Genomic DNA, 115,343 nt, shown 5'->3' with positions numbered 1-115,343 from the left:
TTAGAACAATTAACAGTCCTAACGGCAATCCAAACAGCTGTGAACCAACGATACTCAGCCCTGTTACACCACCATCTGAGACATTGTTAGGTATTAATACGGATTCCAGACCATATGAAGTAATTAGTGCCCCTATAATAATTAATATGACTTTTGAGAATATCTTCAGCTTATTTGATTTTTGATGTTGTCTCATTCCATGCATTCCATTTCCCCGCTTCAAATTAGTTTTTTATATCACTACAAGTGAACAATATTCACTGGACAAAAGCCGACAAAAAATAGTCTATAATAAATGTCACCACTTTGGCAAATCAGACGCCACTAGTATGATATCTATTATTCTACCCATATGACTTAAAATAATCTTATCGTTCCATAAAAAATGAAAAAACCAGACTACGAAAATTCGTAATCTGGTAATCTTCACTATCCGCTAAATCAGCTATACCCTCATATATTCGTTATATAATTCCTCAAAAGTATCGTATCGGTCAACTTTCCTTCCCACCTTATTATATTCTTCCAGATATTCATCCATGACCTGCAGGAACTGCTCTTTAAATAAATGCAGATGATCTGAATCAAAATACTGAATAAGATCAAACTTTTGGGTTCCCCTTGATTCTGTCATTTCATCAAGAAAATTTTGTATGCCCATCGCTGCATAATAAGCATAAGATTTATCATTTAATTCTACACTTGCTATAACCTTATTACGGCTGTTACACCACAGTTCCTCAAAGGTCCCGCCAAGATTATCATAGGTTGGGACAGGTTGAATCACAAAATCCTTATACATTTTATTATATAAATCATTAACGCTTTCTAAAAATCTATATGATGCGCTTCTGATTTCAACGACAGTCTTCGCATCGATCACAGCCATATATTTCATTTCAAAATCATCAGGAATGTAACGATATGTAGCTATTTCCTCCAGATATCTCTTAAGTCCCCGTTTAAAATAGGTATTGTTCAAATGTGTTAGAGCATTTACCAAATTGTATACAACTTCGCATGAAGCATACCTCACTGCTCCGATCTCTCCAGAAAGTAATGTATTCGTATATTCTTGTTTTGCTATATCTATATTCTTTTTCGCTCTGCTAATACATTCAATCCCTATAGGCTTTGCCAAAGCATCGAGCGCTCTCTGTTTATATAAATTTAGCTTTTCTAGATATTCGGGTTTCGCACAATATAACAGTTCTAAATCTATCAGACACGAAATCATTGGGCTCTCAAGATTCGCTTGATCTTCTATCCTTGTTTCCCATGGCGTACAATAGATGTCGTATCCAACATCCTCCAGAATAAAACACGAAGATATCCCCCAGCCTTGGGCTGTATTATTAATTATGATTAGATCAAGATCGCTTTTTTCATGAAAATCTCCGGTACTGAAAGAACCTGTAAGCCCAATGATTGCAATGTCATCAGGAAAATCTCTCTTAGCACGTTCAATAACCATACTAATAAGTCTGTCATTTTTATTTAAAATTTTTTGTCTAATATCAGCATCCATATCCAATTCCCCTCTTCCTCACAATACATTTTAATTCCATTGTATATGGATCTTGTTCTAGTAAGTATTCCGACTTTATCTATATTTAATCTATACCAAGTACAAGCCCTCCTCCTTCTAGGTAAACAAAGAACGCGCTGGCAAGAGACGAATCTTCTCTACCAACGCGTTATTTAGTAAATACTGAATGTTTTTCTCACAGCTTGCTTTAGTAAATGAAAATTTCATCTAAAGGTCTTCCGTCACAAGGATTAAAGTCAATTCCTAAAATCTTTGCCATCGTAGGAGCTATATCTACCATTTTGAGATCCCCTATGGGAAAATCACTTTTCACCTTAGTCCCTGAGATCACCAAGTTGCATCTGTAATCCTCTTTTTCGGGAGAGTAGCCATGAGTAGCATACTTAATTCCTTGTTTGTCCAAATCAACAATGCTTGGTTCATCCATGCTTTCATCGAAACAATAGCCTTTCTTAGCTTCAAGCATATATCTAGTAGATTGGCCCACATGTAGATGATCCAGCTCCTCTCTTGCATACAATTCCTCTATGCCAGAAGCGTCATCTTTCATATCCACCCGAATCGCAGCTAATGCTAATTGTTCAGCTTCTTCATCACCTTGTTTGATATGTAGATAAGCGGCTCCGCCCCCGCACTGAAAGTAAGCTCTCCACTTCATCTCACCATTTTCTTCATAGATCAGCCCTTTTTCCTGCAAAAGGTTGTTCAAATGCACTTTGTATCTAACATTGAACTGGCCATGGTCACCCAAAACTAAAAAAACTGTGTCATCCTTTATCCCGGCTTCATCCACTGCTTGCATAATATCGCCTAGCCGTTTATCCATGCGTGTGATTACCTGCTTCACTTCATCGCTGTCAGTGCCGTAAATATGCTTGGCGTCATCCAGATCAATCAAATGCATCATCAGAAGATTAGGTTTTTTACGCTTAATCGTTTCTATCGCACACTTTGTCGTGAAGTCATCCAGATAGGGCTGCTCAATCCCTTTTCGAAGCCGTCCGTATTTCAACTCCATCTCGATACAATATAATGGGCTCCCGCTTTTCAACACCTTCAGTGCTTGATTTTCTTTTTTGATAGCTCTGATTTCAGGGATATTGTATTGGATTGAGGATTTCCCTGATACTGGCCAGAGAATTCCAGCGGTACTCATGTTATGCTCGCGCGCAGCATCGTAAATCGTGGGCACCTTTATCGCATTTCTAAACCAGAACCAGCTTTGCTCCTTTTCCTTCACAAACGGCTGAAATGGATTGTTATGGTGGATACCATGCTTATCTGGATATACACCGGTTGCTATCGTAGTGTGCACCACATAAGTGAGCGTGGGATATACACTTTTTAATTGATTACTATGCGCTCCGTTCTTAATCAATTTCGATAGGTTTGGAAGACGGCTGGCCATTTTCCATTGATCTTCTGAAAAGGCATCGTAAGAGATGACGATCAGATGTTTGGCCATTGCCGTTTGTTCTTTGCTTGACTTCATAGGATAAGTCCCTTCGGTTCATCTTGTTCCAGCTGCTCTTTAGGTAAAGTTATAAATACGAAGAATCCAATAATGAATAGCGGGATAATCGATAAAATACTAAATTTAGCGTTGCCTGTTAGGGTAGTTGTTAATGACATTACAGCAGGACCAACAATCGCCGCAAACTTACCAAAGATATTGTAAAACCCAAAGAATTCATTGGATTTTTCCTTAGGAATAATCTTCGCATAATAAGATCTGCTAAGCGCTTGAATCCCTCCCTGGGCGGAACCAATTAGCGCTCCCAGAATAAATATATGCCACACTGAAGTAATAAAGTAAGCCGCGATACAGGAAATGATATATGTAAAAATCCCCACGATGATCATCGTTCTAGCTGAGTATTTTTTGGCGAGATTACCATACAGGATAGCACACGGAAATGCGATGATCTGGATAACTAATAAGATCCCCAGTAAAGTAAAAGTATCAAAAGCATCCGCACCCAGTACCGATGTGGCATATGGCACTACCATTTTAATAATCGTATCTACCCCATCAATATAGAGAAAGTAGGCGATCAAGAATACAAATACTACTTTATGCTGTCTTACATTTTTAAACGTGTCTCCCAATCTTTTAAAGCTATTAATGATCGGTTTGGGTTCAGGTTCTATGTAATATCTTTGCTGCACATCCTTGATCATAGGCATGGTCAGCAGTCCCCACCAAAGGGCTGTAATTATAAATCCAATCTGATAACCAATCGATTTGTCCATCCCCATAAACAGAATCAGCAGTAGACTGATACCAAAGGGAATGACACTGGCGATATATCCAAAAGCAAAACCTTTTGAAGATACCTTATCCATTCTTTCGTCCGTGGTTACATCCACCAAAAAAGAATCATAAAAAATATTAGCTCCCGCAAAACCTATCACCGACAAAATATAAAATACAATCAATAGCTGCCATTGTCCGCTTGCAGGCGCAACGAAAGCCAATGAAGCTGTAGCTATCACACCGATCAATGAGAAAAATATGAAGAAGCGTTTCTTCTTATCCTTGTAATCTGCCATCGTCCCTAAAATCGGGCTTAAGATCGCCACCAAAATACTCGCAATGGAATTAAAATACCCCAAATCCATACTGCTGTTCACATTCGTAAACATTCCAAAAACTATGGGCAGTAATGCCGTTGTAACCGCCATCGAATACGCAGAATTTCCACAGTCATAAAGAATCCATGATTTTTCTTCTTTACTTAGTTTCATCTAACAGCCACCTTTTCACCTAGTTCTTTCTGTTATATCACTTAAGCGTATGTGGCATGTTAAATGTATGTAAAACTATACTTCATAATTCCAATGGAAAGCTGATCCTCATGTCCTCTCCTGTATTGTCAAACTCTTGAGAATCTCCGCTACCTGTAGAGCATACTTCTTACTCAAACGCGACTTACCAAGATTACTCTTCACAATCTTAATAATTCGCTTATCAGGGCTCTTAGCGAATTTCTCCAGCATGGCAAAGCCCGCTTCAGGTTCACTCGCCACAAATACACTTAAGCTGTATTCAAGCCCCTTAGATAATACACGAAAATGCTCAGCGTCCTCATATTGCACTTCCCCACTACCCATATTTTCCATGATTCGAGTAGCTAACTGAAGACAATAAAGCGTATTCACTTTCTTTTTTAAAAGAGGAGGATGCGCTAACGCTGCTACAAAAGCTCTTTGTTCAAGCCCGTTCGCGCCCTCCTCCCACATGTCGATCAGCTGCCTGACAAGGGCAAAACCATCCTCCCCTATACTTTGCAGCGCCATAGCAGACGCTTCACGCATCCTCCATCTGGAGTCGTTCATAGCTGTCTTAATAATGCTCTGTATCGTAATTTTCTGTTCTTCATTAGCGTAGCTGTAATAAGCACCCAGCGCTCTAACCGCACAAAACGGCAGAAACTCACGGGGATCATTCACCCCAGCTTCTGCCTCTGTAAGATTAGCCCAGGAATTAAGAAACTCCCAGTCTGTTTCTGTTAGTTTAGGATGGGCAAAATGTTTGGCAAAATCTCCTGAGAGCTCCAAATTCACTCGTTGCCCGGGAAGGTTGCTCTCCTTCATCAGTAAATCTCTAAGCTGTACCCACTGTTCCTTATCGCTTACCCATTGCTGAAACAGCATAACCTTCATTTTTTGTCCAGCCATCTCTGGTCCCTCCGTTATCTATCTTCAGATTCGAACGATCCCCTGCATCTCATACGGATAATCAATCTGCTTCTTCACCGAATTCATTGCTGATTCACCAGCCAAAGATGAAATTAGATATAAACCTAGATCAATAGAAGTCGAAACTCCACCGCCTGTAATTACATTTCCATCATGTACAATACGGGTCTCCACAACTTCTTCACAATAGGGTCTTAGTAAATCATAAGCAGATGGATGGGTAGTGGCTTTTTTCCCTTCTAACAACCCCGCAGCCCCAAGCAGCAGTGATCCAGTGCAGACCGACACCTTATAAGGAACATTGCGGGCACCCGCAATCCATGAGACAAAAGCTTCATCATAACGGAGTTTCCGTGTCCCCATCCCTCCAGGTACAAATATCATGTCATACTCCGAAAGCTCAGGCAGCACTTTCCCTGCTTTCACAGTGAATCCTAACTCATCCGTCACTTCTTCCGAAGCTGCACATATATCCCACGACAACCCTTCGCCGATTTCAAATTGCCCTAATCGATAAATAACATCATAGAACCCCGCAAAATCTAAGAATGTAATCCCGTCAAAAAGTATAAAGGCGATTTTCACACTCGCACTCTCCTCTTTATGGTTTGGTTAGGATAATAGGCTCACCTTTCGTCACGATAATCGTATGCTCAAACTGCGCTACCCGGCCATTGTCTACAACGCTCAGTGTCCATCCATCCGACTGCTGCTCCACGTAATCTGCTCCGGTAGAGAGGAAAGGTTCAACGGTAATCACCTGTCCCTCTTTTAACACTGTAGTCACTCTAGGATTATAGAAAGGTAAGATTTCAAATGGCTTCTCATGCAGTGATTTGCCAATCCCGTGGCTGCACAGATTACGAACCACTCTATAGCCGCGTTTCCGAGCTTCGAGCTCCATCATTCTGCCAATCTCATTGACCTTCATCCCAGCTCTCAGATGATTGATTACGCTCATCATAGTTTCCTCAGTACTCCGGCACAGACGTAAAATATCCTCATTGTAGGGTGGCAATTGAAAAGAAACCCCCGCGTCCCCATAATAACCATTCAACTCAGCAGATACATCAATATTGATCAAATCACCGGCATTAATCACTCTAGGACCAGGAATCCCATGAGCAACCTCTTCATTTACACTGATGCAGGTGCTGCCTGGAAAATTATACGTTTTCATTGGGGCTGAGGATGCTCCGAATTCCGCTAGAATACCAGCTCCAATCTTATCAAGCTCTGCTGTTGTCATGCCGGGAGTAACTTTCTTTTTCATCTCGGCGATGGTATGTCCTACCACTTTTCCTATGGCTTTTAGTCCTTCTAAATCTTGTATGGTATCACTCGTCATCTATCACACATTCCTCTCACTTCTGGTATGAATCACTTATCTAACTTCTGAAATGCACTTCCATTCCACTGAAAAATATCTTCCATCTGTTTACCCGCTACATTATCGTAATAACTTCTCTTGAAGCTATGGTCATCCACTTTATCAAGCTTTATCGAATACCCCTTAGGACTGCTGATAAATAAATCAGAACCGGATTGGATTGGTAGTTCCTCTATAACGTTATTTTTTCTAAGCGTAAACAACTTGTAGAAGTAACCGTTACTTGACCCGTACTGCCCCAAAGTAAAATCCGGATCGCCGTCGCCATTATAGTCCTCAAACTGAATTTGAAAAAAATCTTTAAATATTATGGGATCCTCAAAATGTTCACTGAGTGGAAAGCTATTCAAAGTTCTCCCTTGATTATCAATAAGAACAAGCCCAAATCTGCCGCTCCAATTCCTTCCCATCAACGGACCTGGTATTGTCCAATCCTCACTGTAGGTTCCATCTAAAAGCTGCAGATTCAAGAATCCAGTTCTATTCGTTAAGGGATAGAGATCATTATGTGATATCGTTACTGGACCTGTAACCTTAACAGAAGACTCCAGCGACTCCGTCTGTTCTATGTTCGCCTGATCTACTGTCCCAAAAATGAGTTTCCTTAATTGGTCCGAATTCTTCACCGGAATAGAGTAGCCCTGACCACCATTCTCAGCTGTAGTAAATACTCCTCTATAGCCGGGCTCATCACCTATTGCTATGTAATAATCCTTCGAGTAGCCATCACCATAAACAAGTTCCATTTTAAATTCAGGGGCCCAATCCAGCTCCCCCGATAATTTATTGCTCTTGTTCATAGCCTCCGCAAGCGTCTTAATCAGAGTAGAGTCCTTCAGTATTAGGGTCTCAAAATGTTCGGGTCGATCAACTTGGTTCTGATCACTAGTTGTTACAGGAGTTAAAGACACTCCGGTGATCCACCTAGCATTAATGAATCCCACGTCATTCTTACATCCGCTTAACAGCGTAACTACTACCAAAGATACAACACACAATAAACGCCGAATACGAACCGCCTCCAATAAAAGAAACATAACCCAATTATAACAGTGTCAATAAATATAACGAAACGACTTTCCTAGCAGTTATAAAAAAAGACTATAACCTGCTCCTTTAATGAGTGGTTCTAGTCTTATAGAATCAAGTGAATTATTTAGAAATACGATCAGACCCTTAAGCTTTATCGGTAGCTCCTACCGTCTTAAGCCAAGCATCTGCAATAAGGGCATGGCCTGCAGGTGATGGATGTACTCCATCCGGAGCCCAATAAGCAGGTTCTGCTTTTACAGATGCCGCAGCAAACAGGCCATCCAGTGGAACAAGCAATGCACCATATTCACGCGCCAGTTCCCGTACAATGTGAATTTTCGGGTCCAGATCCTGGCGCCAAGCTTTACGATCTTCAGGAACAGGCAACACGAATGGCTCTATTAGGACTAATTTAGCAGCGAGCGAATGCTGCGTGCGCTCGATCAGGTCACGATACGCAGCTTCAAATTGTTCAGGCGTTGTTTCCTGACCAGAATCAAAGAGGCGCCAAGTGTCGTTAATACCAATATATATGGACACCCAAGTCGGCTTTAGATTCAGGCAATCCTTATCCCAGCGTTCCTGCAAATCTACAGCACGATTGCCGCTAATTCCGCGATTATAGAATGTAAGGTTCTTCTCAGGATATAAATGCCCCAGACGAGCGGCGATCATCAATGCATAACCTACACCAAGCGATGAAGCATCTTCATAATTACGACCCCAATCCGTTATGCTGTCGCCTTGAAACAGAATGACATCGTTTTGCCGGAATAACATCACGTAATCCTCCTCTATTTCCCTTTGTTAATATTAGCCAATCTATTATAGCAAAAACGAATACTACGTACTAGGATAACGTTTACAATTCATGGTAGAAACCACTAGAGATCAACAAAAAAACCTGCTCAATTCAGAGCAGGTTTTCCAATCATAAATTAATAAGCTAAGCTAAACAATCCTTTAATGTGGGACAAGTAACGAATATTACTGGCTTCCTTCATCAAGGTTGCTGGTAATCCTTTTAGCGGAGTAGAGCTTGCACCAACGATGGCCACACCGTCTTTACGGCCTAAGCTCGCAAGAGTACCTGAGTTGATCGGACTAAAGGATTCAAAAGATTTGTCCTTCAAGTACGCATAAAGATTGTAACCGATCAATTCACCCATTTGCCAAGCGATTTGTGCAGTAGGTGGATATGGACGACCATCCTCAGCAAAGACTACGGCGCTGTCACCAGCAACGAATACGTCTTTGTGTGAGGTGGATTGCAGGAATTCATTTACCGTTGCACGACCACGGTTCACTTCAAGACCGGACTCACCAATCAGTGGATTTCCTTGTACGCCGCCCGTCCATACAAATGTGTTAGCAACAATTTTTTGACCGTCTTTCAAGTCAATTACATTATCTGCTACATTCGTCACAGGTAGACCTGTCAAGAATTGTACACCACGTTTTTCTAAGCTTGCCACTGCGCGTTCGATCAGTGCATCTGGCAATACCGGAAGAATCTTAGGACCTGCTTCAACCAGCATCAGTTTAATTTCTTTAGGATCCACACCATATTTCTTAGTGAGTGTTGGCAACACATCAGCGATTTCACCAACCAGTTCAACACCTGTTAAGCCACCGCCGCCGATTAGAATGCTTGCATCCGCTGGATTTTTAGACTTTGCATATTCACGGATACGTTCGTCAATGTGACGATGAATTCTGTTAGCATCCGCTGCAGATTTCAAGACCATGCTGTATTGCTCAAGACCTGGAATGCCAAAATAAGCTGTTGTGCTTCCAAGACCCACAACCAAAGCATCGTAGGATAATGTCACACCATCAGATAGTGTAATTTGTTTGTTCTCAACAGAAAAAGAATTAACTTTTGCAATTTTCAGGTCGATATCTTTACCTGCAAAAAGCTTAGCTAGCGGCATAGCAACAGCACCTTCTGCAACACTACCCGCTGCAAGACGATGCAATTCTGTAATAATTTGATGAGTAGGATATTGATTAACGACTGTAATTTTAGCTTCGTCTTTCTTTAGGTACTTGCGTACAGTTAAGGCGCTTAGTAAACCACCATAACCTGCTCCTAGAATGACAATATGTTTAGACATGATGTTTCCTCCGTCCTTACGAATGAGATATAAAAAATATTATTTCTGCTGACTGCGTTCGCCGGCAACTTGAAGATAAGCATTTACAAAACGGAAAAGCTTTTGTGCTTGTGGATCTTTCATCATCTTCATTAGACCAAATACACCGATCACATCGCTACTTTCATTCGCACGATCTTGCGCTTCGATCACTGTAGCTGCCATATTCTTCGCAGAATGCACCACAGGTTCAGCAAGCTCTTTAATTGCACTTACCGTATCACTTTTCAAGACTTCATCCGCAGCGACAGTTTGAACAAAGTCATATGACTTTGTGAGCACGCCGACAAGCTCTGTTAATTTTGGCAACTGTTCTACTAAGACAGTTAACGATTCCTGAACTTCAGGCTTCAATAGCTGCTCAAGAACATTCATTTGTTCTTGAGTAACAGCTAATTTTGGTGATTCTTGTTCAGGGGTTGTTTGAGTGATTGTTTCTGACATATCCGAATCTCCTCTGCAAATAAGCTTTGCTGCTTAATAGTAATAAAAAATAATAACTTTTAACGCCATATTTCTATTATAGCACTTATCAAGTTATAAATGTCACAAAGTTTTTGAATTTTTCTAAAGTTTTGTGATTTTTATTACATTAAAATCGATTGATTAAAATTTTCGATATTATTTATATACGCTTAGGTGATTAAATACTTATTGTGTAAATTCATTTAATTTCATCTCCGACTTCAATAAAGCGTTCACCATATCCTGATTCTTCATTGTTGGAAGCAACCTAAAGTAAAGAGAACGAAGGAAATTCTTTGTATTCACACGAGCAACATACTTGTTGCGACTTCTTGGCCACCCACCACATTGCTCCAAGCTGCTGACCCAGTCGACAATTGACTGCTGCGGAAGTAAATGATGATCTATGATTGTAGCTACAATCGTAGCCATCCGCTCATCTTCTTCATCGCTAAATATGTACTGATGATCGTTGTAAAGCATTCTTTGGATGACTGCCAGAACCTCTTCCCTGATTGCAGCATCACTCTCCAAGCACAATACCAGTTCATCCAAGGCATCTGCACCATGCGCTGCAGCGTGTGCCCAGCCTTCTTCTTGCATAAATCCTCGTAAATCTTGTTCTTCCTCATAATATCTAATCAGAGCTTCCTTCACATTTGTAAACTCAGCGCTATCTAAAAAAGCCTTTTCCCTATGCCGCTGAAGAATAAGTGCAACGACCAGCACAGAAAACGTTCTTGTGAACACAGCCTGATCCTCTTTGCTGCCAATGTGATAGAACAAATGCTGCTCGTCAAGGAGAATCAAGAGAAGTTCACGAAGCTCTGCATCACTAAACCATTTTTTCTCGTTCATCCATTTGTAGAAGGTGGAATAGATCAAATCATCTCGCAGCTCTGGCTGTGGATCTCCTATGTACTCAAGCATCAGCTTCACATAATCCCTTATTTTCTCTCCACTTCTAAGCTCATAATCGTTCTCTTCAATTCTTTGCAGGTCTATGATCAACTGCTCTCTAATATCGTTCAACATTCCCACCCTTTCATTAATAAAAGCATTTTTCATATCTTAATATCCTAATTTACATCCTAATATTTTACAACATAGTATTTATTCTTCATACACTCCAAGTACTTAGAAGACTTAAGCTACACGAAGTGAGAATTTAATCATTGACGAAAATAATTAACTGTGCTATTTTGAGTTAGTAACAAATAGTTAGTTTATTTATAAATGTCACTTGTTTATAATTAAAAAGCAAATACATACACATATGGAGGAATAACTCATGAGCACTTTTACAGATTTGATTGAATCCCGTAGGTCTGCGATGAATTTTGTTGAAGGGGTGAAGATCCCTCAGAATGAACTAGAGGAGATGTTCTCTTACGCCAGATTGGCACCATCAGCTTATAATCTTCAACATACAAACTATAAAGTCGTTTCTGATGAGAATTTAAAAGAAGAGATTCGTAAGGCAGCTTACGGTCAATATAAAATACACTCTTCCTCAGCGGTAATTGTGGTACTCGGAGATAAGAATGCTTATCTGAAGGCTCCAGAAATTTACGGAGGGCTCAAAGCTTTAGGGGCGATGAGCCAAGAGGATTATGATGCAGAGATAGAAACGATTAACAATGCTTATTCAGGAAATGATGCTTTTCAAAGAGATGAAGCTATACGGAATGCTTCTCTGTCTGCCATGCACTTCATGCTGATTGCCAAAGATAAAGGCTGGGATACCTGCCCGATGATCGGCTTTGATCCGGAGGCCATTCAATCCACTTTAAATCTACCCGATCATATGGTACCTGTTATGCTGATCACTATCGGCAAAGACAAGAAACATAAAATCAGACCACGCGGCTATCGTAAACCGGTCAATGAATTCGTTGAATTTATCTGAGTATTATAGAAGCATAACAATATTATGACAAAAGCGTTCCATCCGAGGTTTGAATAACGGATGGAACGCTTTTTAATGAGGCTGTGGATCTGAAACCTTTCTTCACTGCTTAGCATACTGAAGAATTGCAATCGCAGCTCGTTCTTGTCGTTCGACATCTTCACTGACTAGAGCTTTCTTCAAAATACCGAGCGCAATAGAGAGTGTCTCTTCATCCACAAGCACTTGATGATTCATCGCTTGCTCTGAAGCATAAGAACCTTTAATCCACAGATCCACACGAGCGCTAGGCATTGGCCCCTTATACTGCTCAGCTACTCCACTATCGCTAAGAAACTCTTTCACTTCTGCGTTTAGGTCGATTATCGGAAGACTATTCAGCCAAGTTACACCTCTTCGATGGCATGTGCCATTGTCTGGCGTATCATATAATTCGTTGTAAAAATAATCGCCAAGATCACCTAGATGTACCCAGTCTCCATCACACACCAGCACATAATCGCCATCCTGCATTGTATTTACGAACAGGTGAATGGCTTGCAAATGTTCTGTAAGCTCCAGCTCACTGTATTGATAAGTATGAAGCAACCGCTCACGCAGCTCCTCTATACTGATGTTCTCCAAATCCCCTATTCCCGGGTAGCCGATACTCACATAATTATCCTCCAAAAATGCAGCCATCAGCTCTATCCCCAGCGGTTTCGATCCTATCTTAAACAGATTCATCATTCAATCCTCCAAGTATTTAATAAAATGCTTGTAATAACCCTTGGTCTTTGGAGTTATAAACCGTCCATCATTCTCAGAATCCTTCATTAGATTATGAAGTTTTGAACCTCCAGTATAGGGATCTACAACACTGGCCTTAAGCCGTGTCGCTTGGATCGCCTTCTGAGGACAAGAATAAACACAACGCATACATAATAAGCAATTTTGACCGAATATAATCCCATCTGCGCTATTGCTAATATTAGAAGTTGGACAGCTTCTAACGCATTTCAAACATCGTGTGCAAGAGTCTGTTGTTCGCAATCCTTTGGCGAAGTATTTCCCCCCTTGATGTTCCTCACAATAATATACCGTTCTCAGAACTCCCTCCAGCACAGGATGAATCCGCAGGTTCCGTGTAATCCGATTCATGATTTCCTCTGCAAATAACTTCACCTTACGCTGAGCGACCTGATATAACTGCTTATTCAATCTATCATCATATTTTATATAAAAATTGCATGGCATCGCCAAAATGGAATTGTGGAAAGGTGTAAATCCCTTCTTACGTAAATAACGAAGTACAGTATTCGAAGCACCGTTATTAATATAATGTGGAGAAGAGGCTGTCTTGAATACAAAAGCCGGAGTTCCATTACAATCAGGTAGCTGTTCTACAAAACGTTCGACAAATCCGGATGCGCCAAAACCTAGAACCGGATGACCAATCCCAATAAGGTCGTAGGATTCATATTCGACAGAACGAGTGCTTTTTAGAACATCTTCCATTCTAAACAAATCTACGTCTTGTCCGCTACTTCTGAGTGCTTCAGTAAATTGCTTAGCAATAATCTCCGTATTTCCAGTACCTGAGAAATAAAATATAGCCGTCTTCGCATTATGCATGCCATCCCCTCCCAGAGCAAATATACCTCATCCCCAGCAAAGAAAGCTGTGAAGTTGAAGTGGGTTTAGGCTAATTCGGACTCAGTTGCAGCTATTCACCCAAATCTACTCAATTATAGTGCATAATCATATCCTCAATCGTGCGTCCTCACAGGAGTAATTAAAAAAAGTGTAGACGAAGATGCGTCTACAGGCAGGATCACCAGCGGCCTTTCTTTGCCCGCGAACCTGATTCTAAGCGTCTCACTATCAATCGCCCGAAGGATGTCCCGGAAATACTTTCCGTTAAATGCTGCTCGAAAATGATCACCTTCTAGATACTCTAAAGGAATCTCTTCTTTTACATCCCCAATTTCTGCAGTCTTGGACACTAAACTTAGCATGTGAGAAGGAAGTACGCTCAGCATAACACTCTCACCAGCCAATATAGAAATACGTTCAACCACATGTAACAAACGTTCTGTCTTAACAATCACTTCGGAAAGGTATGCTTTCGGGATTAAATTATTGACAGAGGGATAGGTTCCTTCTAGAAGGGCAGACTGAACCCTCAATCCATTAGAAATAAATCTGATTTGCTTAGGCCCTATTTCTAATTCGGTGCTGCTGCCTGAATCATCGTTTAATATTTTTAAAAGATCCTCCAGGGTGCTGCCCGGAATTACAACATCCAAAGGAATTGCACCGTAATCTTCTACGCTTTCAACAACATGTTGGGCGAGGCGGATGCCATCAGTGGCGACTACACGAATATTTCGCCTATCAATTTGAAGAGATACTCCTGTGAGCACAGGTCTGGTTTCCGATGAAGAGACCGCAAAAACCACTCTTTTAAATATTTGCTTCAAGAGAGTGTTATTCATACTTATCCTTTGAATGTTTGGATGATCTATGTATTGGATTCTCGGAAACTCTGCCGCATCCATTCCACATAAACGAAATTGAGTGTTCCCAGATTGAATGTTTAGCATCAATGACTCTGCGATTTTCAGCCTAATAAGTCCAGGATCAAGCTTACGAATGATCTCATAAAAATAACGGGCGGGAACTACGATCTCACCTGTGTTGTGTACAACCACCAAATCCCTCTTCACAGGGAGCTTATATTCAATGGTCATTCTTATATTGCTCGCCGTTATTATCAGCCCCTCAGTTTGCGCCTGAATAAGTATTCCTGATAGAACACGTGAGGAGCTATTCGCGGATATGGCTTTTGATACTGCCTGTAATGCGGTACTAAGAGAATCTTTTGATACATGGATTAGCAAAGACTTCACCTAACTCTCCTTAGATTCCTTTACAAAATGTGCCTCAATAATGTTCCGAAATACTTGGGAGCGAGATGCGTTCTGTTCCTCACAAGCCTGCTCTATCTCCTGCCAAACGTCCTCAGATAACGTCAATGATACCTTTTTAGTTATGCCAGTGCTTTTTCTACCTGCTCCTTCCCGAAGACCTCCCCTTGTAAAAAGAAACCCTAATTGCCCGTCTTTTGTAGCTAAACCTACTTTGACTTTATCCTCATCTTCGAATTTATGATCACTCATTCCCTCGCACCTTCTTTTTTTGATTTTAGTAACTTAAATCAATATACCTGCTATTTTCATAATATCATAATCGCCATTATTCCACCATCATTCAAAACATAAAAAAACACCCCAAGATCGGAGTGTGTGAATTGCACTTTATACATCTATATTTATACATTGTGCTGCCCGAGCGATGTAAGTGTATTCTCTGCAACTAAAAGCGACTAAGCAGCTTATTTCCTCTCACTTATCATCTCCCAAAGACTCCCTTCCCTACTGCTCCGATCATCTATATCCCAGAGCTCCCTACTCATGATAATATCTTACCTCACAACCGCACTATCTTAAGATATTCTGATAATTTGGCGGGAAGTCTGACTTATTGGGGTCTTTTAGATGCTTGAACGATTCAAGCTTTACCTTAGGACCAGAAGAAATTCTAAAAGTCATGGTATCTTCTCCAACTGAAATATGTGGACCTACTGTAGGATATACGTTAAGTGTAATCAAGAAATCAAACCCACGAAAACCATTGATCCGCTTCACCTCAGTCACATCCACAAAGTAAGGATAAACCATTGGCGATTCTCTCAAAAGTGGCGCATAAATTTCAACGATTTTTTTGTCAATATAGGGTGATAGAAATGTCATTAACATGTCTTGAAACATGAGTTCGCGCGAATCCTGATCTGGAAGCTTCGGTCCCGAATCAGATCTGGACGGAGCCTCGGCTTGCGATTGAACCAACCCATTAGCGGAGCAAGGTTGTTGCCCCAGAAAGAGCAAAACTGCGATAAGAAGAGGAGCAATCCAGCTTTTTTTCATCAAAACAGCCTCCTTAGGGAACTTTTTATAAATTCCCCAAAGAGGCCCTATTTTTATACGTTAAATCTCAATTGTATTAAAAAGAAAGGGATCTCCCTTCAGATAATTCCTTAGAATCGCTTGCGCATAAGGCTGTTCTGCTTTCAGTCCGTCGGTTTCTCTAGGATCGGGTGCGTGATGGCAATAATTCTCGATCATGACCATGACCGTAAAATGCTCTAAAGTCTGCAACCACTCCCCATCAAGCTTGCCAATGCTCTCGTAGCCCTTAATGACCAGCTCTCTTTGTAAGGGATACAGTCCTAGTATAGTGTGTGCCACGTCATAAAGATAATATCCCCAGCCACATCTTCCAAAATCAATCGGTCGAGGTTCCCCCTCTTTAAAGATGATATTCCCTTGATGTAAATCACCATGGATGACCCCATAAGTCCTTCTGTTCTTATATTTATGCTGCTTGCTTAACCAGACGTATAATTTCTCAGCCGCAGACTGATACAGCAAGAACTCTTCCTCTGTAAGAAAACTATGGTAGTGCAGTTTTAAACGGAGCATTGCTTTTCTAAAACTATGTTCATCCCAAACAGGACGATTAAAGCCTGGGGGTAACTCAAGCTCTTGCGCCGCTTTATGTAGCTTCGCTAATAATACACCTTCTTTATAAATTTGTTCTTCATTAAATCCTTCATTCGCATGTTCACCTTCAACCCAGCGCATTAACGATGCATATACGCCGTCCCCATTACCTTGCTCCACTTTGAACGTGACAGAACCTGTGCGATCATGCACGCCTTTTGGCAGAGGTACATCCATTTTGCTCTTCAAAAGCTCCAGCCACGCGATTTCAGAGTTAATTTCCTCTTTTGACCTCCCCGAATGAAGACGCAGCAAGAAAGTTCCCTCTTTATTAGTCTCTATTACAAAAGTGCAAGTGTCCGATCGTTGATTGAAACGAATCTGCGTCCAATCGAGATCAAAGTGCTGGAGCGCCATTAAAGCTGCTTGCTTATAATTATTTCTCATCGCAATGGAATGTACACATCAACCTCATCAGGCCACGTAGAATTAGCAAACTGGTAGATTTCTATAGCCAATGCACGATCATTACTCTGCAAATCATTATTCCTCACATAACTATGAAGTTCATCATAGGGATCACCTTTGGATCTTACATGAGCATACTGATGAGCCGGGATTGCAAAACCAAGCATGCCCTCAGGAACATTTGTGAGCTCCTCCACTTCCATACAGATCATATAAGTAAATAAATTTTCGGTAGAAAAATGTGGGCTAAGATAACGTTCAGCGTGAATGATATGGCTGATTTCATCTTTTCTTCTATTAAATTCTTGCTTCATCGCCTCTACTCTTTCCGGATCGTGTCCTACAAAAGAAGAAGTAATACTTAAACCCACCAGCTTCATTTCCGGTAATTCGAGTACTCGGACTTGGCCTTCAACCAGCATGAATAATCCATCCCTTCAATGATGATTTAAAATGAAAAATATTTGAAATAAATATTTCTCTTGAAAATATTTTCAGAAAACTAAATAATATAAAGCAGTACTACATGTCGGATCTATCATCTTAATAAGGGTGGAGCTTCATTACAGACAGAAGAAAGGTTGAACATCGGCACCATGAACGCAATTCCAAACCTCAACAAGGAACCAGCCCGTGTGGAAAAAACACGCAAAGAACCTTTTCCCATCTCTATTCTTTCGCTTACGGTAGGCGCTTTTGCGATTGGAATGACTGAATTTGTCATTATGGGTATTTTACCAAATGTAGCCAAGGATTTACAGGTTAGTATTTCAATTGCAGGCCAGCTTATCACGATGTATGCCCTTGGAGTAGCCGTCGGTGCGCCGATCCTAACCATCCTTACGCAACGAATCCCGCAAAAGAAACTGTTATGCCTGCTCATGGTATTATTTATTCTAGGCAACGGAATCTCTGTGTTTGCTCCAAACTATGCCGTTCTTATGGTAGCTCGTATCATTACAGCTTTAACACATGGGACTTTCTTTGGCGTTGGGGCAGTGATCGCTTCTAATCTGGTCAAGCCCAATAGGCGGGCCGGAGCCGTATCCATTATGATGGCTGGTCTAACATTGCTAATATCGTCGGTGTCCCTCTAGGAACATTTATTGGGCAAAATATGGGCTGGCGCGCCTCATTTGCTGCGATTGCAGTCATGGGAGTCGCTGCGCTAATCGGCATTCTTATTTTCATACCAAAGATTAAACAAGACAAACCTGCTAGTGTAATCCAACAAATTTCTGCGCTAGCTAATCCTAAATTGCTTCTATTCTTACTGATCGGTGCGCTTGGTAACGCCAGCTTGTTCACAGTGTTCACTTATATAGCGCCACTGCTAATGGAAGTTACCGGCTTTGCCGAGCATAGTGTGACATGGATTCTAGTTCTCTTCGGCTGTGGTGTTACCATCGGGAATATCGTTGGCGGGAAGCTTGCAGATTGGAAGCTGATGCCTTCTATTGTGGGACTTTATTTCGCGGTTAGCGTCATTCTTACGATCTTTTCCTTCACAATGCATAGTCCAGTAGCTGCGGTCATCACAATATTCTTCTGGGGTATGGTGTCCTTCGCGGTCATGCCAGGATTACAAATACGAATCATGAGTCTGGCTCAAGCCGCTCCTGCACTTGCTTCTACAACCAGCCACTCGGCAGGGAATCTCGGAAACGCAACAGGTGCCTTCATTGGTGGATGGGTCATTTCTCATCTGGCAATTACTTCGCTGCCATGGGTCGGTGCGGTTCTGGTAGGACTCGGTCTGGTACTTGGTATTGCTTGTTATGTAGCAGAACGTAAAGAGAAAATGGCGTAAATTTTTTATAGGACTATATTTAAAAACGAGGGTGTCTCCCAAGCGATGAAAATGGCTTAGGGATGCCCTCGTTTTTATTTTAACAAACTATAGCTATCTATTATCTTGTGGCTTCATTCTTCTAATGCTTAGCATCTGATTTGCCCCTTTTTGAAATTCATAAGGAACCTCCATCTCCTCCACAGCGAAACCTTGGTGAACCATCTCAACGATAAGGCGATCTAAATGCTCATATCTTTTGCAACACAGATCAACTAAAGGGAAAATACGAAGCTCTCCCCTCGTCACCCGCATAAGTTCATTAACGGTCCTTAGATGAAAATCATAGTCCAGCCGATCACTATACATAAACAGGAAGTGTGCAGACAACGTCAGATCAAAAGCCTCATCATTAAAAGGCAGATCAGGTAAAACCACAGGAATATATCGCTCCGGGGTTTGTCTCCGATCATTGGTGTTATCGTTCAAAGCCCTATTCCTCGCTTGTGTAAGATCCGCTATAGACCCGAAGTAGTCCCACACAAAGTTACCTTGTACCTTTTCCAGTTCAGACATAGCATGCTCGATATCTTGAATACCTTTGTCTGCAAGCTCATCCGCAGAGTAATAATAAGCAATATCGGCAGCCGTTACCTCACTCCCGAGCTGATTCGATATCGCTGTAAAAGAACAGGCACCCGCAGGACAGTCCAAAATCCGCCCGCCCATAAGATCCGCCTCTTTCAAATTGAACATCTGCAAATATTCCTCAAAGGTCCTTCCTATAAAAACAATCCTCTCCAACTCAAGCTTTCCCTCTGCTCCGCTCATCTCATCTCACCTTTCCTCATCTCGGCTAATAGGCTCACTTTTTACTTCTGTTTAAATATATGAATAAGATAATCTATAAGAAGTCCTAAAATTAGGAACGTTCCAAAATGAATGAGATACGTGGGAAATCTGACGCTAATTAATATACTGCTGGCAGCCCATTCTGTACTATTAACATCAACCATCCAGTTTGCAAAGGGCTTCGTAAAAATCAGCGTATCTATAATGGGATTAAGTCGTACAAGAATGATGTTTGCGATCTCAATCCCCAAATAATCGCACAGACAGATGATGATACTAATAATCGAAAACCAGAAACTGAATTTTCTCCTTAAAAACATCAAGCACCGCCCTTTCTATTTTTTCCTAATACATACAATTCGTTTAAAATTCAAAATATCCTTGTCGAGGTTAATTCCTGCTTTAAAAAATGATACAATCTGGAGCTCGCAAGCTTGAGTGGATAATCCGAAAGTTTACATAGGATACCGCAGGTCATATCAATCACCCTTCCCTCCAGCTTCCGTACCACCGTTCCTGCAAGTGCCGGTTTCAGCACAATCTCAGGGACAAGAGCGACACCTAAACCACTTTCCACAAAATATTTCAGAGCCGTCATGCTACCAATCTCCATAGTATCTAATGGTGCTCCGCCTGATTCCTGCAGCACACTTTCTAATTTTTTGCGATAAGGACAGTTCACTGCCGTTATAAGTAATCGATGATCCCGTAAATCCTCTGGCGTGATACCCTCCTTGGAAGCAAGGGGATGCGCTTCTGGCATAAGTAACACAAATTCCTCTGCAAATAAGGGTTCAAAATAAAGCTCCTTACCCAGCTCTGGTCCGGAACAAACTGCCATATCAATTTCGCCTCGCAAAAGTAGTTCACTGAGTGCTCCGGTTCCCGCAATCTCCACAGAAACTTTTATTTTCGGAAACCGCGTCATAAAACTGCTTAACAGCTGCGGCAACCGATAGCTCGCCGTAGGATCCGTTACCCCTATGCGGACGTTGCCAGCCTCGCCTATTTTTAAATCAGCCAACTGACTCTGAAGCCGCTCCATATCCTTAACAATATGTAAGCTCTGTTCATAAAACAATCTACCCGCATCGGTTAAGCTAATTTGTTTTCCACGCTCAAGCAGTTGACAGCCTAAGTCGGATTCAAGCCTCTGCATTTGCATCGTAACAGTCGATTGGGCATAATTCAATTCTTCTGCTGCACGGTTAAAGCTTCCTGAAATCACGATGGTTTGAAAGGTTTTTATTGTTTTTAGATCCATTCTAGTGACCCCCGCCATTCAGTTCAAATAAATTGAACCAAACCTTCATTTAATTCAATTATACGAAATCCAATATTCACTATAGAATACTCTATATCAAACACATATGCCAACCTAAGGAGTGAATGAGATGGATCTTAACAATAAAGTAGCATTAGTAACTGGTGGAGGTACTGGAATTGGCAAGGCTGTAAGCTTGGAATTAGCCCGACGCGGAGCCCGTGTGGCAGTGAACTATTCTAAATCCGAGGTAGAGGCCAAAGAAACGGTGAATATGATTGTAAATCAAGGGGGGCAAGCCATAGCAGTACAAGCTGATGTTTCTAAGGATCAGGAAGTACGGAGTATGGTGAATTTGATCATTCAGCATTTTGGAACGGTAGATCTGCTGGTGAATAACGCTAGTATTACTAAACATATTGCGCTAGGTGATCTGGAAAAAGCTACGGAAGAGGTATGGGATGAACTCTATGATGTAAATGTGAAAGGCATGTTCTTCTGCGCCAGAGCAGTGGCGCCGTATATGAACAAAAGTACCTCAGGCGCCATCGTCAATCTCGGCAGTATCGCCGGACAAACCGGCTTAGGCTCTTCCCTTCCTTATGCGGTCTCCAAAGCTGCTGTTCATGGTCTTACAAAATCTTTAGCCCACGCCCTGGCTCCTAATATTAGAGTTAACTGTGTCGCTCCGGGAGCTGTTGCTACCAGATGGTGGTCTGGTCGAGAAGAACAAATGCATAAATTAGCGCCTAATTTACTGCTCCGGCGTATTTCATCCACTGAGGATATCGCTCAATTCGTCTGCGCAACACTGGAACAGGAAGCAATGACCGGACAGATCATTACGGTAGATAGTGGTCAAACGTTATAACAACTAAAAGGGCTTTTATACGAGTCTAGCAAGGAAAACCGTCAGTTTTGGTCTTTTGCATGATATATATATATCATTTTGATATTTTTCCCTCTAAGTTATATGATTGTATATAAAACAAAACTAAGTTTCATAAGATGAAACAAAGGAGGAGTAAATATTGAAAGCAGTTATTGTTGATAAGTTCGGTTCAATAGAGAATATGAAGTATGCAGATGTTGAGATGCCCTCAATAAACTCGAATCAAATCCTGATTCGTGTACAAACAACAAGTGTCAATTTTGCCGATATTAAAGCCAGATTGGGAAATAAGGGACAAGGAAAACTACCATTTATACTAGGCTTAGAAGCATCCGGTATTATTGAAAAAATCGGCAATGATGTGAAGTCTTTTTATATAGGTCAACGCGTATTAGCTTTTCCTCATCATGGATCGTATGCAGAATATGTGGTTGCCGACGAGAACTTAACTTTCGCAATTCCTGATGGTATTCCTTTTGAGATTGCTGGGGCTTGTGGAATTGTATCTTTCTTATCCTACAAACTCCTAGCGGATATTGCTAAGTTGCAAAAAGGAGAAAATATTCTCATCCACTCTGCTTCTGGCGGGGTAGGAACTACTGCAATCCAAATAGCAAAAGCATTAGGTGCAAATAATATAATTGGAACCGTAGGAAATGAAGAGAAAATACCCATGGCATTAAATGCAGGAGCAGATCATACGATTTGTTATGCAAATGGTGAGTTTGCTGAAAAGGTAAATGAATTAACAGATGGAAAAGGTGTAGACATCATCTTAGATTCAGTTGGTGGGGATATCACTGCACAGAGTTTGAAATGCCTTGCCCCTATGGGTCGCCTAGTTATATTCGGAAATTCTAGTGGCAGATATGGACATGTACAAACCAATGACCTTCATGCAAGTTGCCGCTCCGTTCTTGGATTTAGTTTAGGAACTATAAGAAAAGAACGTCCTGAAATTTTAAAAGACACGGCCGTTCAAATCTTCCGTTTGTTAGAAAATGGACAGCTAGACATTAAAATTAGTGCAAGATTCCCTTTAAGCGAAGCATCCTTAGCACATCAATTCGTTGAAAATAGAAACAGCACTGGTAAGGTGTTACTTTATTTGGAGAACTAATTAATGCATGTTCAAGGTTCAATGAAACGCAAAGACCGAACAAGGAATAACTTGTTCGGTCTTTGCTCAAATGATTTAAAAGATAGATTAGTTAGGTTCACTACCCCAAATCAGATTTCCTGAGACGTAAGCTGGCGCTTTAGTCCAGTCCACATAATTGGTATCCACTGCATTAAAGGAGTAATCACCGGTTTGAGTGTAATTCGTCCAGTCATTTTTAGACACACGCACCTGAATATCGATACTTGCACCAGCAGCAAGTGAACCCGCTGCACTTGTGAATCCGACCTCCAAATAATAATCCGCATCCGACTTAGCGGTTGGTAGCTTCACAAACGTTCCAGTTACATTCGCGCTTCCGACCTGCGACCAATCACAGAAGAAGCTTTGCGGCTTTTCTTCATCAATTGTGTAATAGTATCTTAATTTCACATCAGAGAGCGTAATTGCGCTTGTGCTCGTGTTCACCAGCTTGAACTTTGGATTCAACGTATTTCCGGAAGCAGACAATGATCCGTTATACATCTGTACCTTTAGTGCTGCTGACGGAGCTACTGTCGTATCTGAAATGGTGACAACCAAGGATTGTGTGGCCCCTGCACTAAACTCAAAAGTCAATGTGGTCGTTCCTACTGCTTGCGTTGCCAGATACGACTTTTTAATCGTCACAATCGATCCGCTGATCACATAATCTGTTCCCGCTACGAGATTGGCTGTTCCATTTTTGATCGTGCTCAGCGTATTTCCGTTCAACGTCAGCGTTACTGCGACGTCTGCTTGATTCGCTGTTTTCTTGTCAAAGCCTGCGGTTGTTGGCGTTATCGTTGAGTTGGATACGGGTGTTGTCGTATCCGATACCGCAATCGTTAAGGATTGAGTAGCTCCCGCGCTAAAGCTGAACGTCAGCGTGGTCGTTCCCACCTCTTGCGTAGCTAGATAAGACTTCTTAATCGTCACTGTCGATCCGCTGACCGTGTAATCTGTCCCAGCGACTAATGTTGCTGTTCCGTTCTTGATCGTGCTCAACGTATTTCCATTGAGCGTCATAGTTACTGCAACGTCTGCTTGATTCGCTGTTTTCTTGTCAAAGCCTGCGGTTGTTGGCGTTATCGTTGAGTTGGATACGGGTGTTGTCGTATCTGATACCGAAACCGCCAACGATTGTGTAGCTCCCGCGCTAAAGCTGAACGTCAGCGTGGTCGTTCCCACCTCTTGCGTAGCTAGATAAGACTTCTTAATCGTCACTGTCGATCCGCTGACCGTGTAATCTGTCCCAGCAACCAATGTTGCTGTTCCGTTCTTGATCGTACTCAGCGTATTTCCATTGAGCGTCATAGTTACTGCAACGTCTGCTTGATTCGCTGTTTTCTTATCGAAGCTTGCTGCTGTCGGCGTTATCGTGGAGTTGGATACAGGTGTTGTTGTATCCGATACCGCAATCCCTAAGGATTGCGTAGCTCCCGCGCTAAAGCTGAACGTCAGCGTGGTCGTTCCCACCGCTTGCGTAGCTAGATAAGACTTCTTAATCGTCACTGTCGATCCGCTGACCGTGTAATCTGTCCCAGCAACCAATGTTGCTGTTCCGTTCTTGATCGTACTCAGCGTATTTCCATTGAGCGTCATAGTTACTGCAACGTCTGCTTGATTCGCTGTTTTCTTATCGAAGCTTGCTGCTGTCGGCGTAATGGTTGATCCTGTAACGGGTGCATTCACAGGATCTGCATACAAGGTACCTCGGCCATTCGTTCCGAGATACACACGTCCATAAATTCTTGGGTCACCAGTAATCGCCATATTGATTTTGGCATATTGGTGGGCATCGTCATTAATACGAACCCATGTTGCGCCAACATCATCAGAACGGAAGACGCCCCGCACGCCATCAATCTTCGCTACCGTGTACAGCGCCATGTAAGTTTGACCCGGCGCAGCCTTTCCATAACCGATCAGATCAGCTTCTTGTACATTTGTTAATTTCGTAAAGCTCGCACCAGAGTTCGTGGAGTGCCACAAACCATATTTATTCTCTGTCGTGTTCCCTCCAGCAAACCAGATGTCGCCTTCAATGCCCGGTACTGCCTTCATGCTGATCTGAGCTTCATTCGGCTGTAATCCAGCCACATCATTGGTTGGGAACCCTGAAGCTGAAGTGGCCGTAAATGTAGCTCCGCCATCCACACTAACATAGAAGATTCCAGCAAAGAATCCGTAGAATTTGTTTGCATTCACTCGATCAGATGCTACTTTTGCTCCAGCAGGTAAACCGGCGCTTGCCGTCCAAGAATTACCTGAAGTTTTGGAGTAGTACACACCAATATCCGAGGTGCTCCACAGAATGGAGTTACCACTCGCAGATACAGCTACTTGTCCATGCCCCACCGTTGTTTTGTTTCCATTGGACGGTTCGGAATTTGGCATGTACCAGTTCACTCCACCATCATTAGAGATACCGATAGACTTCATGCTTGGGGATTTTTCTTTATCCGCACTCCCTACCCGAACCATGTAGGAGGGGCTCAGCTCAGCATAATCAATACTCATCGTTGTTGCCCATGAAGGACTGGTCTGGAATTTAGTTGGAGCTACCGACAAATCCTCATGCCGGAAACCAGATACGTCACCAAGCGCAGTGATCAAATGGGACGTTCCAGTTGGCGGGCTTATCAGGCCTAATACTGCAGTTTCCTCCACACCCTTTGCCATAACAGAGATATTTACCTTGCCTCCGGTATCCCATGAGGTCAAATTGTTTGAGCCATAAATAGTGGCCCCCGTACCATACATCATCCGGTTAGAGTTGAAAGGATCAATTTCCAGGTCGCCCATCATCCAGCCCAGTTTTGGTGATGGATCAAGAGAGGTCGAAGTCGTTCCATGATCGAGCCAAGGTGCTGCTGTGATATCCATACTGAACTTATAAGTTCGTTCTGGATAATTACCCCAATCCCAAATTCGGCTCCATGTTGCACCACCGTTCGTACTGCGGAAAATCACTTCATCAGGCCACCAAGCGTTTAAACTGGATACCATCACTGTGTTAGGATTCTGTGCATCCACCGCCAAACCACCGAAGCCATACCAATTATCCGTTCCGGTTGAAGGGCTGATGTTCGTCCATGCACCGCTTGTTTTATTGAATTTCCAAACTTCACCTTTACTTCCGTCATAAGGACCTACACCATTGCTATAAGTTATATACAGATCACCTGTAGAGGAAAGCACACCATGATGTGGCAAGTATCCTGTAGGTTGTCCAGCCAGAGCTGTCCAAGTCGCGCCTCCATCAGTGCTCCTATATACGCTGCTTGCTGTATCGGCAACCCCTACATATATCGTTTGAGTCGCATTGCCAAGCGTTCCTGTACTTTTATCGAATGTAATCCAGGATAAGCCGACGAGATCATTTCCATAATCCAATGTCGGGTTCTGAATATATGTTCCTACATTCGTAAAGGAGGTTACCTTCGACCAAGTAACACCGGAGTCCGTACTTTTCCAGAGCCCATTACCACTTCTTGCTCCGAAGAATAAAATATTATTCTTATTCGGGTCGATCACAAGGCGTTCACCCGCAGATCGGCCCGGCATATTCCCACCTACTTTAAAAGGCAGTGGAGTGGTTTGCCAAGTGTTACCCCGGTCATTAGAGCGCATAATCTGACCGTTATTATCCCAGGAGTTAGTATAAGTACCTGTTGCCATATACACTTTGTTCGGATCAATAGGATCTGTAGCAAGGGCATCTACACCATTTTTATTCCAATCGACCCAGCCCACGGAGTCACTAATTGAAGTCCAGCTAGATGTAGCCTGATTCCAGCGATAGGCACCCCCGATATCTGTTCTGGCATAGATTAAATTGGGTTCGGACTGATTAAAAATAATACCGGGTACAAAGCCACCGCCTGCTCCCGTTACAACGCTCTTCCAATTGTAAGGTTCACTTGCGGCCGCATGAGTAGTAGCTGGGAATGCAGAGAATAAAGAGCCTACCATCGCGCCAAGCAGGATTAACAATCCAGTTTTTCGGATACGATTACGAATCACGTTTTACGCCTCCTACAATTTTATTGGTTTGCTTTTGCTTTCCTCCTACTCTGTATCCCTGCTTCTTCCCTCCCCACTAAACATGACTAATTAAAATTTACTGATAACGCTTTCATTATAATGGTAATGTTTTTCATTATCGAGAGAAAATGGTTGTATTTTTATGAAGTTTGTCTTTAAAAATCGTACCATTTTCACACTACAGATTACATTTCACAAACACAGCCATCTTCCCACTCACGTTTGCTCTCAAAACCAACTTAGGAATAGCTCCTCAAATCAAAAGAATCTCAAAAAAGCCTTCTCCACCCTAAGGGCGAAGAAAGCTGCTATTGCTTAATGCGTGAGCACAAATTCATCCAACATCTTCCCATCCACATCATAAGCCTGATAGGTCAAAGTATTACCGGCAACACTAATCCCCGCGAACATTTGCTTGTAGTTTTGAAAATGTACTGCATGATAGAACTGATCTTCTTTTTTCTCATTAAACTTTCCACCAGAAGCATTGGTTACAACATATACCGTACCTTTTTTAGCACCTACCGGATTCTCACCTTCAGGAATGATTTTTCCAGCCCGTAACGGGTAGGATCTGGAGTACTCATGATTATGACCCTGCAGTACCAAATCAACCTCATACACGTCAAAAATATCCGTCCAATCTTCAACCTTCTTATATGAATTCCCCCCGTATGCCGGACGGTGCATCGCAACGATCTTCCATTCCTTATCCGTGCCCTTTAAATCATGCTTCAGCCACTCGGCTTGCTTTTTTAAATTACTCTCCGTATTCAATACAGATACATGCACAGGACCATAATCGAAAGAATAAGAAGTGCCTGCAATAGAACCCTTTGCCCCGTTATCAGGCAGGTTGAAATGGGAAGTAAAGTCTGTCGCATCTCCATCCACCTCATCATGATTTCCTGTAACAGGCATTAAGGGTATCCCAGAAATCAAGCTTTGCACGTCCCCAAAAAATTGATCCCAGCCCGCCGAATCCTCCGGGTTCTCCGTCAAGTCACCATTATGAACAATAAACTTGGCCTCTGGAAAGGTCTGAAAAGCTTTGCTCAATGTCTTCCCCCACAGTTTAAAATCATTCGCACTTTCCCCTTGGGAATCCGTAACGTTGATAAATGTAGCACTGTCTAGTCCTCTCTCTTCCGTGGTGAATTCGGAAACTGTACTCCATTCCCCCTCAACACCGCTACCCACTCTGTAAGAATACATCGTCCCAGGCTCAAGTCCCGTAACCTCCGCTTTATGAACACCTCTTGTACCATTGTCTGTTTTTATTGAGCTACTATCTGCTTCTACCCTTAATACATCCGAATTTGCAAAAGAAGAACTCCGTCCCTTGACCAACTCCAGAACTCCTGAAGTATTGGAATCGTTAGTATACCAAGTGAAAGCACGTCTCGTTCCAGCATCTCCTTTAAAGGTGGTAACAAGATCATACGGGGTTGATGATTTTGCGGAGCTCCCGGATTTGGACCACTCCATCCCAACAGCCACCAAGATCAATACAATCACTACTAGCCCTAGGATAATGGCGAATTTATAGTCTTTCATCACGGCTCCTCCTTCATTTCTCTCTCTAGTCTTCTAACTAAGATAGCCTTCCAGAAAGTCAGAAGTCAAATCTATACCTCCATACTTTTGTTAACGCAGTGTAAAACATTCAGCTAACATTCAGTCTATTTTAAGTTAAGCATAAGGTCTGTCTCCTAGAATTAGTTGTGCAAGAAGGTCAACCAACGTCAGAGAAAGAGATAGAAACGAGGTGGGAAAATGAGTAACAAACTTCAATTCCGGCATGAGCTGAAATTCTTCATTAACTATCATCAATATCTTATATTGCGCCAGCGATTGCAGAGCTTGATTGATACAGACGAGCACGCCAATGAGAGTGGGGAATATCATATTCGCAGTTTATATTTTGACGACATCAACAACTCGGCGCTTGCCGACAAACTCGGTGGTCTCAGAGAACGCGCCAAATATCGTATTCGCATCTACAACATTCAAGACAACATTATTCACTTTGAGAAAAAAATCAAAATGGATGATTATATCGCCAAAACCAAAGAGCCGCTGACCCGTCAAATGTACGACGAGATCATGGCAGGCAACTATGAGGTCCTGAATGTCCCGGACAGTCCGCTGTTCATGGAACTATACAATCAGATGCGTCACAACCTACTGCGGCCAAAGGTCATCGTGGATTACGTTCGCGAGCCTTATGTTTGTCACAACGGTAACGTGCGGATTACGTTCGATAAGGAATTACGTACCGGTCTGCATTCAACGGATATTTTTGATAAGGATTTACATCCGATTCGAGCGATTGATGAGAACTTCATTATTTTTGAAGTGAAATTCGATGAGTACATTCCGGAGTACATTAAAATTGCGCTGCAGTTAGAAGGGCTGAACAGACAGTCCGCTTCAAAATATGTAATCTGCCGCAAATTCTTAAAAACCAACACTTGGGAGGATTATTGATTATGAATACATCACTAGCAACGCTAGCAGCAACCGCAACAACAGATACAACCACAAATACTTTTACAGATATTATTAAAAGCTCGGTGATCGACAACTTTGTATCCGACATAAGCATCTCGAAGATGCTCATCACCTTAGGGGTAGCTTTCCTAATCGGATATTTCATCTATCTTCTCTACAAACGTGTTTTTAGCGGAGTGTTATATTCCAAAAGCTTCAACGTCTCGCTCATGGGCATGACCATGATTACTGCCACTGTTATTATCGCGATCAACTCTAACCTTGTGCTGTCCCTCGGTATGGTCGGTGCATTGTCTATCGTTCGTTTCAGAACGCCTATTAAAGATCCAACTGATTTGATCTTTTTGTTCTGGGCAGCAGTCGCAGGCATCGTAACCGGAGCAGGCTTCTTCACTTTAGCAATTGTTGGTTCAATCATCATCGGTCTAATTCTGTTCCTGTTCATCAAACATTCTTCTATCGAAACTCCATACTTGCTAGTCATTAACTGTGATGGTGATGAAAGTGAACGCGAAGTACACAACCATATCACCAAGTCAGTAAAACGCTATAATGTGAAGCAAAAAACAGTATCTGCAAACAATATCGAATTGACACTGGAGCTTCGTCTGGATGATAAAGTAGGTGGCTTTGTCAACACAGTTTCCAACCTTAAGGGTGTCAAAAATGCACTTCTAATCAGCTATAGCGGCGATTATGTATCCTAAACACAATATGATGAAAGGCGGTGCCCCAGATGAAAGCAAGAGGTAAGTCTATCATGCTGAGTCTTTGTTGCCTGCTGCTGGTCATCGCTGTAGCTGGGTGCCAGAACGCAAGTCCATCTGCAACAAACGAGTCAACATCTGATAATCAGGAGAAGGTTATTTCGAGCGATGAAAAAAATCTAGACGAGCAGGTATTTCCTAAAGATAAGGTCGTGGATGTCAAAATCACCCTGGACCCGGACGATTTTCAGGACATGCTGGACAATGCCAGTGCTGAAGAATACAAAATGGCTTCTGTAGAGTATAACGGGATCAAATTCGATAACGTAGCCGTTCGAACCAAAGGAAATCTTAGCCTCAGAAGTGTAGTACAGATGACAGATTCTGATCGCTACAGCTTCAAAATCTCTTTTGATGAATATGTAAACCAGAATTTATTCGGCATCACTAAGATCAACCTGAATAACAATTACAGCGATGCTTCTTATATGCGTGAATTCCTAACCTATGAGCTCGCTGAGAGTGTCGGACTCCCTACGCCGAAATACTCCTTCGTCAATGTGTACGTCAACGATGAACTGAAGGGCTTCTACCTCGCGGTGGAACAGATCAGCGACGCTTATCTGGAACGTAACTTTGGGAACTCTTACGGTGCACTTTATAAAGGAGTAATGACTGGTCAAGGCAGTGACTTGACTTGGCTTGGTGATGATCCATCTCTCTATACTGGACTGGTAATGAAGTCGGATAAATCCAACGATGATATTCTGATCGATATGCTGAATGAGCTTAATAACGGCACCGATTATGAAAAATACATCGACGTAGAGGAATCGCTGAAGTATATCGCTCTAAATGCGGTAACAGCTAATATGGACAGTTATCTAGGTGGTAATAAGCAAAATTATTACTTATATGAAGACGATGGGGTCTTCTCGATCCTGCCGTGGGATTATAATATGGCTTTTGGCGGCTTGGGCAGCGCAGATGTACTGATTGATGAGCCTACTCAAGGCACACTGGCAGAACGGCCACTGATTGCCAAGCTGCTGGCTAATGACGAATATAAAGCGAAATATCACGAGATTGTCAGCGAGATGATTAATGGTTATCTAGCGGACGACACGTTCCAAACTCGGATGGACCAGCTGGACATGATGATTTCCAGCTATGTCAAAGCGGATCCTTCAGCTTTCTACACCTTCGAGCAATATGAAGAAGGGATTAAATCTGTTAAGACCTTCATGTCGAATATGGCGAAAAATATCCAGCAGCAGCTCGATGGCACCATCCCTTCCTCCGGTGACGGATCGGGAAGTGGTATGGGTGGCGGCATGGGCGGCGGCGGCTTTGGCGGTGGCGCTAGAAATGGTGCAGCTGCAGGTGCCACTGGTGCCGGACAAGGCGCGAACGCCGCGAGTAACGGGCAAGTGGCTGGCGCGGAGACCGAGAGCACTACCACTGTTGATGGCGCTACTGCGCCGAACGCCGTAAGCGGGCAAGCAGCTACTGATGGGCAGGCGCCTCAGGGTGCAGGCGGTGAGCCCGGCGCCATGGGCGGACCCGCTATTCCTGATGCCGGTGCAGGTCCTGGCAGTAACACGCAAGCAGCAGCTGGCGGGCAAGCGCCTCAGGGTGATCAGACCAACTCCAACGGGCAGGCCGTTCAAGGTGGGCAAGACAACACTGACGGGCAAGCTGCTCAAGGCGGATTTAATGGAGGCGCAGGCGGTGAGCCTGGTGCCATGGGTGGTCCAACTATCCCTGAAGGCCGAAACGGTCCTGGCGGTGGCGGCTTTGGTGGCGGCATGCCTGGTGGTATGGGTGGAGGCGACTTTGGTGGCGATGGGGCCATGCAGCAAAAAGGCAGCACGAGTGAAGCCATCACTACTGGGGTCGCAATCCTGCTTCTGCTACTAACCGCAATCTTTGTAACCTTCTATAAACGCAAACGGTTATAGAAAAGCAAGAAACTATCCTCAAAAAAAAAAAGACATGAAGAAGCCTCCGGCGTTAATTGACGGGGGCTTCTTTCATGTCTTAAAGATCATATTTCCAAATCTACACATACAAACTACTGAGAACAGTTCCATATCTCGCTCGGAACTGTTCTCGGTTTTCATCTCAAACTTTTTTCTTATCAAAATCTCCAACAATGATCACGGAATACAACTAGTTCTTACTCTTTCCGCCCACGTAATATACTAATGGCCGCTATTAAAAAAGCTAGTAATGATATCCCGACTGCGATATAGACCATTGGGTTGACACTGTTTGACTTCTCTTCATCTTTCATGATAGCGTTGTGCTCTTCCATACTCATGGAATCTCCCACGGCACTAGCACCGTGAGAATGTTCATCCCCTGCTGCGGCTTGCACAATCGAGGTCACAGAGTGTGGATTCTCTGTTCCGGCCTCGCCGGACCATTGCACCAAGCTTCCATCGGCATAGTGCTGATAAGCATCCCATGCAATGTCGCCAGCGGCATCAGGGTTCTTGGCCGTAAAATAGAAGCGTTGGAATTGCCCCTTCTGAATGCCCTCACCATTAGCTATCCAGCTAACCTTATTCCCTTCAATGGTAACATCCCATCCGGGTGTAGCCTCATATTGTTTAAACTCTGCACCTGCTGGAACGCGCAGATCAACTTGTACAGTTGCCACATCTTTTTCCGAAGGAACCTTAAGCGTGTAGGTCTCCCATGCTCCGGTACTGGATTGTGCTGGTGCCACAGTTACGTGCGCACTAGCTACGGCTGCAAACAACAATAGTGTGGCGGCAGCTGGTGCGAATAAAGTCATTATTTTGCGAGATAATCTGTTCATAATTAGCCCCTTCTCATAAGTAATCCTATAAATTTCGTCATTTAACAAACCACTATATCTCCTTGGGAAAATCCCGTTTACGCGAAGCAAGCCCTTGTTCCAAGGCATAACGCGTCAGCTGTGTTCGATTTTGGAGTTGAAGCTTTTGGAGGATGTTCTTCAGATGATTTTTTACGGTATGCTCCGAAATCCCCAAGCTCACGGCAATCTCCTTGTTCTTGGATCCAGAAGATACACAGCTTAAAATTTCTTTCTCTCTTGCCGTCAACGACTCCCCTTCATCTGTTACAGAGGGCACGGTGAACTCCTTCAAGATTTGAAAAGCCAGCTCCCGACTAAGCGGTGCTTCTTCATTAACAATAGCCTGCAAATATTGAATCCAGGTGGAAGGTGCCAGATTCTTTAGCAAATACCCCTGTGCTCCTTGCTTCAGCGCTTCGAGGAGATGGGAAATCTCATCCGATACCGTAACGATAACGATTTTGACATAGGGATATTCCTGCTTGATCCGGCGAGTCGTCTCTAGCCCGTCCATCACCGGCATCTGAATATCGATTAGAATGAGATCAGGCATCCATTGCGCTGTGAAAGCGATCGCCTCAGCACCACTCTCCACCACACCAATAACCTCAAAACTATCATCCATGGACAAAATCTCACACATCGCTTCACGCGCATGCGCATGATCATCCACAACTAAAACTCGGTATCGGCTCATGGACTGACATCCCCCTTCGTAATTTCAACCTGGGTGCCTGTGTCACCGGATATCAGCCTAAGCTTCCATCCCATCCCCTCGACACGCTCCTTCATGATCTGAAGTCCGTAGCTGCCACTCCCTTCAAATGGATCATGCCGAAATCCTTCTCCGTTGTCTGCAACAACTACTCTCCAGCTCTTCTCATCGCCAGTGCCAGTAATTGAAACCAGCCCCGCTCGTGTATGCTTACGAACATTAATGATCGCTTCACGGATACAGGATAACAATTCTGATTTTTCCGAAGGAGAGAGCGCATCATCTTCCAGACTCCAATCGAGCGAGGCTTCGATCATAATCTCATTAGCCATCTGGGCTAGCTGGTCTTTTACCGACTGTTCCAATGAAAAAGAACTCTGCTCAGAGACCGGAATCTTCAGATTAGCGATGGCCTGCCGCACATAACGGTTCACCTCATGGACCGTCTTTTTAATCTGATTCACACTTTCCTCACTGACTTCACCATTCTTGCGGTTTGCTTCTAGACGGTCGATTTTGACAGATAAGAGGAATAAAGATTGCGCCATCCCGTCATGCAATTCCTTGGCTAGACCTTCCCGGGCCTTCATTGCTTCCTTAAGCGCACGTTCCCGCTCCAACTCCCGCTGATTCCTCTCCATAAGAGAGAACAATGGGACGAGTAATACAAGACTGACTAAAAACACGAGAACCGGTGTCAAATAGTTCCCTAAATCCATTGAAATATAAGGCATTAGAAACTGATGGCGTACGACTTCCCAGATTCCTACCATAAACGTTGGCAGTAACAGGATCATGTACTTTATTCGTTTATACGTTGCCGTCCCCTCCCGCACATCTTATGCTTAACATTATCACCGTCTCATCCCAGCTGCATGACTCGATCGGGCTATATAGAGCTGTTAATGTTACAAATTTAAGTATTTTAAAAGGTGAATGCTGTCATTTATAATATCATAAGCAAGCTTTCTTATATTGTAGCAAAAAAAAGATACATCTCACGATGCACCCAATCATTTCTACTTTTACGTGAAGCCCTACCTATATTGGAGAAGTATAACGTCCATATTGGAGGTCCATTTCCTTAAACAAATCTCCTTCTTTTTTCAGAAAAAAAGTATTTACTCCCTCTGATCCCCACCAATTTAATCCAAGAAAAGGACCATTTAAGGTTTCGGCAGCAAAAAGAATGGAGAACATTTCAGGCATAACCTCTCCGCCATCATCCACCCGCCAGACTGAATATTCATCCCCTTGAATCACCGCAGGATAGTCCATGAAGGTAAATTCATCTTTTTCTTTCCAGACGAGACTAAATAACATATCCTGATCCAGCCTCACGAATTGAACAAGATACAACTGCCGATCAGTAGACAGCTCTGCAAGCTTCCATATGTTCTGAATTTCACGGTTTTTCGTATCTACAATACGCTGCCGAACACTTACTTCTACAGTGGAAGCTTGTTGGCCCTTCATAGATTTGATAGGCAAAAGCGCATCAACCTTAAAGTCTGCTTGATCCGTCAAATAATAGGTTTCATCCGGGGTCGCACTTGCTTCTTCCACCGTAAAAAGATACCCCGCCAGATTCACAAAATTATGCGCCATCTCCCGGCCATTGCTATCCGCTGTTCCATCCTGCCACTTGTTAAATTTCACTTTTAACACTTTACCCTGATCACCAATGGCTTCATTTAATTGTGCCATCTCCTGATCCAGCCCTTGTTCATACCCGGTGACTAGAATATTCCGCCCCTCTGCATCCGCAAAGCCAAAACTCATCTTCAGCTTATCAGTATCTAGATAAGCATCAGTCTTCTGCTTGCTTGGAGTCGGTAATGGCTCTGCGCTTGGAGGAAGAGTTGGAGAAGGCAGTACAGTTTCCGCACTTTGTTCAGGTGTAGACTCAGCATGATCCCCATCACTGGTCAAAGAGTTGTTGCTAGAACAACCCACCAACATAAGAACAATAAAGAAACTTACCATGAGCTTATTCATTCTTATTCCTCCAAACGAAGTTAGAATATTCCCATGCTCAGGTAACGTTCCCCCGCATCAGGTGCAATACATAGCACTCGCTTGCCGGCCCCGAGGCGCCGTGCTTCCTGCAATGCTGTCCATACTGCGGCGCCACCTGATGGGCCAAGCAGAATCCCTTCCTGTGCTGCCAGCATTCTCACGGTATTCAGTGCATCTTCATCCGAAACTTGAACAATTTCATCATAGACCTTTGTATTCAGAATGGCGGGTATAAAGCCCGGACTGGTTCCAACCAGCTTATGCGGTCCGGGCTTTCCACCGGATAACACTGGTGAGCCTTGCGGTTCAACAACAAGAATACGAATATCCGGAAGCTGCTCACGCAACACTTCCCCAGTTCCAGTAATTGTGCCTCCTGTTCCCGAAGATGCAACGAACACGTCCAGCTTCCCTTCCATTTGCTCCATAATTTCAAGAGCTGTCGTTGTTCGGTGAATGTCAGGATTCGCTTTATTCTCGAATTGCTGTGGAATAAAGCTATTCGCCACTTCTTTCCCTAGCTCGATTGCTTTTGCTATAGCCCCCGGCATCCGCTCCGCTGCAGGAGTCAACACAACTTCAGCTCCATAAGCTTTTAGAATATTGATTCGTTCCTTCGTCATATTGTCAGGCATGACAAGAATCGCTTTATAGCCTTTTGCAGCGGCATTCATAGCCAATCCAATGCCTGTATTTCCGCTTGTCGGCTCAATAATGGTTCCTCCAGGTTTCAGCAGCCCGTCTAGTTCCGCTTGCAGGATCAGATTATAAGCAGCTCTATCCTTTACACTGCCACTGGGATTGAAGCGTTCCAGCTTCACATATAGTTCTGCATCTTGGGGTGTGGTCAACCGATTCAGCCGCACAACCGGTGTATTCCCAATAAGCTCTGTTATATTGTTAACAACAAGGGGTGTCATCCTAGAGCCTCCTTCATTTCTGTACTTCCCATTATTGTAACTTGAGCGGCATCTCCTGTCGATTCTGGAACTTGCAGTCCTAACTTAAAAAACCTTAAAAAGCCGCCTCCCATACTTATGGGTAGGCGGCTTCATCATAACTGAATGCTGGTCTACAACTTACGGATTCACGTTAATGGTAAAGGTAGATGTATTATTCTTAATATTCGTTACTGTGTTCGTAATCTTCAGATTGTTGAAGGTTGCTGAGCCTCTCGCTGGACCTTGACCTGCCTCAGCAGCTTCATTCACCCAGATACCCACCCCGGATTTGCTATCAAAAGCATCGCCGCTCTTCTGTGCACCGGTAATTGTAACGTTATTAAAGATGGTATCTGTTACTGGGAATTGTGGAGTGGAACCTACATAGTTGGTCTGGAACATGATGCCATGATAGGTTGGATCAATGATATCCACATCATTAACTCGAATACCTTGGAAGACCTTCGAGGCCGAGAATACCCAAATCGCCGGGAAAGTCTGTGCGCCCCAGAAATGCCCACCTGCACGAACAATAGAAATATTCTCAAAATTCGTAGTCGGTGAAGCTCCGAAGCCATTCATTGGATATCCAAAGTCTAACGAGCTAATCGTAATCCCGGAGTAGCAAAGCGTATCCGCGATATAAATGTTACGGAAGGTATTTGCATATCCACCATAGACAGCTACACCGGCAGCACGCCAAGTCAAGATTGAAGTGAGGTTCTCGTAGACGTTGTCCTTCATATCTGCACCGCCGGAATCAATCGCCGAGAACAATGCAAAGCTATCATCACCGGTTGCCCGGGCTTCAATATTAGACACGAGGTTGTTCGTGCTGCCATTAGTCATATTAATGCCGTCAGCGAAGGTGTTACGGATACGGGAGTTTTTAATCACCATATTATCCGTGTTAGCTCCCCAGTACATACATACCTGATGTTCGGTCCAAATGTTATCGATCGTAATATTCGCCACATTAGAGAAATCAAATACTTTACCAGGACCGTCAATTCGTGATGTGTAGTTTCCGAAATAAGCGAAATTCGCAAAGGTAGATCCATTGGCTGTATCACTGGCGCGGAAGCCGACATCGGTATTCTCTTGGTTAGTTGGAGCAATAAACCTTGTATACCAAGGACCCGCACCGATAACCTTCACTGCCTTGCCGTAGACCTGAAACTTGTTAGAGGTCTGATAGTTACCTGGTGGCAAATACACACCTACAAGATTTCCTGTGGTGTCCATGCGCACTTTATCAAGTGCATTTTGAACATCCTGATGCGTAAAGCCTGCTGGAACAGTGTATTTAGCCGGATCTGGATTAGCGATCGGTGAAACCTGCTCTAGACTGATGAAATCAATGGCGTATTGAGAGGTGTTAGCGCTATCCTTTTGTAAACGGATCGTACTTCCTGCCGGAATCGTGCTATCAAACATAATGTTAGCTTCATCATAAATATGCCGCGGAGAACCTGCGCTTGGCGAATTGCCAGGACTTGTCTCAGAACCATACAACCATGCATATTTAGAAGTTAAGTTAATAGCTTTGCTAAAGACACCATTAACATAGATGTTAAGCGTAGCATTTGTGCCGTCACCACTCGCAGAATCAGGAATTGAGAAACGAGTAACCAGAGTGTTCGTGCTGGCTTTTGTCGTGAATTCAACATAGCTGCCTGTGGTGTTCAGCGTGACTGCTCTTCTGCCTGAAGCCTCACCTGCAGGATCGCCGATGGTCCGGTTAGCTGAAAGCTTCACAGCTCCGCCGCCAATCACCCCATCCTCAGCCTCATACATGTCGTAAGGCATATTCGCTCCTCGACCAATGAACAGTGACTGCGTCTGAATATTATTAGCCCGTTTCACAGGCAGCTCATTAGCATCTACTGCAATTTCACTCTTCACAGTATATTTGCCATTTCCTGCTGTCCAATTACCGAGAGCTACAGGTGCTGTGGTTACCCCACTTGATATCACGCCGTTATAGGTGCCTGTAAGAGTTTTAACTACCGCATTCGTAGTAGCATCTAAAACCGTCAGAGTTATGTTATGCGCACCACCCGCGGAAGCTGCTGTACCTTGATTCTTAATGGCCACTGAGAAGCTTACAGTGTTACCGCCTGCTGGATTGCCAGGTGTCCAACTGACGGAGGAAGCAACCAGGTCAGAACTCGATACAGGTGCAACTACAAGGGAAGTCGAGCTAGTGAAGCTATTATTTCCCTCATTTGATTCAATAACGGTATTATTCTCATCGACCTTTGCACTTAATGAGTAGGTTGCCGCATCTTTTGCCCCCATATTAAGAGATACGCTCGTTGATGCGCCAGCAGCTAGAGCACCTACTGGGCTAGTACCTACAAGTGTAGTGCCCAAATAAAAATTCACATTAGTTGCAGCAGATGCTAGAGTCCCGATATTCTTAACTGTTGCATTAAGAGTAATGGCATCCGTCTCAACGGGAGATGTTGGAGTCCATGTAAGACCAGTAACCGTCAAATCTGGATTCGCAGATGGTGTACCAATTACCTGAAATTCGGCAATTTGTCCAGCACTCGAACCAGAGTTAGTGGTGATCTTCAGCTGCAATTCACTAGCTGTAGCCGTTACCGGAATCGTCACTGTATTGCCGCTTGCCGGATTAAAGGTATAGACGGTAGCGGGTACAAGACTAGTAAAAGCCGTTGTATTCTGGTTATGTCCAAGCACTTGAATGGTTTGAGTACGTGTGGACCAAGCCGATGAAGGATTCAGCTTTAGAACTACTGATGTAACATCAGCATTGCTACCCAAGTTAACCGTTAATGTGTTCGGATAACTTCCTCCCGCACCTTCCCAATAAGTGGTTACATCCCCGTCATTCGCATTCGTCTGTACAAAAGTAAAGACTGAAGAGGACGCAGTTATACTTTTGTTCAATGCCAGATTAGAACCTGTCCCGGGTGTTGGAGTAGCTGTCGGTGTTGGCGTCGGTGTTGATGTTGCTGTTGGTGTCGGTGTTGGCGTTGGTGTCGGTGTCGGTGTCGGTGTCGGTGTCGGTGTTGGTGTTGGTGTTGGTGTCGGTGTCGGTGTCGGTGTCGATGTCGGTGTCGGTGTTGCTGTCGGTGCTGAAGACGGAGTAAGGATCAAGTTATCCAGATTCACGTTTCCAGTATCACCTGCATCATATTTATAAGTAATCGTATTAGCACCAGCATTCAAGGCTAGCGTTTCAACCTTTGTGGACCATGTATTCCAGTTGGCCAGATTTAAAAGAGAAGATTGCTTTATTTTAGTCCCATTGACATAAATACTTATTGTTTTAGTGCTCCCTGAAGCATTTGCATATTTTAAGGTGGCATCATAGTTTCCAGCAGAGGCAACATTAACACTAAAGGCAGTCGTTGCTCCTTGTGTCAAATAGCCATCTACGAATCCGGTTCCGGTATAACCAGTATGATCTGTATTGACTTTTGCTCCACCGGATAAGGCAGCGTTCTCCGCTTCATATCCTGTCGTTGGGAGTGTAGATGTACTGCCATAAATCTCAAATTCCGATAGCTGTGCTGCCGGCCAGCCTGTATTTGCCGTGAAGTTCAATTTAACATATCTAGCACTCGCAGCTGTAAAATTAATGGTCACAGTATTAGAACCGCTTGCTGGATTAAAGGTGTAATTGGCAGAGGCTGCTAAGTTAGTGTAAGTAGAATCATCAGAGCTTCCCTCCACCGACAATGTTTGGGTTCTAGATTCCCAGTTCGCCGGCAGTTTTAGAACAACCTGATTGACGCTGCTTACTTCGCCTAAGTCCACTTTAATCCATTGCGGGAATGCGTTACTTACACTTTCCCAATATGTTCCTTGATTGCCGTCATTGGCATTAGTTGCTACATAAACATCACCGAATGAGCTTGAAGTAATACTCTTCCCTTGGGCTAAATTCCCCGCAGCTAAACTCACTGAGGGATATAACGCTAACTGACCTACAAATAAGATTACAATCAAAAAATACATTACTGTCCGTTTACCCGTAAATTTTTTAGAAGCTGCTATCATTAGAGAACCACCTCCCAAAGATTTGTGAAGCTATGCAGCTATTAAGAATGCGCTTTCAAAATAGTATTATTATAGACATCCGCCTCCTAAAATAGATCTGATAGTGTTTCGACGAAACAATCACACCATTATTAGCTGCCAGTCATCCTCTTGTTTCCTTAACTCTCACTTTTTAAGTCTCCGATCTATATCCAGAGGTTGACCGCTAACTAACTAATAATGGTAATAATATAAGTTATAGGTAGGTTGACGTCGATGGCGATTTCTATGCTTAGTATGTGGGATATTACGTTCAACCAAACAAAAAAAGCTTCAGAGAGCAGTGGGAAATTCCCTCTTAACTCTCTGAAGCTCGCACTATACATTAAATCTAGCTACCAGCCCCTGTAGTCCATGAGCCATTAAGTTCAATTCACTTGCAGAGGAAGCAATTTGTTCCACCGAGGCCATTTGCTCTTGCGATGCTGCCGACACATGCTGTGTACTTGCTGCAGTAGTTTCTGCAATTTCCGTAACATTTCGAAGAGATTCCACAATCTCTTCCGTTGCCGCTGTGATCTCTTCCACAGCTCCGGATACTTCCTGAACCTGTTCAGCCAGTAAATCTATAGATAATCGAATCTCACCAAAAGAACGTCCAGCCTGCTGAATAATCTCCGTGCCTCCTCTAACTTCACTCATACTACCCACCATAACCTTCATGGCATCATCTGCTTCACTTTGAATTCCGCTCGCCATTTCCGCAATTTGATTCGCAGATTCTGCGGATTGCTCTGCCAGTTTACGAACTTGATCGGCAACTACAGCGAAACCTCTACCTTGCTCACCCGCGCGGGCTGCTTCAATTGTCGCATTTAACGCCAACATATTCGTCTGCGAAGCAATCCCTTTTATGACAGCAACAATACCGCCAATTTCTTGTGATCGATTCACAAAGCCTTGCACTTGCTGTGACAAAGATTGTATGGATCGATTAATGGATTCCATCTGCTGCCCTGCTGCTTGAAGTGATTCATCTCCGGCAATAGCAAACGATGCAGAACGATGCGAGGCTTCAGAAATATCGTGAACGCTGGAGGCAATTTGACCGATTCCTAACGATATTTCTGAGATTGTAATTGTATTGGTCTGTAAATCATTCATCTGTTTAGCTGTTCCTGAAGCTACTTCACCCATAATATCCGATATTCGTTCTGTGGCACCTGCAGTCACTCCACTATCTGAGGTAAGATTTGCAGAGGAATTCGCGAGACTATTCGCTGATAACTTCACTTGTTCAATCATTGATCCCAAATTTTCTGTCATTTTATTAAAATTAAAAGCTAGTTCTCCGATCTCATCTTTAGACTGGACCTTTAACTTACGCGTTAGATCAGCATCTCCATCTGCAATCTCCCTAAGCTGTGTGTTCACATCACGGAGGGGTTTAATAATTCGTCCTGATATGATTAACGCAAGGATCAGGGCAAGAGCTACCGATAATCCGGTCACACCAAAGCTAGTAATCAATGCGTTGCTACGATGGGATTCTGCTTGACTCTGCCCAATCTGTATTTCCTCCTCAAGCATATTCTGAAACTCAATTTGAGATTCAATCATTGAATCTAAAGATAAATTCGTGAATTTCTTCTGGGCTTCCGGGAAGTTTCCATCCTTGGCTAACGCGAAGGCTTCTTTTAAAACGATCAAATAATCATTCCATTTCCCCTTCAGTTCCGTTACACCCTTTAAGTCTTCTTCACTTAATCTAGCACTCTCCAGCTCCGTAAAAGCATTCTCAATTAATGGAAGTGTCTCTTCATACTTAGACAGATATGATTTCCGTTCAGCATCTGTGTTGCTCATCACATAACGAGCCCCTAGCTCATCTGCTGTACGAATTTTATCCGTTAATCCCTGAACAAGCGACAGCTTGTTCCAGTTGCGATTGACCTGATCTGTCAGCATCGTAGCCTTTCCTTGAAACAATGTGTTTCCTGCTATTGCCACTAGAAAGACTACAATCACAGCAGTAAATCCCAATACTATTTTTCCACGGATATTTCTGAACATCGTTGTTCCTCATCTCTATATGTATAGTAGGCCTCTATTTGGTACTTTTATCCTACTATTGCTCCCTTAAGCTTCTCTGAATTTAAACTGAATGTTCGCTTAAAAAAACAAAAAGACCCTACTTCCGGCCTAAGCAGGAAATAATGGTCTTCAAACATCTGTTTATTCGTATAAATTCCCGTTCGCCAGCTCTGCCAGCTTTCCTTCATCCAGTACGCTTAAGCGCCCACGATTTCGTGTAATGATTCCTTCATCAATGAAACGACGCACAATCCGGTTAAGATGACGATAACTTGTTCCTAGCAGCTCAGCTGTCTCAATCAGGCTTGAGGTCCGAATCTCCTCTACTCGTCGTCCTCCGCTATGATCTGCGAATAAAGACATCAAATAACTAGCAAACCGATTCTCCACTGGGTATAACAGGTTAAGTGCAGAGGCTTGGCCGAGCGTATGCAGCTTATGGCTAAGCTCTCCAACTAAAAAACGCAATAATGCTGTATTTTCCTCAAGCTCCCTAAGCAGAAGTCTCCTCCCGGCAAAAAGAATCAGGCTCTCTCCAACGGACTCTACCTGGTTTTTGACAGGAAATCGGTGTAGCAGCTCCACATCCCCGATCACAGACATCGGATTTGTAAAACGTACCAGCATAGATTTTCCATTCGGCAGCAGCGTTTGAATTTTAAGCTTGCCTTCGACCAAAAGGAACATCCCATCTAATTGATCGCCAACCAAGCACAGCTTCTCTTCATCTGCATAACGTCTCAGTTCCATTTTGTGAGTTACCATTGGGCTAAAAATTCCGTCCAGACCGTTCTTCACTGCCAAGGCACGGACAGCTTCACGGTCATTTATCGTTTGCATGTGGTGCCCCCTCTATTGTTTGCTCAAATAATTGTAATTTAGAATACCCCACAAAAAAAAGGACATATGTCCTTTTTGAAAATATAGAAAGTATAAGTTCACATCACCTTACGTCACAACAGAGTCCACACTATATCGGATCATATTCACTTTATGATCTTGTAACCAAAATTCTAAACTCCGATGATTGATTTTATCCACATACCCGATAATATCAGCCCCTTGTTCCCCTCTTTTATAATAAGAAGAGCCGTAAGCTTCAATCACTTCGTCGGCAGATGACCCGACATGAATACCTCTGGCAGTGTTCATCTTCAGATCGGAATAGATGCTGATTAGAATGATTTTATCATCACCACGTGCTGTGGCTACTGTTGTCTCGTTATCCAAATTATAGTATTGATACCGTTCAATATCGTCACGGGGTTTAGGGGCCTTGGTGAGCGATTTGAGGCTCTGAAGCAGCTGAATATCTCCCAGATATTCCGTTTCTAGATTGCTGCTGGATACGCGAGAGTAATGACTTTGCCTTGGTGCATTATATAAATAAATATGATAAATCCCATAACTTAAACCTACCGTAATAAAAATGACGATAAATGACCAGCCCTTATTAAATGGCTTCCTTCTCACTGTCCTCACACCTTCTTATAACCTTTACTGTGCAAAATATTTTTCCAGCTCGCGCTGCGCTCGATATTCCGGGATATTAAAAGACTGCCACTTCCGCTCTCTTTGAGCACCGTCCCAGCGTTCATTTTTCAAAAATTGATCCAGCATCCCGTCTTCCTTACGGCTGAATTTAATCAGTGAAGGAATAACCTCTGGTGATAAGCCCACCAAATAATTTGCATCCAGCTTACCGCTTACCTCATAACGCTCCATATTCTTATTAGCGATAATAACGTCCATCCCGATATAGTTCATTACAACATAAGAGACCATACCCAGCACAATATAACATTTAGCCAGTGGCAAACGCTGAACAGCTATCCGCAATGCTGCAAGAATCAACAGCAATCCCATAAAAATCATAAAAGCATGTACTAGGAATCGAATCGTAGTATAGCCATACGCCTCTTCATATAAAGTCAGTCTAGTAAAGGCGGAATATAACATTACAGTTGAACAACCGACCAAGATATACAATAGGATATTAATGACTTTTTGGAGCATCCCGCCCCTCTTTCCTTCCGATCCCAATGCCAGCATTAAAATTATGAAATTAATCGCGGTCACCATAATTAGCTCAAAAAATCCACTACGAGCGTAATCAGCATAGGAACTCCCCTCTGGTAAAATACCTTCCCAGGCCCCAAACAAGTAAGTAAACTGCACGATTACGAACAGAACATATACCGTGTTAATGGCTATAAGAATTGTCGTCATAATTACTGGGTCAACCTTAAAGGTGAGAGGCGCAAGCACGGGACCATACTCCTTAGGCTGCACCTCCCAGTCATAGATCTTCGAATCTACAAAGCCCCATACTAACCCGAAAAATCCCATCCCCATTAGGAATATCCAGAGCGTCCGAACAATAATTTCACCAAATGAAATCCGATCGAGCATATTCGGCAGCCAAATTAGCACATGATGAAACACGCCATCGGCTGAGGCAAGCAGGGTAATCACAACAAGCAGAATTGGTAAAGAGATCGCAAGCCCAGTAAACACTTTCCCCAACACTTGCTTGCGCTCATCCTTCACCTTACGATCACTGCTACTTTTGATGTCCTTGAACACAATACCCCAGTGACGAAAGTTCTGTGGAATCACATGCTCAAGTGTATCCCAAAGCACTTTGAACTTGCTCCAAGAGGGGCGTTTATCACTTAGGAGATAAGTCATATGTAATAAAATCAGCACCGGGATTACTAACAGGTTCAACCCAAAGTAGAATAGATTATGAAAGAATACATAGGTCAACGAAAGTAAAAAAATCGCTCCGAACCAGAAGTAACTGAATTTGGTGAGTTTACGCAGTTTAGCCTTAGCGTAATAAAGCATATATGCATAAAACAGACAAACAAAAATAGGATAAGACACCCCCGGCAACTTTCCGTAGAACAACAACTGATGAACAATCGCCAGTAAGAAGGCAACAATTAAAGCGGAAAGTGATCGATTAAGCTTAAGATCCGGTTCATCGGTCATGGTAAACACCCCCATATTCTTACTTTCTTATCCTTATTCTAAATGATAAAATAAGAAAAAAAAGAGAAAGAATTAATTAATAATTTCCTATTTTCTGAAGGGAACTAAACCATGAAGCTGCATAACCAATATTTAAAACTTCACTCTCAGTTTGGGGGAGCGGCAGAAATCTCAGTTACAATGGATGAACTAGCATTCACCTTCGGATGTACACATCGAAATGCCATGCATATTGTGAATAAAATGATACAGCTCGAATGGGTACAATGGACACCTAAGCGAGGACGGGGAAGTCGTTCCTTATTACAATTCCTTGTCCCCTCTGAAGAAATTGCACTGCAATCCATGATGCAGGCCATTAGCCGTAAAGATGTTCACAAAGCGATTGAAGGCATCAAAACCCATGCCAGCTCATCTTCACTGCAGGATACATTGCAAGGTTGGCTGTTGACCTATTTTGGGCATCATTCCGAAATACGTAGTGATAAACAGATTGATACCCTTCGACTTCCCATCACCCAGCAGCTGCACACCTTCGATCCACTCCATATGAATCTATTGGCGGAGTCCTTTGTTTCCAGTCATGTTTTCGACGGACTAGTGAGACGCAGCGGGGAACGGGATAAGATTGTACCTAGTCTTGCTCATGCCTGGGAAGTGGATGAAAGCCGTACGATCTGGACTTTTTTTCTGCGCAAGGAAGTCTTATTCCATCACGGAAAAGTACTGACTGCCAAAGATGTAGTCTATTCCTTGGGACGATTAATGCGAACCTCTAAGCGGACGCTCTATAGTTATATTTTCAAAGAAATCCAGCAGGTTAACGCACTAAATCCATCCACCGTACAAATTACTCTTAAGCAGCCTAACGAGCTATTTCTCCCGTTTTTGTGTACGAGCAGAGCCGCTATTGTTCCGCGTGATTTAGAAGGAATGGACGAATCTAACTTTGGTCGCAGACCGGTAGGGACGGGGCCATTCAAGGTTGTGGACATGAACGAGGACACCTGTGTGCTGGAGGTTTTTCCTTATTATTTTCAAGGAAGAGCTCATTTAGATCGGGTCGAAATACTCTATGTTCCATGGGATACCGAGACAGATTCCTCAGATACAGGTTCGGCTTTTCATGTGATTCAGAACCCATCATCTACCAACTCTTCGTCTTGGAGCCGAATTCATTCGGAGTCCTACATTCGTAAATTTGTGACCTGCAATACACAAAAAAAAGGACCGCTTAGCGACCCCCTTCTTAGGGCAAAGATTGTATCCTGTTTAATAGACGATTCAATATCTGTATCGCATAATTCAATAGAAGACCAAGAAATCTCGCTGCAAATATCCACTATTCCGCAATATGCTAGCGACGCTGAATTTATTGCTACCAAGCTAGGGCGGCAAGGTTATTCATGTACGGTTGTTTCTGTATCTCCAGAGGAATTCAAAGGCCCGGTTCGACTGGAATCTGACCTGATTGTTTTCTCATTATTTCGCGACGAGGATGAACAGCTTCGTTTATTTGATTTATATCTCACGCTCTCCCAGCATATAGAACCGCATACCCGGGCGGATATTGAAGGCTGGCTCTATACCATTGCAAGGGAACCTAATCCTGAAGCTAGATCGGAGAGCTTTAGGATTATCGAGAACCGTCTTCTTGAGGAGCATCATTTGTACATCTTGTATGAAAAACCTACTCAGACTGCTTATTTGCCCTCTGTCCGAGGCGTAAGCTTCAATAGTCAAGGCTGGGTTGATCTTCGCCATTTGTGGTTTCCGCCGCTGCTCTCCACAGACAGCACTACATGATATACACAATACCCATTCGATTCACGAATCATCGGAGCCCTTTCCCAATCAAATTAGCAGAAACTGGTTCCTTCCCAATTTCCCTTGCCCAAACGGACAACTGTCCGACATGATGAATCTCATGAGCGATCACATGGCGCATCACTTCGCCCCAAGTATCCGTCACGATCCGGCCATCCGCCAGGTGATCCTCAAAAATATTCCGTTCTAAACCCTCATGCCAAGACAGTACAAAGGGTTCCACATCGGGCCGGAACTTCGCATCCAGCATCCTAACCTGCTGCAAAGACTTGTAAAGCTCAAAGTCCTCCTGAAAATCCGGTTTCCCTTGCAATACTTGAATCCAGCTCCATTCCACATCAACAATATGGAAGAGTGTCTTCAATATACTGCCTACACCGCCAATACGTGCCTCAAGTAGCTCTTCCTCAGAAATACTCTCACACCACTCGTACCATTGTTCACGAACCATCCAGTTATATTGAAAAAATGTTTGCAAATCAATTACCTCCTTTTAATGGGAACTTAGATGTTTCCGGTACCCCTCTACCTTCTCATCTCTATACCCTAAGGATTCATAAAAAATATGCGCTTCCTTCCGCTTTTCTCCTGAGACTAAAATGATATAAAAGCAGCCTCTCTCATGAGCCATTTCTTCGATGGCGAGCATCAGTTTTTTGCCCACACCTTGACGACGGGCACGCGATGACACTACCACATTCTCAATCACCATAAACGGTTTGCAATCCCCTACTAGGTCATGACAGACAATCCCCATCAAAGACCCCATCAACTCCCCATCCACAAAAGCGCCCAACAATATGTACCGACTATCTGCCTTAATCACTTTAAATACTTGTTCAAATTTATTAGGATCCGAGGGATGATCCATCAACTCCTGGTATAAATCACCAAGTTCATGGAGAGACTCCCATTCTATTTCTTTAATAACAACCATGAATGTTCAACCTGCCTTCTTTAATTTAAGAATCTTTTTCATACAAATACAGTTCACCATTCCGTGGATAAAATATCCGTTTTCCAATATAACCTCTGAGGGCCAGTTGTTGTGCTAATACCTTCATAAAAGCGCCATGAGTAACTATGAGTACATTGGATGATCCAAAGTCGCGTTCTAAGCGCTCAATAACTGCTTGTGTGCGAAGTAACGTTGACCCTCTACTCTCACGCTGCGAGGAATGACCTATGTACCAAGCGATCCGTCCCAGCGCTAACCAAATCGAATGATGTAGCTTAATTTCAGTCTGTGAGGCTGCGACGATCTCGATTTCTCTTAGCTGCTGAGTATAGATAATATCGCCTGAGTAGATCTGAGTCGCCGTATGAATAGCTCTAGGAAGATCACTGCTAAGGCATACCTCCCAAACAAGCTCTGAATTACTGAACACCCCAGACTCAATATTAGATTGATTATACGCCTCAACCCACGCGTTGAATTGCTTTCCCGACATTCGCCCACTCACCGGTTGATGCGCCACTTTAAAATGTCTCACTAAACCAATTTTCATATATGCCCCACTATTTACGAACCTCCAGATCAAATTCTTCCTTCTTTCCATCCCACTCCACTACTACCTTAATGATAGAGTCCTCCTGCTCGTACGCCCCACTCCCGGATCTCTCGGACTTCAACTCACTTCTTACTCCATTAACATCTTCTAAGGTTTTATTTTCTTCACCCGAGGTTCCCTTGAAGATATATTTAAAATCTTTTATTTTATCCAGATCCGTTTGTTCTCCTTTATATTTAAGCTCAAATGTAGATTGCTGCGAAGTTTCATAATCTGGTCTTTCACCCTTTTTATCGATGAACTTCTCCGTAGCCTTTTGAACATATGCTGCAGACCATACTTCTCCTTCACCTGTAAAGGTGTAATTATGCTTATATGTAGTTGTATTGCAGGCAACAAGAAGAACTGACAACATCCCAGCCAGCAACAGCGTACCCAGATTCTTAATCATCATGAGTTCCTCCTGATTCCATAAACTTTAAATAATTCAGCACGACTTCAACACGTTCTTGAGGAGTTAAATCTCCTTCTATTCGTAAAATAGGACATTTCAACGCGGACATCCATTCCTCGTGTAGTTCCTTGCTTCTGACTTCAACTCCTGCAGTATCATATAAAGCGGCCCACTCCATAAAAGTCTGATTCGCTTCGTATTTATTTCCACCAGGTAAAATTTCGTCACCATATCTCTCGTATTCTCTAACTCTTAATCGATTCAAACGGATCTCCTGCGGAATCCATAAAAAAATGACCAAGTCAAAATAGGGCCGAAGCCCATCCCCCCAGCCGCAAACTGCACCGCTCAGAATCCATGGCTCCTTATGGGCTAAATCCTGCTTAATTCTAGTTAATCTATCGTTGATTTCGCGCTGTTTAGTGAACTTATGCTCCCAGAAATAGTCATCACTATCCAACTGAATATGAGGTAACACCTTGGCTAATTGCTGACCTAATGTGCTAGTTCCTACTCCAGATGCACCCATGATGTGAATTCTTCGCATATATTCCCTCCAGTATTAACTTTTTCATTTTTGGAATATTATTGATCATTCGTAGCTAAAAAGCGAATAGTAACGGTAGTCCCCTTACCTTTAGAGCTATTATAAAAGATTTCCCCATCATATTTTTCTACAATATTAAAGCAAATCATTAACCCTAAACCCGTTCCATTACTTTTTAATGAATAAAAAGGTGTGCCGAGCGACTTAATCTCTACTTCGGACATTCCACTGCCTTCATCCATGATCGTTATCTCGATAAAATGATTATTTCTATTTGCTGTGACTGAGACGGATTTCCCAACATCTGAGGCTTCTAGTGCATTTTTTATAATATTAATGAGTAACTGCTTAAACTCTATTTTATTAATAGAAATAAAGCAATCTTCCTCTACCTTTATATCGATTTGATTATCAGACAGCATGGCATAGGAATGAAGCAGACCTGTTACACTTTGAAGAACTTCCTTCACATCTACTTTCTCTAGTCTTTGATCTCCATTTGGTTTTGAAAGGGTTAGAAATTGAGAGATTATCTGTTCTACTGTGTTTAATTCATCAATCATCAAGTTGAACTTACCTTTCATAGGATCATCAAATGAAGTGTCCTCTTTAAACAATTGCAAAAAGCCTCTGACCACTGTTACTGGATTTCTAATTTCATGCGCAACAGCAGCTGTTAATTGTCCTACCATCTTTAACCGCTCGGATTGCTGTAATTGTTCATAATACAGTTGCTGCTTCTTCACCCGCTTAAATGATAAATGGAAAATGAAAAATAATAACGCTTGAACAGCTATTATATTAATAATGTTGCCTACAATATCATGATGTAAATAAGTATATAATTCACCTTTATCAATAAAAATGACGTAACTAAAAGTGATTACCATTAACAATCCATTTATGATAAAGGAAAAGTAGAACAGTTTTAAATCGAAAAATAGAATAGAAAGTGCGGGAATAAGACAAATCAATATATAGGTGGTCCAAGTTTGCGGATATAAAAAGAAAAGAGTATAGAAGTAAGCAAATCCAAAAAGAATGATAATCTTTCTAAAGGTATATGTCTCATACTTAGGATAGATCCATAAACTAATGGATAGAATCATCACACACAAAAAATGTACAATGTATCCAAAATTAATCCCGTTCAACTCTGTTGTAGATAGTATTAATCCAGATATCATAAGAATAATGATTAATAACATAACAATATAATAAATTTTCCGATTCACCTGACTGTAGAACTCTTTCATGAATTCACCACTTCTAAATTAATTTAACCCTTTTGGAAAAATACCCTTTTTAGAGGAAAAATTTAAGGGCACCCACTTGGATGCCCTTTCTACATATCATTGCATCAAACTTATTTAATTCATTTTATACATTATAGTAATTATATCAGTCACTTTATTAAAATGGGAATAGGTACTTTTAGCCCTAATTATGATACGATACCCATTTATGTGTCAATGTATAAAAAAACAGACTGCTCTCACTAAGCAAAGCAGTCCATTTATAGTTAACCTTTATTCCAAATCCTTAGCAATATCCTTAGGAATCCGGCGGGCAACATCTGTTGCGATAGCTGCGTGGATCACTGCCAAACGCACAAGCTCTACTACTTTTTCGTTAAAAATACTCGGGATTACGTATTGCTCATTAACTTCATCCGGATGGACGACGGAAGCAATCGCTTTTGCCGCGGCCAGCTTCATTTCAAGATTCACTGTTTTTGCTCTGCAATCCAGTGCACCACGGAAGATCCCAGGAAAACACAGCACATTGTTAATCTGATTCGGATAGTCACTTCTACCTGTCGCTAATACACGAACAAAAGGCTCAGCCAATTCTGGTTCAATCTCCGGTGTCGGATTCGCCATTGCAAACACAATGTTATCGCTGGCCATGCTCTTGAGATGATCGACGGATAGAATCCCGCCGCGTGACACCCCAATAAAGACATCGGCTCCCTGCATAACCTCCGTCAGTCCACCTTCAATGCCTTCCGGGTTCGTTGCGTCAGCAAGCTTCCGCCATTCCTGATTATCGTACTGAAGATCTTTTCTAAGAACACCTTCACGATCTACCGCATAGATCTTACGTGCTCCTGCTGCCAGAAGCATATTACAGATGGATACCCCTGCTGCACCTATCCCCACAACTACAATTCGAACATCTCCAATAGATTTATCTACTACTTTAAGAGCATTCAGAAGACCTGCCAAAACTACTACAGATGTACCATGCTGGTCATCATGAAATACCGGAATATCTAGCTCTTCAGCAAGCCGACGTTCAATCTCGAAACAACGCGGAGAACTGATATCCTCTAAGTTTATTCCCCCAAATCCAGGAGATACTGCTTTTACAATATTAATGATTTCATCTGGATCTTTGGTATTTAAGCATAGTGGAAAGGCATCGATGTTCGCCAATTGTTTAAACAGCATAGCCTTACCTTCCATAACAGGCATAGCCGCTTCCGGACCAATATCTCCTAGTCCAAGCACAGCCGTACCGTCCGTAACTACAGCTACAGTATTCCGCTTCATCGTCAATGAATAGGCTTTGTTCGGATCTTCAGCAATTGCCGTACACACTCGGGCAACTCCCGGCGTATACACCAGCGATAAATCCTCACGATTCTTGATAGGCATTTTAGGTGTGATTTCAATCTTCCCGCCTAGATGAGCTAAAAATGTTCGATCTGACACGTTGATTACTTTGACCCCTGGCATCTTCGATAGTATAGACATGATTTCTCCATTCGCGGCATCTTGCACGTTTATTGTTATATCTCGAGTTGTTACGTCCTTACCTGCACGAATCACGTCAATCGCAACGATATCTCCGCCAGCAGTGGCAATTCCTGAAGCAACATCACCAAAAGAAGCAACCGATTTCCGAATTTCGAGCCTTACAATCATCGTTGTTGCAATCGCCATGAATTAGCCTCTCTTTCTGCAATCCTAAGATTTCAAATACACTATACTATACCATTTAAACAAACTTTCATCCTATTGAATAGATCACCTTAGTATTTTTCTTCATACAGTATTCCCTTAGGCACCAGGACCAAATACATCAGGGATCGTAGCGACGGGCACAAAGCCGTTTTCACCTTAAAATAATCAAAATCTTCTGCATAGGTCATGCTCAGGATTCTTTCTATCTAGTTTGATTATAATGTTACAATTCACAATTAAAGTGCGATCCACGGAGTCTCACTTGCGTTATATCATAGACAATGACAAGTTGACTGGGCAGAATAAATATTATATATATGTCTTACCTATAACGTAGTTGAAGGAGCTTACACTTATGACAGAATCATTTCAAGCACTGGTTGTCGACAAAACAGAATCATCATTCTCCGTCGCTGTTAAGCCGGTTACCTTAGAAGAACTACCCGCAGGAGAAGTTGTAATTAAGGTTGCATACTCCAGTGTGAACTATAAAGACGGACTAGCCAGTATCCCAAACGGAAAGATTTTAAGATCCTACCCTTTTATTCCTGGCATCGACTTATCCGGTATTGTGGTGTCTTCCACAGACGAGCGGTTTCATGAAGGTCAGCAAGTCATTGCGACAGGGTATGGTATTGGCGTGTCTCACTTTGGAGGATATAGCGAATACGCATGTATTCCTGCTGCTTGGATCACCCCGCTCCCGGAAGGACTTACACTAAGAGAAGCTATGATCTATGGTACCGCTGGACTGACGGCTGGCTTGTCCATTCAAGCACTGGAGGACAACGGCATAGTACCAGACAAAGGTAAAGTCCTCGTAACTGGAGCGACCGGCGGTGTAGGTGGATCTGCTATCGCTATGCTTAGCACAAAGGGCTATAGCGTTGTGGCCAGTACTGGTAATGCCGAAGCTAACGATTATCTAAAAGGTCTTGGTGCGGAAGAAGTCATTTCACGCGAAGAGGTTACTGGCAGTTCGACCAAGCCTTTAGAGAAACAGCAATGGCAGGCTGCTGTAGATTCCGTTGGGGGTAACTCACTTGCCGCGATTTTGAGTAAAATCTCCTACAGAGGTTCTGTTGCAGCAAGCGGCTTGACCGGCGGCACTTCTGTTCCGACTACTGTCCTTCCGTTTATTCTTCGGGGAGTTAATCTGCTAGGCATTGATTCCGTAGAGTGCCCTGCTTCGCTTCGTGAAAAGGTGTGGACACGGATGGCAACTGATCTGAAGCCTGCACAGCTTGAGAACCTTGTAGATCGTGAAGTAACCTTAAATGAATTGCCGCAGGCATTGAATGATATTCTGCAAGGAAACACACGAGGAAGAGTGCTTGTCCGTATTTCTTAAGCCATAACAAGTAGACCTCCCGAGAAATGATCTCGGGAGGTCTTTTGTAGTTACTCTTGATTATTTGAATATTGATAATTCGGTTGTTGTTGTACATAAGGCTGTTGACGATAGTGCTGTTCATAGCCTTGCGTGTAGTATCCTTGCATCGGGTAAGGCTGGTAATTAAATGCTTGCGTCGCTGGAGGCATTTGTGAAGAGATGGGAATGGGTTGAGCTTGCATATGAGCGTATGGCTGCATGTTCGGATGCATGTGTGGGTGCATATTCGGTTGCATGTTCGGTTTCATATTTGCATGCATATTCATATTTGGAGCCATATTTGGAGCCATATTGCTAACTCCCTTTACTTTATCTTCCTCACAGCAGTCGGCAGGTGGGCCGATAAAGGTTCCAGGTTTTATAGGCGCTAAGGCTTCCTTTACCAAGGCTTCGTTCAAACAGTAAGTATGAGCTAATACATTCGCCGGAGTTTTGCTTAGAATATCCGAACCTAAGATAACCTCAGGAATAGGTGCGTCAAAAATCGCGAGCAAATGAGTATTATCGGCCGTTGCTACTTCATAATGCCACCAGCCTTGCGGGACATTTGCCACTTGACCTGGACAAATTGGGAAATGCAAAAGTTCATTTGTAAACGGATTGATTAAGGACACTACCGCTGAACCGCAGATACAATAGACAAGCTCTGCCGCATTTTGATGATAATGTGGCTCTACCACATTCGATTTACTAAGAAAAATATCAAGGAGCGAAGTATTCTCCAGTGTGTTCAACTGCTTAACGGACAGCAAATTAATAAAGTTGTTGGCATCCTTTTTAAAGAGAGTATTAGTGTTCACATCAAAAGTAAATTCTGTATCTGGGGACGTGTAGTCCATGTATGAAGTCACTGATTATTCCTACCCTTCTGTTACTATATTTTTTTGAATTCCCTAACAACAAGATATGCGTTTGCCTATGCCTGGGTGCCGGAGATTCACTGACTCCATTTAAAATTCATCTTTCACTGTTAAACAGGGCACCCTCTATAGTGTTAAAATCTCACACTACACAGGAGGCAAAGTATGAAATCGATTCACACTAAAATAGTTTTAGCGTTATGTATTACGCTTTTCACCATGATGGGCATGCAATCTATGAATCAACTCTCCACTGTTGCAGCCGCTGACCACAAATACTCTTCCAAACAGACTCCATTAACCTTTGTTCTGATCCATGGATCTTGGGCTACAGCAGGCTTTTGGGATGAAACTGCAGCCGAGCTCCGCAAATTAGGGCACACCGTCTACACGCCGGAATATGCCGGACACGGTGCGGATAAGAATAATAACGTAACGCATGAGCAAATCACAAAGTCCGTTGTTGACTATATCAAACAAAAAGACTTGAAGAATTTTATTCTCCTTGGACATAGCTTTGGAGGGTCAGTCATCCAAACAGTTTCCCAGCAAGTCCCTGATCGGATCAAACGGATCGTGTTCTTCGATGCCTTCGCGCCGCTAGACGGACAAAGTGTGGCGGATCAGTTTCCGGCAGATACGCTTAAAGCCTTTGAACAGCTTAAAGATGCATCCGGCAATAACACCATCACACTCCCTTTCCCGCTCTTTCGGGATACATTCGTCAACACTGCAAGTCTTGCGCAAGCAAAAGCCTTTTATAAACAAGCACCACCTGAATCGGCTACCCCACTATTTGAAAAGCTAGATCTCAAGAAATTCTACAGTCTCCAAATCCCTAAAAGTTATCTTTATCTGACGGAAGACACGGCTATCCCACAAGGTCGATATGGATTTCATCCGACTCAGTCCAGTCATTTAGGCGTCTTTCGCTTCATAGAGGGTAAAGGAGATCATATGACCACTGTCAGAACCGAGCCAAAAATGATGGCGGAATTAATGGTCAAGGCGGGAAGAGACTAGAAAATAGCAAATCAGCGAAGCTATCGGACTCAGATGCAGCTGTTCACCCAAAATTGCTCTAATAATGCGAATTGAAGGAGAATAAGAGTTATACGGTCCGCAATGATCGAGTGAAGCGATACTTTTTGTATAGCCCCCAGCGTACACTGATTGTTTATGCTTTCGAATCTTATAAAAAAGAGCAAGCGTACGGGAATGTTCCCTATTACGCTTGCTCTTTTCCAATTCTCCATACTTTTAAGGATTCGGCTTCACGCCGGTAATCACCCAGCTATTATGATCTTTAACAAGTGAGATCGTCAGAAGCATGGATGGTTCCGGACCATTTGAGGTCGCGGAATCTATGCGCATTTCTATAACCTCTGAATTTGGGTTAATTACTGTTTCTTTAGTAACCACGTATTTTGTGATCCATGGGCTGGATACGCCAGTTACCCAGTTCAGTTCAACAAACTGCGAATACATAACCTTTTTGAGTTCTTTGGAAAAGATCGAATATTGAATCGATGCATTCCGGTGCTGTAAACCGAACCCGTATAACTCAGCTGCTTGAAATGCAGTTGGTAATAAGATTCGTTTAGACTCCGGGGCTGGCAAAGGCATAGCTGAGAGCAGCTTTCCATTAGAATGAAACACCGTTCCTGTGTCAGGTGCACCTATTGCGATTCCCGGCAGAAGCAATACACCTGCGATCAGAGTAGCCGCCAATTTCTTTTTACTAATCAGAATCACCTCATAGAAAGCTTTTCACCTCATGTGAATTGAATTCTAATTATTCCCCGTTATCGCTAATTTCTATGTATCTTAACAACAATAATTATGTCACTTTCCACTTCCCAAGTGCCATTTCTATAGTATTATATTCCTAGGACTAGTGCATAAACGAAAGTACTAGCTTGAATTTTTCATCCAAAGGAGATGTTTCCCTTGAAAAAAACGATAAGTATATGCATAGCAACAGGGCTGCTACTCACTTTATCCATCGGTACCATGAGCACGGTAAACGCTGAATCCAAAGTCAAAACTTACAAGAACTGCACAGAATTAAATAAAGATTACAAAGGCGGTGTTGCTCTTTCCAGTTCAACTAAGAACAAGGGCGGCAAAACAAAATATAAACCCTATCTATCCAAAGAGCTCTATAATGCCAACAAAAAAAGCGACCGTGACAATGACGGAATCGCTTGTGAGAAATAAAATTCTATTATAGTTCTACCGTTTGCTTAAGCCGTAGGTCCGGTGTGAAAAAGAGCCGGTAGCTCATTACACTAAGCAGTATACTTGTTATGGCCGCAGAAGCGGTGAATGAGAACACAATCAGAATCTGGTAGCGGACTGCGATTACTGGATCAGCACCTGCAATAATCATACCCGTCATCATCCCTGGAAGCTGGACTAGGCCTACTGTCTTCATTCCGTCGATGGTTGGGATCATACTGAATTTCACAGATCTTTTTCTAACTTCATGGATCGCCTGTGGAACCGTTGCACCGAGTGACAGCAGGGTCTCGATTTCCCCTTTGCTCTGCTGTATTTCGTGCTTGATGTGGTTAATGAACAACCCCGAGACAACCATGGCGCTGCCAATGGTCATGCCACTAATCGGAATGATATATTGTGGAGTCGCCTCAATAATATGTAAGCCAAGCAGAATGCCCATCATGAGAAGTTCCATAGAGGCGATCGCAAGTCCAATTCTCCAGACTAATCCACGTAGTCCCTTCCCTCTTTTCGCTGCATTCCATGCGGCAACACTTATCATGAAGATTATAATCAAAATGACGTAGATCATCTGATCGGTTTTAAAAATAAATTGCAGCACATATCCGACCGCTAGCAATTGAATCGCCGACCTTATAGTGCCTACAATAATATCTTTTTCCAGTCCGAGCTTTTGCCATACTGAGACTAACATCGTTCCTAATACAAACAGAAGCGTAAAACTCAGTGCAGTATAACTCATAATAATGACGCTCCTTCTAACGGTCGAATAAACCTTTTGGCCAAAGCTTCCGCAGATTCAGCAAAAAAAGATTCACTCAAGTGTTGTTCTAGCTTACCATTCCCCATAAACCATGTGGTAGTGCTTATTCGGCTAGCCTGTTTAAGGTCATGAGTCACCCATATCATTGAAGTTCCTTCTTCTTTATGCCACTGAACTAGCAGATCCTCAACCCTTTGAGTACTGTCAATGTCTAGTGATGCTGTGATTTCATCGAGTAATAGAACATTAGGTCGCAGCAGCAATGACCGAATTAGGGAAATCCGCTGCTTCTCACCGCCAGAGCAATCTGCCGCTTTTTTACTTAAATCCAATTGATCCAGCCCTAGCTGCTCCAATAGTCGCTGTACTAGTTTAAGGTCATACGGTCTGTCATGCAGCTTACTGACGGTTCTTAGGTTATCCTCCATACTGCCAGGCAACATAACCGCTTGTTGAGCCACAAACCCTACTTTCATTCTCCACAGCCTTGAATCCATGCTTTTGAATGAAGTGCCATTAACAAGCATATCCCCTTCATCCGGAGCATCCAACAGAGCCATTATTCTAAGCAGTGTGCTTTTACCTTGACCTGAGGCGCCGATCAAAGCGATCCGGTCCGATTCAGTTATTTCTGCGGAGATGTCCGAGAATAGATATTTCGAAGCCTGTTCGCTGCTTTTCCAGTTCAGTTTTGCAATTCCTTGAATTTCAAAAATACGGCCCAATGCCTTACCTCCTATTGCCACACGTACAAATTACATACCACCACGTATTATAGCATTTTAACATAAAAAAAGAGAAAGGCATCTCCTCTAAGAGACACGCCTTCCCCTACAATTTATTGATTAAATCGAGCTGTAACGAACACTGCCGGTGAATTCCAATAGATCGTTACTTCATTCGTAGAGTAGCTAAGTTCGTGATCTACAAAACACTGAGCGGCTGGTTTGCCTTGCAGATGTTCTACTACATATTCATCATGGAGCCCACGATCTGGCCCCCCAGACACTAGACCCGGGACTGGATCAGCCACATGATCACCAACAGATGGACGATGGTGAGGATGTTTCACAGGACGATCGCCATATCCGGTAACATAACTGATATCAAGTACATTACGCCCCATCAGATAGTGTAAATGATCTAGCGCACAGTCCGCAAAACTCGAATCACCACTAAAATATTCAGCTGCAAGCAGCAGCATTGCGTTATTCATTACGAGCATGTTACTTCCCCAAATGTAATCCTCCTCTTTCAAGGAGATTCTAAAACCATCCTTACGACTCACTTCTGCTAAACGTTCCGCTTCAGCTATAAGCCCTTTTTTTAAAGATGTATACAAAGTTCGGTCTGCTTGCTCCTCACCCTTTAACAGGTACGCAAGCGTCCCATAGCCGCCCATATCTGCCCAGCCTAAACTGTATTTCGGAAATTCTAGCTTTACTAGTTGCAGAACAGCTTGATGGTATTCTTCATTCCCCGTCGTACGATATAACTCCGCTGCTGCCCAATAGCGCTCATCCTTATCGATCCCATCCCCGTATTCTCCAGTGCTAATTTCAAGTGGATTCGTGAAGCCGGGTGCGTCTGGATGTTGAACAAGCCACTCCCAAGCTAGTGTTGCTGCAGCCAGACATCTCTTCGCATAGGCTGAGTCAAATGGCTCATACACTCTTGCAGCCATGGCCATGACTCCAGCAAAATCTCCCGTGGCAGTAGCTGATACCGGTGAGAAATATAGATCCGCTGTGTCATCCTCAGGCATTACATCCAGGTCGGGGAAGTTCAATGTAGTTAATTTATGGTAGACTCCACCTGTTTTATGGTCCTGCATTTTAAACAACCAATCCAGCTCCACTTTGCATTCCAGCAGTATATCTGGCGTATGCCCGTCACTTTCAGGGATCGGAATAGCGCTTACAAAAGCGGATGGATATAATTCATAGGCTAGCAAAAGATCAGCGATGGCCTTTGCTCCGGGTCCACTATATTTTCCATAATCACCTGCATCATGCCAGCCTCCAGAACAGTCCAGTCGAAGATCTGTTTGTCCATATACAATTCCCTCTGCTGTATGACATGCTTTATGCTTCCAATCTCCAGCATACTCTTCCGTTAACTCAACCCCGCAGCGATAATAATAAAAGGCCTTCAGCAAGCCCTGTTGAAGCTCATGATAAGGTTTATCTGAGATTATAAATGATGCCGAAGCTATCCCCTCAGCCTGCTCAATCCGGTATCTACCTGTAGCACTAACCTCAGAAAAAACACCTGTATGTACAGTTACTCCGCTTGCCTCATCAAACCGTTCTGCACCCGATACCCCTTCGAATACTACATCACCACTGTCCACATTAACGATCCTAAAGTCATGTCCAGAACCAGAAAATACCGCAATCTTTTCTCCATCCACCGGATATCCAATTTGATTAACAGTAATGGTTCGGAGTGTACGCTCGCTCATCTTCATTCTCCTTCATATCAATTTGATGAAGCTGATGATTACAAGTATAAGTCTCTCTTTCAAGTTGAGAATACTCTATTTTAGTTATCCCTGGCAATGATGTATACAAGAAAAAACCTAGAGCTAATCCGAAACGAAACGGATAACCCTAGGAAATAAACACAGCTTATTTGCCGTCAAGCAATTTAATAAAGTTAGCTGGAAGTGTGAATTGCTTATTATGAACCACTATACGGCGAAGCTCCTCCTCGAAGGAGCTAAGATCATCTTCATCATCGTCTTTGATTTCCTTTATATCTCGGTGCAGACGCTCCATTTGTAGATCAAGGGCATGAGCGGCATCCGCAGCATTTTTCAGCTCACGTGTCATACTCTCTGGTACCGATTTATTATATTTATAGAAAATTTTATGTTCGAGACTTGCCCAGAAATCCATAGCAATGGTACGAATTTGTACCTCAACGCACACTAGCTCCTGACGATCTGACATAAATACTGGTACTTGAATCAGCAAATGCAAACTTTGATATCCGTTAGGCTTGGGATTCTTAATATAATCCTTCACTTCAAGAACCGTTAAGTCGTCCTGCTTTTGAAGCATTTCACTAACATGATAAATATCTGAGATAAAAGAACAGGTAATCCGCAAACCAGCAATGTCTTTAATACAATTTCGCACTGAGTTCAGTGATAATTCGCCATTTTTGCGCAGCATTTTGTTCATAATACTCTCTGGAGACTTGATCCGTGATTTGGTATGTTCAATCGGGCTGTAATCATGAAGAGATTGAAACTCCTGTTTCAGGATCTCAATCTTCGTCTCCATCTCATCCAATGCAAATTTATAAATCAACATAAAACGGGTAACCTCGTGCTTTAGCTTTTTAAATTGTTCAATTTGATTCTCGGGGGTCATAATCCATTTCTCCTCTTGTAGCGATTCTCTATATTTATCATAGCCAATCCACTAGTGAAATTCAAATTCAGTGGATTTCACTTATTAATTTAGAGAAGACAGCAAGATTAACATACAGCCCTTTTTCAAACTCATGTTGTCTTAAGAATACGCTTGAACTCTTTTCTAGTTAAGCTGTTTCCACTTTTGTTCTAGCGTCTGGGGAATATAACCCTCCAGTAACGTTAAGAGCTCCAGCGGCTCATCTGATAGGTTTAGCAGACTGAGATGTGAAGCATTAGAAAATCCCTCATTAATGCTATGTTGAATTAGATTCATCAGAGGGTCAAAATAATGCCTGATATTTAGAACACCCACCGGTTTCTTATGGATACCAATTTGTGACCAGCACAAAACCTCAAACAGCTCTTCATACGTCCCAAAACCACCGGGTAATGCAATAAAACCATCCGCCAATTCTCCCATTTTTGCTTTACGTCCATGCATATCGTCTACTTCTATCAACTGCGTTAATTCTCTATGTACCATCTCTCCATTAAACAACCCTCTAGGCATAACCCCGATCACCTCACCTCCACCTTTCAACACAGCATTGGCGACTTCACCCATTAATCCGATCCTTGACCCCCCGTAAATTAAGCGATAATTATTCATCGCCATGTAGTTTCCAAGTTCAACAGCTTTATCCTTATATTCCTCATGTACCCCTAAATTCGATCCTGCAAAAACGCAAATTGATTTCAAATCCTCATCCCCAAACTATATATTGATAATATCCGACATCTAATATACTATATGTTGGTGAATAAATCATGTTAAAGATTAAGGAGTGCTACATAATATGGAGATCAATGAAGTGCAGAAATGGATAAAAAGCTTTTATGGGCAAAGAGGCTGGGCCGATTACGGTCCTTTTATAAGGGTTGGATTTCTTATGGAAGAAACCGGTGAGGTTGCACGGGCAGTACGGTCCTATGAAATCGGAAGAGATCGTCCAGATGAATCTACCCCTCCACCAGAGCAACTGAGAAACGACTTGATTGAGGAAATCGGAGATGTGCTAGGAAATATCGCATTGTTAGCCGATTTGTATGGCATCACTTTAGAAGAGGTATTTACTGCGCATAAAGAAAAATTAGTGAAACGATTTAATTCCTAAGTAGATGTAGAAAAAGGGCTACAATCGGCATCACCGATTTGTAACCCTTTTTATATATTTAAACCTCGTTAAGCTTTACCGCTTAGAGTATGATTCGAAATAGCTTTAATTATGGTTTCCCAATCATCAGGGTGAACTTCGTGACCCGTTCCTTCTAAGGTTAGTAGTGACACATTAGGAATTTCTTCGGCAAGCGCCAAGCCATGCTCTAAAGGAAGTACGCTGTCTTCTGTACCGTGGATAACTAATGTAGAAACTACGATATTTTTCGCCTTACCTTCGTAGTCATCTACCCCTGTTAGAAGAGCATGATTAAACATGCTGAGTAAGTTATTTGCACGTTTTATTTCCATCCTAACTTGTTTATACGCTCTTTTCTCATCGAATTTATGTTTTGAACCACAAAGTATGCTCGAACCGGAAACCAAGTAATCTGCTACCACTTCTTCATCTGACCAATCCAGAGTAGCTCCATCCGCATGAAAAGCGAGAATCCTCTCATCCATTGGAGGCAAGTTCCGATCATTATCATCAGATTCAAAAATACTAGATGCGATCAATGTTAAGGTTAGAACTTTCTGAGGATGGCGAATAGCAAGAACTTGTGCAATCATACCCCCTAAGGACATCCCTACGATATTTGCCTGTTCTATATTATAAGCGTCAAGTAACCCAGCAGCATCATCGGCCATATCAAGCACTGTATAATTGGAACTCCCAGGTTCATAAACAACAGAACGTCCTACATCCCGGTTATCATATCTAATAACGTATCGTCCTGTATCCGCTAATCGTTGACAAAACTCCTCATCCCAAAAAACCATAGAACATGTGGCACCCATAATCAGTAATATTGCAGGATTGCTGGAGTCTCCAAAACTCTCCGAACATAGTTCAATACCGTTTACTTTAAATATCTTTTCGCTCATTGTTAATCCTCATTTCATTCGAATTTGGTAATCAAAGATTGCACACTTAAATAAGACCGGTCACATTTTAAAATAAATGGATGATGGTATCATTGAATTGTACCTCGATTTAACGCAAACGAATGAACTTGATAATCACGATAAGCACTCTCCTATTCGTTAATATGGGTTTTGAACCCAGCTTCGATTATAACACAAAAAGACTATCTCTCGATCTTAGCGACCAAGTGGATAGCCTAATTTTGCAACGAAATTATTCATTAAATAAATACTTCTTCAACAGTCAAATTACGCTCCTTGGATAAATCCCTAAACGTAGTTTCATCTACTTTCACTAACGGCTTAAAAATGTCCAAAGGATTATTCATAATAATCGTACCTTGCTCTCCATTGCTAAGCTGAACATTTTTACCTACAAAGTTCGGCAATAAATGTCCAATCAAAGCTTGTACCGCATTTCCATTCAGTTTACCAAAGCCTAGCTCATGCACCTTGCGCAGAACGGTTATTAGCCCCTGTTTTGGTTGATTCGCTCTTGTTGAGGTCATCCCGACGTAAGCATTAGCGACAGCCACGATCAATGTATACGGGTGCAGGTCCGTCTTACGAAGCATATTAGGATAACCTGTCCCATCCTCAAATTCATGATGCTGAAGCGCCACCAGTGCAGTCTTCTCGTCATTCATAGATTTAAGAATAATATCGTATCCATATGTAGTATGACGTTTTAGTTCTTCCGTTTCCTCAGAGGTTAAGTTTCCTGCCTTATTCAAGATAGAAGGGTCGATCTGACTTTTTCCTATGTCGTGTAGATACCCAGCCCGGCTAATCTCGTAACGTTCTTCTTTGGTATAACCTAACCAAGTCGCTATGTAAAAAGATAACAGTCCGACCTGCAAAGAATGATTGTATGTACCAACGTCCTCCCGCTCAAGCAACAGTAATAAGGACACTACATCCTTATGCTCATCCATTTTTTCCAGCAAGGGCTGCAGCGTAAGATCTACATCTGACTGCGTGAAACTGCCCTTGCTGAGTGCTTCTAGAAAAATAGACTCATAGTTTTGGATCACAAGATCAAAATTTCCATTCAGACTTTGCTCCAAATTCATCCCTTCATTATCCATCGCTATGCTGCGAGGTTCAATATCGACATAATCGATACGATGTCTCATCAGGAGGGTGATTTCTTCTTTGTAGACAATGGTCCCCTTCGGGAGCACATGTAGGCCAACACTATTGAAAGTGTCCATCATAAGACAATCGCCATGTTTTAGATCTGTGACATGAGCTTTCAAAATTCAGCACCCTTCCTATGTATAGGTATATTTTACCTTAAGGATAGCTAAATTCTTCCAAAGTCACAATATGGTTAAAGTCTCATTAACGCTCATAATTAGTTCAAAAGACCCCTGCGGCTTCACCTAAAAAGGAATACTAAAGTCCGCGATCACTTTTCCGATCAACTGATCCTTCGCTACAAAAGGAGTAGCCCAAAGATGAGCATCATAGCTTATATTCCGGTTATCTCCGAGAAAAAAGTAATGGTCCGCCGGAACCGTAACGGGTCCAAAAGTATAGTCCATCCGCTCATTAAGATAGGGCTCATTGATCTCCGTTCCGTTTCTGTAAAGTGCTCCATCTTTAATTTCAATGGTATCGCCTGGCAGCCCTATCAACCGCTTCACATATCTTTTATTCTCATCGCCTGCTACCGGCGGCGTAAACACAACGATATCTCCATGATCAAGTGTGGTCATCCATAACATTTTTTCAACGATTAGTCGGTCATTAATTTCAATTGTAGGGATCATAGAGCCCGTGGGAACCTTCATGGCTTCAGCAACATAAGTTCTTACAAACAAAGAAATGACCACGGCGATAGCAATACTAGGCAAATATTGTTTGATAAATTTCAACATAATCGCTCACCTCATATTCATTTTATAGACTCTTTGATCGGTGCTGTAGCTTTTTTCGCTCATTCATATTCAGTTCATATTGTCGTCATGTAGGGTTCACCTTCATCGGGTAAGCTTTCTTTGGCGAGTCTTTAGGATAGCCATAATAACTGATGAGGACAGGTGAAGATACGCGTGAAACCAAAAGAAGAAGCTACGAAAAAAAGGATGAATAAACTGCTTCGAATTACACTTATTTCCTTAGGGGCTTTAGTTACCGCAATAGTACTTTTTCTAGTGACTGTTTTTGTCGCTAATATTTTCTTCAATAAATCGGACCAAGCTAGAATAAAACCTTATGGTCAGTCTGTAAGCGTTGATGGTAAAAATATGAATGTTTTGATTCAAGGACAAGGCGAAGAGACAGTCGTGCTCTTACCTGGTTATGGAACGGTGGCACCGGGACTTGATTTTAAGCTGCTAGTAGATGAACTATCTCCATTTTACAAAGTTGTCGTGATCGAGCCTTTCGGTTATGGATTAAGTGATAGAACTGAAAAAGAACGAACCACGGAAAATATTGTAAGTGAGATTCATGAAGCTGTAAAGCAGCTTAAGATTGACCGTTATATTCTAATGGCACACTCTATTTCCGGTATGTACAGTTTGAATTATGTGAACAAATATCCAAACGAAGTGAGTGCATTTGTCGGGATTGATAATAGTATTGCAACGGAAGACAGAATAGGTGTTAAAATACCAACAGGAAAATTAAAACTACTTAGAAAATCAGGATTGGGCAGATTGTTATTTAAATCAAGTGGAAATCCCTATGCTGAATTGCCGTTTGATGATGAAACTAAAGAACAATTGAGATTGCTTACGCTTAGAAACACTTATAATTACACTAACTTAAATGAAGTGGAACATATGTCTTCTAATTATAAAGGGGCTCTAAATTCAACTTTTCCAAAGGATATTCCCCTATTGCTCTTTGTACAAGGGGATGATACTCTCTTAAAAGATTGGATATCATTGCATGAAGAGCAAGTCAAAAATTCCGTACAAGGAAAATTGGTAAAACTTGATGCAGGACATTATCTGCACCATACCAAATCAAAAGAAATCGCCGAAAATTTTAAGACATTTATGAAAGAAATAAAATAAGTATAGATTGTATCGCTCAGATTGTCTAAACCGTTTCACCTAATCTCCATGCTGCTGCATCATGTGCAAGCTACCTTGCATTTCATGCCGCAGTATTTTTTCTTATTCATCCTTCGTTTATATTTACGTACCTTCACTTCTCAAACCGCTCAATGATTCGATTCATTTCCCCATCCACATCAATCAAAGTATTCTTAGGAATATGAATGACTATCAAACCACCAAAGATTTGTTCACATTTCCCTTCATTATCCGTGATCCGTTGTTTAAAAGCAGAAATGGCTGCTGAATCAACAGCTTCTTTACTGAGGAGCCAGGCGTACCTTTTAAAATGAGATTTCTGTACCGTTTCCTGATAATAAAAGATTCCTTGTTCTTCCTTCACTCGTATAATATCACCCATTGTAACACCTGGATTAAAAATCGGCGTCTCTTCGATGCGGTATTTATCTTTACCAACTGGAGTTACATCAAGGATTTCAATTTCACGGCCTGCTGGATCGAAACAAATATGCAGTCCTGACGAATCTAGCATCGGCACACCTCAATTCTTATCAAAGTCTGATCTTGATGATTCTAAATAACACAAAACACAATAAATACATTAAGCTTGTAACCCCAAACAATCTGAAGATACCTGGCGTCAAAAACATATACAGACTGTAGGGAAAACTCCAAATAAAGGCGAGAAGCATGAGAAGACTTCTGTTTAAAGAGATGCCTATCGCTAGTAATCCGGCCGGCAACACCAGCATTACCATACTCATTATAATACTGGATTGATTCGTAACCTCAGCATAAGGATTAATGAATATAAATATAAACCATAAAAAAACGGTCATCAAACTGGATACATATCCAATGAGTTTAATGATTGTTAAGTTTATGGATTGCTCCATTCCATCACCTCAATTCTTTCGCAATAATTCTCTCCAGCCATTTCCACGGGAGCAGCGTTTTGCCTAAGATCAAGATCCGGGTGCCTTTGCCGATAGGGTACCGAAGCCTTGGTGACTTCATTTCAGTAATACGACCGATAAGATCTGCGACTTGACTTGGATCTGGTGCAGTTTCAGCGGTATGTTTGGAATATCGTAGCACTGCATCCAGACGTTTTCTGTAAGGAGAATTCTCGCTTCGACGGATTTGTTCTATTCCCTTTCCCCAAATCGGGGTACGGAAAGAGCCAGGTTCAATTAATACTACACGTATTCCATAAGGAGACATTTCATGACGTAGACTTTCACTGAATCCTTCTACTGCAAATTTGGAAGCTGCATATGGAGCATACCCCGGAAACCCGGACAACCCGCTTATACTCCCCACATTAATAATCGTACCACTTCTCTGTTCTCGCATCACTGGCAGCACAGCTTTTGTCACCGCCACTAATCCGAAAAAATTCGTCTCCATTTGATGGCGCCATTCCTCCATAGTTATCTCTTCTATGAAGCCGCCTATAGCAAAACCTGCATTGTTAACCAGAACATCAATTCTTCCAAATGTATCATGCACTGAGGATATAGTCGCCTCTATAGAATCACTATCAGTTACATCCATAGTCATGAAATGAAGCTGCTTTAAGAGTCCTGCTTGCTCTGCCTGCTGTTCAAGCTCACCTTTACGACTCAAATCGCGCATGGTTGCTACAACTTTGAATCCCTGTCCAGCTAGTTTGAGGGCTGTGAGCAGTCCAAATCCACTAGAAGTTCCGGTTATTAAGGCCACTCGATCCTGCATTCGATCTAGATGTGAATTCATATTTGACTCTCCTCATGTTTCATTATTCCAAAAAGCAAACTAACGTTCTATTTCGGGGTTGACTATCCATTAATTTCAAGTTATAGTGATTGCATCATTTATATTCTGTGCGGGAGAAGCACCTCGCAAGACAGGCAATCATGCCTATCTTGGAGGTGCTTTTTTGCGCGCATAAACTAATTAAGGAGCTGAAACGATTGATAATTCACAAATTTAGTTATTTTAAAAGGTTCGTCCAATTCATCCTTGTAGTAGCTCTCCTCATTAGCAACCTTCCGATGGCTGCTGCAGGTACAGATTGGGATTCTGCGTTAAATGACATTAACGGTCTCCATGGTAATTATACCTCTCTTCAAGCTGCCCTCAAGTCTGATAGCTCTAAAATCCAGATACTGCGCAAGCAGAACAATGAAACACTGAAATCTATTCACACTGTCATAGAGTCAACAGATAAGGCTCTGCTGAGTCGTTTATCTTCTGAAGCCACAACTGTTCAAAAGAAGCACGCTCCCCTCCTGGAACAATACAGTACACTCAGTAAGCAGTCTGCTGCAGCGAAGAAAGCTAAAGACTTTAAGACCGCCACTCTCCTTGACCTGAGACGCAATAAGCTCAAGGCTGCGGTAACCATCGCTAGAACTGAAATCAAGGCAAAGACAGACGCGTTGGCAACCGCCCGTAAGCAAACCGCTACTAAGCTCAAACCTATCAAAGATGCGCTGGCACCGATCACAGCTTTGAAGAAGCAAATCACCGACGAGAACAAGAATATCGCTGCAGCACAGAAAGTTCGATCAGAAGCAGATAAACACTACAAATCGGCTGTAAAACAAGGAGATGCGATTACAGCAGCAACAGAATTGAGAGCATCCTATGATCAAATGATACGAGTTCATGCCATGCAGCAAAATATTTACAGCTGGGAGCAGAAGATAGCACTAGCTTTGCGCGCGGCAGAATCTAAGCTTCCATAAGTAGAGCGGTTCGCCATTCCTTAAATCAGTTTTACCAGTAAACTGATGAAACCTGCTGCGGGCTCGATCAGCAATTGGGCTAGCAATGTCCCTAGAAATCTGGAGCCCATCAAGACGACATATATTTTTCCAAGCTGGTTGCGATATTCTATATTTTCAGTAGCCTTATGAGTAATAAGACCAAGCTGCGGGTCGATAAATACGGTGAGCAATATGGTTGCTAATCCGTTAATTAGTCCAGAAGCTTGAGAGGCAGTGGTGCTGAATTCAGGAACTAACTTGGCAGCATACAGAGAAGCCAATACACCGACCGTATAGAATGCTGTAACAAAAACATTCATGACAATAAACCGTTTAGGAATTCCCAGGTATCTAAAGTTATATAGGTTCACTTTTGGTTTTCTTATGTATTTTCTTGTATTCTTTAACTGCCCAATGGTTACGCTCGTAAGCAGCTTGGGAATAGAACCTTCGATCTCTAGCTTAGATATGATTCTACCAAAAAGACCCACAAAGGTAGGAAACACGGCAATTGCAATTAAAGTGCCTAATGATGAAGCTAACAGAATAATTCTCAAATAATTAATAAGCGGAAAATCAGGATGCAATTTGGCATAGTCTACGAATTTAGCCGTCAGTGGAGCTTGAATCATGTTTGCGGTTCTTGACACGAGAACAATAATGCCTGTCAGAGACAAAGCAATAGCTATCTTGTTCAGCTTCACTCCGGCGTATCTTACCGAATACGATAAGGTTTCTGCAGTATGAATAATCATTGTAAGCAAGCATACTACAATCAAACTGTTAACCATTTGTAGGTTCATCTCCAATGAGAAAGCTATTTATCAACTTGGTACTGTTTTGGCTGAAAGTATTGATCCAATCCATAAGAAAGTATAATTCCAACGCCATATCTAACAAGGTCAATCCATAGGAACCCTTTTCCGAGAATTAATCCGCCGAGTACAGTAGCCCGGATGCTGTTGATCCACTCCGCTTGATATAGCTGGCTGAATTCTATGCTGAAGCTAAAAATCAGACTCCACATAAAAGCAATCCACAGCTTCCTGTTCACTAGCAGTACGCGAAACATAAAGTAAACCATGCTGCCCCAAAGTGCGTCTCCAAAATGTCTCGATACAAACAAAGGCAGATGTTCCGAGAATACTCTAGAGCTTAAACCCAGTGCAATAACAATTAGGCAGATGCATCCATAAAAAAGTCTTTCTTTCAGAGCATTAACTCTCATTTCCATCCTCTATCCAGCGTCTGACTTGAAGTTTATGCTTGCGATAATATTAATGATCACGATATAAAACGGATAAATAATCATGGCCCCTATTATGATCAGTCCTGTTACCGGTGCTGGTTTATCCGCAGCTTCTGTAATTGGGAACCATGCTGCAAATAAATTAACGAACAGAAACAAATAGGGATACCAAAGGATCGCAGTGAAATATTTGGATTTTTTACCGTTCAAATATTTTTTTGTAATCCAAACAAACCCTATAGAAGAAAATATAAATAATACAAGCATGAAGATAAGCAGCAAGTTATCTACTTTACCCAGCTCCAAGCCCGAAATTCTACTGATTCGATAAATATTCACTAGTAGCTCTATGACGACAAACAACATAAAGGCATAAAATGCGCTTAATCCATTGAGCTTAATAAAATATCTCATTTACTCAGCGCTTCGGGATTCCACATTCGTTCCACACTAGTAAGCTCTAATTCATCAAATTCCAACTTATAAATATCTGGTTTGGAAGTCTGTTCAAAGAACTCATAACCATACTCTTTATTGAAGTAATTCAGGATAATGGTCATGATATTCCCGTGCGTACCAAGTGCGATTTTACTGCCTTTATTTTGCCGGATCAATTCTTTTATGATTGGAATCGCACGCTCTTGAGCTTCCTGAGTACTCTCTCCATCCGGCATTTTATATTGTAAGTCTGTGAATGAGGTCCGTATTCCCTGAAGATATTCTTGTTCACTGATCTCAATCTCCATGCTTGCGATAGCTCTTTCTCTAAGCTCCTCATACAGCTCAATCTCATGATCCGAAGCCTCAGCCAAATACTTAACCGTATCTATGGCTCGTCTATAAGGACTGGAGATAAAATGTGTGATCTCCTCCTCTGCCAATATTTCTTTAATTCTATAAGCATCCTCATGCCCTTTATCAGATAATCCTCGTTCCCTCTCATCTCCAAGCACAAAAGGTGATACTGCGTGCCTAATCATATAAATAAAAGTCTTCATGAGTAACTCCTCTCCTGCTTATTCAAATATCGTTTTTGCTGCCTCACGGTCTTTCTTGAAAATCTCCACTGGATAGGGAATGGCCATCTCGGGCAGCTCACTCTCTTTAAAGAACTTAAATTCTTCGACTTCTCCATCCATTGCTCTCAGCGTTCCACGGATGATAGAACACTCAAATACGATAACTGTATATTCCACCTGGTCTCCATTGTTATATTCGTATCTATATTTCCCTCCACCAAAAACCCCAAGAATGGAAGTAGGATTTACCATTAATCCAGTCTCTTCATATACTTCTCTGCGCAAAGTTCTTCCCGGACGTTCCCCTGGCTCGATGGCTCCTGCTGGCAATCCCCACAAGGACTCTTCAGGTTTGCGGATAAATAGAATATCATCTTCTTTATTTCTTATTACTGCAGCTACGGAGGGCATCATTAATAACTCTGATCCCACTTTTCCTCGGATTTCCTGATAATACTCAGACATCGGCACGCTATTCATCCATCCTTTCACACCGTTTAGTAGAACATCATCCTATTTTCCTCCAGCTTCCCAAAAACCCACATTATGTATATATTAGACATCTCTGTGATGGAATCCTTTAGATTCGGCAATATGCTTAGCGTGGAACAAAAAAAGCTTCCGAACGGCTCAATAGTTTCTGAGGTCCGGAAGCAGTTACAATGAGGTGAGACTTTGAACTTAATGTTTCCCTTTGTAGCCGGCAAGCTGTATGATCATGATGACAAGAACGAGCAATGAAATGAGCTGATCAATACTCATCTGCGTCCGCCTCCAATCCCAAATAAAGGATGGCTCTTCGGACGGCAATTCCTCTCCCAAGGACACTGCTTCGTTTCCCTTTTACACATTATGTAGCATAAGTTCAATTTATGACTTTAAGAATGACTTACCCATCCATCCGAGCTAGTTCTTTCTCCACTTCATCTAGTTGATCTTCACCGAACACCTTAAACCCATTCTGCCGTAATAACTCCGTAGTTGTACCTTCTCCTGACATCTTCGTATCCATAAATGTTCCATCATAAATATACAGACTACCACAAGAAGGACTATCCTGTTTCAAAATCGCTAATGCAACTTGATGTTCTGTAGCCAGCCTCAGCGTTGCTTGAGCACCTTTCATAAAGGGTTCTGTAACATCTGCACCTGCGCCCGTCACTACCCGCTCACCTTGCCGCTGAGCATCGGGGCGAGGCGTTGGTAACCCACCGACTACCTCAGGACAAATATGGACAAAACGTCCTTCCTCATACCACTTCAGGAAACGGGCATCTAGACACGGCACATCACCATTATCATAACGTACTTTATGTCCTAACAGACATGCGCTTACTAGAATCTTCCCTGTCATCGTTATCTCCACCAGTCCGTCTAGTATTTAATATATGGCTATATTATTTACGACACAAAACTGATATGCAAGATTGAGAGGCTTGTCCTTGAAATGTTTGTGCTTCATACACAAAAGAATGCTCACAATGTCCATATAGAACTCAGTTTAATCTTGATATTGGGGGCTCTTTTCACTCCGATACCGACTCCAGCAAGTCCATAATAAATCCGCCATAAGGTAAAGACCCGCCAAAGGAAATATAATTCCCCAAACATTTTGGACAAGAGAATATAAACGCTCCATAAACGGCTGAATCCCATACACACAAGCTACCGATAACGCCCACCAATATAGAGAGAAACGAAGGCAAATATGCCCTTGCAGTTGATAAGACATTCCTGAATAATCCCACCATTGCTTTTGAAACACGCTCTTCAGCAACCAACCACTTATGTATTCAACAGCTGAAGGAATGACTAACGCTAGAAGAAGGAACATTGGGAAAGGCAGAGTTAAGTCTCTGGCAATCAGTAGAAGCAGTGGTGCGAATCCATACATGGGCTTAAAGGGACCTTTTAGAAACCCCTCTTTGCGAAAGCTTCCATTGCTATATAAGTTATATGTACCTTCCAATACCCAACCTAAAAAAGAGTAGACCATAAAATAAAAAAAATACTGACCCGCCACTGCCATCGCAGTATCTCCGCTTGAAGAAAATATAGAAGTCATCATGTTTATACACCGCTCCTAGTTGTCATTATTTTCTTAAATATCCATCCGGCCCTATTATGCCTTAATCCTTCAGAAGATATGCACGCAAAAAAGACATAACCCCAGGGTTATGTCTTCATTACAAAATATAAAGAGTGAAGCGGATTCTCTATCCTTCCACGCTTATGGTTTAAGCTGTTCTTCAGGATTCTGAGCCGGTATCAGCGGCTGATTGTTGTCTTGTTTCTTTAACGTATCCGTCGTAATTTCACTACGTACGCCAAAGTTTGAACCATACTTTTTCTCAAAGTTGCCTACAAGAGCCTCACCACGTTTTTGCCGATATCGGCTGTTCTCATTCCGACTACGCATTTCATTTCCTCCCTGCTACAAGAATGGCTGAGATCTGTGAAATTTGCGAAAAGCTACTAAGAATTGGGAGAAAACTCTCTGATGAGGTTGTACCTGAATTCATTATACAATAATTGCTAAAATCATCTCAAGAAAAACAGACTGCCCAATGAAGGACAGCCTGTCTTCCGAATCATTTAGTCCAAATCGTTAGGAAGCGGATCAGGATGCGAGGACTCTGCAGGCTTGGCTACCCAATCGTCTGCTTCTGGCTCGATGTCCACACCATTCTCCATCTTCTTAATTTCAGCTAATGAATCGCCGTCTTTATTTTCCTTGTTGCGGATTTCCGCTTCATCTTGAGAATAATCTGACATGTGAAATCCTCCTCAGGTGCTTTGCTTTATTTGTTCCTTAGTTATAGTTACCCGATGGAGTGTTTTGCAAACATAGTAACGATGAATGAATTTAAGGGTACATGATCCAAGCTACCAGCGGACCGATACATGAACCGACAATAGCGCAAACGGTCATCGCTACGGAGCTCATTGAAACTGACTTTTCACCGTATTCCAGCGCCTTTGCAGTTCCTAGCGCATGAGAGCCAGTACCTAAACCGATTCCAATGCCGATCTCACTTCTTATCTTAAACAGCTTTATGATGAAAGGACCGCCAATCGCGCCCGTAAATCCGGCAATCATTACAAATACAGAAGTTAGCGAAGAATCCCCACCTAAACCATTTGAGATCTGTATCGCTACAGGCGTTGTGATGGATTTTGGCAATATGGACAGAACATACATTTCAGAGAATCCTAGGCCAGCTGCTAAAAGCAAACCACTAAACATCCCTAATAACAGACCTACAATCGCTCCCCCAAGGATGGCCGGGAGGTTCTCCACTAATACATTACGTTGCTTATACAATGGGTAAGCTAGCGCTACAACAGCTGGACCGAGCAGCTTATTAATCCACTGACCGCCTATCATATATGTATCATATGGAATATGAAAATATAGAAGTATTGCTACAACAAGGACTGTTGCTGTTAACGCGGGAATCAGTACAGGAAACCGAAAACGTCTATAAATTACGGACATCATCAAATAAATAGCAACATTAAGCAGGACAATTCCTGTCGCGATAAAAAACATTATATTTCCTTCCCCTCTTTGCCTAAGCTCTTGCTGCTCCAGCCCGCTCTGCTCTTGCCTTTCAAGGTTGAAAGCCATTGACTGGTATGTGCTGCCGCTGCAATTGTGAGGACGCTGCTAACGATAAGAATCAGGATTAATAGCAAACCTCTTCCACTGAAAATATCCATATGCTTCACGATCCCAGCCGTCGCTGGAATAAAAAATAACGGAAGGTAAGCTAATATTGTTGTTGCACCCTCTTCAATCCATTTCACAGGTACGATCTTGAATAACAATAAAACAAAGAGCAGCAGTAATCCGACGATACTCCCGGAAACGGGGAGATGCAGCTGCTTTTGCAGAAAGTCTCCAGCCAAATAGAATAAATAAAGCACGAACACTTGAATAATAATGCGAATGATTTTCATGATGCAGGATCCCTTCATTATTAAATTAACTCGGTAAAGCTTAAAAATAGGTCACCTTAATAAGAGTATCAGAGTTTTCATGAAAATTTCAATTACTTTTCGAATCTTGTAAGAAATAAACAAAAATAACCTGCATGATCTCCAAAACGCCGGAGACTTTGCAGGTTAGGTCTGTTCATTTGCAGCTCAAGAATGAGATTCTAGTTTAATTAAACCCACTGAACGACTTGTTCAGCGACTTGTCTTGTTTTGCCACGTGGTTCATTCAAACGATATCCAAAGGCTACCATACAGGAGATTCCGAAATGCTCAGCATCCATAATCCCCTCTTCTGCAAGGAGCTGCTCAATCTTTGTTTTATCAAAACCTTCCATTGGGCAAGAATCGATTCCGATTAAAGCCGCTGATGTCATCATATTACCAAGGGCTATATAACTCTGCCGGCAGCTCCATTCGAACATTGCACGTTCATTCTCCATCAATCCGAAATCAACCTTCAAGAACTTATCGTACATATTACCTTTCCCTTCCCTCACTTCTGGAGGTAGCTCCTGTACATGCTCCATGACCCCTTTAATATAATCTGAATCAGCAGCCATATCTTTAGGAAGACGTGAAAGAATCAATACAAAATGACTTGCGGTTGGCAATTGCTTTTGTGCTCCCCAAGCATAAGCACGTAATTTCTCGCGAATTTCTGGACTTTGTACTACGACAAAACGCCAAGGCTCGAATCCGAATGAACTTGGTGACAGACGTCCTGTTTCTAGAATAAACTGAAAGTCTGACTCACTTATTTTTTTATGACTATCAAATTCTTTAGTTGCATGTCTGAACTGGTAGGCAGACAGGATTTCATTCTTGTTTAAAGACAAAGTATCCATGAGTCACACTCCCTTTACTTGGTTAGAATCGACGACCATTTGACTGTTTGCCGATCACATGCTTAATATTAGAATATATATTACTTCTTTAAAAGTACGCACATTAATGTTATGTAGTATACAAAATGATACTATGGGAGTTGAGCGACAATGCGTGACCGAAAAGGTGGCTTCGGAAATTACCCTGACAGCAATAAGGAAGCTTGCCCTGTGGAATTTACGCTTGATGTTATAGGAGGGAAATGGAAGGGCATTCTCATCTATCACTTGATCGATGGAACGAAACGTTTTAACGAATTCCGCCGAATCTGCCCAGGCATTACTCAACGTATGCTGACCCTGCAGCTTAGAGAGCTGGAAGAAGATGGGGTTGTTCACCGCGAGGTTTACCATCAGGTTCCCCCGAAAGTTGAATACTCGTTAACTGAATTTGGTGAGACACTCATTCCCATTATAAAACTCATGAAAGACTGGGGCGAGGTTTACAAAACAAAACAGCTTCCCATAGAAAGCTGTCCTGAAGGTACAGATATTACGGTGTAGCTCACAGCTGCACCTTTTATTTTCCATCATTAAAAAACGCTTCAGCCTTTTCCTTATGTTCGTTGGTTACTTGACCGGATATCGCTTTAATACCTGCTGCAATGATCGCTGCATCATCTGTAAATCCAAGGCCGAGAATCGCATCTGGTATCGCATCTATAGGAGAAATAAAATAAGCCAATGCACCGAAAGCAATTCCTTTTGCCCACAAAGGGGTCTTTGCATCGACAGCACAATAATACATCGCGATAGCATCTTTAGTAAATGGAATCTTACCTGCGAACTTTTTAGTTTTTGTCCAAAAATTCCGAGTTACCAATTCCTCATTTTTTTTGCTGTATGGAAACCTCTCTGCTGTGAGCTCCGCAGTGTTCATGTCATCATCTTTCTTCATTAAATTGTCCCTCCGTAAGGTTCATATGAAGTACATACTGTCAGTATACCCTCAGCTATAATATATATCTCTTAAATAAACTATAGCTTGTTCTATGAAACTTACACAATATCATTTGATTTCTTTAATTTTATTCAAATCACTGCTGCATAACGCTTCAAGATTATTAAAGATTCGCTCGGCATCCCAATCCCACCACTTAATCCCTTCAAGATATTCGATCAATTCAGCATCAAAGCGTTGTCTAATCACTTTACAGGGATTTCCTCCAGCCACACTATAAGCCGGGATATCTTTCACAACCGTTGAATTAGCCGCGATGACCGCTCCATTTCCAATATGTACACCAGGCATAACCGTAACATTCTGCCCAATCCACACATCGTTACCGATCACTGTATCTCCTTTATAAGGTAGATCTGATAGTTCTGGAGCTGCATGCTCCCAGCCATTAGCCATAATATTAAAAGGATAGGTCGTAACCGAATTCATTCGATGGTTCGCACCGTTCATGATAAATTCAACGCCTTTGGCAATCGCGCAGAACTTCCCGATAATAAGCTTATCGCCAATAAAATCATAATGATGCGTCACATGCTCCTCAAACTTTTCCGGACCGTCTATATCATCATAATACGTATAATCGCCAACCAGAATATTGTTTCTAGTAATTACATTTTTGATGTAACAGATGCTTTTGATCTGTTCATTTGGATTGAGTGCATTCGGATTCGGTCCAAATTTCTCCATAGTAACGCCTCTCTCTCTTTTTGATAAAACATAGCAGAGATCGGAAGCCTTTTCAAATAAGTACGAATGATGAACATAAAAAGCGGCTACCATGTGGTAACCGCCATTACAACTACTTTACCGCTTAGATAAAACCTCTACTTCATATTGCTTCACATCGCTCAGCCAACTTTCACGGACAGGCACAGCATTTGTCGCACAATAATAATCCCAAACAGCTCCGAATGGATAAGATTTCAATTCCTCCACAAGTGCAAGTCTCGTAGTATAATCCCCATCCAGTTCAATTTTCTTCAATAGCTCTATCGGTTCCAGCATCGCACGTAACAAGGCTTTGATTGTGTTCCGTGTTCCGATCACCCAAGCAGCAATATGATTAATACTTCCGTCAAAGAAATCAAGTCCGATATGAGTCCTGTCTAGAAATTGTCCTCTTACTAGTTCACGGGCAATCTCTAGCAGTTCATCATCCATTGTCACCACATGATCACTATCCCAGCGTACTGGGCGGCTAACATGCAGCAGCAATTGATCACCAAACAGCAGCCAAGACGATAGTTTGTTCGAAATGGTCTCGGTCGGATGGAAATGCCCAGCATCAAAGCAAACCGCTTTGCCCCGGCTTAGCGCATACCCCATATAAAATTCATGCGAGCCCACCACATAACTTTCTGAGCCAATTCCAAACAGCTTACTTTCTACTGCATCAATGTTATATTGCGGATCGATCTCCTCGCTAAAAATCTCATCCAGTGATTGCTGAAGTCGTACCCTCGGCGATAGACGGTCGATCGGTGTATCTTTATATCCATCTGGAACCCAGAAATTAGTCACACAAGGCTGACCTAGCGCCTGCCCGAAAGATTCTGAGATTCGGCGTGCAGCCTTGCAATGAGAAATCCAGAAGTTGCGTATTTCAGGATCCGGGTGGCTTAGTGTGAAGCCATCATTAGCTTTTTCATGAGAGAAGCAAGTGGGATTGAAATCTAATCCAAGTCCCTGCTCCTTAGCCCAGTTCACCCATCTTTCATAATGCTTAGGCTCTAGTGCATCAAGATCTACTGTCTCTTCCGTATCGGCATAAATAGCATGTAGATTAACTTTATGACGGCCTGGGATAAGCGCTAAGGCCCGCTCCAAATCACGCCGTAGTTCCTCCGGATTCCTAGCACGCCCCGGGTAACTGCCCGTGACCGCGATCCCGCCGCTGAGTTCCTTTTCCTTATTCATGAAGCCCTTTACATCGTCTCCCTGCCAACAGTGCAATGAAATTTTGATTGCCGCAAGCTGTTCTAATACTTTATCTACATCAATGCCATGCTGTGCGTAGAGCTTTTTCGCTTCATTATAGCTCGTCTGAATGCTCTTTAAGCTTTCTGTACTCTGCTCCATGCTTGAGCCTCCTGATCTTGTCTTAGTGATTTCATTTAGGGGGATTTATACCCTTCTTTGGCTCATTTTCCGCTTTTTACGCTTAATGAGGGGGATTTATACCCTTCTTTTGCTCGTTTTCCGCTTTTTACGCTCAATGAGGGGGATTTATACCCCTCTTTGGCTCATTTTCCGCTATTTGCGCTCAATGAGGGGGATTTATACCCCACCTTGGCTCGTTTTCCGCTTTTTGCGCTCAATGAGGGGGATTTATACCCCTCTTTTACTCATCCATAGCTATCTAATAGTCATCCCATATATTCTCGGTTACTTTATTAGTTACTCTTATACGACCTGTAGCCGAGCAAATTCTGCTAATGCTGCGGTTTTCAGGGTGGAATCCATCATTTGTGGAAGATAAGTTGTTACATCAAATGAGCGATATATAATTTCTCTAGCTTCTTTAATATCTGCAACGGTGCCCACACTGATCATTTGCATAACCACATTACCTAATGCGGTTGATTCCGTTGGTCCAGCGTAAATTTCCATCTCTAGCAAATCGGCCGCAATCTGGCATAGCAATCCGTTGTTCGCTCCACCACCTACGATATGCAGCCGCTCCCATTTTTCACCGGTCAATAGCTGAAGATCCTGAACGTAGAAATAATAAGAAAGAGCAAGACTGTCAAACACACATCTGGCAATCTCCCCTGGTGTCTTTGGTACCAACTGTCCGACTTCCGCACAATAGCTCTGTATCACGCTAACCATGTTGGATGGATTCATGAATCGTTCATCATTGCAGTAGATGATGGATCTAAAAGGAATTTCTTGCGCTGCCAATTCCACCAGTTCGCCGAAGCTGTACTGCCCGCCATATTCCTCACGAACCTTTTGGATCAGCCACATCCCCATAATGTTCTTAAGAAAACGAAATGAGCCGAAGGCTCCCCATTCGTTTGTATAATTGCGCTCCATCGCCCCTGGACTTATAATTGCTGAATCCCGTTCCACCCCGATGAGTGACCAAGTACCACTACTGAGAAATCCCCAACTATCGCTACTTGCAGGAACGCCTAGTACAGCCGATGCTGTATCATGAGTGGCTACTGCTATGAACTCACAAACTGGAAGATCACCGCGTGCCGTCAAGTCATCAGTCAATCCGCCAATTTGTTCACCAGGTTCCGTTAAGGGTGGAAATTGTTCTTTTGAAAGACCAAGTAGTGCTAGGAGATCAGCGTCATAATCCCGAGTTTGCAAATTCAGCAGACCTGTGGTTGAAGCATTCGTGACTTCGCTAATTCTACGCCCCGTTAACCGATAATAGAGATAATCAGGAACTAGCAGGATGGAATGTGCTGCTTCCATCTCTACCTGATCATGCACATACAACTGGTACAGCGTATTAATCGGGAGAACTTGTATCCCCGTCTTTACGTAAACGCTTTCAGTTGATATATTGCGATGCAAACTCTCTACCGCTCCATCCGTTCGGGAATCACGATAAGAAAAAACTTCATGAATTCGTGTACCCTTCTGATCTAGAAGTACGTAATCCACGGCCCAAGTATCAATTCCGACGGTACAATGCTCAATTCCTTTTGACTTCGCCTTCTGCAAGCCTTTTACAATTTCAGAAAATAAATAATCGACGTCCCAATAAAGATTACCCTTCTTCTCAGCGAATCCATTACTAAAACGGTGAATTTCTGTTAATGATAAAGTTCCCTCCGGTTCTTGCAAGGTTCCCCAAACGACTCTCCCACTAGAGGCTCCAATATCAATAGCAATATGATTCTGACCCTGTTTATGTGCCCCAGCATTCATTCTTAAACAACACTCCTTATCTCCTCATCAGCCTACCAGCAAGGCGAATACGATTCCTGGGCCATGCACACCTATCGTCAGATCATTCTCAATATCCGCTGAACGACTCGGTCCAGAGATAAAGTGAATACCTGCGGGGAGACCCGATTGTCCCGCTTCATCAAAATCAATAAGCACCTCACCCAGACGAGTCTTCAGCCGCTCCAGCGGAATGATAGCAATTAATGCGGTTGGCAAAAGACTGACAGAACGCCCTTTATCCGCAGAAGATAACACTGTAATAGAGCCTGTATAAGCAACTGCATAATCCGCGATCACAATCCCAATATCGGCTTCCGCTGCCCTAGCTTTCCATGCTTCTTGCATATCCGTATTCCAGACAGATACCTGCGTATCTACAAGTTCTTCTTCTAGACGAAGTGCCGCAAGCTCAGCTACATTTTGCCGAAGAATATAACGGGCAAGCATATCACTCGCTTTATTGACAATAAAAGCTTTAGCTTCATCCATCGTTGCCATGCGAAACACATGTCCACCTGCACTTTGAAAATTCGCAGTAAATTGATCGATGCGTTCTTCTGGACTCCACTGGAATTCTTGCCAATAATCTGGAGCACCGCGAAAAGGATGTACAGGAGCTATAGTCGTTCTTGGACGCTTCAAACGACGAGCAATATCGTTCATGAACACCTGCTGTTTCTCACGTGATTCATTTGCCATACGCTCCAGCCATTCATTGTGCGTTTCCTCAGTCATGTCCGGCTCCTCCTTCCAGCTCTTTCCGCTTCCGCTTCGCTAATAAATCTTCCATTCGCTTCTGAATGGCTGGGTCCATCTCTCGACTGTTCTTGTCTAACTCCTCCTGCAGCCCTTTCCAGCTCTCACGGAAGGATTCATCCGCCAGCTTCGGAGCGATCCGGTAGTTATTCCAGCCTTTCAGCGGCCCAAGCTTTGATGGAATTCCGCCGTCTCTCACAAGCAGCTTTTGTCCGATTCTGCCTACTTTCATCACACTACTAAATCGCTGTGACTTTGCCATAATCGCACCAAAACCTTTCATGCCGAGACCTTCCGCTTTGTCTCCATATCCTCTCTCTACCTTACGTCGCCGTAAATAGATAAGCATATCATGCAGAGGGATTTTGACTGGACAAGCTTCATAACACGCGCCGCAAAGACTCGATGCACCTGCGATATCATCCCATTGCTCTACATTTTTGTTCAGCGCCGGGGTCAACACCGCTCCGATCGGTCCGCTATAAGTTCCACCATAGGCATGACCGCCAATATGACGATAGACAGGGCAGGCATTCAGACAAGCTCCACAGCGGATACAGTTCAGCAGCTCCTGAAATTCTGGATCGCCGAGCTGCTCAGATCGACCATTATCAAGGATAATAATATGCTGCTCTTCCGGCCCGTCCCCATCATCCTTTCTACGGGGTCCTGAAATACCGGACATATACACTGTTAGCTTCTGGCCAGTTGCTGAACGAGGCAGTAACGTAGCCATCACCTCAAGGTCGCTCCAAGAAGGAATAATCCTCTCCATCCCCATCAACGTGATTTGCGTCTTCGGCAAGGTGGTGACCATGCGAGCATTGCCCTCATTCTCGAACAGCACCATGGAACCTGTTTCTGCAATCGCAAAATTGCATCCCGTCATCCCAATATCCGCTTCTAGAAATTTCTCCCGTAGCTTGCGCCGTACGAATCCTGCAAGGATTGTAGTCTCAGGCAAAAGCTCCTCCCCTGCCTCCTTGGACAACAGCTCAGCAATCTGATAGCGGTTCTTATGGATGGCTGGGATAATGATATGAGACGGAGTTTCTCCGGCAAGCTGGATAATATATTCGCCAAGATCTGTCTCAATCGTCTCCACGTCAATGGACTCAAGCGCCGAATTCAAATGCAGCTCCTCAGTCACCATCGATTTGGATTTAACCACGGAAGCCGCTTGTTTTCGCTGCGCAATCTCTAATGCAATCTTCACTGCCTCTTCACCCGTTGCCGCAAAATGAATATGCGTGCCGTTCGCTCTTGCATTGTCCGCAAATAGATTCAAATAATAATCGAGATGAGCGATCGTATGCAGGCGAATTTGCCGCCCTCGTTCGCGCCATTCCTCCCAGTGTCCATGGTCGTTCGCCGCTTTCTGTTTCCCGTCACGCAGCCTTTCCGTGGTGAAGCGGACCGCCTTACGCAAAAAATCATTATTCAACGCCAAGTCGGCACGCTGTTTTACCGAAGCTGGCTTCACATGATTCGATTCCGATTTGGTCTGAGTGGCATTCTGGCTCATTGTCCAATCACCCCTTCATACAGTAGCTCTGCTAAATGCATGACTCGGACAGGCTTATGACGATAACGCAAATTCCCAGCAATATTCATGAGGCAGCCCATATCCAGACCCGTTAAGACCTCTGCTTCTGACTCCAGCACATGATCAGACTTCTCGGTGACCATCGCCCCGGAGATATCAGACATTTTTACGGCAAAGGTTCCGCCAAACCCACAGCAGTCCTCAGCAAAAGATAGTGGTACTAGCTCCATCGCCTTCACATTCTGCATAAGCTGCATTGGTTCATCACGAATTCCTAGAATTCGGGTGCCATGACAGGAAGGATGATAGGTAACTTTATGCGGAAACACTGCCCCTAAATCCGTTACGCCAAGCACTTGTACCATAAACTGGCTGAATTCATAGGATTTAAGCTGTAAATTCTGTGCCTTGGCTAAATTAATCGGATCATCTTGAAACAATTTCGGGTAATGATGAAGCATCCCAGTGCAAGAACCGGAAGGAGCAATGACAAAATCACTGTCTTCGAAGGCCTGCAAAATCGTAAGCGCAGCTTGACGTGCCTCATTCCAATAGCCGCTATTATACGCTGGCTGTCCGCAGCAGGTCTGCACTTCAGGAAATTCAAGCTGTACGCCATATCTGGCAAGCAGACGTGCCATCGCTTCTCCGACCTTTGGATACACAGCATCACTGATGCAAGTAATAAACATCGACACCTTCATGTCTTCACCTCCTGCAACACTATTTTCTACACGGTTGTGATTGCGATGTTCAGCTCCTGTAGCTGCTTTACCTGTTCTGTTTCGGGGCTGTAATCCGTAATCACAACATCCAGTTCACTAGTCGTGGCAACATGAGTAAACGCTTGAATTCCAAACTTACTAGAATCGCACAGTAGGATTACCTGCTCCGCTATTGCAATCATCTTTCGCTTCACCATCGCTTGCAGCTCATTCGATTCACTGGCGCCGCGTTCGAGATGAAATCCTTTGCAGGAAAAAAACATTTTATCCACGTGATACAACTCAAGCGAACGCTCCGCTAAATGTCCAACAAAGGACATCGATCTGCGGCTCAGCTGCCCCCCTGTTGAGATCACATCTATACGTTCTTTCCCACTTAACTCCGCAGCTACTCTGATAGAGTTCGTCAGTACAGTCAGTGGCATATCCGGCAAAAGAGAGGCCATATACCATGCAGTCGTACTGGCATCCAGCAAAATTCGATCTCCTGGCTTTATCATTAACACAGCCTCACGGGCAATCCGCTGCTTCTCCGCTGCATTCATAATTTCACGTTCGGCGTATGGTGTCTCTGGCTGACGATCACGCAGACTGACTGCACCGCCGTGAGAGCGTAGCAGCCTCCCCGCCTTTTCCAAGCGATCAAGATCTCGCCGGATGGTCTCCTCCGTCACTTGGCATAAGGTACTTAGTTCCGAGACACGGATGCTGCCGCGTTCATTCACTAGTTCTACGATTCTTTCATATCTGTCTGCAATCAGCATGGCTTCCCTCCGTTATCCCTATCTATATTCTATCTTCCTGTTATCTAGTAAAAGCTGCCGGCACGCCACCGTCAATCGTCAGCATGCAGCCCGTAGTCTTCTCTGACTTGGATGAAGCGAAAAAGGCAACGCCTTCAGCAATATCACGTGGATAAATATTTACCAGCAGAGTTGTGCGTTTACGATAATGCTCCTCTAGTTGATCCGGCTCAATGCCGTAAGCAGCCGCGCGTTCATTCCGCCAGTTCGAATTCCAAATGGCAGAACCTTGTAGAATGGCATCCGGCAAAATGGTATTGGCGCGAATGCCGAATTCTCCGCCTTCAGCTGCAATACAGCGAGCTAAATGTGCTTCGAGCGCTTTGGCAGAGCTGTAAGCCGATACGCTTTTCCCAGCAAATATGGAGTTCTTGGAGCCGATAAATACCATACTACCACCGATTTTTTGCTCCTTCATCACCTTAAAGGCTTCGCGTGCAACGAGGAAATAACCTGTGCCTAATACGGAAATGTTCAAGTTCCACTCTTTTAATGAAGTCTCGTCAAAAGGACTGGAGGTCGCAAGCCCGGCGTTATTCACAATAATATCAACTCCGCCATAGAAAAGGGCTGTATCCGCATAAGCTGCGGTAACCTGCTCCTCCTGCGTTACATCCATTTTAACAGCGAACGCACGATTCTCACCGTATTTATCGTTAATCTCCGCAGCAATTTTCTGTGCACCCTCTAGATTGAGGTCAGCCAGCACAACATGCGCCCCTTCGGACACTAGACGGCGAGCGGTTTCGCTTCCGATTCCTCCTGCCCCACCTGTAATGAACGCAACTTTACGCGAGAATTCTGCTTCTGCTGGTGCAAGCGATAATTTATATAATTCCAAAGGCCAATATTCCACGTTGTAAGATTCATTCTCACTAAGAGAGACGAAATCTCCCAGTGCGGTAGCTCCGCGCATAACTGCAATTGCCCGATGATACAAGGCTCCGCTGATCTTGGAGTTGATCCAGCTTTTGCCTGTATTGATCATTCCCACTCCGGGAATCAGAATCACACGCGGCGCGGCTTCGAACATTACATCTCCCTCATGCTTATTGCGGTCGAAGTAAGCTTTGTACTGCTCTTTATAAGCGGTAATCGCTTCGTTCAGCTTAGCCTTCAGACCATCAATGTCACTGGCATTTGGCTCCCAAGCCACAAAAAGCGGCAGCATTTTAGTATGAACCAAATGATCTGGGCAAGCTGCACCTACACTGGATAATTTCTCCGAGTTAACTCCACCTACAAAACGCAGAACATCCTCTGCATCATCGAAGGTCAGTATCATTTTACGCTCATCACTGACTGCGCCTCTAATCAGTGGCATTACAGCTGCTGCTACAGCCCGCCGTGCTTCTTCCGAAAGTGCTTCCGATTTACGGCCTCCGAACAGATTCTCATCTTCCATTCGATCTTCGATGTAACGCTCCGCTTCATTAATAATAGAGATCGTCTTGGCATAACAGACTTCCGGTGTATCTCCCCAAGTCACCAGTCCATGCTTCTCCATCAACACCAGCTCTGCTTGTGGATTAGCAAGTACTCCTTCAGCAATCATTTTAGATAAAGTGAACCCTGGACGGATGTAAGGCACCCATACGAAGCGGTCCCCATAAATTTCTCGTGCAATATCTTTACCGTTATGCGCACAACACAAGCTGATAATCGCATCTGGATGCGTATGATCTACATGTTTAAATGGTAAAAAAGCATGAAGCAGTGTCTCAATCGAAGCACGCGGATGTTTAGGATCAATCATGCAATTCGCGAGATAAGCCACCATTTCCTCATCAGGCATTTCCTCCCGATCAAACAAAGGGGCAATATCCTGAAGACGTAACCCAGTAAAATTGCCTGCTTTCATTGTAGCAAGGTCCGAACCGCTACCCTTCACCCACATTACTTCTACTTCACGCCCGCGAAAATCCAATTCTATCGTCTTACTGGAGGTATTCCCGCCCCCAAAATTACAAACTCTGCGATCTTCACCCAACAGATTGGAGCGATAGACTAGTGAATCCAGACCTCCGTGGATGTCTTTTTCCCGTGCTGAATCCCATAAACTTTGTACCATTTGTGAATACCTCCGTTTTTGAATGTTTATTTTTTTGTTTATTTTTGTTTGTTTTGATTTTAATCTATTTGTTTGTGTTTGAATAGAGCGTTTTCAACAAAATTTAAAATTTATTTCACAATTTAGACGAATCCTCCTTGGATGAACTGAAATTACATTGCCAAAAACAAAAAAAGAGTTGCCAATTAGCAACTCCTTCACCTCCACTATTCAGCTCACCGACTCATAGACTGATCCAGTAGCTACATTTTCCATCCTCAATACGGCTAAGTATTCCTCTGTTCGCTTCAATGACCTTTCTCGAAGATACATTGCTCGGCTCACAGGTCAGCAAGACCTTATCAATCCCCAGATCCGCAGCTTTTTTTAACAACTCTGCCAAAAAAATTTTGCCATAGCCCTTTCCTCGCTCACTAGGCCTGATACTATATCCGATGTGTCCACCTGATTTTCTTAATTGATCATTTAAGGAATGTCTTAGCTTTCCAACACCAACAGGATAAGAGTCAATCAATAACCAATAGTTGGTTTGCGGGACATAGTTTGGTTGGAGATTATCGCCTCTTGATAGTGCGATCCGATCTCTGATGAAATCAGGAAATTCACTGTAAGCCAAGTCAAACCCATTGTTAACGAATCCATTCTCCCCAGGGCCTATCTCCATAATCATTTCAAAAATATCGCGTCCATCTGACAAACTGGCTTCCTTTAGCTCAATTAACATCATAATCCCCCCTAAAACATAAAAATTGCTTACCGTATCAAAAAATTCTATCGCAAAAAAGAGCCCACCGCATTACTTAATTGCACTTTCTACAACTAACATCACCTTCAGTACGCCTGTCTATCGTTAAGTGTACTTTGTGCAACTAAAATCCCCCAATCAAGCTGTATCGGCTGATTTCCAGAGATATAGTTGCACAAAGTACACCTATATCACATTAGTGGGAGTAAAGTAGCTTTTTAGTTGTACATAGTACACTTATCTGCTCCCACCCTCTTTTTCACACTAATGTTTCTATTTCTCTCTCCGCCTTGCGAACACTCATAGTATACTTATTGGCATAAGATACAGATGTTTTATTTTGGATAAGGAGGTTTCTGATGGTAAATAGCTTCAAGAATGTAAAAGCGCAAGAACGAGTGTGGCACTCCTATCAGCAGCTAGTTGAGCAGTGGCCCATTCCGCTTGAGGAGATTGATGTTCCAACCACATATGGACTGACGCATTGTATCCTTGCTGGACAAAAGAATAATCCCCCCTTATTACTGTTCCATGGCGTGGGTGATAATTCGGCGGTCATGTGGATCTTAAACATCGAGGAACTATCGAAGCATTTTTATTGCATCTCAGTTGATACTTTGGGCGGACCCGGAAAAAGCATCCCTAACGAGCATTTTAACAAACAGAAGTTTGAGCAAATAGAATGGATTAATGAAATAGCGACGCATTTGAGTATAGGCGTCTTTCATATCGCGGGAGTGTCCAACGGCGCCTATATTGCTTTTAATTATGCAACTAAGCAACCGGACAAAGTAAAGCGTGTCGTTTGTTTGGAGGGCGGAATGGTCACTGCACCGATCAAAGCCATGATCCAAACCTTAATGATGATGTTCCCGGAGATTCTAATTCCAACAGATCGTAATTTACTAAAAGTTCTAAAGAAGTTAAGCGCACCTAACTCCCCTTTATTTGATAACCATCCAGCATTGGCGGCTCATCTGATCCTTTTAATGCGGACTCATAATCAGCAAGCTATGTTTGTGCATAAGCTTCATCCATACGATAAGAACGCCGCGGTTGCAATCAGAGACAAGCTCTATTTTTTAATCGGTGAGCACGCGTTAAAGCAATCGAAGGACTTCATAGGTATTTTAGAAGATGGAAAGTTCCATTACCAAGTCATCCCCCATGCGGGACACGGGATTAATCACGAGCAACCGGATAGAGTAAACACTGAGATCATCAATTTCCTGACAGACGATAAGGATAAATCACTTGCATCCAGATGAAAGCGCTACTATTATGTTTGTAATTACACATACCCATCTTAGATAAGGAGATGATTACCATCAGATACGGAACATTAGCGCATACATTTGGTTGTTTACCCCTCAAATCGTTGACTGCAGCGCTTCAGAATTATGATATCGATTTTGTTCAACTGGCTTTATCCAAAGCTATTCAGGATATCGATACCTCCACAGGTAAATTAAGTCCAGGCCTCGCAAACTATATTGGCGAACATTTTGACAGAGCAGGTATACGTATCGGCGTGTTAGGCTGTTACATCAATCCTATTCATCCGGACCCTGTTATACGAAGAGCGGAGATCAATCGATTTAAGGAACATCTTCGATATGCCCGCCATTTCGGAGCACCTATGGTGGCAACGGAGACAGGCGCTCTGACTACTTTTCAAGCACAAGATCCGCTCCATTACGAAGCTATCGGCTGGGACATATTAAGAGCCACTGTACAAGAGCTTGTGGAAGAAGCTGAAAAATGGGGGGTGTTTCTGGGATTGGAGGGAGTCTGCACGCATACACTTTCTACACCAGACAAGATGCGCCGCATCCTAGATGAAGTCCCCTCAAGCAATATTGGTGTTGTCTTGGACCCCTGCAATTTTATTGGTGACGCAGTAGATATTCAGGATCAAATTGTCGATGACTCCTTTAGGTTGTTCGGGGACCGGATTATTTTAGCGCACTTAAAAGACATCTATTCAAATGGAGGGACAATTTACCACGGAAAGGCTGGTGGAGGTCAGTTTCATACCGAAGCTTTCTTGAACAAACTCCAAGAATTCAAACCGATGATCGACATATCATTAGAAGATATCAAAGATTTAGAGATTAATGATACCGTCGCTTTACTAAAGAAGCTTGCTTCTATGGAACAATAATGCTAATAATAATTTCACTCATAAGCACCCCTCACCCTACTTTAATATTAAACTTGATAAATGGTACCTTTCTATGCGAGTTGAATACAATAAGAAACATAACGATTGAATCACAGCGTTTAACGATTATAGCCCTAACTTGGAAGGGACTGGATTATCAATGAGACTCACATTCCCTATTCTGACCTTATCTCACGGCGGAGCCCAACGCATGCTGGTAGAGCTCACCAATGGACTGACAGCTATGGGGCATCAGGTCACTATCCTCATGCCTGTGGATGGCGTTGTTTCCTATGATATCCGTTCCACCATAATCCGCTCCGCATATATGGATCTTCAGGAACAAGACTATCCCTCAGGTGATGTGATTGTTTCTAATTTTCATACAACAGTTCCTACTTCCCAAGCAGCGAGCAATCAAGGAAAAGGAATTCATGTAAGATTATCATTATGTTATGAACCCCCATTCTTACCGGATAGTTCGCTATCGTTTCCTTCATATCATGTCACAGAGTATCTGATTGTTTTATCGCATTGGCAGCAGGAGTTGATTCGTTTAAATCATGGGATCACAGGAAACATTGTACCCGTTGGTATCAGCTCCTCTTTTAAGAATATGAAAATCCGTCACAGTCTTCAGGAGCCTTTAAATATAACAGCAATATTAAGAAAAACAGAACCAGGCTTCTCTTGGCACCGGGAGCAAGATTATCTTATAGAGCAGCTCGATGATGTAAAAGAACAATACCCCTATGTGAATATTAACTTTATTAGTCCACCCGACGAGTTCAACAGCTCAGAAGCTTTACAAAAGTTAAAAGCCACCGGAAAATATCGATTCTTCACCCCAGCGAATGATGAGGAGCTCTGTTACCATTACAACGGTGCAGATATCTTTGTTAGTTCTAGTATTTTTGATACAGGTTCTTTGCCGGGGCTTGAAGCCATGCGGTGTGGCGCAGCACTCGTCTGTGTTTATTCAGGTGGAAATATGGAATACGCAAATCACGAGAAGAACTGTCTGCTCTCCTATCGGTATGAGAATCGGCTTGGTGAAGATGTCATCCGCTTAATCCGAGACCCAAACTTAAGAACTAAATTAGCTGCACAGGGCGAAAGATCCTCACATAAATGGACTTGGGCAAATAGTGTGCGATTATTTGAACAAGCGATTAGAGATTTCTTGTAAAAAAAGACTAGCTCAAAAGTGGAGTTTACTACTCTCTCTTTCGATAGATGCCCGGCGACACCCCATAACGATCCCGAAATACCCTGTGGAAATAGGTGTAGCTTCCGAACCCGGTCTCCTCTGCGATTCGCTCTAAAGTGTAATTAGTGTTGTCCATTAACCGCAGTGCCATAGCAAGCCGAATTTGCCCTGCATATTGCATAATAGAATAGCCAAATTGAATTTTGAATAAATGCACGGCCCTCGTTACACTAATTCCGGCATGAGCAGCTACGTCCTTTAGCCTGATCTCTGATGTAGCATGCTCCTCCACATAACTCTTCATTTTGAGTCCGTGTAGAAGCGAGGCCGATGATGAAGCAGGCGCCTCTTCAATCGCCCGATCCAGCAGTAAACATAAAGCCTTAAATAACGCTTCAAGTATTTCTGGACTGCCTCCATCAAGTCTTCTATGCTCCAGATCAAGCTGTTGCCATATACTTTGCAGCTTGCCATCATCCGCAATTCTAACTTTCTTCGGTCTTTCGCGCAGGTTCCACCAGTGATCCACCCATTCTCCTGTACACATTACAAAATAGTCCACACTATGTCCCAGAGGGCTTTTCTTTTCACCGATTCTCAGATCATATATATCCTGGGGCTTAAATAATAACAGATCACCAGGCACCACGGTTACCATGTCTCCATCGATGAGAACCTCACATTCCCCTTCTGCTTGCAGCCTGATGATATAGGTATCAAGCCCACTGCGATATAATTGCCTAAAAGGCTGAATATGGCGGATAAATCCACAAAGACTTATTTGGACACTATTAGTTTCCATAGCATCACTCCTCTACTCTTAGTAGTCGATGACCAGATTGTTGAGGTTCTTAGCCATATAGTTTCTTCAAAGAACGGTTGATCTCCTTCTATAATAAAGACAGAATTTATATGTACAGGAGGTTACCAACCCTTATGAGTAAAATCGTTCGCGTCATTCAAACAGCAAAAGAAACTACCGACCGTTTAACAGAAAAAGACCCTCTGATCTTCCTGCCGGATACGTCAGGTGTCGAATCAGAGCTCATCAATATCTATGATGATCTGGAGTATCAGGAAATTGAAGGTTTTGGCGGTGCACTGACAGAGGCATCTGCTGTTACCATTGCTAAACTAAGTGAAGCCAAACAGAATGAAATCATCAAAGCTTATTTTGATCCTGAGCATGGCATTGGATATACTTTATGCCGCTCGCATATCCAAAGCTGCGACTTCTCACTGGGCAACTATGCTTATGTAGAAGAAGGCGATGCTGAGCTGCGTTCGTTCGATATTTCCAGAGATCAAGACTCAATTATCCCTCTAATTAAAAATGCTGCAGCAGCTGTCGGTGAAGATTTCCGTTTGTTCTCTTCTCCTTGGAGTCCTCCAGCATTCATGAAGACAAACGGGCAAATGAACGGAGGCGGAGCTCTTAAGCCTGAATACCGTGAGGCTTGGGCCAACATGTTCGTTAAATATATTCAGGCTTATGCTGCTGAAGGCATTGATATTTGGGCCGTTAGTGTTCAGAACGAAGCAAAAGCTGTTCAAATATGGGACTCCTGCCTTTATACCGCCGAAGAAGAAAAGGATTTTGTTCGGGATTACTTAGGACCAGCCTTGGAACAAGCCGGCTTGGCTCATGTAAAGGTTATGATCTGGGATCATAACAAGGAACGCGTCTATGATCGTGCCAAGGTTGCTTTTGAAGATCAAGAAGCTTCCAAGTACATTTGGGGAATTTGCTTCCACTGGTACTCCGGCGATCACTTTGAAGCCCTATCAGCCGTACATGATCGTTTTCCAGATAAAAAGCTGTTCTTCAGCGAGGGCTGCCAAGAAGGTGGCGTTCATCTCGGCTCGTGGAACACCGGTGAACGTTACGGCCATGATATCATTGGCAATCTGAACAACTGGATGTCGAGCTGGACCGACTGGAATATTGTTTTGGACGAGCAAGGGGGACCTAACCATGTAGGTAACTACTGCGATGCTCCAATTATCGGGGATACGAAAAACGATGAAATTACTTTTGAGAGCTCCTTCTATTACATCGGGCATTTCAGTAAATATATTCGTCCAGGTGCTAAACGCATTGGACATTCCAAATATACTGATAAGCTTGAAACCACAGCTTTCCGTAATCCTGATGGTACTATTGCTGTTATCGTTATGAACCGCACGGAACAAGAGCTTCCGTTCACGCTTCGCTTCCATGACAGCTTAGCTGAGAACATAATTCCGGCTCATGCCATTCAGACACTGCTAATTAAGTAAAAAGATAAGGAGGTTCTCTTTATGAGAAGCGCATAGAGAAAACCTCCTTAATTTAATTAAGAGACAACAATTGCTTATAACCTGGCCGTCAGTATTTCGCATAACGCTCCATACAACGAATGTTCAAGATCCATTGAGCTAAGAGCGCTTAATGCTGCCGTCGGTGTTGATGATTCTTTGATTACGCGGTAAATATGTTCTTTCATTTGAAAAAGAATTTGCGCACGATTCAGTAGGTTGAACACCTCTTCATCAACTGAATTCACAGCTATCCTAGCATCTGCGAACATTACCTCCAGTGATTGGTCGACCGCTAGATCCGAGATCATGATCGTTAGTGTATGCGTAGCTTCGTTGTATCCCATTTCTGCTGTGATTACTGTGCCGCAAGCGAGTACTTGGACCTTGGTATCCGCAAAGCCGACAAAGGATAGCTTCCATGACCGTCGTTCAGGCACAGCCTCTGTGTTTCCCTTAGCAGGGAGTATCTTGAAGCTGGCTTTTTCGCCTATCTCCATAATCATTTCCGTGTCGCACCATTGCTCATCCCGATCCTCTGCAGTATCGCCCTCATCCTCCCAGAGATGAAAATGACCACTGCCTCCAGCAAACACACGTACCTCCATAGATCTCGGATTATCCACTAATGAGGTATATTCCGTCAGATCCGCCAGAGGAACGATAGCACCCGCTTTTGCTAATACAGGAATATTCTCCAGATTACGATAGAGTGAAAGTTTTCTTCCACCGTCATACACTCTTCCGTTAAAGAAATCTATCCAGATTCCTTTTGGTAGCCAAGCCTTAAATTCGGCAACGCCTACCTTGGAGTTGACCGGCTGAGTAATCGGACACACAATGATTTCAGTACCAAAGTAATATTCATTTGGCACTTCATAGGCTTCATTCCGCTGCGCATGATGATAATACATGGGCCGGACTAGCGGAAGACTATCGCGGCTGGCATAACGATTCATTGTGTACAAATAGGGTAGTAAACTGTGCCGCAAGCGCAGGTAATCCTTCATTACGTCCGCGGCAATCTTATTGAACCGCCATGGCTCTTTACTGTTGAAGGCACTTGCGGAGCTATGTAACCGCAGAATAGGCGAAAACACACCGAATTGCACCCAGCGTATCGCCAATTCATCGTCTAAGTAGCCATTCATGTGGCCCCCGATATCATGGCTCCACCAACCATAACCGACGTTTGCGGCGTTAGCTGTGAAGTAAGGCTGGAAATCCAGAGATTCCCAAGTGACAATGGTATCGCCAGAGAATCCTACAGGATAACGATGGCTGCCAAGACCTGCATAACGGGAGAAAGTAAGCTTCCTGTTCCCTCGCCGACCGCTGTCTAGATAGTGATAATGGTTCAGCATCCAGAGCGGATCTAGTCCCGGTACTTTAGTCACTCCCCCCTGCTGCCAATCAATCCACCAGAAATCCACACCTTCATCCTCAAGCGGATGATGCAGAAACTTAAAGTATGCCCGTAAAAAATTCGGATCCGTGATATCAAATTCCACAGCATCACCTTTTTCCGGGTCCAAGCCCAACTCCGCAGCAATAGCTAGATAAGGATCTTCAAACGCCCTTACGCCATCAGCAGGATGCACGTTGAGCGTCACACGAAGTCCTCTTTCATGTAGCCATGATAAAAACCTCTGCGGGTCTGGGAACAGATCTCTGTTCCATGTATAGCCCGTCCATCCGCTGCCGTACTGTGGATCAATATGGACAAGATGCCAATCCATATCCATAACTGCGACGGAAAAAGGGATTTGCTCACTTTCAAACCGTTCCACTAGAGCTTTATATTCTACTTCTGAATATGGATAATATCGGCTCCACCAGTTGCCAAGAGCATAACGTGGTAATAGAGGGGTACTACCGCAAAGATGATAGAAATCCTTTAAGCACTTCAAATAATCATGGCCATAACCAAAAAAATAAAAGTCGAGGGCTTCTTGCAACCGCAGTTCAACCCGTCCATCCTCTTCAAGGATAAGAGAGCTGCTGTCATCCACTAACGTAAACCCGGAACGCGAGAGCAGTCCGTGCTCAAGTGGAATAGCACCATCAGCATTATCCAATGTACGTGCCGTCCCTCTCAAGTCTTGCACTGGATCACCGTAATTCCAGACACTCATTAGGTGACCCGCTTCGTTTCTTATTCGAATGCTGAGGCCATGCCGGGAGAAGGGCTTCTTATCATAGGTTAAATGAAGACGATCCGTTATCAATTCAAGCTTATTTCCCAGATCAATTACGCGAAATTTCGGAACAGGAAAATTGCGATTCACAACGGTCTGCGACGCCCGATCTTCGAAACACCCCTCCTCACTGTATTCCATCCGGATAAGCTCCGGAGTTAGTACAGTGAATCGATAGCGCTCCCCCTGAATGATCGCGTCAGCTCTACCGCATGGTTCAGCTTGCAGCTTTAATGAGATCGCCAAAGGATTTGGCTCTTTCATCGTATGTTCCATCGGGTGACCCTCTCTTCTTTCTATTCTACATTCACATAACGACTGTAAGCATCGGTACGAATTTTAACCAGCTTATCCAGTCCCATTCCCCGCAGCTGTCTTACATAATCAGCCCAGCCCTCGTCAATTTCACCTGTAATTATAAACTGAGCACGCATTGTATTGACGTAACTATCGATGTCCGTTGTCAAAGTCGGCAGGAGCTGAAACTCTTCAGCGGTATACATTACATCAGGGAAAGGCGGCGTTGTATAATCACTACCCAGCTTATCGAGCTGCAGCTTCAGTCCATCTCCGGTTTTTGGGTTTAGAAAGATGGATTTTTCAAACACTGGACTGACATATTTCGGCCCGAAATCCCGGAGTGATTGATCCCAATACCAGGCATCAGCACTGGTACCCATCGGTGGGTCCATCAATGTATAAGAACCGTTAATATTTTTCTTAATAACGGTGTCTATCGCTCCCCAGAAATTTTGAATACTTGCTTCATTGGTATAGAACTGGTCAGCCCAGCGGGCAGCAATCTCTGGGTATTTGCAAGAAGTGGAAATTAGCAGCTCGTTACGCTCCAGATTCATTCCATACGGATTTCCTATGGTGTAGCGCTTACCATCCGGACCTGCAATCGGGGGAATCGTGACATATTGATCACTCCATTTGCCAAACACGGCATCCGGTGTCCACTGATATGAGAACCCTACGATAGGAGCATCCGGATTAAGAAACTTGGCTGATCTCATCGTTTCATCTTGCGTGAATAACTCTTTATCAAGCAAACCTTCGATAAATAATTTATGCTCCCATTTGAGCCCTTCTTTGTACGCCTCTGAAACAGGGTAATATACCGCATTTCCATCCTGGACGACCATAAAGTTATTGTTCAGATCCGTGATTCCGAAGGGACTGATGAGATCATTACTTACTTCGATAACTGGTATCTCATCCAGCCTTCCATTCCCATTAGGGTCGCGTTCTTTAAATGCTTTTAGCACGTTGTATAGATCATCTATCGTATCGGGAACCTTCAATCCCAATTTATCCAGCCAGGTTTTGTTAATCACGGGTTGGCGCGAGCTTTTAGGACGTAAAGGTAATCTTGCAGGCAAAGAGTAGATTTTCCCGTCAGGAAAAGTACTGATTTTTTTCAATTCAGGCTCTTCCTGCATGGCTGCTTTGAGGTTAGGCATATAGCTTTCGATATAGTCATCAAGCGGCCTGAATAAGCTTAAATTATTGACGATATCCGAATCTCCGAAGGTCTCACTCCCTAAAATGATATCTGGAAGTGTACCGCTTGCCAGCATAATGGACTTACGCTCACTCCAATCATTAGCAGACATCACCTGCCATTCGATTTTGACATTCGTATTTTTTTCCAAATCCTTCAGCCATTGATTCTGGATAAAGTTATCTCCCATGCTTCCCCACCGAACCGTTAGAACCTTCAGCGTCATGGGCTTATCCACGATTGGCAAACCTTCTTTATGAAATTGACCCGGATCAGATTCAACAGAGTTTACCCCTTTATCCCCTTTACAGGCTGTAAGGCCAGCAAGCAACGTTGTCACTAGAAGAATGACGGTGATTGTTCTATTGATACTGTTTTTGGGTTGCTTTTTCATTACGGTCTTGCTCCCTCACAAATGTTAGTAGAAAAGTAGAAGAACTTATTCCTTCACTGCGCCGATCATTACCCCTTGGTTAAAGTATTTTTGCACAAATGGGTATACACACATAATTGGAACAGTTGCTACGATAATCACCGAATACCGCATCATATTGGCGAGCCGTAACGCGATTTGTGCGGCTTCACCGGTCCCCATACCAGACTGCATCTGATTGGTAATCAGAATATTTCGCAGGATCAGCTGCAGCGGATACATATTAGGATTTTTCAAATAAATCAAGGCATTAAAATATGAATTCCAATAACCTACAGCGATCCATAAACCTAACACTGCAATAATAGCCTTCGACAACGGTAGAACTATCTGTGCAAAATAACGGAGATTGCCACAACCATCAATCTGTGCTGCTTCCCATAAATCGCCCGGAATACTAGTCTGGAAAAAAGTTCGTGCCACTATGATATTAAAGACTCCAACTGCAAAAGGCAGTACCATAACCAAGAAAGTATCATAGAGATGGAAATCACGAACCGTTAAAAAAGTAGGAATCAACCCACCGTTAAAGAACATGGTAAAGATGAAAAACAGCGAAATATATTTCCGTCCCACAAGGTCCTTTCTCGACAAAGCATAGGCTGCTGAGATATTTACTACTAAGCCGATTGCAGTCCCAACCACCGTGTACAGGATGGTATTCCAGTAGCCGATCCAAATATTTTCATGACGCAGCAGCTCTTTATAACCATCGAAGGTGAAGCCTTTAGGAAATAACCAAACCTGCCCGCCTGCCACTGCGGAAGGATCACTGAACGAAGCAATAACGATAAAATACAACGGATAGATCAGGATGATTAGAAAAATTGCCGAGATTACATACATCACAATTTCCATTATAGTATCCGAAGAGCGATTCTTCTTTATTTTTCCTACATTTCCTTTAGTCGCTGTCTCTAATACGCCCATTTCAATTCTCCTCCCTTCTACCACAAGCTATTTTCGCTTAATTTTTTAGAAATCTGATTGACCATGATTAATAAAATAAAATTAATGACCGTGTTGAAAAGGTTGATCGCTGACGAAAAGCTATACTGGCTGCTGAGCAGACCAATTTTGTAGACATAAGTAGAGAGAATTTCACTTGAGGTGATGTTTAAGTCATTTTGCATTAAATACACTTTTTCAAATCCAACCCCAAGCAGTCCCCCGACCCTCAGGATAAGCAAAGTTATCGCTGTTGGCATCAGCATCGGAATATCGATATAACGAACTTTATGCATTCGACTAGCGCCGTCCACGGTTGCTGCCTCGTACAAGCTAGGATCAACAGCAGAGAGCGCAGCGATAAAGATAATACTGTCCCAGCCGACATGCTGCCACACATCCGACCAGACGTACACACTGCTGAATAATCCCGCAGAGCCCATTAGATCAGGAGCTTCTTTTCCAAAAAGACTATAGATATTGCCCAGCAGTCCGGTGCTAGGTGAGAACAGAATCATCATTAAGCCCACCATAACTACCGTAGAGATAAAGTGAGGCATATAGGATACTGTCTGGAAAAACCGTCTAAAACGGTTAGGTCTCATCTGGTTAACCATCAGCGCAAGTATAATCGGAATCGGAAACGTAATCAGACTGTACACACTGATGATTAGCGTATTTTTGATCGTGGCAGAAAATTGATAGGAATTAAAGAACTTCTCGAAGTATTTGAATCCGGCCCACGGGCTGCCGCCTATACCCAAGGCTGGGCTATAATCCTTGAAGGCAATTAGTACCCCGTACATGGGTTTATACGCGAATAATAACGTCAGAACTATAGCTGGAAAAAGCAATAGATAAAGACCCCAGTTTTGTTTGATTTGTCCGAGTTTCCGACTCAAATGAATTGGATCAGATTTCATAACATCCCCTCCTTATTAAAAATAGAGAATGCTACCCCACAAATTTATGTAGGGCAGCACCTTTTTCGAAAGACGAATAGGTTATTTCACACTCATATAACGACTGTAAGCATCTGTGCGAATCTTGACTAATTTTTCAAGCCCCATTTTATTAAGCTGTTTGACATAATCATCCCAGCCTTCGTCAATTCCGCCTTTGCTAATAAATTGAGCGCGCATTGTATTCACATAACCGTCGATATCCGTGGTCAAGGTTGGCAGCTCCTCGAACTCGTCGGAGGTGTACATAACATTAGGGAAAGGCTCTGTAACATATTCACTACCCAGCTTATCCAGCTGCAGCTTCAGTCCATCACCACTTTCAGGATTAAGAACGATTTTCTGTTCAAAGGACGGGCTCACATATTTCGGTCCGAAATCACGTAGAGACTGATCCCAATACCAGGCATCTGCGCTGGTTCCAGCTGGTGGATCCATCAATGTATAGGTACTATCATCATTTTTCTTAATTACAGTTCCAATCGCGCCCCAAAAGTTCTGAATGCTCGCTTCGTTCGTGTAGAACTGATCTGCCCAACGTGCAGCAACCTCTGGATACTTACTAGAAGTAGTAATCAGCAGTTCATTACGATTAAGACTCATCCCAATTGGATTACCGATTGTATAACGCTTACCATCCGGTCCGGCAATCGGTGGAATTGTCACATATTGATCGCTCCATTTACCAAACACAGCGTCCGGGGTCCACTGATACGTAAAGCCTACGATTGGAGCATCCGGATTTTGGAACTTCGCCGATCTCATCGTATCATCCTGAGTGAATACCTCTTTATCTAACAATCCTTCCGCATACAATTTATTTTCCCATTTAAGACCTTCTTTGAACTCCTCCGAAACAGGGAAATAGATCGCTTTTCCGTCCTTGATGATCATATTGTTGTTATTCAAGTCGGCAATTCCGAAAGGACTGATCAAATCATTACCAATTTCAATAAATGGAATCTCATCTTGTTTGCCATTTCCATTTGGATCTTGTTCTTTAAAAGCTTTTAGCACGTTGTATAGCTCATCAATCGTCTCAGGCACCTTCAAGCCCAATTTGTCCAGCCAGGTCTTGTTAATTACAGGCTGACGTGAGCTTTTTGGACGCGATGGAAGTCTTGTTGGCAGTGAGTAGATTTTTCCGTCAGGAAATGTGCTGATTTTTTTCAACTCTGGCGTTTCTTCCATTGCTGCTTTAAGATTTGGCATATTCTTCTCAATATAATCATCTAAAGGGCGGAAAAAACTTAGATTATTAACGATATCGGAATCTCCGAAGGTTTGATTTCCTAGAATAATATCCGGGAGTGTACCGCTAGCCAGCAGAATGGACTTCTGTTCGGCCCAGTCATTAGAGGACATCACTTGCCATTCGATTTTGACATTTGTATTTTTTTCTAGATCCTTCAACCATTGGTTCTGCGTAAACGTGTCTCCCATGCTTCCCCAACGTACGGTCAGTACCTTAAGTGTTACAGGCTCATTAACAATTGGCAGCCCTTCTTTGTTGTAACTGCTCGTCTCACTAGTCGCAGCATTATTCCCGTCTTTTCCGCCGCAGCCAGCAATACCAAATACCATAGCCGCTGCCAGCAGACCCACCGTCCATTTCTTTGCTGTCTTTTTCTTACTGTGTTGACTCATCCTCTTAATCCCCCATTTCAATTAATCAAAGTTCATCTGAATAGCTTAATCATAACGTCTTATTTTTTCGTATTCCGGACCCTTTAAGACGGTTATCCAGACCTTTGAATCCGCTTACAAAAAACATAAAATCAAAACTCTTCGCTTAAAGAGATTTCATAACAGTATTCCGACTTCTATATGTGCTTTCCGGACTTTGAGGTAAATTACCGGCCAGTTCTTATGTTTTTTTCATGCAGAGGTTTTATAATGATTCTATGACCAAAAAAACAGCGGAACATAAAACCTACCCCATTCGTCATTATATTAAAGTCATGATGTTGGTTTCGTTCACAGTCCTTATTCTGGATTTAGCGATCAGCATCGCTTCCATTTCCATTGTTAAGCAGCAGTCCACTCGAAATTTGCAGGATACCGCGGCACTCTACATCAATCGTATTAATCATGATTTTGCCTACATTAATCACTATATGGGCTGGACGCTTGGAAACGATGAGAGCTTGCTTGCGATGAATACTTACGGGGTCAACAGCATCGAGTTCTTAAAGGCAAATGATAATCTGCATAAGCGCTTTACCGAGCTGCAAAAAAACTACGGACATGAGTACAACTTCTTCTATTATTTGAAAAATGAGAACTATTTTTTAAACTGTGCGCCGATCAGCGTAACCTATACGGATTACAGGATGCTCAAAACGAAGATTATTTCTTATATTAATGATAAGGAGATGTATGAGAAGTTTTACTCCAAATGGACACCTATCCTTGTAAACAACCACTATTATGTAATAAATATCGTTCCCTATTACAATCGGTATTTAATTGGGTTGATCTCCGCTGATAATCTGATCCGCCCTCTACGCCAAATTAATCTGGGTGCCAATGGTTATGTTTCTCTAGTGGATGAGAATGAACAACCTTTATCAAGTCCTATATCGAACAGTGGTAAGCTGGTAACGGAAGATGGGGGATTCTCTAATCTTTTGCAATCGCGTACAACAATCAACAGCGCCTTCTCGGACACTAATTTCAGCACCAAAATGGTCATTAAATATGGCATCTTTGAAAAAATCATGATTGCTCAGCTGCTTATAATGCTGCTCTTCTTCATTGTGACTTCCACTTTATGCATCGTTCTGCTGTTTTTCAAAAAAAGAGTACTGGGGCCGATTCAAAGCTTCTCTGAGAACCTTGCTTTCATTAATGAGGCAGGGCAGCCCGCAGATTTTAAGAGCAGTGAGATTATCGAGCTGGAACAGGCAAACACACAGTTTAAAGACCTAGTTGAACAAATCAAAACCTTCAAAATCGCTATGTACGAGCAGGAGCTGGAGAAGCAGCGGATACAACTGGATTATATGAAGCTACAGATCAAGCCCCACTTTTTCTTAAATTGCCTGACTAGCATCTATAGCATGGCCCAAATTGAAATGTATAAAGAAATTGAGAATATGACGTTGTCTACGTCCAAATACTTTCGTTATATTTTTCAAAACGGCGAAAATTTTGTCCGGCTGGAGGATGAAATCGAACATGTTCGAACCTATCTAGAGATTCAAAAGCAACGTTATCAGGATGCATTTATTTACAATATCGAGCAAGAGGATCAGGCAAGCTGTGTGGAAATTCCGCCATTAGTGCTGCAAACCTTCATCGAAAATTCTATTAAATATGCGATTTCACGAGAACATGAAGTAGAAATTAGGCTTACAGTCCGACGATTACGGATTGAAGAGGAAGACATGCTTGTTATTCAGCTCACCGACACCGGTCCCGGTTTTCCACCGCAAGTGTTAGAGAAGCTTAATCTTGGAGAGCCCTTGGATCAAAGCAAAGGTACGCAGATCGGCATTATGAATACGCTTAAAAGACTTGAATACCTTTATTTAAAAAGAGCAACCATCACCTTTTCCAATTTGGAGAGCGGCGGCGCTAGTGTAATTTTATTTCTTCCGGAGCTTCCTAAAAAAATCTAAAGGAATGGAGAGCTAACTATGAAAGTACTGCTTGTTGATGATGACTTTTATGTTATTGCCGCATTGCAAAAGAGAATAGACTGGGAATCGTTACACATTGATACGGTCTATACAGCAAATAATGTCGCACAGGCACGTGAAATAATAGAAAAGCATTCTATTCAAATTCTGATTTCGGATATTGAAATGCCGCAGGGTAGCGGACTGGAATTACTGGCCTGGATTCGTGAAGGGAATTATAGCATTCAGACTATACTTCTTACCAATTATGCAGATTTCAACTACGCGCAGAAAGCGATCGAATTGCAAAGCTTTGAATATTTTCTGAAGCCCATCGAATTTGATAAGCTGATGCTGATTATCCACAAGGCGGTCACACAGGCAAAAGAGCAGCAAAGAAATGAAAAAGCCATTCAAGGCGGTTACTTTTGGCAAAAAAACCAGGCGAAGATTCTCGAGCATTTTTGGCGTAAGCTGGTTAGTGGAAGCACATCATTTCCGATTAAATTAGCGGACATCACCCATGCCATTGAAGAACAGAACCTCTCCTATCAAATGAGCGACACCCTGCAGCCTTTGATCTTCAACTTATTTCCTTACAACGGCAGTATGGGAAAAGAAGAGAAGGATCTTTTTGATTTTGCGCTGCTGAACGTATTATACGAATTGTTACAGAGTCCTTGCTTTACTATCGAGAGCATTCTGGAATATAAAGATTATAATTGGATCGCCTTATTAAAATGGAACCAGACACCGGACACTCCGTTGCTTGAAGGATTATGCTCTTCCTTTATTCAAAAGGCGAATCCTTATTTAAAATGTGATGTCTGCTGCAATATCGGTCTATACGATAAACTGAATAATGTAGGGAATGTTCTAAAACAATCCTTGCGCATGGATGAGGAAATTACGAGATGCAGAAATCAGACCTTTTTAGTGGAAGCCTATCTCTATCAAAATAAAACAGGCTACACGCCACCGGATCTTGCCCATTTGGAAGAGCTGCTGAACCAAAATCAATTCACTACGTTTCTTGAGGAAGTTACGCAATATTTAAAGGTTATGCTGAACAATAGAACACTTGAGACCTCTGTCCTTAGCTTGTTTCGCTTAGATATTGTTCAGCTAGTCTATTCATTTCTCAACCTTAAAGGGATAAGGTCGCACAAATTATACTCCGGCAAAACTAACGATAAATTATCCATGCACTCTCTAAACTCTATCGAGGATATGGAAGAATATCTTAAATATCTAGTGACTACAGCCATGAAATACCGTGAGTTTGCCGCACAGACCAAATCCGTCGCCGAGGAAATCAAACAATACATTCATTCGCATTACGGTGATGATCTATCGCGAAATGATTTGGCCGAAATTGTCTACCTCAATCCTGATTATCTGGCAAGAATATTCAAACGAGAAACTGGTGTTTCATTAGGCAGCTACGTCATCCAAGTTAGAATCGCGGCTGCAAAGCATCTATTGGAAACCACAAATATGTCTGTTTATACTGTCGCAAACAAGGTTGGCTATAACAACTACTCCTATTTCTCCAAGCTGTTCAAACAAGAGGTCGGTCTTCCTCCTAATGATTATAAAAAGGAACAGCAATACAATCCAGCATATTAAAAAGAGGATGTCTTAACGACGAAAACCCCCAGAGTCAAAATCATGACAACTGGGGGTTTTCGTCGTTAAGCTTGAAAAGCAACATATTTATCGCCAAGCAGATTCATAAAATAATTGCGGTTATATAACATGCTAGGATGAGACGGATAAAAGCTCAGCGCCGTTTCATTATGACGATTTGCTAACTCGTGTTGACCGAGGCGATCATAACACAGTGCTAATTGAAGATGCGGCAGCCAAGTGTAAAAAATCCCGTTTTTCATACCCATCGAATCATTATCTCGCGGCAGATTTATCGCAAGCTCATACCAATATGTCGCTGGCTGTAACTGCCCCTTTTCCAGAAGAAGGGCTCCAAGTCGGCAGCAGAATTCTGAACGTGGTTTATCGTACTGTAAGGTTCTACATAATGCTTCAAATGCACCTTCTTTATCCCCTAACCTTTCCCGGCATTCGGCAAGCCTTAAGCAAGCTTGAAAATTATCTTCTATCCAGCCCTGCCCACCCGCCAAAAACATCTCATAGTACTTGCAAGCCTCTTCATTCAAAGCATGATCCCGCAATTCATTTGCATAATAATACTGGTCTCTCGGAGAGAACATTTCACCTTCTGCTACTCTACGTTGGTAAATCCGCAAATTACGGTCTGTATATTCCTTATCCTTCTCGTGGGTAATACAGACATCACTACTGAAAGATGGACCACTTACCTCTAGATATTCATGTACAGGGCCAATCCATTGAAAATTACAGCTCCGGCGAACAAGCCGGTTCCGACGCAAGCTGGCTGTGACATTTCCCGCCTCGTCAAAAGCCAAATTATATTGCATGTTCACACTATGGATATGTTTCGGAAGAATCTCTTTCAGCTTCTTAAACAGAATCTGATCCGCTTCCTTTATATAATCATCCGCATCCAACCACAAAATGTATTCCTGTGTAGCTTTACTGAAGGCAAAATTACGCGCGGCACTAAAGTTATCGATCCATTCGAAATCATAAATCACAGCTCCGAAGGACAATGCGATCTCTTTTGTCTTATCCGTCGAGCCTGTATCCACGATAATAACTTCATCTACAAGACTTGCAACGCTAGATAAACATCTATGCAAGCTTTTTTCTTCATTTCGTACAATCATACATAAACTAATCGTGACCATACTCGCCCTCCTAAGCGTTTTATTAAAGATTTCTTTCTATATTGATATGCAGGGTTAGTGAAATGGAATCCTACACTTGCTTTTTAGAAAGACGTAGGTGCTATTTTTTGTTATAATCAAAGCAATGCGTTGTTTATGAATTCAGACATATATAAAGGGGACGTTACCATGACTCAAATTATTAAAACTCTAACTATTGCAGGCAGCGACTCCAGTGGTGGCGCAGGCATCCAAGCGGATCTAAAAACATTTGAAGAGTATGGTACCTACGGCTTCAGTGCCTTGACAACTATCGTTACAATGGACCCGGACAACGGCTGGCACCATAATGTTTATCCAATTGACGCCTCCATTGTTGCTGAGCAGCTAAAAACTATTTTCGCAGGCGGCCCGGTAAATGCCATGAAGACAGGTATGCTGGGAAGCGTTGAAATCGTGCGTGTTGCTGAGCAAGCGATTAAAGAAAATCTACAGACCAATGTAGTGATTGATCCGGTCATGGTCTGCAAAGGCGAAGATGAGGTTTTAAACCCAGACAGCGCGGAGGCTATTCGCGATTTACTGCTGCCACTAGCTACTGTGGTTACTCCAAATCTGTTTGAAGCTGGCGTTCTTTCAGGTCTTGGCAAGCTTTCTACGCTAGAGGACATGAAAGAAGCTGCTCGTCTGATTCATAAGCTCGGTGCACGTAATGTCGTGGTTAAAGGCGGCAAAGCACTCGGGGGCGATCAAGCGATTGATATCTTCTTCGACGGTTCTGAGTACACCGTATTTCAAACAGCCAAAATCGAACCCGCTCACAATCATGGAGCCGGATGTACCTTCGCCGCAGCCATTACAGGCGGTTTAGCTAACGGTCTATCCGTTCATGAAGCTGTAGCAAAAGCTAAGGATTTTGTCTCTGCAGCCATCCGTAATGGATTTGCATTCAATGAATATGTAGGACCTGTATTTCATGGTGGCTACCGTTTAGAGCGCTAGAACCTCTGAGCTTAAGCTCCAGAAACATAAAATGGCAGTCCAGATGCTGAAATTCAGCACTGAACTGCCATTTTTTTATGGTGTAAGGATAATTAATTAAACCCTGGAAAGTCACTCAGATCGGAAAGACGGATGAAAAATACGATAAAAGCTAACACACCAAGCAAAATAATCGGAAAGCATTGTTTGAACGAATCTTTTGCGCGAATATGAGTCAGAACTCCACCAATAGCAGTAACTCCAAGTAAAAGTGCTCCTGCCGCTGCCCAACTCGGCTCCCAGTAACCAACAACCAAAGCTGCCGCGGCGACAAGCTCAACGAGTCCTGTTACCACCCGAAACCATTGTGGTAAACGCCATTTTTTAAAGTTGTCCACATGCATTTTTGAACCCGCTGCTTTTCCCGATCCTGCCATAACGAAAGCAAGTACCAGCAAGCTTTGCAAAACGATGGCTACAATATTCATTGACATCTCTCCCCAAAATATATTTGCAACAATGACAAGCACATATTAATGCAAAAGAATTCCCTGCTATAAGACAGTGGATACCTATGCTACTCCGCTTCGTTAGTTCCCCCTTGTTATTATATGTGCTTACCTTAAGCACAATACCTACAAAATAAAATTGCAGTGCTGCTGACTGCAACTCACTTAATTATAGTAGCTAAATAAAAAAATAAACCAGCTGTTTTATTATAAAATAAAAATATTAAGAAAAAAACTCTACCCGCTCCATCACATTAGTAATCGTATATTGACGTAAATACTCAATCGTCCGTAGCTCCGTCTCCTGGAGAATCCTTTCTAACTCGACATCGAGTAAGGCACTTGCTCCACACGCCAGATCCACTTCAGGCTCCTCCACCGTTGTACTAACTGCCTCATAAATCTCACCTAATGTAATCTCATCGGCAGATTTCAGAAGCACATACCCACCTTCTCTTCCACCTTTGGACTCTACGATTCCGGCAGTTGCCAAAGACTGCATCACTCTACGCATAAAGGTCGCGTGTGAATTGACTTGGCTTGCAATCATTGCACTAGACAAGATGCTTCCGCTTTTAGCCAGCCAAACGATCGAATGTACCGCTATTTTAAAACGGGGAGGTCCGATGTTCACTCCACGATTAGCTGTACTCATGCCCCATCTCCCCTTTCAACTGCAATTATATAAAGCACATTATAGAGTAAAACAAGGGTTGGAGCAAACCAACAAGGGCACATTCCATTGGAGTATGCCCTGTAATATTCAGCGTTTCTATGATCCATTATTCAAAATTGGTAAACTTAAAACTCTGCTTATGCTTTCGTCCATTCTGATCATTCCACGAAAGTACGACTTCCAATTCTTTAGCCCCATTCTTCACAAAAAAATGGCTAAAACTAACCGTTTCATTCGGTCTCATATCATAGCTAAATGGATCTGTTAAGATGATTTGTTCTTGAAGAGGCTCTTGCACGGGTCGATACAACTCGAAAGTTACATCCATCGTATCTTCACTTATGTTGGTGACTAATAGCTCGTAGCTCTTATATTTTTCCGGTTGTGGAGAAGGCAATTTACTTTTATGAAGCTCCACCGCCCATTTGGTTGTTTCACTCTTTATAGGTAGCACACTTTTAACAGCAAAAATACTAGAACCACCAGTAATCATCAAACACAGAACTAGCAGCGTCAGTACAAACTTTCGGTTCAATGCTCATGTCTCCTCGCTATAGGGATGCGTTTAAGATTTACGAACACTGATTTTTTATACGTTTTTTGACAAAAAAAAGTACTCGAATTAAAATCCGAGTACTTCATGCACATTATTTTATTAAAATCGATAAGGCACTTTTTGAGGCTAAACGGAACGATAAATCTTCTTTACCTTGCAAGCTCACTGTTACATTCTCATCCTTCTCACTATCGTTAAACAGAACAACCGCAATTGAGTGATCTGTATTCTTAAAAGCTACGGAAAGAATTACTTCCTGATTAGTGGAAGCATCAATACGTACAGCCTTAGGACGAATGAATTTGCTGAAGTGTGCCAGAGCATAGTAGTCCAGCGTATACGTAAGTTCTTTAGTCTCTTGGTTGACCGTCACAACACCGCGACAGGTACTTTTGCCAAAGCCCGGTACAGTTGGACCGTTCTTCTCATCTAAGGCCATATTCCACAAGACAAAGGATTTACTATGGTTTCTAAGAATATCAATCCCTGTTCTCATTACATTCGAGAAGGCTTGTTCAAACGGAGGAATCCATTCTCCACCAGAACCTTCTGTAAAATGTACTTCTTTATCTGCAAAAGCCTTCAGAACCTCTGATTGTGCTGACGCATTCCCACCATACCAGTGCCAAGCTACACCGTCTACTTCATCTTTTGCATAATTCAGCACGGTTAGTGGATAATCCGGACGATCCCAGTTGTGGTCATAGCAGAGAATTTTTGTGTTAATGTTATGTTTCACGAAGCTGGGCTTCAGATAGTTTTTAATGAAATCTCTTTGCGCCTCTGGCAACATTAACATACTAGGATAGTGCTTTGGTTCAAAAAGAGGCTCGTTCTGCGGGGTTACTGCATAAGTTGGCAGACCGTGATTTTCAAAAGCTTGAATGTATCGTACAAAATAATCGGCATAAGCCTGGTAATATTCTTGTTTAAGTTCACCGGCGATCATCGATCCGCTAGTCTTCATCCAGCCTGGTGCACTCCAAGGCGAAGCCATCAGCTTAATCTCAGGGTTAAGTTCCAGTGCTTGTTGTAACAAAGGGATAATATCAGCTTCATCGTGTGCGATGGAGAACCGAGTTAATTCCGTATCGGTTTCCTGTGCAGGCATATCGTCATAGCTATAAATAGATCTGGCATAATCCGATGCTCCCATTGGATTTCTTAATACCGACAAGCCAATTCCATCTTGGGAATCAAAAAGCTTGCTCATGACTTCTTTTTTCTGTTCATTGTCTAGCACTTGGTTAATCAAATAGGCGGATGAATCCGTAAAGGATGCCCCGAACCCATCCATTTCCTGAAAGGTTTGATTCTCATCAAGGTTTACAGTGGTGACTGTCTCATCTGAAGCTATTGGAGTTAATTGTTCTAGTGTTTGCTCTACAAACAATTCGTTCTCCCCTGTAGATTGATAAATTTTCAGTTTTGTCATGTTGTTTCCCTCCACTTTTCTATATATCTTACTGTGTTGATCACTCCTGTAATGATGAGGCCCCGGCAAAGGGGCCCCGTCCGACTGCTGCTTATTTAAGACCTAATTTTTCTTTGTTATTCTTCATTTTTTCAGTACGAATTTCTACGATCTTATCCCAGTTGTTTTCATTCAAGAATGATTTATAAGCTGCCAAAGTGCTTTCAAATGTAGCATCATCCTTTGAACGAATTAAACTTACAAGAGTAGTATTCCAAGTAGCATCAATTGCAGTTAGACTGCGCGCTTCAGGCGTGCCTTGAGCAGGGTTGATATTTTCCAGAATGAAGTGAGGTTTCATCTTTCCTTTGCCCCATTCTTGCATTTGTTTAATCGACTCTGCGAATGCATCATTACTCAATGCTTTATCACGGTCATGTCCGAAGAACATAAATTCGCCCATCCGGTAATCTTTTTTAAATTTATCCGCATTGTTCAATTGAAGATCTTTGATTTCAGGTAAGAATTCAATTTTACCGGCCTCGTTAACTTTATAGGTCTCTCCTTCAATACCGTAGTTCATAAGCTTCTGTCCTTCTTCACTAAGCAAATACGTGTACACTTGAATGGCTTTAGCAGGGTCTTTAGCCTTTTTAGTAATGAAACTGATCATCCAACCAGTAATTCCTGACTGATTCAACGTTGGCTCATGTCCAACTGTGCTTTGCGGTCCATCAATAGCGATATATTCTTTGCCTGGATTTCCAGTCATGAAGATTTGCAGGTTACCACTTTGTTGAGGCGTTCCATCCAGCAGCAGCGTTGCATATTTACCTGATTTTAATTTTTCTTCAAAGCCTGTTCCGTCATCAGCAAAACTGTCATCACTGATGTCACCATTTCTGTAGACTTCATTTAACGTTTTTAACCAAGTCAAGTAATCCTCATCCAAGTTACGGTTGTAGAATTCACCATTCTCAGTTTCCATCGGTACGCCGATGAAGTCCTGTAGTACATCTCCCAAGGAACCAGTACCTGTACCAATGGAGTTAAATCCAAACGGAATCATTTCTGGGAACTGCTTTTTGATTTGTTGCATAGCACTCTTGAATTCTTCCGGAGTACCAATGGTTGGTTTTCCAATCGCTTCGTAAACATCCTTACGGATGACAAATGCTGTTTTCGCAGGAATGTTACCGCTGTCATAATCGTTTTGAGTATTTGAGTAGTTAGGATAGCCATAAGTCTTTCCATCAGCTAATTGGAACCAGTTCATTGTATCTTTTGCAGCCACTTTATTGAAATAAGGATCGTATTTATCCGCCAGATCATTCAAAGGCAGCGCCCATGTTGAAGCTTTTTGTACCACAGGAGAGTTGGAATCAAGTACAGTCAACAAGTCAGGCATTTCGCCACCAGCAAAAATAGTATTTAACTTCGTGTCGTCCCCAGTAATAAATTTAATATTGATATTTAAATCCTCTTTAATTTTCTTTGTAACGAGGTCCTTGCCGAAATCAGTATTCCACCAATCTGCATTCACGTACCAAGTAAGATCTGTAGTCTCTTCTTTTGTATCCAGCTTCCAAGCCGGTGTTTCCGGGTCAATCGTATAACGACCTTCAATGGAGCTCAGTTCTTTGCTAGAGTTATCAGAACTCCCCTTCGATCCACAACCGGTAAATACCAATACAACAGCCATAAGCGCAGTACAAAGTTTGAGTCCTTTTTTCCCAAATGCTTTGTTCATTTCTTGTTTCCCCCTAAAAAGTTTTGTAAGTACAGGAAGTGTAGATCTAATTGTGCTAGCTACACTTCCGATGGATCACTTCGCACATAAGTGTTTGCTATAAAAAAACCTCCTAACTTTCTATTCTTTAACCGCCCCCATCATCATTCCTGAAATAAAGTACCTTTGTAATATTGGATACATCACAACAATCGGCAAAGTTGTAATGACAATTGTTGCTAGTTGAACCCCTTTAGTCGTAGTTTCGATAATGGCAGATCCACCGACATTTTGCATGGATTGCGTTTGAGACTGAACGATGATTTCATAGAGCTTCATCTGCAGCGGATAGAGTGCTTGATCGGTAATGTATAATTTGGTGGTCATAAAGTCATTCCATTGCCCAACCCCATTAAATAACGCAATCGTAGCCATAGCCGGCATGGAAAGAGGGATAAATATCTTTAGGAAAATACGCCAGTCACCTGCACCATCGATTTTGGCTGACTCTTCAAGTGAATCCGGAACGTTTCTAAAGAAGTTCATTAGAATAACCACATCATAATAACTGAACAAGGCCGGGATAATATAAACCCAAAAGCTGTTCAATAGACCAAGTGACTTAATCAATAAATACGTTGGGATCATACCACCCGAGAAGAACATGGTGACAACACCCATGGCAACGTACAGCTTGCGGCCACGTATGTATTTTTTACTCAACCCATAACCGATCATCGCGCAAAAGAATACGTGGGTAATGACACCGATGAACGTTTTGGCAATCGAGACCAGGAATGCTAGACCAATCGTCTCGTCTTTAAATACAGCCCGATAATTTTCTAAGGAGAACTCAGGAGACCAAAATATAAATCCGCCTTCCGCGAGCGCCTTACCTGAACTTAAGGATGATATGACCACATTCCATAAAGGAACAACGATAATTACAGTACAAATACAGAGCAAGATAATGTTTATGGTATTAAAGATTCGACTGTCGAGATCTTCTTTAGCTACCGTCCGATTCACAGAAATGCCTCCTTTTACAGAACTGATTGATTATCATTTAATTTGCTAGATACTTTGTTGGCACTAATCAATAGGATCACTGATACGATGGAGACACCTAAACCAACAGCGGTTGCATAAGAGAAGTCACCTTGCGTCATACCCATTCGATACACATAAGAATTAATTACTTCTGCTTTTTCACGGTTCTGAGAATTCATCAAGACCAAGGTTTGATCTAGATTCGATCCTAATAAACCGCTTACAGTCAGAATAAGGTTTAAACTGATAATCGGCTTCATGTTAGGGAGGGTAATATTCCAAATTTGTCTCATACGACTGGCCCCATCTATTTTGGCAGCTTCATAATAGGTAGGATCAATTTTCGACATGATGGCTAGGTATAAAATCGTTCCCCAACCCGCCTCTTTCCAAATATCCGATAACGTTGCAATCCACCAATACTTGTTCGCATCGAGTAAAATATTTACCGGTTTCGAAATGATTCCTAAATTGAGCAGGATTTCATTAATCATTCCGGATGAAGAGAACCAAGCAATCAACATCCCGCCCAGAACGATCCATGACAAAAAGTGGGGTAAATAAGAGATCGTTTGTACTAATTTCTTAAAGCGTCCAGCGCTCAACTCGTAAATCATAACGGATAGAATAATAGGAATAATAAAACCTATGGCTAATTTCAGAAAGCTGATCCCCAAGGTATTTACTACAGCATCCCAAAAATATTTGTCTGATAAAATAATTCTGAAATTATCAAGCCCAACCCATGGTGCAGAATCGAGCGTATCAATTACGGTGTAACTCTTAAAAGCAATCGTCAATCCGTAAATAGGAATGAAACAAAAAATAATCATAAAAATAATTCCTGGAATGATCATAGACTGGATTTCCCATTGTCTCTTATAATCAATCACAAATTCTTTGACCCTCTGTCCCATAGGTTTCTTACTACTCATTGGATTCTTCCCGTTCACTGGCACTACGGCTAATTTATCCACGTTTTTCTTCTCCCCTCCAAATCATGATCCCCAAAACAATAAAAACGTTTTTATTTCTTCGAAAAAAACCTCCTAAAAGCAATAAAATTATCAAGCATAAACGCCTTCAGCGTCTTTATCATGACGATAAGCGTTTAAGCGAGAAATATAAGATATAAAGTATAGGTGCAAACTTATACTTTCTTATATTTAAAAAAAGATCGGATACCCTCTTGTTGCCCTTCTTGAAAGCATTAGTACCGATCAATCTTTACTTGAGTAGAACCACGTACAATCAATTCGCCTGTCAATTTCATCATTTCGCCTTGTTCCTTCTTCTGAATCATGCGAACCAGGTGATTAACGGATAGAATACCTTGTCTGGCAATTTGATTTCTTACTGTAGTTAATGGCGGTGAGAAATACTGGGCAATATCAATGTCATCAAATCCCATAACGCTTATCTCTAACGGGACTTCGTATCCATGCGATTTCAAAGCTTGAATACATCCAATAGCGCTCAAATCATTCCCTGCTAGAAAAGCATCCGGTATTTTATCAGGACTCAAGTGAACTAAAGACTTAATAGCGTTATAGGTGCTCTCTTCTTCAAAATATCCTTGTATAATATACTCTTCGTTCGTTGGAAGCTGATATTGCCGCAAGGCGGCCAAGTACCCTTCTTTCCGCTGAACACTGTCATACATCTCATCCACACCAGATATGTAAGCAATTTTCTTGTGTCCCAGACTGATTAAATATTTGGTTGCTTCGTACCC

General features: G+C 42.6%; 109 protein-coding genes and 4 pseudogenes (2 of these 113 cut by a window edge). 22 read left to right on the top strand and 91 right to left on the bottom strand.

Features of this window, described 5'->3' with window-relative positions:
• From ACN6MV_RS11895 to ACN6MV_RS11840, 12 genes are all read right to left on the bottom strand, one after another.
• Positions 1-205: the start of a YitT family protein gene (locus tag ACN6MV_RS11895; RefSeq protein ID WP_170880240.1), read on the bottom strand. Its footprint begins 671 nt before the window's first position; only the first 205 of its 876 coding nucleotides appear in the window; the start codon lies at positions 203-205; its stop codon lies off the left edge, out of view.
• Positions 206-445: 240 nt separating this feature from the next.
• Positions 446-1,528, bottom strand: coding sequence for a nucleotidyltransferase domain-containing protein (locus tag ACN6MV_RS11890; RefSeq protein ID WP_375102657.1), 1,083 nt, complete (start codon positions 1,526-1,528; stop codon positions 446-448).
• A gap of 208 nt (positions 1,529-1,736) precedes the next feature.
• On the bottom strand, positions 1,737-3,041 hold the full coding sequence (locus ACN6MV_RS11885) for an alkaline phosphatase family protein (protein WP_419886417.1): 1,305 nt from the start codon (positions 3,039-3,041) through the stop codon (positions 1,737-1,739).
• On the bottom strand, positions 3,038-4,297 hold the full coding sequence (locus ACN6MV_RS11880) for an MFS transporter (protein WP_076117758.1): 1,260 nt from the start codon (positions 4,295-4,297) through the stop codon (positions 3,038-3,040). Before ACN6MV_RS11880 ends, ACN6MV_RS11885 begins: the two co-directional genes overlap by 4 nt.
• Positions 4,298-4,405: 108 nt before the next feature.
• Positions 4,406-5,230 (bottom strand): hypothetical protein, encoded by an 825-nt coding sequence (locus ACN6MV_RS11875; protein WP_419886416.1) that lies wholly within the window; start codon positions 5,228-5,230, stop codon positions 4,406-4,408.
• 24 nt (positions 5,231-5,254) lie between these two features.
• Positions 5,255-5,836 carry a DJ-1/PfpI family protein gene (locus tag ACN6MV_RS11870; RefSeq protein WP_076117760.1) on the bottom strand — a complete coding sequence of 194 codons (582 nt, stop codon included), beginning with the start codon at positions 5,834-5,836 and terminating at the stop codon, positions 5,255-5,257.
• A gap of 16 nt (positions 5,837-5,852) precedes the next feature.
• On the bottom strand, positions 5,853-6,599 hold the full coding sequence (map, locus tag ACN6MV_RS11865) for a type I methionyl aminopeptidase (RefSeq protein WP_042126696.1): 747 nt from the start codon (positions 6,597-6,599) through the stop codon (positions 5,853-5,855).
• A gap of 32 nt (positions 6,600-6,631) precedes the next feature.
• Complete coding sequence (locus ACN6MV_RS11860; RefSeq protein ID WP_042126694.1) at positions 6,632-7,552, bottom strand: hypothetical protein; 921 nt, start codon at positions 7,550-7,552, stop codon at positions 6,632-6,634.
• A gap of 265 nt (positions 7,553-7,817) precedes the next feature.
• Positions 7,818-8,453 carry an SGNH/GDSL hydrolase family protein gene (locus ACN6MV_RS11855; RefSeq protein ID WP_419886415.1) on the bottom strand — a complete coding sequence of 212 codons (636 nt, stop codon included), beginning with the start codon at positions 8,451-8,453 and terminating at the stop codon, positions 7,818-7,820.
• A gap of 158 nt (positions 8,454-8,611) precedes the next feature.
• On the bottom strand, positions 8,612-9,790 hold the full coding sequence (locus ACN6MV_RS11850; RefSeq protein ID WP_042126690.1) for an NAD(P)/FAD-dependent oxidoreductase: 1,179 nt from the start codon (positions 9,788-9,790) through the stop codon (positions 8,612-8,614).
• Positions 9,791-9,829: 39 nt separating this feature from the next.
• Positions 9,830-10,273 carry a DUF1641 domain-containing protein gene (locus ACN6MV_RS11845; protein ID WP_076117762.1) on the bottom strand — a complete coding sequence of 148 codons (444 nt, stop codon included), beginning with the start codon at positions 10,271-10,273 and terminating at the stop codon, positions 9,830-9,832.
• Between the two features lie 207 nt (positions 10,274-10,480).
• On the bottom strand, positions 10,481-11,326 hold the full coding sequence (locus tag ACN6MV_RS11840; protein WP_419886747.1) for a DUF2785 domain-containing protein: 846 nt from the start codon (positions 11,324-11,326) through the stop codon (positions 10,481-10,483).
• Positions 11,327-11,585: 259 nt separating this feature from the next.
• On the opposite strand from ACN6MV_RS11840, the gene ACN6MV_RS11835 reads away from it, so the two are divergent.
• Positions 11,586-12,203, top strand: coding sequence for a nitroreductase family protein (locus ACN6MV_RS11835; RefSeq protein WP_042126687.1), 618 nt, complete (start codon positions 11,586-11,588; stop codon positions 12,201-12,203).
• Positions 12,204-12,305: 102 nt separating this feature from the next.
• On the opposite strand, the gene ACN6MV_RS11830 is transcribed toward ACN6MV_RS11835, so the two are convergent.
• The 7 genes from ACN6MV_RS11830 to ACN6MV_RS11800 form a co-directional block, all read right to left on the bottom strand.
• Entirely contained in the window at positions 12,306-12,932 is a 627-nt protein-coding gene (locus tag ACN6MV_RS11830; protein ID WP_076117766.1) for a hypothetical protein, read from the bottom strand.
• Positions 12,933-13,817 carry an EFR1 family ferrodoxin gene (locus ACN6MV_RS11825; protein ID WP_419886414.1) on the bottom strand — a complete coding sequence of 295 codons (885 nt, stop codon included), beginning with the start codon at positions 13,815-13,817 and terminating at the stop codon, positions 12,933-12,935.
• Positions 13,818-13,951: 134 nt separating this feature from the next.
• Entirely contained in the window at positions 13,952-15,094 is a 1,143-nt protein-coding gene (gene dnaN, locus ACN6MV_RS11820) for a DNA polymerase III subunit beta (RefSeq protein WP_076117769.1), read from the bottom strand.
• Entirely contained in the window at positions 15,095-15,364 is a 270-nt protein-coding gene (locus tag ACN6MV_RS11815) for a hypothetical protein (protein ID WP_076117771.1), read from the bottom strand. It lies immediately after the preceding gene.
• A gap of 321 nt (positions 15,365-15,685) precedes the next feature.
• Positions 15,686-16,171, bottom strand: a complete 486-nt coding sequence (locus ACN6MV_RS11810; protein WP_419886413.1) for a DUF3888 domain-containing protein — start codon at positions 16,169-16,171, stop codon at positions 15,686-15,688.
• 60 nt (positions 16,172-16,231) lie between these two features.
• Complete coding sequence (locus ACN6MV_RS11805; RefSeq protein WP_375102652.1) at positions 16,232-17,194, bottom strand: phosphotransferase enzyme family protein; 963 nt, start codon at positions 17,192-17,194, stop codon at positions 16,232-16,234.
• Positions 17,191-17,637, bottom strand: a complete 447-nt coding sequence (locus tag ACN6MV_RS11800) for a GyrI-like domain-containing protein (protein WP_042126675.1) — start codon at positions 17,635-17,637, stop codon at positions 17,191-17,193. The genes ACN6MV_RS11805 and ACN6MV_RS11800 overlap by 4 nt, the downstream gene beginning before the upstream one ends.
• Positions 17,638-17,811: 174 nt before the next feature.
• On the opposite strand from ACN6MV_RS11800, the pseudogene ACN6MV_RS11795 reads away from it, so the two are divergent.
• Positions 17,812-19,025, top strand: a pseudogene (locus ACN6MV_RS11795) (MFS transporter).
• A 93-nt stretch (positions 19,026-19,118) separates the two neighbouring features.
• On the opposite strand, the gene ACN6MV_RS11790 reads toward ACN6MV_RS11795, so the two are convergent.
• Together ACN6MV_RS11790 and ACN6MV_RS11785 are read right to left on the bottom strand one after the other, a co-directional pair.
• The gene (locus ACN6MV_RS11790) at positions 19,119-19,835 is read right to left on the bottom strand and encodes an SAM-dependent methyltransferase (protein ID WP_042126673.1); all 717 of its coding nucleotides are present in this window, start codon (positions 19,833-19,835) and stop codon (positions 19,119-19,121) included.
• 391 nt (positions 19,836-20,226) lie between these two features.
• Positions 20,227-21,120, bottom strand: a complete 894-nt coding sequence (locus ACN6MV_RS11785) for a LysR family transcriptional regulator (protein ID WP_076117781.1) — start codon at positions 21,118-21,120, stop codon at positions 20,227-20,229.
• A 130-nt stretch (positions 21,121-21,250) separates the two neighbouring features.
• Here ACN6MV_RS11785 and ACN6MV_RS11780 point away from each other — a divergent pair, with 130 nt between their 5' ends.
• Complete coding sequence (locus tag ACN6MV_RS11780) at positions 21,251-21,991, top strand: SDR family NAD(P)-dependent oxidoreductase (RefSeq protein WP_419886412.1); 741 nt, start codon at positions 21,251-21,253, stop codon at positions 21,989-21,991.
• Positions 21,992-22,151: 160 nt separating this feature from the next.
• On the top strand, positions 22,152-23,132 hold the full coding sequence (locus tag ACN6MV_RS11775; protein ID WP_419886411.1) for a quinone oxidoreductase family protein: 981 nt from the start codon (positions 22,152-22,154) through the stop codon (positions 23,130-23,132).
• 87 nt (positions 23,133-23,219) lie between these two features.
• On the opposite strand, the pseudogene ACN6MV_RS11770 reads toward ACN6MV_RS11775, so the two are convergent.
• The 3 genes and pseudogenes from ACN6MV_RS11770 to ACN6MV_RS11760 all read right to left on the bottom strand — a co-directional run.
• Positions 23,220-23,942, bottom strand: a pseudogene (locus tag ACN6MV_RS11770) (X2-like carbohydrate binding domain-containing protein); the annotation flags it as partial.
• A gap of 29 nt (positions 23,943-23,971) precedes the next feature.
• A pseudogene (locus ACN6MV_RS11765) lies at positions 23,972-27,128 on the bottom strand (X2-like carbohydrate binding domain-containing protein); the annotation flags it as partial.
• Positions 27,129-27,515: 387 nt separating this feature from the next.
• Entirely contained in the window at positions 27,516-28,757 is a 1,242-nt protein-coding gene (locus ACN6MV_RS11760; RefSeq protein WP_419886410.1) for a purple acid phosphatase family protein, read from the bottom strand.
• A 219-nt stretch (positions 28,758-28,976) separates the two neighbouring features.
• On the opposite strand from ACN6MV_RS11760, the gene ACN6MV_RS11755 reads away from it, so the two are divergent.
• From ACN6MV_RS11755 to ACN6MV_RS11745, 3 genes are read left to right on the top strand one after another with little or no spacing between them, the layout of a single operon-like run.
• Positions 28,977-29,690 carry a polyphosphate polymerase domain-containing protein gene (locus ACN6MV_RS11755; RefSeq protein WP_419886409.1) on the top strand — a complete coding sequence of 238 codons (714 nt, stop codon included), beginning with the start codon at positions 28,977-28,979 and terminating at the stop codon, positions 29,688-29,690.
• Between the two features lie 2 nt (positions 29,691-29,692).
• The gene (locus tag ACN6MV_RS11750; protein WP_341112141.1) at positions 29,693-30,421 is read left to right on the top strand and encodes a DUF4956 domain-containing protein; all 729 of its coding nucleotides are present in this window, start codon (positions 29,693-29,695) and stop codon (positions 30,419-30,421) included.
• 29 nt (positions 30,422-30,450) lie between these two features.
• Positions 30,451-32,382 carry a CotH kinase family protein gene (locus ACN6MV_RS11745; RefSeq protein ID WP_419886408.1) on the top strand — a complete coding sequence of 644 codons (1,932 nt, stop codon included), beginning with the start codon at positions 30,451-30,453 and terminating at the stop codon, positions 32,380-32,382.
• A gap of 218 nt (positions 32,383-32,600) precedes the next feature.
• Here the strand turns inward: ACN6MV_RS11745 and ACN6MV_RS11740 are convergent, their stop codons facing one another.
• From ACN6MV_RS11740 to ACN6MV_RS11695, 10 genes are all read right to left on the bottom strand, one after another.
• Positions 32,601-33,248, bottom strand: a complete 648-nt coding sequence (locus tag ACN6MV_RS11740; RefSeq protein ID WP_076117857.1) for a DUF1775 domain-containing protein — start codon at positions 33,246-33,248, stop codon at positions 32,601-32,603.
• 52 nt (positions 33,249-33,300) lie between these two features.
• On the bottom strand, positions 33,301-33,966 hold the full coding sequence (locus ACN6MV_RS11735) for a response regulator (RefSeq protein WP_042126655.1): 666 nt from the start codon (positions 33,964-33,966) through the stop codon (positions 33,301-33,303).
• Complete coding sequence (locus ACN6MV_RS11730; RefSeq protein ID WP_419886407.1) at positions 33,963-34,781, bottom strand: sensor histidine kinase; 819 nt, start codon at positions 34,779-34,781, stop codon at positions 33,963-33,965. The genes ACN6MV_RS11735 and ACN6MV_RS11730 overlap by 4 nt, the downstream gene beginning before the upstream one ends.
• A gap of 244 nt (positions 34,782-35,025) precedes the next feature.
• Positions 35,026-35,982 (bottom strand): hypothetical protein, encoded by a 957-nt coding sequence (locus ACN6MV_RS11725; RefSeq protein WP_419886406.1) that lies wholly within the window; start codon positions 35,980-35,982, stop codon positions 35,026-35,028.
• A gap of 20 nt (positions 35,983-36,002) precedes the next feature.
• Positions 36,003-36,923, bottom strand: coding sequence for a cysteine synthase A (cysK, locus tag ACN6MV_RS11720; RefSeq protein WP_076117798.1), 921 nt, complete (start codon positions 36,921-36,923; stop codon positions 36,003-36,005).
• A gap of 159 nt (positions 36,924-37,082) precedes the next feature.
• Complete coding sequence (locus ACN6MV_RS11715; RefSeq protein ID WP_419886405.1) at positions 37,083-40,979, bottom strand: discoidin domain-containing protein; 3,897 nt, start codon at positions 40,977-40,979, stop codon at positions 37,083-37,085.
• 357 nt (positions 40,980-41,336) lie between these two features.
• Complete coding sequence (locus tag ACN6MV_RS11710) at positions 41,337-43,031, bottom strand: methyl-accepting chemotaxis protein (protein ID WP_419886404.1); 1,695 nt, start codon at positions 43,029-43,031, stop codon at positions 41,337-41,339.
• Between the two features lie 162 nt (positions 43,032-43,193).
• Positions 43,194-43,892, bottom strand: coding sequence for a Crp/Fnr family transcriptional regulator (locus ACN6MV_RS11705; RefSeq protein ID WP_042126645.1), 699 nt, complete (start codon positions 43,890-43,892; stop codon positions 43,194-43,196).
• 108 nt (positions 43,893-44,000) lie between these two features.
• The gene (locus ACN6MV_RS11700) at positions 44,001-44,525 is read right to left on the bottom strand and encodes a hypothetical protein (RefSeq protein ID WP_076117804.1); all 525 of its coding nucleotides are present in this window, start codon (positions 44,523-44,525) and stop codon (positions 44,001-44,003) included.
• A 24-nt stretch (positions 44,526-44,549) separates the two neighbouring features.
• A complete protein-coding gene (locus tag ACN6MV_RS11695) occupies positions 44,550-46,049 on the bottom strand; it encodes a DUF4153 domain-containing protein (RefSeq protein ID WP_419886403.1) in 1,500 nt (499 codons plus the stop codon).
• A gap of 111 nt (positions 46,050-46,160) precedes the next feature.
• Here ACN6MV_RS11695 and ACN6MV_RS11690 point away from each other — a divergent pair, with 111 nt between their 5' ends.
• Complete coding sequence (locus ACN6MV_RS11690; RefSeq protein WP_419886402.1) at positions 46,161-47,855, top strand: ABC transporter substrate-binding protein; 1,695 nt, start codon at positions 46,161-46,163, stop codon at positions 47,853-47,855.
• A gap of 28 nt (positions 47,856-47,883) precedes the next feature.
• Here the strand turns inward: ACN6MV_RS11690 and ACN6MV_RS11685 are convergent, their stop codons facing one another.
• The 7 genes from ACN6MV_RS11685 to ACN6MV_RS11655 form a co-directional block, all read right to left on the bottom strand.
• Complete coding sequence (locus ACN6MV_RS11685; protein ID WP_042126640.1) at positions 47,884-48,354, bottom strand: DinB family protein; 471 nt, start codon at positions 48,352-48,354, stop codon at positions 47,884-47,886.
• 15 nt (positions 48,355-48,369) lie between these two features.
• Positions 48,370-48,813 carry a GNAT family N-acetyltransferase gene (locus ACN6MV_RS11680; RefSeq protein WP_042126638.1) on the bottom strand — a complete coding sequence of 148 codons (444 nt, stop codon included), beginning with the start codon at positions 48,811-48,813 and terminating at the stop codon, positions 48,370-48,372.
• 25 nt (positions 48,814-48,838) lie between these two features.
• Positions 48,839-49,384, bottom strand: coding sequence for a histidine phosphatase family protein (locus ACN6MV_RS11675; RefSeq protein ID WP_042126636.1), 546 nt, complete (start codon positions 49,382-49,384; stop codon positions 48,839-48,841).
• 10 nt (positions 49,385-49,394) lie between these two features.
• A complete protein-coding gene (locus ACN6MV_RS11670) occupies positions 49,395-49,841 on the bottom strand; it encodes a hypothetical protein (protein ID WP_419886401.1) in 447 nt (148 codons plus the stop codon).
• Positions 49,831-50,388, bottom strand: coding sequence for an AAA family ATPase (locus tag ACN6MV_RS11665; protein WP_076117810.1), 558 nt, complete (start codon positions 50,386-50,388; stop codon positions 49,831-49,833). Before ACN6MV_RS11665 ends, ACN6MV_RS11670 begins: the two co-directional genes overlap by 11 nt.
• Positions 50,389-50,426: 38 nt before the next feature.
• Complete coding sequence (locus tag ACN6MV_RS11660) at positions 50,427-51,644, bottom strand: sensor histidine kinase (RefSeq protein WP_042126630.1); 1,218 nt, start codon at positions 51,642-51,644, stop codon at positions 50,427-50,429.
• 273 nt (positions 51,645-51,917) lie between these two features.
• Positions 51,918-53,336, bottom strand: a complete 1,419-nt coding sequence (locus tag ACN6MV_RS11655) for an NAD-dependent malic enzyme (RefSeq protein ID WP_375102640.1) — start codon at positions 53,334-53,336, stop codon at positions 51,918-51,920.
• A 376-nt stretch (positions 53,337-53,712) separates the two neighbouring features.
• On the opposite strand from ACN6MV_RS11655, the gene ACN6MV_RS11650 reads away from it, so the two are divergent.
• Positions 53,713-54,708, top strand: coding sequence for an acryloyl-CoA reductase (locus ACN6MV_RS11650; RefSeq protein WP_042126626.1), 996 nt, complete (start codon positions 53,713-53,715; stop codon positions 54,706-54,708).
• Between the two features lie 305 nt (positions 54,709-55,013).
• On the opposite strand, the pseudogene ACN6MV_RS11645 reads toward ACN6MV_RS11650, so the two are convergent.
• Positions 55,014-55,601: pseudogene (locus tag ACN6MV_RS11645) on the bottom strand (cupin domain-containing protein); the annotation flags it as partial.
• A gap of 174 nt (positions 55,602-55,775) precedes the next feature.
• On the opposite strand from ACN6MV_RS11645, the gene ACN6MV_RS11640 reads away from it, so the two are divergent.
• The gene (locus ACN6MV_RS11640) at positions 55,776-56,633 is read left to right on the top strand and encodes an alpha/beta hydrolase (RefSeq protein ID WP_419886400.1); all 858 of its coding nucleotides are present in this window, start codon (positions 55,776-55,778) and stop codon (positions 56,631-56,633) included.
• A 237-nt stretch (positions 56,634-56,870) separates the two neighbouring features.
• Here the strand turns inward: ACN6MV_RS11640 and ACN6MV_RS11635 are convergent, their stop codons facing one another.
• Entirely contained in the window at positions 56,871-57,365 is a 495-nt protein-coding gene (locus ACN6MV_RS11635) for a hypothetical protein (RefSeq protein ID WP_419886399.1), read from the bottom strand.
• A 258-nt stretch (positions 57,366-57,623) separates the two neighbouring features.
• Between ACN6MV_RS11635 and ACN6MV_RS11630 the strand changes: the two genes are divergently transcribed.
• Entirely contained in the window at positions 57,624-57,830 is a 207-nt protein-coding gene (locus tag ACN6MV_RS11630) for an excalibur calcium-binding domain-containing protein (RefSeq protein WP_419886746.1), read from the top strand.
• Between the two features lie 7 nt (positions 57,831-57,837).
• Here ACN6MV_RS11630 and ACN6MV_RS11625 read toward each other — a convergent pair whose 3' ends face one another.
• The 5 genes from ACN6MV_RS11625 to ACN6MV_RS11605 form a co-directional block, all read right to left on the bottom strand.
• Complete coding sequence (locus ACN6MV_RS11625) at positions 57,838-58,596, bottom strand: ABC transporter permease (RefSeq protein ID WP_076121899.1); 759 nt, start codon at positions 58,594-58,596, stop codon at positions 57,838-57,840.
• Positions 58,593-59,342, bottom strand: coding sequence for an ABC transporter ATP-binding protein (locus tag ACN6MV_RS11620; RefSeq protein WP_081954056.1), 750 nt, complete (start codon positions 59,340-59,342; stop codon positions 58,593-58,595). The genes ACN6MV_RS11625 and ACN6MV_RS11620 overlap by 4 nt, the downstream gene beginning before the upstream one ends.
• Positions 59,343-59,455: 113 nt before the next feature.
• Entirely contained in the window at positions 59,456-61,081 is a 1,626-nt protein-coding gene (locus ACN6MV_RS11615; RefSeq protein ID WP_419886398.1) for a glycoside hydrolase family 9 protein, read from the bottom strand.
• A 166-nt stretch (positions 61,082-61,247) separates the two neighbouring features.
• Entirely contained in the window at positions 61,248-61,997 is a 750-nt protein-coding gene (locus tag ACN6MV_RS11610) for a GTP pyrophosphokinase (RefSeq protein WP_042126617.1), read from the bottom strand.
• A 165-nt stretch (positions 61,998-62,162) separates the two neighbouring features.
• Positions 62,163-62,741 (bottom strand): TIGR00730 family Rossman fold protein, encoded by a 579-nt coding sequence (locus ACN6MV_RS11605; RefSeq protein WP_341112101.1) that lies wholly within the window; start codon positions 62,739-62,741, stop codon positions 62,163-62,165.
• Between the two features lie 97 nt (positions 62,742-62,838).
• Between ACN6MV_RS11605 and ACN6MV_RS11600 the strand changes: the two genes are divergently transcribed.
• Positions 62,839-63,156 carry a MazG nucleotide pyrophosphohydrolase domain-containing protein gene (locus ACN6MV_RS11600; RefSeq protein ID WP_042126613.1) on the top strand — a complete coding sequence of 106 codons (318 nt, stop codon included), beginning with the start codon at positions 62,839-62,841 and terminating at the stop codon, positions 63,154-63,156.
• 68 nt (positions 63,157-63,224) lie between these two features.
• On the opposite strand, the gene ACN6MV_RS11595 is transcribed toward ACN6MV_RS11600, so the two are convergent.
• The 3 genes from ACN6MV_RS11595 to lepB form a co-directional block, all read right to left on the bottom strand.
• On the bottom strand, positions 63,225-64,085 hold the full coding sequence (locus ACN6MV_RS11595; protein WP_419886397.1) for an alpha/beta fold hydrolase: 861 nt from the start codon (positions 64,083-64,085) through the stop codon (positions 63,225-63,227).
• A 260-nt stretch (positions 64,086-64,345) separates the two neighbouring features.
• Entirely contained in the window at positions 64,346-65,383 is a 1,038-nt protein-coding gene (locus ACN6MV_RS11590; RefSeq protein WP_042126607.1) for an HD-GYP domain-containing protein, read from the bottom strand.
• A 126-nt stretch (positions 65,384-65,509) separates the two neighbouring features.
• Positions 65,510-66,007: a signal peptidase I gene (gene lepB, locus ACN6MV_RS11585; protein WP_042126605.1), complete on the bottom strand. Its 498-nt coding sequence runs from the start codon at positions 66,005-66,007 to the stop codon at positions 65,510-65,512.
• Between the two features lie 207 nt (positions 66,008-66,214).
• On the opposite strand from lepB, the gene ACN6MV_RS11580 reads away from it, so the two are divergent.
• Positions 66,215-67,153, top strand: coding sequence for an alpha/beta hydrolase (locus tag ACN6MV_RS11580; protein ID WP_419886745.1), 939 nt, complete (start codon positions 66,215-66,217; stop codon positions 67,151-67,153).
• 133 nt (positions 67,154-67,286) lie between these two features.
• Here ACN6MV_RS11580 and ACN6MV_RS11575 read toward each other — a convergent pair whose 3' ends face one another.
• Positions 67,287-67,688, bottom strand: coding sequence for a DUF4265 domain-containing protein (locus ACN6MV_RS11575; protein ID WP_042126603.1), 402 nt, complete (start codon positions 67,686-67,688; stop codon positions 67,287-67,289).
• Between the two features lie 368 nt (positions 67,689-68,056).
• Entirely contained in the window at positions 68,057-68,914 is an 858-nt protein-coding gene (locus tag ACN6MV_RS11570) for an SDR family oxidoreductase (RefSeq protein ID WP_419886396.1), read from the bottom strand.
• A 197-nt stretch (positions 68,915-69,111) separates the two neighbouring features.
• On the opposite strand from ACN6MV_RS11570, the gene ACN6MV_RS11565 reads away from it, so the two are divergent.
• The gene (locus ACN6MV_RS11565) at positions 69,112-69,888 is read left to right on the top strand and encodes a hypothetical protein (RefSeq protein WP_419886395.1); all 777 of its coding nucleotides are present in this window, start codon (positions 69,112-69,114) and stop codon (positions 69,886-69,888) included.
• Positions 69,889-69,908: 20 nt separating this feature from the next.
• Here ACN6MV_RS11565 and ACN6MV_RS11560 read toward each other — a convergent pair whose 3' ends face one another.
• The 13 genes from ACN6MV_RS11560 to ACN6MV_RS11500 form a co-directional block, all read right to left on the bottom strand.
• Entirely contained in the window at positions 69,909-70,700 is a 792-nt protein-coding gene (locus tag ACN6MV_RS11560; protein WP_042126599.1) for a lipid II flippase Amj family protein, read from the bottom strand.
• A 26-nt stretch (positions 70,701-70,726) separates the two neighbouring features.
• Positions 70,727-71,137, bottom strand: a complete 411-nt coding sequence (locus ACN6MV_RS11555; RefSeq protein ID WP_231574155.1) for a DUF2809 domain-containing protein — start codon at positions 71,135-71,137, stop codon at positions 70,727-70,729.
• Between the two features lie 9 nt (positions 71,138-71,146).
• The gene (locus ACN6MV_RS11550; RefSeq protein WP_339290471.1) at positions 71,147-71,572 is read right to left on the bottom strand and encodes a hypothetical protein; all 426 of its coding nucleotides are present in this window, start codon (positions 71,570-71,572) and stop codon (positions 71,147-71,149) included.
• Positions 71,569-72,156 carry a histidine phosphatase family protein gene (locus ACN6MV_RS11545; protein ID WP_076117088.1) on the bottom strand — a complete coding sequence of 196 codons (588 nt, stop codon included), beginning with the start codon at positions 72,154-72,156 and terminating at the stop codon, positions 71,569-71,571. Before ACN6MV_RS11545 ends, ACN6MV_RS11550 begins: the two co-directional genes overlap by 4 nt.
• Positions 72,157-72,174: 18 nt before the next feature.
• Positions 72,175-72,648: an NUDIX domain-containing protein gene (locus tag ACN6MV_RS11540; protein WP_042132081.1), complete on the bottom strand. Its 474-nt coding sequence runs from the start codon at positions 72,646-72,648 to the stop codon at positions 72,175-72,177.
• 210 nt (positions 72,649-72,858) lie between these two features.
• Entirely contained in the window at positions 72,859-73,005 is a 147-nt protein-coding gene (locus tag ACN6MV_RS11535) for a hypothetical protein (RefSeq protein ID WP_170880214.1), read from the bottom strand.
• A 61-nt stretch (positions 73,006-73,066) separates the two neighbouring features.
• Positions 73,067-73,531: a DUF523 domain-containing protein gene (locus tag ACN6MV_RS11530; protein ID WP_076117086.1), complete on the bottom strand. Its 465-nt coding sequence runs from the start codon at positions 73,529-73,531 to the stop codon at positions 73,067-73,069.
• Positions 73,532-73,678: 147 nt separating this feature from the next.
• On the bottom strand, positions 73,679-74,245 hold the full coding sequence (locus tag ACN6MV_RS11525; protein ID WP_231574153.1) for a putative ABC transporter permease: 567 nt from the start codon (positions 74,243-74,245) through the stop codon (positions 73,679-73,681).
• 162 nt (positions 74,246-74,407) lie between these two features.
• Positions 74,408-74,596 carry a hypothetical protein gene (locus tag ACN6MV_RS11520; protein WP_076117084.1) on the bottom strand — a complete coding sequence of 63 codons (189 nt, stop codon included), beginning with the start codon at positions 74,594-74,596 and terminating at the stop codon, positions 74,408-74,410.
• Positions 74,597-74,772: 176 nt separating this feature from the next.
• Entirely contained in the window at positions 74,773-74,952 is a 180-nt protein-coding gene (locus ACN6MV_RS11515) for a hypothetical protein (protein WP_042126589.1), read from the bottom strand.
• 91 nt (positions 74,953-75,043) lie between these two features.
• Positions 75,044-75,730: an LrgB family protein gene (locus tag ACN6MV_RS11510; protein ID WP_419886394.1), complete on the bottom strand. Its 687-nt coding sequence runs from the start codon at positions 75,728-75,730 to the stop codon at positions 75,044-75,046.
• Positions 75,730-76,140 (bottom strand): CidA/LrgA family holin-like protein, encoded by a 411-nt coding sequence (locus ACN6MV_RS11505; RefSeq protein ID WP_042126587.1) that lies wholly within the window; start codon positions 76,138-76,140, stop codon positions 75,730-75,732. Before ACN6MV_RS11505 ends, ACN6MV_RS11510 begins: the two co-directional genes overlap by 1 nt.
• Positions 76,141-76,349: 209 nt before the next feature.
• A complete protein-coding gene (locus ACN6MV_RS11500) occupies positions 76,350-77,024 on the bottom strand; it encodes an NAD(P)H-dependent oxidoreductase (RefSeq protein ID WP_339290464.1) in 675 nt (224 codons plus the stop codon).
• A 150-nt stretch (positions 77,025-77,174) separates the two neighbouring features.
• Here ACN6MV_RS11500 and ACN6MV_RS11495 point away from each other — a divergent pair, with 150 nt between their 5' ends.
• Positions 77,175-77,567: a winged helix-turn-helix transcriptional regulator gene (locus ACN6MV_RS11495; protein ID WP_042126583.1), complete on the top strand. Its 393-nt coding sequence runs from the start codon at positions 77,175-77,177 to the stop codon at positions 77,565-77,567.
• A 16-nt stretch (positions 77,568-77,583) separates the two neighbouring features.
• Here ACN6MV_RS11495 and ACN6MV_RS11490 read toward each other — a convergent pair whose 3' ends face one another.
• The 10 genes from ACN6MV_RS11490 to ACN6MV_RS11445 form a co-directional block, all read right to left on the bottom strand.
• Positions 77,584-77,961 (bottom strand): YkvA family protein, encoded by a 378-nt coding sequence (locus ACN6MV_RS11490; RefSeq protein WP_042126581.1) that lies wholly within the window; start codon positions 77,959-77,961, stop codon positions 77,584-77,586.
• A gap of 111 nt (positions 77,962-78,072) precedes the next feature.
• Positions 78,073-78,711, bottom strand: a complete 639-nt coding sequence (locus tag ACN6MV_RS11485) for a Vat family streptogramin A O-acetyltransferase (RefSeq protein WP_419886393.1) — start codon at positions 78,709-78,711, stop codon at positions 78,073-78,075.
• A 117-nt stretch (positions 78,712-78,828) separates the two neighbouring features.
• Entirely contained in the window at positions 78,829-80,103 is a 1,275-nt protein-coding gene (gene rhaA, locus ACN6MV_RS11480) for an L-rhamnose isomerase (protein WP_419886392.1), read from the bottom strand.
• A gap of 324 nt (positions 80,104-80,427) precedes the next feature.
• Complete coding sequence (gene rhaB / locus ACN6MV_RS11475; RefSeq protein WP_419886391.1) at positions 80,428-81,915, bottom strand: rhamnulokinase; 1,488 nt, start codon at positions 81,913-81,915, stop codon at positions 80,428-80,430.
• A gap of 27 nt (positions 81,916-81,942) precedes the next feature.
• Complete coding sequence (locus ACN6MV_RS11470) at positions 81,943-82,671, bottom strand: LutC/YkgG family protein (RefSeq protein WP_419886390.1); 729 nt, start codon at positions 82,669-82,671, stop codon at positions 81,943-81,945.
• Entirely contained in the window at positions 82,664-84,217 is a 1,554-nt protein-coding gene (locus tag ACN6MV_RS11465; protein WP_419886389.1) for a LutB/LldF family L-lactate oxidation iron-sulfur protein, read from the bottom strand. The genes ACN6MV_RS11470 and ACN6MV_RS11465 overlap by 8 nt, the downstream gene beginning before the upstream one ends.
• Entirely contained in the window at positions 84,214-84,942 is a 729-nt protein-coding gene (locus ACN6MV_RS11460) for a (Fe-S)-binding protein (protein ID WP_419886388.1), read from the bottom strand. The genes ACN6MV_RS11465 and ACN6MV_RS11460 overlap by 4 nt, the downstream gene beginning before the upstream one ends.
• A gap of 26 nt (positions 84,943-84,968) precedes the next feature.
• A complete protein-coding gene (locus ACN6MV_RS11455) occupies positions 84,969-85,727 on the bottom strand; it encodes a DeoR/GlpR family DNA-binding transcription regulator (protein WP_419886387.1) in 759 nt (252 codons plus the stop codon).
• Positions 85,728-85,767: 40 nt separating this feature from the next.
• Positions 85,768-87,837, bottom strand: coding sequence for a bifunctional aldolase/short-chain dehydrogenase (locus tag ACN6MV_RS11450; protein WP_419886386.1), 2,070 nt, complete (start codon positions 87,835-87,837; stop codon positions 85,768-85,770).
• Between the two features lie 223 nt (positions 87,838-88,060).
• Positions 88,061-88,564, bottom strand: a complete 504-nt coding sequence (locus ACN6MV_RS11445) for a GNAT family N-acetyltransferase (protein ID WP_419886385.1) — start codon at positions 88,562-88,564, stop codon at positions 88,061-88,063.
• Positions 88,565-88,941: 377 nt separating this feature from the next.
• Between ACN6MV_RS11445 and ACN6MV_RS11440 the strand changes: the two genes are divergently transcribed.
• From ACN6MV_RS11440 to ACN6MV_RS11430, 3 genes are all read left to right on the top strand, one after another.
• On the top strand, positions 88,942-89,850 hold the full coding sequence (locus ACN6MV_RS11440; RefSeq protein ID WP_042126561.1) for an alpha/beta fold hydrolase: 909 nt from the start codon (positions 88,942-88,944) through the stop codon (positions 89,848-89,850).
• A gap of 50 nt (positions 89,851-89,900) precedes the next feature.
• Complete coding sequence (locus ACN6MV_RS11435) at positions 89,901-90,746, top strand: sugar phosphate isomerase/epimerase family protein (protein ID WP_419886384.1); 846 nt, start codon at positions 89,901-89,903, stop codon at positions 90,744-90,746.
• Positions 90,747-90,906: 160 nt separating this feature from the next.
• Positions 90,907-91,935: a glycosyltransferase family 4 protein gene (locus ACN6MV_RS11430; protein WP_042126558.1), complete on the top strand. Its 1,029-nt coding sequence runs from the start codon at positions 90,907-90,909 to the stop codon at positions 91,933-91,935.
• Between the two features lie 28 nt (positions 91,936-91,963).
• Here the strand turns inward: ACN6MV_RS11430 and ACN6MV_RS11425 are convergent, their stop codons facing one another.
• Positions 91,964-92,758 carry a helix-turn-helix domain-containing protein gene (locus ACN6MV_RS11425; RefSeq protein ID WP_042126556.1) on the bottom strand — a complete coding sequence of 265 codons (795 nt, stop codon included), beginning with the start codon at positions 92,756-92,758 and terminating at the stop codon, positions 91,964-91,966.
• A gap of 134 nt (positions 92,759-92,892) precedes the next feature.
• Between ACN6MV_RS11425 and ACN6MV_RS11420 the strand changes: the two genes are divergently transcribed.
• Complete coding sequence (locus ACN6MV_RS11420) at positions 92,893-94,236, top strand: glycoside hydrolase family 30 protein (RefSeq protein ID WP_339290441.1); 1,344 nt, start codon at positions 92,893-92,895, stop codon at positions 94,234-94,236.
• 74 nt (positions 94,237-94,310) lie between these two features.
• Here the strand turns inward: ACN6MV_RS11420 and ACN6MV_RS11415 are convergent, their stop codons facing one another.
• From ACN6MV_RS11415 to ACN6MV_RS11395, 5 genes are all read right to left on the bottom strand, one after another.
• Positions 94,311-96,728, bottom strand: coding sequence for a TIM-barrel domain-containing protein (locus ACN6MV_RS11415; protein ID WP_419886383.1), 2,418 nt, complete (start codon positions 96,726-96,728; stop codon positions 94,311-94,313).
• Positions 96,729-96,748: 20 nt separating this feature from the next.
• Complete coding sequence (locus tag ACN6MV_RS11410) at positions 96,749-98,353, bottom strand: extracellular solute-binding protein (RefSeq protein ID WP_042126552.1); 1,605 nt, start codon at positions 98,351-98,353, stop codon at positions 96,749-96,751.
• A gap of 45 nt (positions 98,354-98,398) precedes the next feature.
• A complete protein-coding gene (locus ACN6MV_RS11405; protein WP_042126549.1) occupies positions 98,399-99,322 on the bottom strand; it encodes a carbohydrate ABC transporter permease in 924 nt (307 codons plus the stop codon).
• Positions 99,323-99,339: 17 nt separating this feature from the next.
• Positions 99,340-100,263: an ABC transporter permease gene (locus ACN6MV_RS11400; RefSeq protein ID WP_042126547.1), complete on the bottom strand. Its 924-nt coding sequence runs from the start codon at positions 100,261-100,263 to the stop codon at positions 99,340-99,342.
• An 81-nt stretch (positions 100,264-100,344) separates the two neighbouring features.
• Positions 100,345-101,949, bottom strand: coding sequence for an extracellular solute-binding protein (locus ACN6MV_RS11395; RefSeq protein WP_042126545.1), 1,605 nt, complete (start codon positions 101,947-101,949; stop codon positions 100,345-100,347).
• Positions 101,950-102,206: 257 nt separating this feature from the next.
• Here ACN6MV_RS11395 and ACN6MV_RS11390 point away from each other — a divergent pair, with 257 nt between their 5' ends.
• Together ACN6MV_RS11390 and ACN6MV_RS11385 are read left to right on the top strand one after the other, a co-directional pair.
• Positions 102,207-103,925, top strand: coding sequence for a sensor histidine kinase (locus ACN6MV_RS11390; RefSeq protein ID WP_419886382.1), 1,719 nt, complete (start codon positions 102,207-102,209; stop codon positions 103,923-103,925).
• 18 nt (positions 103,926-103,943) lie between these two features.
• On the top strand, positions 103,944-105,554 hold the full coding sequence (locus ACN6MV_RS11385) for a response regulator transcription factor (protein ID WP_419886381.1): 1,611 nt from the start codon (positions 103,944-103,946) through the stop codon (positions 105,552-105,554).
• 65 nt (positions 105,555-105,619) lie between these two features.
• Here ACN6MV_RS11385 and ACN6MV_RS11380 read toward each other — a convergent pair whose 3' ends face one another.
• Positions 105,620-106,714, bottom strand: coding sequence for a glycosyltransferase family 2 protein (locus tag ACN6MV_RS11380; RefSeq protein WP_341112051.1), 1,095 nt, complete (start codon positions 106,712-106,714; stop codon positions 105,620-105,622).
• A 168-nt stretch (positions 106,715-106,882) separates the two neighbouring features.
• Here ACN6MV_RS11380 and thiD point away from each other — a divergent pair, with 168 nt between their 5' ends.
• Positions 106,883-107,695 (top strand): bifunctional hydroxymethylpyrimidine kinase/phosphomethylpyrimidine kinase, encoded by an 813-nt coding sequence (gene thiD / locus ACN6MV_RS11375; protein ID WP_076117038.1) that lies wholly within the window; start codon positions 106,883-106,885, stop codon positions 107,693-107,695.
• 92 nt (positions 107,696-107,787) lie between these two features.
• On the opposite strand, the gene ACN6MV_RS11370 is transcribed toward thiD, so the two are convergent.
• From ACN6MV_RS11370 to ACN6MV_RS11335, 8 genes are all read right to left on the bottom strand, one after another.
• The gene (locus tag ACN6MV_RS11370; protein WP_042126535.1) at positions 107,788-108,162 is read right to left on the bottom strand and encodes a DoxX family protein; all 375 of its coding nucleotides are present in this window, start codon (positions 108,160-108,162) and stop codon (positions 107,788-107,790) included.
• A gap of 244 nt (positions 108,163-108,406) precedes the next feature.
• The gene (locus ACN6MV_RS11365; RefSeq protein WP_042126534.1) at positions 108,407-108,838 is read right to left on the bottom strand and encodes an RrF2 family transcriptional regulator; all 432 of its coding nucleotides are present in this window, start codon (positions 108,836-108,838) and stop codon (positions 108,407-108,409) included.
• Between the two features lie 127 nt (positions 108,839-108,965).
• The gene (locus ACN6MV_RS11360; RefSeq protein ID WP_419886380.1) at positions 108,966-109,394 is read right to left on the bottom strand and encodes a hypothetical protein; all 429 of its coding nucleotides are present in this window, start codon (positions 109,392-109,394) and stop codon (positions 108,966-108,968) included.
• A gap of 112 nt (positions 109,395-109,506) precedes the next feature.
• Positions 109,507-110,850 (bottom strand): glycoside hydrolase family 30 protein, encoded by a 1,344-nt coding sequence (locus tag ACN6MV_RS11355; protein WP_419886379.1) that lies wholly within the window; start codon positions 110,848-110,850, stop codon positions 109,507-109,509.
• Positions 110,851-110,941: 91 nt separating this feature from the next.
• Positions 110,942-112,579 (bottom strand): sugar ABC transporter substrate-binding protein, encoded by a 1,638-nt coding sequence (locus ACN6MV_RS11350; protein ID WP_419886378.1) that lies wholly within the window; start codon positions 112,577-112,579, stop codon positions 110,942-110,944.
• Between the two features lie 120 nt (positions 112,580-112,699).
• Positions 112,700-113,587 carry a carbohydrate ABC transporter permease gene (locus ACN6MV_RS11345; protein ID WP_042126526.1) on the bottom strand — a complete coding sequence of 296 codons (888 nt, stop codon included), beginning with the start codon at positions 113,585-113,587 and terminating at the stop codon, positions 112,700-112,702.
• 14 nt (positions 113,588-113,601) lie between these two features.
• On the bottom strand, positions 113,602-114,543 hold the full coding sequence (locus tag ACN6MV_RS11340; protein ID WP_076117432.1) for an ABC transporter permease: 942 nt from the start codon (positions 114,541-114,543) through the stop codon (positions 113,602-113,604).
• 275 nt (positions 114,544-114,818) lie between these two features.
• Positions 114,819-115,343, bottom strand: the 3' portion of a protein-coding gene (locus ACN6MV_RS11335; protein ID WP_042126523.1) for a LacI family DNA-binding transcriptional regulator. It continues 486 nt past the right edge of the window; 525 of the gene's 1,011 nt are visible here — the last part of the coding sequence; the start codon falls outside the window, past its right edge; the stop codon is at positions 114,819-114,821.

This window comes from Paenibacillus sp. B-A-8, assembly GCF_048572915.1.
Classification (GTDB): domain Bacteria; phylum Bacillota; class Bacilli; order Paenibacillales; family Paenibacillaceae; genus Paenibacillus_AQ.
The sequence above is the reverse complement of the archived record's forward strand: the minus strand, read 5'-3'. Positions and strand labels throughout refer to the sequence as shown.

Excerpts from the sequence above, each read along its gene's own strand:
- ACN6MV_RS11890 (WP_375102657.1), bottom strand. The coding sequence starts at position 1,528 with ATGGATGCTGATATTAGACAAAAAATTTTAAATAAAAATGACAGACTT.
- ACN6MV_RS11885 (WP_419886417.1), bottom strand. The coding sequence starts at position 3,041 with ATGAAGTCAAGCAAAGAACAAACGGCAATGGCCAAACATCTGATCGTC.
- ACN6MV_RS11880 (WP_076117758.1), bottom strand. The coding sequence starts at position 4,297 with ATGAAACTAAGTAAAGAAGAAAAATCATGGATTCTTTATGACTGTGGA.
- ACN6MV_RS11875 (WP_419886416.1), bottom strand. The coding sequence starts at position 5,230 with ATGGCTGGACAAAAAATGAAGGTTATGCTGTTTCAGCAATGGGTAAGC.
- map (WP_042126696.1), bottom strand. The coding sequence starts at position 6,599 with ATGACGAGTGATACCATACAAGATTTAGAAGGACTAAAAGCCATAGGA.
- ACN6MV_RS11855 (WP_419886415.1), bottom strand. The coding sequence starts at position 8,453 with ATGTTATTCCGGCAAAACGATGTCATTCTGTTTCAAGGCGACAGCATA.
- ACN6MV_RS11850 (WP_042126690.1), bottom strand. The coding sequence starts at position 9,790 with ATGTCTAAACATATTGTCATTCTAGGAGCAGGTTATGGTGGTTTACTA.
- ACN6MV_RS11845 (WP_076117762.1), bottom strand. The coding sequence starts at position 10,273 with ATGTCAGAAACAATCACTCAAACAACCCCTGAACAAGAATCACCAAAA.
- ACN6MV_RS11835 (WP_042126687.1), top strand. The coding sequence starts at position 11,586 with ATGAGCACTTTTACAGATTTGATTGAATCCCGTAGGTCTGCGATGAAT.
- ACN6MV_RS11830 (WP_076117766.1), bottom strand. The coding sequence starts at position 12,932 with ATGATGAATCTGTTTAAGATAGGATCGAAACCGCTGGGGATAGAGCTG.
- ACN6MV_RS11825 (WP_419886414.1), bottom strand. The coding sequence starts at position 13,817 with ATGCATAATGCGAAGACGGCTATATTTTATTTCTCAGGTACTGGAAAT.
- ACN6MV_RS11815 (WP_076117771.1), bottom strand. The coding sequence starts at position 15,364 with ATGAGTGATCATAAATTCGAAGATGAGGATAAAGTCAAAGTAGGTTTA.
- ACN6MV_RS11810 (WP_419886413.1), bottom strand. The coding sequence starts at position 16,171 with ATGAAAAAAAGCTGGATTGCTCCTCTTCTTATCGCAGTTTTGCTCTTT.
- ACN6MV_RS11805 (WP_375102652.1), bottom strand. The coding sequence starts at position 17,194 with ATGAGAAATAATTATAAGCAAGCAGCTTTAATGGCGCTCCAGCACTTT.
- ACN6MV_RS11800 (WP_042126675.1), bottom strand. The coding sequence starts at position 17,637 with ATGCTGGTTGAAGGCCAAGTCCGAGTACTCGAATTACCGGAAATGAAG.
- ACN6MV_RS11790 (WP_042126673.1), bottom strand. The coding sequence starts at position 19,835 with ATGAGCGGAGCAGAGGGAAAGCTTGAGTTGGAGAGGATTGTTTTTATA.
- ACN6MV_RS11785 (WP_076117781.1), bottom strand. The coding sequence starts at position 21,120 with ATGGATCTAAAAACAATAAAAACCTTTCAAACCATCGTGATTTCAGGA.
- ACN6MV_RS11780 (WP_419886412.1), top strand. The coding sequence starts at position 21,251 with ATGGATCTTAACAATAAAGTAGCATTAGTAACTGGTGGAGGTACTGGA.
- ACN6MV_RS11760 (WP_419886410.1), bottom strand. The coding sequence starts at position 28,757 with ATGAAAGACTATAAATTCGCCATTATCCTAGGGCTAGTAGTGATTGTA.
- ACN6MV_RS11755 (WP_419886409.1), top strand. The coding sequence starts at position 28,977 with ATGAGTAACAAACTTCAATTCCGGCATGAGCTGAAATTCTTCATTAAC.
- ACN6MV_RS11750 (WP_341112141.1), top strand. The coding sequence starts at position 29,693 with ATGAATACATCACTAGCAACGCTAGCAGCAACCGCAACAACAGATACA.
- ACN6MV_RS11745 (WP_419886408.1), top strand. The coding sequence starts at position 30,451 with ATGAAAGCAAGAGGTAAGTCTATCATGCTGAGTCTTTGTTGCCTGCTG.
- ACN6MV_RS11740 (WP_076117857.1), bottom strand. The coding sequence starts at position 33,248 with ATGAACAGATTATCTCGCAAAATAATGACTTTATTCGCACCAGCTGCC.
- ACN6MV_RS11735 (WP_042126655.1), bottom strand. The coding sequence starts at position 33,966 with ATGAGCCGATACCGAGTTTTAGTTGTGGATGATCATGCGCATGCGCGT.
- ACN6MV_RS11730 (WP_419886407.1), bottom strand. The coding sequence starts at position 34,781 with ATGATCCTGTTACTGCCAACGTTTATGGTAGGAATCTGGGAAGTCGTA.
- ACN6MV_RS11725 (WP_419886406.1), bottom strand. The coding sequence starts at position 35,982 with ATGAATAAGCTCATGGTAAGTTTCTTTATTGTTCTTATGTTGGTGGGT.
- cysK (WP_076117798.1), bottom strand. The coding sequence starts at position 36,923 with ATGACACCCCTTGTTGTTAACAATATAACAGAGCTTATTGGGAATACA.
- ACN6MV_RS11715 (WP_419886405.1), bottom strand. The coding sequence starts at position 40,979 with ATGATAGCAGCTTCTAAAAAATTTACGGGTAAACGGACAGTAATGTAT.
- ACN6MV_RS11710 (WP_419886404.1), bottom strand. The coding sequence starts at position 43,031 with ATGTTCAGAAATATCCGTGGAAAAATAGTATTGGGATTTACTGCTGTG.
- ACN6MV_RS11705 (WP_042126645.1), bottom strand. The coding sequence starts at position 43,892 with ATGCAAACGATAAATGACCGTGAAGCTGTCCGTGCCTTGGCAGTGAAG.
- ACN6MV_RS11695 (WP_419886403.1), bottom strand. The coding sequence starts at position 46,049 with ATGACCGATGAACCGGATCTTAAGCTTAATCGATCACTTTCCGCTTTA.
- ACN6MV_RS11690 (WP_419886402.1), top strand. The coding sequence starts at position 46,161 with ATGAAGCTGCATAACCAATATTTAAAACTTCACTCTCAGTTTGGGGGA.
- ACN6MV_RS11680 (WP_042126638.1), bottom strand. The coding sequence starts at position 48,813 with ATGGTTGTTATTAAAGAAATAGAATGGGAGTCTCTCCATGAACTTGGT.
- ACN6MV_RS11675 (WP_042126636.1), bottom strand. The coding sequence starts at position 49,384 with ATGAAAATTGGTTTAGTGAGACATTTTAAAGTGGCGCATCAACCGGTG.
- ACN6MV_RS11670 (WP_419886401.1), bottom strand. The coding sequence starts at position 49,841 with ATGATGATTAAGAATCTGGGTACGCTGTTGCTGGCTGGGATGTTGTCA.
- ACN6MV_RS11665 (WP_076117810.1), bottom strand. The coding sequence starts at position 50,388 with ATGCGAAGAATTCACATCATGGGTGCATCTGGAGTAGGAACTAGCACA.
- ACN6MV_RS11660 (WP_042126630.1), bottom strand. The coding sequence starts at position 51,644 with ATGAAAGAGTTCTACAGTCAGGTGAATCGGAAAATTTATTATATTGTT.
- ACN6MV_RS11655 (WP_375102640.1), bottom strand. The coding sequence starts at position 53,336 with ATGGCGATTGCAACAACGATGATTGTAAGGCTCGAAATTCGGAAATCG.
- ACN6MV_RS11650 (WP_042126626.1), top strand. The coding sequence starts at position 53,713 with ATGACAGAATCATTTCAAGCACTGGTTGTCGACAAAACAGAATCATCA.
- ACN6MV_RS11640 (WP_419886400.1), top strand. The coding sequence starts at position 55,776 with ATGAAATCGATTCACACTAAAATAGTTTTAGCGTTATGTATTACGCTT.
- ACN6MV_RS11630 (WP_419886746.1), top strand. The coding sequence starts at position 57,624 with ATGAGCACGGTAAACGCTGAATCCAAAGTCAAAACTTACAAGAACTGC.
- ACN6MV_RS11625 (WP_076121899.1), bottom strand. The coding sequence starts at position 58,596 with ATGAGTTATACTGCACTGAGTTTTACGCTTCTGTTTGTATTAGGAACG.
- ACN6MV_RS11615 (WP_419886398.1), bottom strand. The coding sequence starts at position 61,081 with ATGAGCGAGCGTACACTCCGAACCATTACTGTTAATCAAATTGGATAT.
- ACN6MV_RS11610 (WP_042126617.1), bottom strand. The coding sequence starts at position 61,997 with ATGACCCCCGAGAATCAAATTGAACAATTTAAAAAGCTAAAGCACGAG.
- ACN6MV_RS11600 (WP_042126613.1), top strand. The coding sequence starts at position 62,839 with ATGGAGATCAATGAAGTGCAGAAATGGATAAAAAGCTTTTATGGGCAA.
- ACN6MV_RS11595 (WP_419886397.1), bottom strand. The coding sequence starts at position 64,085 with ATGAGCGAAAAGATATTTAAAGTAAACGGTATTGAACTATGTTCGGAG.
- lepB (WP_042126605.1), bottom strand. The coding sequence starts at position 66,007 with ATGTTGAAATTTATCAAACAATATTTGCCTAGTATTGCTATCGCCGTG.
- ACN6MV_RS11580 (WP_419886745.1), top strand. The coding sequence starts at position 66,215 with ATGAATAAACTGCTTCGAATTACACTTATTTCCTTAGGGGCTTTAGTT.
- ACN6MV_RS11575 (WP_042126603.1), bottom strand. The coding sequence starts at position 67,688 with ATGCTAGATTCGTCAGGACTGCATATTTGTTTCGATCCAGCAGGCCGT.
- ACN6MV_RS11570 (WP_419886396.1), bottom strand. The coding sequence starts at position 68,914 with ATGAATTCACATCTAGATCGAATGCAGGATCGAGTGGCCTTAATAACC.
- ACN6MV_RS11560 (WP_042126599.1), bottom strand. The coding sequence starts at position 70,700 with ATGGTTAACAGTTTGATTGTAGTATGCTTGCTTACAATGATTATTCAT.
- ACN6MV_RS11555 (WP_231574155.1), bottom strand. The coding sequence starts at position 71,137 with ATGAGAGTTAATGCTCTGAAAGAAAGACTTTTTTATGGATGCATCTGC.
- ACN6MV_RS11550 (WP_339290471.1), bottom strand. The coding sequence starts at position 71,572 with ATGAGATATTTTATTAAGCTCAATGGATTAAGCGCATTTTATGCCTTT.
- ACN6MV_RS11545 (WP_076117088.1), bottom strand. The coding sequence starts at position 72,156 with ATGAAGACTTTTATTTATATGATTAGGCACGCAGTATCACCTTTTGTG.
- ACN6MV_RS11530 (WP_076117086.1), bottom strand. The coding sequence starts at position 73,531 with ATGACAGGGAAGATTCTAGTAAGCGCATGTCTGTTAGGACATAAAGTA.
- ACN6MV_RS11525 (WP_231574153.1), bottom strand. The coding sequence starts at position 74,245 with ATGATGACTTCTATATTTTCTTCAAGCGGAGATACTGCGATGGCAGTG.
- ACN6MV_RS11520 (WP_076117084.1), bottom strand. The coding sequence starts at position 74,596 with ATGCGTAGTCGGAATGAGAACAGCCGATATCGGCAAAAACGTGGTGAG.
- ACN6MV_RS11515 (WP_042126589.1), bottom strand. The coding sequence starts at position 74,952 with ATGTCAGATTATTCTCAAGATGAAGCGGAAATCCGCAACAAGGAAAAT.
- ACN6MV_RS11510 (WP_419886394.1), bottom strand. The coding sequence starts at position 75,730 with ATGTTTTTTATCGCGACAGGAATTGTCCTGCTTAATGTTGCTATTTAT.
- ACN6MV_RS11505 (WP_042126587.1), bottom strand. The coding sequence starts at position 76,140 with ATGAAAATCATTCGCATTATTATTCAAGTGTTCGTGCTTTATTTATTC.
- ACN6MV_RS11500 (WP_339290464.1), bottom strand. The coding sequence starts at position 77,024 with ATGGATACTTTGTCTTTAAACAAGAATGAAATCCTGTCTGCCTACCAG.
- ACN6MV_RS11495 (WP_042126583.1), top strand. The coding sequence starts at position 77,175 with ATGCGTGACCGAAAAGGTGGCTTCGGAAATTACCCTGACAGCAATAAG.
- ACN6MV_RS11490 (WP_042126581.1), bottom strand. The coding sequence starts at position 77,961 with ATGAAGAAAGATGATGACATGAACACTGCGGAGCTCACAGCAGAGAGG.
- ACN6MV_RS11485 (WP_419886393.1), bottom strand. The coding sequence starts at position 78,711 with ATGGAGAAATTTGGACCGAATCCGAATGCACTCAATCCAAATGAACAG.
- rhaA (WP_419886392.1), bottom strand. The coding sequence starts at position 80,103 with ATGGAGCAGAGTACAGAAAGCTTAAAGAGCATTCAGACGAGCTATAAT.
- rhaB (WP_419886391.1), bottom strand. The coding sequence starts at position 81,915 with ATGAATGCTGGGGCACATAAACAGGGTCAGAATCATATTGCTATTGAT.
- ACN6MV_RS11470 (WP_419886390.1), bottom strand. The coding sequence starts at position 82,671 with ATGACTGAGGAAACGCACAATGAATGGCTGGAGCGTATGGCAAATGAA.
- ACN6MV_RS11465 (WP_419886389.1), bottom strand. The coding sequence starts at position 84,217 with ATGAGCCAGAATGCCACTCAGACCAAATCGGAATCGAATCATGTGAAG.
- ACN6MV_RS11460 (WP_419886388.1), bottom strand. The coding sequence starts at position 84,942 with ATGAAGGTGTCGATGTTTATTACTTGCATCAGTGATGCTGTGTATCCA.
- ACN6MV_RS11455 (WP_419886387.1), bottom strand. The coding sequence starts at position 85,727 with ATGCTGATTGCAGACAGATATGAAAGAATCGTAGAACTAGTGAATGAA.
- ACN6MV_RS11450 (WP_419886386.1), bottom strand. The coding sequence starts at position 87,837 with ATGGTACAAAGTTTATGGGATTCAGCACGGGAAAAAGACATCCACGGA.
- ACN6MV_RS11445 (WP_419886385.1), bottom strand. The coding sequence starts at position 88,564 with ATGATGTTAATTGAGCTAAAGGAAGCCAGTTTGTCAGATGGACGCGAT.
- ACN6MV_RS11440 (WP_042126561.1), top strand. The coding sequence starts at position 88,942 with ATGGTAAATAGCTTCAAGAATGTAAAAGCGCAAGAACGAGTGTGGCAC.
- ACN6MV_RS11435 (WP_419886384.1), top strand. The coding sequence starts at position 89,901 with ATGATTACCATCAGATACGGAACATTAGCGCATACATTTGGTTGTTTA.
- ACN6MV_RS11430 (WP_042126558.1), top strand. The coding sequence starts at position 90,907 with ATGAGACTCACATTCCCTATTCTGACCTTATCTCACGGCGGAGCCCAA.
- ACN6MV_RS11425 (WP_042126556.1), bottom strand. The coding sequence starts at position 92,758 with ATGGAAACTAATAGTGTCCAAATAAGTCTTTGTGGATTTATCCGCCAT.
- ACN6MV_RS11420 (WP_339290441.1), top strand. The coding sequence starts at position 92,893 with ATGAGTAAAATCGTTCGCGTCATTCAAACAGCAAAAGAAACTACCGAC.
- ACN6MV_RS11415 (WP_419886383.1), bottom strand. The coding sequence starts at position 96,728 with ATGGAACATACGATGAAAGAGCCAAATCCTTTGGCGATCTCATTAAAG.
- ACN6MV_RS11410 (WP_042126552.1), bottom strand. The coding sequence starts at position 98,353 with ATGAAAAAGCAACCCAAAAACAGTATCAATAGAACAATCACCGTCATT.
- ACN6MV_RS11405 (WP_042126549.1), bottom strand. The coding sequence starts at position 99,322 with ATGGGCGTATTAGAGACAGCGACTAAAGGAAATGTAGGAAAAATAAAG.
- ACN6MV_RS11400 (WP_042126547.1), bottom strand. The coding sequence starts at position 100,263 with ATGAAATCTGATCCAATTCATTTGAGTCGGAAACTCGGACAAATCAAA.
- ACN6MV_RS11395 (WP_042126545.1), bottom strand. The coding sequence starts at position 101,949 with ATGAGTCAACACAGTAAGAAAAAGACAGCAAAGAAATGGACGGTGGGT.
- ACN6MV_RS11390 (WP_419886382.1), top strand. The coding sequence starts at position 102,207 with ATGACCAAAAAAACAGCGGAACATAAAACCTACCCCATTCGTCATTAT.
- ACN6MV_RS11385 (WP_419886381.1), top strand. The coding sequence starts at position 103,944 with ATGAAAGTACTGCTTGTTGATGATGACTTTTATGTTATTGCCGCATTG.
- ACN6MV_RS11380 (WP_341112051.1), bottom strand. The coding sequence starts at position 106,714 with ATGGTCACGATTAGTTTATGTATGATTGTACGAAATGAAGAAAAAAGC.
- thiD (WP_076117038.1), top strand. The coding sequence starts at position 106,883 with ATGACTCAAATTATTAAAACTCTAACTATTGCAGGCAGCGACTCCAGT.
- ACN6MV_RS11370 (WP_042126535.1), bottom strand. The coding sequence starts at position 108,162 with ATGAATATTGTAGCCATCGTTTTGCAAAGCTTGCTGGTACTTGCTTTC.
- ACN6MV_RS11365 (WP_042126534.1), bottom strand. The coding sequence starts at position 108,838 with ATGAGTACAGCTAATCGTGGAGTGAACATCGGACCTCCCCGTTTTAAA.
- ACN6MV_RS11355 (WP_419886379.1), bottom strand. The coding sequence starts at position 110,850 with ATGACAAAACTGAAAATTTATCAATCTACAGGGGAGAACGAATTGTTT.
- ACN6MV_RS11350 (WP_419886378.1), bottom strand. The coding sequence starts at position 112,579 with ATGAACAAAGCATTTGGGAAAAAAGGACTCAAACTTTGTACTGCGCTT.
- ACN6MV_RS11340 (WP_076117432.1), bottom strand. The coding sequence starts at position 114,543 with ATGAGTAGTAAGAAACCTATGGGACAGAGGGTCAAAGAATTTGTGATT.